General features: G+C 70.7%; 96 protein-coding genes, 1 tRNA gene, 3 rRNA genes and 1 riboswitch (2 of these 101 running past the window's edge). Of the genes, 37 read left to right on the top strand and 63 right to left on the bottom strand.

Annotated elements, in window-relative coordinates; all coding sequences use genetic code 11:
* From BJ984_RS17745 to BJ984_RS17765, 5 genes are all read left to right on the top strand, one after another.
* A protein-coding gene (locus BJ984_RS17745) for an ABC transporter ATP-binding protein (protein ID WP_179549139.1) crosses the window boundary here: on the top strand, window positions 1-549 show its final stretch. Its footprint begins 660 nt before the window's first position; the window shows 549 of its 1,209 coding nt (coding positions 661-1,209); its start codon lies beyond the left edge, outside the window; the stop codon is at window positions 547-549.
* Between the two features lie 16 nt (window positions 550-565).
* Window positions 566-1,579 carry a glycosyltransferase family 2 protein gene (locus BJ984_RS17750; protein WP_179549140.1) on the top strand — a complete coding sequence of 338 codons (1,014 nt, stop codon included), beginning with the start codon at window positions 566-568 and terminating at the stop codon, window positions 1,577-1,579.
* 71 nt (window positions 1,580-1,650) lie between these two features.
* Window positions 1,651-2,832, top strand: a complete 1,182-nt coding sequence (locus BJ984_RS17755) for a glycosyltransferase family 4 protein (RefSeq protein WP_179549141.1) — start codon at window positions 1,651-1,653, stop codon at window positions 2,830-2,832.
* Window positions 2,829-3,719, top strand: a complete 891-nt coding sequence (locus tag BJ984_RS17760) for a glycosyltransferase family 2 protein (protein WP_179549142.1) — start codon at window positions 2,829-2,831, stop codon at window positions 3,717-3,719. Before BJ984_RS17755 ends, BJ984_RS17760 begins: the two co-directional genes overlap by 4 nt.
* A 116-nt stretch (window positions 3,720-3,835) precedes the next feature.
* A complete protein-coding gene (locus BJ984_RS17765) occupies window positions 3,836-5,041 on the top strand; it encodes a glycosyltransferase family 2 protein (RefSeq protein ID WP_271206505.1) in 1,206 nt (401 codons plus the stop codon).
* A gap of 72 nt (window positions 5,042-5,113) precedes the next feature.
* On the opposite strand, the gene BJ984_RS19160 is transcribed toward BJ984_RS17765, so the two are convergent.
* The 8 genes from BJ984_RS19160 to BJ984_RS17805 all read right to left on the bottom strand — a co-directional run bounded on the left by BJ984_RS19160 (window position 5,114) and on the right by BJ984_RS17805 (window position 14,546).
* Complete coding sequence (locus tag BJ984_RS19160) at window positions 5,114-7,504, bottom strand: cell wall-binding repeat-containing protein (RefSeq protein ID WP_179549143.1); 2,391 nt, start codon at window positions 7,502-7,504, stop codon at window positions 5,114-5,116.
* An 83-nt stretch (window positions 7,505-7,587) separates the two neighbouring features.
* Window positions 7,588-8,460, bottom strand: coding sequence for a glucose-1-phosphate thymidylyltransferase RfbA (gene rfbA / locus BJ984_RS17775; protein ID WP_179549144.1), 873 nt, complete (start codon window positions 8,458-8,460; stop codon window positions 7,588-7,590).
* Window positions 8,460-9,071 (bottom strand): dTDP-4-dehydrorhamnose 3,5-epimerase, encoded by a 612-nt coding sequence (rfbC, locus tag BJ984_RS17780; RefSeq protein WP_179549145.1) that lies wholly within the window; start codon window positions 9,069-9,071, stop codon window positions 8,460-8,462. Before rfbC ends, rfbA begins: the two co-directional genes overlap by 1 nt.
* A 17-nt stretch (window positions 9,072-9,088) precedes the next feature.
* Window positions 9,089-10,237 (bottom strand): dTDP-4-amino-4,6-dideoxygalactose transaminase, encoded by a 1,149-nt coding sequence (gene rffA, locus BJ984_RS17785; RefSeq protein ID WP_179549146.1) that lies wholly within the window; start codon window positions 10,235-10,237, stop codon window positions 9,089-9,091.
* A complete protein-coding gene (locus BJ984_RS17790; RefSeq protein WP_179549147.1) occupies window positions 10,227-11,375 on the bottom strand; it encodes a glycosyltransferase in 1,149 nt (382 codons plus the stop codon). Before BJ984_RS17790 ends, rffA begins: the two co-directional genes overlap by 11 nt.
* A complete protein-coding gene (locus BJ984_RS17795) occupies window positions 11,372-13,201 on the bottom strand; it encodes a hypothetical protein (protein WP_179549148.1) in 1,830 nt (609 codons plus the stop codon). The genes BJ984_RS17790 and BJ984_RS17795 overlap by 4 nt, the downstream gene beginning before the upstream one ends.
* Complete coding sequence (locus BJ984_RS17800; RefSeq protein WP_179549149.1) at window positions 13,198-14,037, bottom strand: glycosyltransferase family 2 protein; 840 nt, start codon at window positions 14,035-14,037, stop codon at window positions 13,198-13,200. Before BJ984_RS17800 ends, BJ984_RS17795 begins: the two co-directional genes overlap by 4 nt.
* Complete coding sequence (locus tag BJ984_RS17805) at window positions 14,037-14,546, bottom strand: GtrA family protein (protein WP_179549150.1); 510 nt, start codon at window positions 14,544-14,546, stop codon at window positions 14,037-14,039. Before BJ984_RS17805 ends, BJ984_RS17800 begins: the two co-directional genes overlap by 1 nt.
* Before the next feature lie 120 nt (window positions 14,547-14,666).
* Between BJ984_RS17805 and rfbB the strand changes: the two genes are divergently transcribed.
* The 3 genes from rfbB to BJ984_RS17820 are packed head-to-tail and all read left to right on the top strand — an operon-like array spanning window position 14,667 to window position 17,658.
* Entirely contained in the window at window positions 14,667-15,653 is a 987-nt protein-coding gene (rfbB, locus tag BJ984_RS17810; RefSeq protein WP_179549151.1) for a dTDP-glucose 4,6-dehydratase, read from the top strand.
* Between the two features lie 14 nt (window positions 15,654-15,667).
* A complete protein-coding gene (rfbD, locus tag BJ984_RS17815; RefSeq protein ID WP_179549152.1) occupies window positions 15,668-16,519 on the top strand; it encodes a dTDP-4-dehydrorhamnose reductase in 852 nt (283 codons plus the stop codon).
* Window positions 16,519-17,658, top strand: coding sequence for a glycosyltransferase family 4 protein (locus tag BJ984_RS17820; RefSeq protein ID WP_179549153.1), 1,140 nt, complete (start codon window positions 16,519-16,521; stop codon window positions 17,656-17,658). Before rfbD ends, BJ984_RS17820 begins: the two co-directional genes overlap by 1 nt.
* Before the next feature lie 338 nt (window positions 17,659-17,996).
* On the opposite strand, the gene BJ984_RS17825 is transcribed toward BJ984_RS17820, so the two are convergent.
* The 6 genes from BJ984_RS17825 to BJ984_RS17850 are packed head-to-tail and all read right to left on the bottom strand — an operon-like array spanning window position 17,997 to window position 24,432.
* Window positions 17,997-19,373 (bottom strand): LCP family protein, encoded by a 1,377-nt coding sequence (locus BJ984_RS17825; protein WP_246306489.1) that lies wholly within the window; start codon window positions 19,371-19,373, stop codon window positions 17,997-17,999.
* A 16-nt stretch (window positions 19,374-19,389) separates the two neighbouring features.
* On the bottom strand, window positions 19,390-19,890 hold the full coding sequence (purE, locus tag BJ984_RS17830) for a 5-(carboxyamino)imidazole ribonucleotide mutase (protein ID WP_179549154.1): 501 nt from the start codon (window positions 19,888-19,890) through the stop codon (window positions 19,390-19,392).
* A gap of 56 nt (window positions 19,891-19,946) precedes the next feature.
* Window positions 19,947-21,908 (bottom strand): cell wall-binding repeat-containing protein, encoded by a 1,962-nt coding sequence (locus tag BJ984_RS17835; RefSeq protein ID WP_179549155.1) that lies wholly within the window; start codon window positions 21,906-21,908, stop codon window positions 19,947-19,949.
* 31 nt (window positions 21,909-21,939) lie between these two features.
* On the bottom strand, window positions 21,940-23,055 hold the full coding sequence (locus tag BJ984_RS17840; RefSeq protein WP_179549156.1) for a 5-(carboxyamino)imidazole ribonucleotide synthase: 1,116 nt from the start codon (window positions 23,053-23,055) through the stop codon (window positions 21,940-21,942).
* Window positions 23,056-23,059: 4 nt separating this feature from the next.
* Entirely contained in the window at window positions 23,060-23,608 is a 549-nt protein-coding gene (locus BJ984_RS17845; protein WP_179549157.1) for a PH domain-containing protein, read from the bottom strand.
* 29 nt (window positions 23,609-23,637) lie between these two features.
* On the bottom strand, window positions 23,638-24,432 hold the full coding sequence (locus BJ984_RS17850; RefSeq protein WP_179549158.1) for a biotin--[acetyl-CoA-carboxylase] ligase: 795 nt from the start codon (window positions 24,430-24,432) through the stop codon (window positions 23,638-23,640).
* A gap of 121 nt (window positions 24,433-24,553) precedes the next feature.
* Here BJ984_RS17850 and BJ984_RS17855 point away from each other — a divergent pair, with 121 nt between their 5' ends.
* Window positions 24,554-26,125, top strand: coding sequence for an acyl-CoA carboxylase subunit beta (locus BJ984_RS17855; protein WP_173184404.1), 1,572 nt, complete (start codon window positions 24,554-24,556; stop codon window positions 26,123-26,125).
* 51 nt (window positions 26,126-26,176) lie between these two features.
* Here the strand turns inward: BJ984_RS17855 and BJ984_RS17860 are convergent, their stop codons facing one another.
* A complete protein-coding gene (locus BJ984_RS17860) occupies window positions 26,177-28,699 on the bottom strand; it encodes a bifunctional lysylphosphatidylglycerol flippase/synthetase MprF (RefSeq protein ID WP_179549159.1) in 2,523 nt (840 codons plus the stop codon).
* Between the two features lie 50 nt (window positions 28,700-28,749).
* On the opposite strand from BJ984_RS17860, the gene BJ984_RS17865 reads away from it, so the two are divergent.
* Window positions 28,750-28,986, top strand: a complete 237-nt coding sequence (locus tag BJ984_RS17865; protein WP_179549160.1) for an acyl-CoA carboxylase epsilon subunit — start codon at window positions 28,750-28,752, stop codon at window positions 28,984-28,986.
* A gap of 216 nt (window positions 28,987-29,202) precedes the next feature.
* Here the strand turns inward: BJ984_RS17865 and BJ984_RS17870 are convergent, their stop codons facing one another.
* The 4 genes from BJ984_RS17870 to BJ984_RS17885 form a co-directional block, all read right to left on the bottom strand.
* Window positions 29,203-30,255, bottom strand: a complete 1,053-nt coding sequence (locus BJ984_RS17870; RefSeq protein WP_179549161.1) for a hypothetical protein — start codon at window positions 30,253-30,255, stop codon at window positions 29,203-29,205.
* Complete coding sequence (locus BJ984_RS17875; RefSeq protein WP_179549162.1) at window positions 30,252-31,457, bottom strand: sensor histidine kinase; 1,206 nt, start codon at window positions 31,455-31,457, stop codon at window positions 30,252-30,254. The genes BJ984_RS17870 and BJ984_RS17875 overlap by 4 nt, the downstream gene beginning before the upstream one ends.
* Window positions 31,447-32,094, bottom strand: a complete 648-nt coding sequence (locus BJ984_RS17880) for a response regulator transcription factor (protein ID WP_271206607.1) — start codon at window positions 32,092-32,094, stop codon at window positions 31,447-31,449. Before BJ984_RS17880 ends, BJ984_RS17875 begins: the two co-directional genes overlap by 11 nt.
* A 136-nt stretch (window positions 32,095-32,230) precedes the next feature.
* Window positions 32,231-33,604 carry a class I SAM-dependent RNA methyltransferase gene (locus BJ984_RS17885; RefSeq protein WP_179549164.1) on the bottom strand — a complete coding sequence of 458 codons (1,374 nt, stop codon included), beginning with the start codon at window positions 33,602-33,604 and terminating at the stop codon, window positions 32,231-32,233.
* Between the two features lie 94 nt (window positions 33,605-33,698).
* Between BJ984_RS17885 and BJ984_RS17890 the strand changes: the two genes are divergently transcribed.
* The 3 genes from BJ984_RS17890 to BJ984_RS18985 all read left to right on the top strand — a co-directional run bounded on the left by BJ984_RS17890 (window position 33,699) and on the right by BJ984_RS18985 (window position 37,767).
* Entirely contained in the window at window positions 33,699-34,403 is a 705-nt protein-coding gene (locus BJ984_RS17890) for a Maf family protein (protein ID WP_179549165.1), read from the top strand.
* Window positions 34,404-34,495: 92 nt separating this feature from the next.
* On the top strand, window positions 34,496-36,280 hold the full coding sequence (locus BJ984_RS17895; RefSeq protein ID WP_179549166.1) for an acetyl/propionyl/methylcrotonyl-CoA carboxylase subunit alpha: 1,785 nt from the start codon (window positions 34,496-34,498) through the stop codon (window positions 36,278-36,280).
* Window positions 36,277-37,767, top strand: coding sequence for a Gfo/Idh/MocA family oxidoreductase (locus tag BJ984_RS18985; RefSeq protein ID WP_179549167.1), 1,491 nt, complete (start codon window positions 36,277-36,279; stop codon window positions 37,765-37,767). The genes BJ984_RS17895 and BJ984_RS18985 overlap by 4 nt, the downstream gene beginning before the upstream one ends.
* Window positions 37,768-37,822: 55 nt before the next feature.
* Here BJ984_RS18985 and BJ984_RS17905 read toward each other — a convergent pair whose 3' ends face one another.
* Entirely contained in the window at window positions 37,823-39,256 is a 1,434-nt protein-coding gene (locus tag BJ984_RS17905) for an NAD(P)H-quinone dehydrogenase (protein ID WP_179549168.1), read from the bottom strand.
* Window positions 39,257-39,375: 119 nt separating this feature from the next.
* Between BJ984_RS17905 and BJ984_RS17910 the strand changes: the two genes are divergently transcribed.
* From BJ984_RS17910 to poxB, 3 genes are all read left to right on the top strand, one after another.
* Window positions 39,376-40,209, top strand: coding sequence for a purine-nucleoside phosphorylase (locus BJ984_RS17910; RefSeq protein ID WP_179549169.1), 834 nt, complete (start codon window positions 39,376-39,378; stop codon window positions 40,207-40,209).
* A gap of 65 nt (window positions 40,210-40,274) precedes the next feature.
* Window positions 40,275-41,996 (top strand): phospho-sugar mutase, encoded by a 1,722-nt coding sequence (locus BJ984_RS17915; protein WP_246306868.1) that lies wholly within the window; start codon window positions 40,275-40,277, stop codon window positions 41,994-41,996.
* 78 nt (window positions 41,997-42,074) lie between these two features.
* The gene (gene poxB / locus BJ984_RS17920; protein ID WP_179549170.1) at window positions 42,075-43,814 is read left to right on the top strand and encodes a ubiquinone-dependent pyruvate dehydrogenase; all 1,740 of its coding nucleotides are present in this window, start codon (window positions 42,075-42,077) and stop codon (window positions 43,812-43,814) included.
* Between the two features lie 117 nt (window positions 43,815-43,931).
* Here poxB and BJ984_RS17925 read toward each other — a convergent pair whose 3' ends face one another.
* Both BJ984_RS17925 and BJ984_RS17930 read right to left on the bottom strand, forming a co-directional pair.
* The gene (locus BJ984_RS17925) at window positions 43,932-44,204 is read right to left on the bottom strand and encodes a PTS sugar transporter subunit IIB (protein WP_173183996.1); all 273 of its coding nucleotides are present in this window, start codon (window positions 44,202-44,204) and stop codon (window positions 43,932-43,934) included.
* Between the two features lie 4 nt (window positions 44,205-44,208).
* Complete coding sequence (locus BJ984_RS17930) at window positions 44,209-44,685, bottom strand: PTS sugar transporter subunit IIA (RefSeq protein WP_246306490.1); 477 nt, start codon at window positions 44,683-44,685, stop codon at window positions 44,209-44,211.
* A gap of 117 nt (window positions 44,686-44,802) precedes the next feature.
* Here BJ984_RS17930 and BJ984_RS17935 point away from each other — a divergent pair, with 117 nt between their 5' ends.
* Window positions 44,803-45,204, top strand: a complete 402-nt coding sequence (locus tag BJ984_RS17935; RefSeq protein ID WP_179549171.1) for a VOC family protein — start codon at window positions 44,803-44,805, stop codon at window positions 45,202-45,204.
* 43 nt (window positions 45,205-45,247) lie between these two features.
* On the opposite strand, the gene BJ984_RS17940 is transcribed toward BJ984_RS17935, so the two are convergent.
* Window positions 45,248-46,384: an adenosine deaminase gene (locus tag BJ984_RS17940; protein WP_179549172.1), complete on the bottom strand. Its 1,137-nt coding sequence runs from the start codon at window positions 46,382-46,384 to the stop codon at window positions 45,248-45,250.
* Window positions 46,385-46,514: 130 nt separating this feature from the next.
* Here BJ984_RS17940 and BJ984_RS17945 point away from each other — a divergent pair, with 130 nt between their 5' ends.
* The gene (locus BJ984_RS17945; RefSeq protein ID WP_179549173.1) at window positions 46,515-47,822 is read left to right on the top strand and encodes a hypothetical protein; all 1,308 of its coding nucleotides are present in this window, start codon (window positions 46,515-46,517) and stop codon (window positions 47,820-47,822) included.
* A gap of 84 nt (window positions 47,823-47,906) precedes the next feature.
* On the opposite strand, the gene BJ984_RS17950 is transcribed toward BJ984_RS17945, so the two are convergent.
* The gene (locus BJ984_RS17950; protein WP_179549174.1) at window positions 47,907-48,665 is read right to left on the bottom strand and encodes an IclR family transcriptional regulator domain-containing protein; all 759 of its coding nucleotides are present in this window, start codon (window positions 48,663-48,665) and stop codon (window positions 47,907-47,909) included.
* A 1-nt stretch (window position 48,666) separates the two neighbouring features.
* A complete protein-coding gene (locus tag BJ984_RS17955; protein WP_179549175.1) occupies window positions 48,667-49,848 on the bottom strand; it encodes an adenosylhomocysteinase in 1,182 nt (393 codons plus the stop codon).
* 134 nt (window positions 49,849-49,982) lie between these two features.
* Between BJ984_RS17955 and uriH the strand changes: the two genes are divergently transcribed.
* Window positions 49,983-50,930 (top strand): uridine-preferring nucleoside hydrolase UriH, encoded by a 948-nt coding sequence (uriH, locus tag BJ984_RS17960; RefSeq protein WP_179549176.1) that lies wholly within the window; start codon window positions 49,983-49,985, stop codon window positions 50,928-50,930.
* A gap of 45 nt (window positions 50,931-50,975) precedes the next feature.
* On the opposite strand, the gene BJ984_RS17965 is transcribed toward uriH, so the two are convergent.
* The 14 genes from BJ984_RS17965 to BJ984_RS18030 all read right to left on the bottom strand — a co-directional run bounded on the left by BJ984_RS17965 (window position 50,976) and on the right by BJ984_RS18030 (window position 71,464).
* A complete protein-coding gene (locus tag BJ984_RS17965; RefSeq protein ID WP_179549177.1) occupies window positions 50,976-51,494 on the bottom strand; it encodes a DinB family protein in 519 nt (172 codons plus the stop codon).
* A 185-nt stretch (window positions 51,495-51,679) separates the two neighbouring features.
* Complete coding sequence (locus tag BJ984_RS17970) at window positions 51,680-52,699, bottom strand: HAD-IIA family hydrolase (RefSeq protein ID WP_373877418.1); 1,020 nt, start codon at window positions 52,697-52,699, stop codon at window positions 51,680-51,682.
* Window positions 52,683-54,659: a hypothetical protein gene (locus BJ984_RS17975; protein ID WP_179549178.1), complete on the bottom strand. Its 1,977-nt coding sequence runs from the start codon at window positions 54,657-54,659 to the stop codon at window positions 52,683-52,685. The genes BJ984_RS17970 and BJ984_RS17975 overlap by 17 nt, the downstream gene beginning before the upstream one ends.
* Window positions 54,660-56,032: 1,373 nt before the next feature.
* Window positions 56,033-56,149 (bottom strand): 5S ribosomal RNA (rrf, locus tag BJ984_RS17980).
* 151 nt (window positions 56,150-56,300) lie between these two features.
* Window positions 56,301-59,420, bottom strand: a 23S ribosomal RNA gene (locus tag BJ984_RS17985).
* A 431-nt stretch (window positions 59,421-59,851) separates the two neighbouring features.
* Window positions 59,852-61,376 (bottom strand): 16S ribosomal RNA (locus BJ984_RS17990).
* The 16S, 23S and 5S rRNA genes sit together here, the layout of an rRNA operon.
* A gap of 516 nt (window positions 61,377-61,892) precedes the next feature.
* Window positions 61,893-63,185 (bottom strand): thymidine phosphorylase, encoded by a 1,293-nt coding sequence (locus BJ984_RS17995; protein WP_179549179.1) that lies wholly within the window; start codon window positions 63,183-63,185, stop codon window positions 61,893-61,895.
* Window positions 63,186-63,235: 50 nt separating this feature from the next.
* Entirely contained in the window at window positions 63,236-63,664 is a 429-nt protein-coding gene (locus tag BJ984_RS18000; RefSeq protein ID WP_179549180.1) for a cytidine deaminase, read from the bottom strand.
* A 55-nt stretch (window positions 63,665-63,719) separates the two neighbouring features.
* Window positions 63,720-64,961, bottom strand: a complete 1,242-nt coding sequence (locus BJ984_RS18005) for an ABC transporter permease (RefSeq protein WP_246306870.1) — start codon at window positions 64,959-64,961, stop codon at window positions 63,720-63,722.
* Window positions 64,962-65,047: 86 nt separating this feature from the next.
* The gene (locus BJ984_RS18010; protein ID WP_373877379.1) at window positions 65,048-66,313 is read right to left on the bottom strand and encodes an ABC transporter permease; all 1,266 of its coding nucleotides are present in this window, start codon (window positions 66,311-66,313) and stop codon (window positions 65,048-65,050) included.
* Entirely contained in the window at window positions 66,310-67,839 is a 1,530-nt protein-coding gene (locus BJ984_RS18015; RefSeq protein ID WP_173182850.1) for an ABC transporter ATP-binding protein, read from the bottom strand. The genes BJ984_RS18010 and BJ984_RS18015 overlap by 4 nt, the downstream gene beginning before the upstream one ends.
* A 106-nt stretch (window positions 67,840-67,945) precedes the next feature.
* Complete coding sequence (locus BJ984_RS18020) at window positions 67,946-69,040, bottom strand: BMP family lipoprotein (RefSeq protein WP_173182849.1); 1,095 nt, start codon at window positions 69,038-69,040, stop codon at window positions 67,946-67,948.
* A 193-nt stretch (window positions 69,041-69,233) separates the two neighbouring features.
* Window positions 69,234-70,307: a BMP family lipoprotein gene (locus tag BJ984_RS18025; RefSeq protein WP_173182848.1), complete on the bottom strand. Its 1,074-nt coding sequence runs from the start codon at window positions 70,305-70,307 to the stop codon at window positions 69,234-69,236.
* 35 nt (window positions 70,308-70,342) lie between these two features.
* Window positions 70,343-71,464, bottom strand: a complete 1,122-nt coding sequence (locus BJ984_RS18030) for a mannose-1-phosphate guanylyltransferase (protein ID WP_173182847.1) — start codon at window positions 71,462-71,464, stop codon at window positions 70,343-70,345.
* A 150-nt stretch (window positions 71,465-71,614) separates the two neighbouring features.
* On the opposite strand from BJ984_RS18030, the gene BJ984_RS18035 reads away from it, so the two are divergent.
* The 8 genes from BJ984_RS18035 to trpS all read left to right on the top strand — a co-directional run bounded on the left by BJ984_RS18035 (window position 71,615) and on the right by trpS (window position 79,696).
* A complete protein-coding gene (locus BJ984_RS18035; protein WP_179549181.1) occupies window positions 71,615-72,766 on the top strand; it encodes a glycosyltransferase family 4 protein in 1,152 nt (383 codons plus the stop codon).
* A gap of 222 nt (window positions 72,767-72,988) precedes the next feature.
* The gene (sdhC, locus tag BJ984_RS18040) at window positions 72,989-73,381 is read left to right on the top strand and encodes a succinate dehydrogenase, cytochrome b556 subunit (RefSeq protein ID WP_179549182.1); all 393 of its coding nucleotides are present in this window, start codon (window positions 72,989-72,991) and stop codon (window positions 73,379-73,381) included.
* The gene (locus BJ984_RS18045; RefSeq protein ID WP_179549183.1) at window positions 73,381-73,830 is read left to right on the top strand and encodes a succinate dehydrogenase hydrophobic membrane anchor subunit; all 450 of its coding nucleotides are present in this window, start codon (window positions 73,381-73,383) and stop codon (window positions 73,828-73,830) included. Before sdhC ends, BJ984_RS18045 begins: the two co-directional genes overlap by 1 nt.
* Window positions 73,831-73,846: 16 nt before the next feature.
* Window positions 73,847-75,658 carry a succinate dehydrogenase flavoprotein subunit gene (sdhA, locus tag BJ984_RS18050; protein ID WP_179549184.1) on the top strand — a complete coding sequence of 604 codons (1,812 nt, stop codon included), beginning with the start codon at window positions 73,847-73,849 and terminating at the stop codon, window positions 75,656-75,658.
* Window positions 75,658-76,425 (top strand): succinate dehydrogenase iron-sulfur subunit, encoded by a 768-nt coding sequence (locus BJ984_RS18055; RefSeq protein ID WP_173182842.1) that lies wholly within the window; start codon window positions 75,658-75,660, stop codon window positions 76,423-76,425. The genes sdhA and BJ984_RS18055 overlap by 1 nt, the downstream gene beginning before the upstream one ends.
* 103 nt (window positions 76,426-76,528) lie before the next feature.
* Complete coding sequence (locus BJ984_RS18060) at window positions 76,529-77,731, top strand: YihY/virulence factor BrkB family protein (protein ID WP_179549185.1); 1,203 nt, start codon at window positions 76,529-76,531, stop codon at window positions 77,729-77,731.
* Between the two features lie 61 nt (window positions 77,732-77,792).
* Window positions 77,793-78,629 (top strand): exodeoxyribonuclease III, encoded by an 837-nt coding sequence (locus BJ984_RS18065; protein WP_179549186.1) that lies wholly within the window; start codon window positions 77,793-77,795, stop codon window positions 78,627-78,629.
* Window positions 78,630-78,673: 44 nt separating this feature from the next.
* Entirely contained in the window at window positions 78,674-79,696 is a 1,023-nt protein-coding gene (trpS, locus tag BJ984_RS18070) for a tryptophan--tRNA ligase (protein WP_179549187.1), read from the top strand.
* Window positions 79,697-79,737: 41 nt separating this feature from the next.
* On the opposite strand, the gene BJ984_RS18075 is transcribed toward trpS, so the two are convergent.
* Together BJ984_RS18075 and BJ984_RS18080 are read right to left on the bottom strand one after the other, a co-directional pair.
* Window positions 79,738-80,844 (bottom strand): FUSC family protein, encoded by a 1,107-nt coding sequence (locus BJ984_RS18075; protein WP_179549188.1) that lies wholly within the window; start codon window positions 80,842-80,844, stop codon window positions 79,738-79,740.
* Between the two features lie 89 nt (window positions 80,845-80,933).
* Entirely contained in the window at window positions 80,934-81,455 is a 522-nt protein-coding gene (locus BJ984_RS18080; protein ID WP_179549189.1) for a GtrA family protein, read from the bottom strand.
* A gap of 165 nt (window positions 81,456-81,620) precedes the next feature.
* On the opposite strand from BJ984_RS18080, the gene BJ984_RS18085 reads away from it, so the two are divergent.
* The 5 genes from BJ984_RS18085 (at window position 81,621) to ribH (ending at window position 86,272) form a co-directional block, all read left to right on the top strand.
* Complete coding sequence (locus BJ984_RS18085) at window positions 81,621-82,376, top strand: polyprenol monophosphomannose synthase (RefSeq protein WP_271206319.1); 756 nt, start codon at window positions 81,621-81,623, stop codon at window positions 82,374-82,376.
* Between the two features lie 81 nt (window positions 82,377-82,457).
* A riboswitch (FMN riboswitch) is annotated at window positions 82,458-82,615 on the top strand.
* 71 nt (window positions 82,616-82,686) lie between these two features.
* Window positions 82,687-83,772 (top strand): bifunctional diaminohydroxyphosphoribosylaminopyrimidine deaminase/5-amino-6-(5-phosphoribosylamino)uracil reductase RibD, encoded by a 1,086-nt coding sequence (gene ribD, locus BJ984_RS18090; protein ID WP_179549190.1) that lies wholly within the window; start codon window positions 82,687-82,689, stop codon window positions 83,770-83,772.
* A gap of 4 nt (window positions 83,773-83,776) precedes the next feature.
* A complete protein-coding gene (locus tag BJ984_RS18095; RefSeq protein WP_179549191.1) occupies window positions 83,777-84,451 on the top strand; it encodes a riboflavin synthase in 675 nt (224 codons plus the stop codon).
* Entirely contained in the window at window positions 84,448-85,749 is a 1,302-nt protein-coding gene (gene ribA / locus BJ984_RS18100) for a GTP cyclohydrolase II (protein ID WP_179549192.1), read from the top strand. Before BJ984_RS18095 ends, ribA begins: the two co-directional genes overlap by 4 nt.
* Window positions 85,750-85,795: 46 nt before the next feature.
* A complete protein-coding gene (gene ribH / locus BJ984_RS18105; RefSeq protein WP_179549193.1) occupies window positions 85,796-86,272 on the top strand; it encodes a 6,7-dimethyl-8-ribityllumazine synthase in 477 nt (158 codons plus the stop codon).
* Between the two features lie 56 nt (window positions 86,273-86,328).
* Here the strand turns inward: ribH and BJ984_RS18110 are convergent, their stop codons facing one another.
* Window positions 86,329-87,141, bottom strand: coding sequence for a PfkB family carbohydrate kinase (locus tag BJ984_RS18110; RefSeq protein ID WP_179549194.1), 813 nt, complete (start codon window positions 87,139-87,141; stop codon window positions 86,329-86,331).
* Window positions 87,142-87,307: 166 nt separating this feature from the next.
* Between BJ984_RS18110 and BJ984_RS18115 the strand changes: the two genes are divergently transcribed.
* Both BJ984_RS18115 and BJ984_RS18120 read left to right on the top strand, forming a co-directional pair.
* Window positions 87,308-88,705, top strand: a complete 1,398-nt coding sequence (locus tag BJ984_RS18115) for an MFS transporter (protein ID WP_179549195.1) — start codon at window positions 87,308-87,310, stop codon at window positions 88,703-88,705.
* Between the two features lie 11 nt (window positions 88,706-88,716).
* On the top strand, window positions 88,717-90,522 hold the full coding sequence (locus BJ984_RS18120; RefSeq protein WP_179549196.1) for an ABC transporter ATP-binding protein: 1,806 nt from the start codon (window positions 88,717-88,719) through the stop codon (window positions 90,520-90,522).
* Between the two features lie 73 nt (window positions 90,523-90,595).
* On the opposite strand, the gene BJ984_RS18125 is transcribed toward BJ984_RS18120, so the two are convergent.
* The 5 genes from BJ984_RS18125 to gabT form a co-directional block, all read right to left on the bottom strand.
* A complete protein-coding gene (locus BJ984_RS18125) occupies window positions 90,596-91,387 on the bottom strand; it encodes a hypothetical protein (protein WP_179549197.1) in 792 nt (263 codons plus the stop codon).
* On the bottom strand, window positions 91,384-92,280 hold the full coding sequence (locus BJ984_RS18130; RefSeq protein WP_179549198.1) for an ABC transporter ATP-binding protein: 897 nt from the start codon (window positions 92,278-92,280) through the stop codon (window positions 91,384-91,386). The genes BJ984_RS18125 and BJ984_RS18130 overlap by 4 nt, the downstream gene beginning before the upstream one ends.
* On the bottom strand, window positions 92,277-92,657 hold the full coding sequence (locus BJ984_RS18135; RefSeq protein WP_179549199.1) for a GntR family transcriptional regulator: 381 nt from the start codon (window positions 92,655-92,657) through the stop codon (window positions 92,277-92,279). Before BJ984_RS18135 ends, BJ984_RS18130 begins: the two co-directional genes overlap by 4 nt.
* A 109-nt stretch (window positions 92,658-92,766) precedes the next feature.
* Window positions 92,767-94,227, bottom strand: a complete 1,461-nt coding sequence (locus BJ984_RS18140; RefSeq protein ID WP_179549200.1) for an NAD-dependent succinate-semialdehyde dehydrogenase — start codon at window positions 94,225-94,227, stop codon at window positions 92,767-92,769.
* 122 nt (window positions 94,228-94,349) lie between these two features.
* Window positions 94,350-95,735, bottom strand: coding sequence for a 4-aminobutyrate--2-oxoglutarate transaminase (gabT, locus tag BJ984_RS18145; protein WP_179549201.1), 1,386 nt, complete (start codon window positions 95,733-95,735; stop codon window positions 94,350-94,352).
* 114 nt (window positions 95,736-95,849) lie between these two features.
* On the opposite strand from gabT, the gene BJ984_RS18150 reads away from it, so the two are divergent.
* The gene (locus BJ984_RS18150) at window positions 95,850-97,457 is read left to right on the top strand and encodes a PucR family transcriptional regulator (protein WP_179549202.1); all 1,608 of its coding nucleotides are present in this window, start codon (window positions 95,850-95,852) and stop codon (window positions 97,455-97,457) included.
* On the opposite strand, the gene BJ984_RS18155 is transcribed toward BJ984_RS18150, so the two are convergent.
* From BJ984_RS18155 to topA, 9 genes are all read right to left on the bottom strand, one after another.
* On the bottom strand, window positions 97,432-98,025 hold the full coding sequence (locus BJ984_RS18155; protein ID WP_179549203.1) for an isochorismatase family protein: 594 nt from the start codon (window positions 98,023-98,025) through the stop codon (window positions 97,432-97,434). The two genes, BJ984_RS18150 and BJ984_RS18155, sit on opposite strands and share 26 nt — an antisense overlap.
* Window positions 98,026-98,144: 119 nt before the next feature.
* Window positions 98,145-99,662, bottom strand: coding sequence for a D-alanyl-D-alanine carboxypeptidase/D-alanyl-D-alanine-endopeptidase (locus BJ984_RS18160; protein ID WP_246306491.1), 1,518 nt, complete (start codon window positions 99,660-99,662; stop codon window positions 98,145-98,147).
* A gap of 71 nt (window positions 99,663-99,733) precedes the next feature.
* Window positions 99,734-100,717, bottom strand: coding sequence for a Gfo/Idh/MocA family protein (locus BJ984_RS18165; protein WP_179549204.1), 984 nt, complete (start codon window positions 100,715-100,717; stop codon window positions 99,734-99,736).
* Window positions 100,718-100,826: 109 nt separating this feature from the next.
* Window positions 100,827-100,899: transfer RNA gene (locus BJ984_RS18170), tRNA-Thr, on the bottom strand.
* Between the two features lie 144 nt (window positions 100,900-101,043).
* Window positions 101,044-101,757 (bottom strand): TetR family transcriptional regulator, encoded by a 714-nt coding sequence (locus BJ984_RS18175; RefSeq protein ID WP_179549205.1) that lies wholly within the window; start codon window positions 101,755-101,757, stop codon window positions 101,044-101,046.
* Entirely contained in the window at window positions 101,757-103,367 is a 1,611-nt protein-coding gene (locus BJ984_RS18180) for an alpha/beta hydrolase (RefSeq protein ID WP_179549206.1), read from the bottom strand. The genes BJ984_RS18175 and BJ984_RS18180 overlap by 1 nt, the downstream gene beginning before the upstream one ends.
* Complete coding sequence (locus BJ984_RS18185; RefSeq protein WP_179549207.1) at window positions 103,364-104,626, bottom strand: DNA polymerase III subunit delta'; 1,263 nt, start codon at window positions 104,624-104,626, stop codon at window positions 103,364-103,366. Before BJ984_RS18185 ends, BJ984_RS18180 begins: the two co-directional genes overlap by 4 nt.
* 47 nt (window positions 104,627-104,673) lie before the next feature.
* Entirely contained in the window at window positions 104,674-105,291 is a 618-nt protein-coding gene (gene tmk, locus BJ984_RS18190; protein WP_179549208.1) for a dTMP kinase, read from the bottom strand.
* Window positions 105,288-108,275, bottom strand: a complete 2,988-nt coding sequence (gene topA / locus BJ984_RS18195; RefSeq protein WP_179549209.1) for a type I DNA topoisomerase — start codon at window positions 108,273-108,275, stop codon at window positions 105,288-105,290. The genes tmk and topA overlap by 4 nt, the downstream gene beginning before the upstream one ends.
* A 203-nt stretch (window positions 108,276-108,478) precedes the next feature.
* On the opposite strand from topA, the gene BJ984_RS18200 reads away from it, so the two are divergent.
* A complete protein-coding gene (locus BJ984_RS18200; RefSeq protein WP_173182817.1) occupies window positions 108,479-108,715 on the top strand; it encodes a hypothetical protein in 237 nt (78 codons plus the stop codon).
* 46 nt (window positions 108,716-108,761) lie between these two features.
* Here the strand turns inward: BJ984_RS18200 and BJ984_RS18205 are convergent, their stop codons facing one another.
* The 5 genes from BJ984_RS18205 to BJ984_RS18225 all read right to left on the bottom strand — a co-directional run bounded on the left by BJ984_RS18205 (window position 108,762) and on the right by BJ984_RS18225 (window position 112,405).
* Window positions 108,762-109,205 (bottom strand): Rv3654c family TadE-like protein, encoded by a 444-nt coding sequence (locus tag BJ984_RS18205; RefSeq protein WP_271206321.1) that lies wholly within the window; start codon window positions 109,203-109,205, stop codon window positions 108,762-108,764.
* An 8-nt stretch (window positions 109,206-109,213) separates the two neighbouring features.
* Window positions 109,214-109,552 carry a TadE family type IV pilus minor pilin gene (locus BJ984_RS18210; RefSeq protein ID WP_179549210.1) on the bottom strand — a complete coding sequence of 113 codons (339 nt, stop codon included), beginning with the start codon at window positions 109,550-109,552 and terminating at the stop codon, window positions 109,214-109,216.
* Between the two features lie 100 nt (window positions 109,553-109,652).
* Window positions 109,653-109,946: a DUF4244 domain-containing protein gene (locus BJ984_RS18215; protein WP_179549211.1), complete on the bottom strand. Its 294-nt coding sequence runs from the start codon at window positions 109,944-109,946 to the stop codon at window positions 109,653-109,655.
* Between the two features lie 138 nt (window positions 109,947-110,084).
* Window positions 110,085-111,017, bottom strand: a complete 933-nt coding sequence (locus BJ984_RS18220; protein WP_179549212.1) for a type II secretion system F family protein — start codon at window positions 111,015-111,017, stop codon at window positions 110,085-110,087.
* Between the two features lie 149 nt (window positions 111,018-111,166).
* Entirely contained in the window at window positions 111,167-112,405 is a 1,239-nt protein-coding gene (locus BJ984_RS18225; RefSeq protein WP_373877380.1) for a TadA family conjugal transfer-associated ATPase, read from the bottom strand.
* Window positions 112,406-112,746: 341 nt separating this feature from the next.
* On the opposite strand from BJ984_RS18225, the gene acs reads away from it, so the two are divergent.
* A complete protein-coding gene (acs, locus tag BJ984_RS18230; protein WP_179549213.1) occupies window positions 112,747-114,726 on the top strand; it encodes an acetate--CoA ligase in 1,980 nt (659 codons plus the stop codon).
* A gap of 78 nt (window positions 114,727-114,804) precedes the next feature.
* Here acs and BJ984_RS18235 read toward each other — a convergent pair whose 3' ends face one another.
* Complete coding sequence (locus BJ984_RS18235; protein WP_173182812.1) at window positions 114,805-115,275, bottom strand: RidA family protein; 471 nt, start codon at window positions 115,273-115,275, stop codon at window positions 114,805-114,807.
* 53 nt (window positions 115,276-115,328) lie between these two features.
* Window positions 115,329-115,343, bottom strand: the end of a protein-coding gene (locus tag BJ984_RS18240; protein ID WP_173182811.1) for a Sp36 family protein. It continues 141 nt past the right edge of the window; 15 of the gene's 156 nt are visible here — the last part of the coding sequence; its start codon lies off the right edge, out of view — the gene reads right to left on this strand; its stop codon occupies window positions 115,329-115,331.

Raw genomic sequence — 115,343 nt, forward strand, 5'->3', positions numbered from 1 at the left:
CTGCTGAACAAGGGCGAGGTGCTCTTCGACGGCGTGCCGCACGAGGCCGTCCGCGACTTCCGCGACGTGCTCGAGGAGCGGCGTCAGGGCGAGGCCGAGGCCCACAACGCCACCCATGAGGAGAAGGTGCCCGTGAACAACGGCCGCATCGTCTCCACCACGGTGCACGCCGCCGGCCGGGCCGAGGGCGACCCCGTGCATCCGGGCGACGACCTCATCGTGCGCGTCACCTACGAGCACCCCACGGGCCTGCCCGACTGGATCGCCGCGATCCAGATCGACAACGTGCAGGGCGTGCCGGTCTACGGCACCGCCTCCCCGCGCACGAAGCTCGACCTCGGCACGCTGCGCGAGCCCACCACCGTGGAGTTCGTGCTGCACGACGTGCAGTTCGGCACCGGAAAGTACTTCATCAACTCCACGCTGATGAACCGCGAGCGGGCCCACGTGCACGACGTGCCCCAGGCCGTCTCGTTCGACGTGCCCTACTACGACCTCGCGGTCGGCATCCTGCACGCCCAGCCGGAGATCCGCGTCGTCGGCGCCTGAGCGCCGGGGCTTCAGCATGGCGGGTGAAGCGGATGCCCGGGTCACCGTCTCGGCGATCCTGGTCAATTGGCGCCAGCCCGAGCTCACCTCCCGGGCCGTCGCCTCACTCGAACGGCAGACCGGTCTCGCGGAGCGCGGCCTCGACCTCGCCGTCGTGATCGTCGACAACGGATCCGGCGACGGCTCGTTGGCGCTGCTGCGGGAGCGGCACCCGCAGCACCTCGTGATCGACGGCGGGCGCAACGACGGCTTCGGTGCGGGCGTGAACACGGGCATCCGTGCCCGGCCCGCCGACGTCTACGTGCTGCTCAACAACGACGCCGAGGCCGAGCCGGGCTTCGTGGCGGCGCTCGTCGACGAGCTGCGCGCGGCCGGGGGTACCGGCAACGACCGGCGCGGTGCCGTCACCGCGCGCATCCTGCTCGCCGGCACCGACCCGCTGCTCGTCAACAGCACCGGCAACGAGATGACCCGCTCGGGCAACGGCCGCGACCGCGACTGGCTCGTGCCCGCCGCCGACGAGCACCGCCCGGCCGGCGAGGTGATGGGCTTCTCGGGCGGCGCGGCAGCGCTCGACGCGCGCGCCCTCGACGACGTGGGGCTGTTCGACGAGAGCCTGTTCATGTACTACGAGGACACCGACCTCTCCTGGCGGCTGCGGCGCGCGGGCTGGAGCATCCGCTACTCCCCCGACGCCGTCGTGCACCACGCGCACGCCGCCTCCTCGGGCACGGGCAGCGACGTCTTCCGCTTCAGCAACGAGCGCAACCGGATGCTCGTGGCCCTCCGCCACGCGCCGGCCCCCGTCGCTCTCACCGCCGTCGCCCGCACCGCGGCCGGCACCCTGCGCGCCCTGCTCGCCGTGGCGCGCACCCCCTCGCCGGAGCACCGCGCCGACGCCCGACGGCGCCTGCGCTCGTTCGGCTCGGCCCTGCGTCTGACCCCGGCGAACCTCGCCCTCCGGGTGCGGATCGACCGTGCCGCCCGGGTGCCGCGGCGGGCCGTCGCCGCCTTCCTGGTCGCCGAGTGAGCCGCGGGGCGGCGGGTATGCTGGAGGCTGCCTCCGGGCGCCCCTCCCGGAACGAGACCTAGGACAGCGTGGTGAGCACTCAGATCCCAGTCCTCCTCGACGCGACGAGCCTGCCGCCGTCGTGGGGCGGAGTCGCCCGCTACATCGAGGGGTTGCTGACGGGCCTCGGCGAGCTCGGGGTGTCGCTCGACGTCGTCGTGAAGCCCGGTGACCTCGAGCGCCTGCGCACCGCGGCGCCCGGCCACCGCTACCACGCGGGCCCCCCCTCGCTCGCGAAGCGCCCCGTGCGCCTGCTCTGGGAGCAGCTCGGCCTGCCCCGCCTGGCCGCCCGGTTGGGGGTATCGGCCATCCACTCGCCGCACTACACCTTCCCCCTCGCCACCCGGCGGGCCCGGGTCGTCACCCTGCACGACGCCACCTTCTTCACCGACCCCGGCGTGCACTCGCGCCTGAAGCGCACCTTCTTCACGAGCTGGACGCGATGGGCGGGGCGTCGCGCCGACGCCCTCGTGGCGCCGAGCCGGGCCACCGCGCAGGCGGTGCGCGACGCGGTCGCCGTGCGCCCCGAGATCCGGGTGGCGTACCTCGGGGTCGACCCCGCGGTCTTCCGCCCGCCCGCACCCGCCGCCGTCGAGGCCTTCGCTGCCGCGCACGGCCTGGGCACCGGCGACGACAGCGGCAACGGCAGCAGCGGCGACGGCTGGATCGCCTTCCTCGGCACCATCGAGCCGCGCAAGAACGTGCCCGCCCTGCTCGCCGCCTACGCGAGCCTCCGCGCCGAGCGCAGCGGCCGCGGCCTCGCGACCCCCGCCCTCGTGCTCTCGGGCTCCCGCGGCTGGGACGAGGAGGCCGCACGCCTGCTCGACACCCCGCGCGACGGCGTGACCGAGGCCGGCTACCTCCCGCTCGACGAGCTCGGCGCCTTCCTCGGCGGCGCCACCGTCGTCGCCTACCCCTCGCTCGGCGAGGGCTTCGGCCTGCCCGTGCTCGAGGCGATGGCCAGCGGCGGCACGGTGCTCACCACCGATCGCCTCTCCATCCCCGAGGTCGGCGGCGACGCCGTGGCCTACACCGAGCCGGATGCGCGGTCGATCGCCGAGGCCCTCGGCCGGCTGCTCGAGGAGCCGGGGCGCCGCGCGGAGCTGTCCGGTGCCGCCCTCCGGCGTTCGCGCGAGTTCACCTGGGCCGCCTGCGCACGGGTGCACCTCGACGCCTACGCCGATGCGGGTGTCGCGACGGGGGTGGCCGCGTGACGGCGCAGCGCGCATCCGGAGCCCGCCCCCGCATCGCGGTGGTGACCGTCAGCTACGACTCGGCCGCCGTGCTGGGGCCGTTCCTCGACTCGGTGCCGGCCGCCGCGGCGCGCACCGAGCTCGACGTGGTCGTGGCCGACAACAAGCCGGGCTCCCCCGCCCGTGCCGAGGTCGAGCGCCTGGTCGCCGACGCCGGCGGCCGCTACCTGCCGATGACGGGCAACGTGGGCTACGGGCACGCGATCAACGAGGCCGTCGCCTCGCTGGGCGGCGACCACGAGTTCGTGCTCGTCTCGAACCCCGACGTGGTGCTGGCGCCCGGCTCGGTCGACGTGCTCGTCGACACCATGCTCGAGCTCGACGACGCCGGCGCGATCGGCCCGAAGATCCTCGAGAGCGACGGCAGCGCCTACCCCTCCGCGCGATCGGTCCCCTCGATCCGAAACGGCATCGGGCACGCGCTGTTCGCCAATGTCTGGCCGGCCAACCCGTGGACGCGGTCGTACCGCCTCGAGATCGGCGAGAACCCCGTGCGCCGCGACGCGGGCTGGCTCTCGGGGTCCTGCTTCCTCGTGCGGAGGGAGGTGTTCGACGCCCTCGGGGGCTTCGACACCGGCTACTTCATGTACTTCGAGGACGTCGACCTCGGCTACCGCATCGGCCAGGCGGGGTGGCGGAACGTCTACGAGCCGGCCGCCGAGGTGCTGCACACCGGCGCGCACTCCACCACCACGGAGTCGGCGCGCATGCTGCAGGCGCACCACGACAGCGCCAAGCGCTTCCTCGCCAAGAAGTACTCGGGGCCGCTCTGGTGGCCGCTCCGCGCCGTGCTGTCGCTCGGCCTCGGCGTGCGCTCGGCGTTCGTGCGGCGGCGCTCGGCGCACTGAGCGCCAACTCTGCGCCTCTCCCCGCCTCTGCGCCTCTCCCCGCCTCCGGTCCTGCTCGGGGCGCGTTCGCTAGGGTGGAGGCTGGACGAACCCGACCAGAGATGGAGATCCGCCCGGTGAAGCTCGCAATGACCCTGATGGTGCGCGACGAAGCGGACATCATCGGGCCCATGATCGACCACCACCTCGCGCAGGGTGTCGACATCCTGATCGTCACCGACAACGGTTCGGGCGACGGCACCGCCGAGATCCTGCAGCGCTACGCCGACGAGGGGCGCATCGAGCTGCGGCACGACCCGGTGCACCGCAAGCAGCAGAGCCCCGTCGTCACCCGCATGGCCCGCGACGCCGCCGCGCTGCACGGCGCCGACTGGGTGATCAACGCCGACGCCGACGAGTTCTTCGCGCCCGTCGACCGCTCGCTCACGCTGCACCAGGTGTTCGAGCGACTCGACCCCGCCATCCGCTCCTTCCTCGTGCCCGTCACGAACCTCACCGGCACAGCCGCCGAGGCGGGCACCGGCTTCGACCGGCTGGTCTACCGCGACCACCGTCCCGTCGAGCAGCTGCGCGCCACCGGCCTCCGCGACCACCCCACGGCCGACGCGGTGCACGTGGGCGACCCCGAGGTCGACGTCATCCAGGGCAACCACTTCGTCAGCATCGCCTCGGCCGGCCTGCCGCCCGAGGAGCTCGCCATCGAGGTGCTGCACCTGCCCTGGCGCTCCTGGGCCCAGTACCGGCACAAGGTCGAGGTCTCGGGCCGCGCCTACGACGAGAACCCCGAGCTCACCCCGAGCCCGAACCACCACGGCATGCGCGACTACCGGCGCCTGCAGTCGGGCGCGCTGCTGCCGTTCTACCTCCTGCGCCACCCCGATGAGCGCGAGCTCGCCGAGGGCGTCGCCGCCGGCCACTTCGTCGAAGAGCGGATGCTCGCCGGCACGCTCGCGTCCCCCGTCGCCGACGTGCCCTTCGATCCGGCCCTGCTCGAGCGCTTCCGCGAGTTCGCGCCTGCCCTCCGGGACGCCGAGGCGCGCGGCTTCAGCCTGCTCACCTCGGTGGAGGAGCGCCTCCGGTTGAGCGAGGAGGAGAGCGCCCGCGCCCTGGAGACCCTCGAGGCCGAGCTGCGCGGCGAGATCAACGCCGCGAGCGACCGGCTGGGTGCCGTCGACCACGAGCGGCGGCTGGCCCAGGAGGAGCTCGCGCTCACCCGGGCGCACGCGGCATCGCTCGAGGCCGAGATCGCGCGTCTGCGGCACCGGCCCGAGGTGCGGGTGGCGAACCGGCTGCGGCGGGCGCTGCCGGGCAGCAGGGGCTGACTCCGGCTCTCGCGCCAGGCGTGAGCTCGCGCAGGCCGCCAGCGCGCGCAGGCCGACAGCCGGTGCCGGCCGTCAGCTCGCGCAGGCCGTCAGGCCGGCCACTCCCGCGCCGAGCGTGTCGGCTCCGCCGAGCAGCACCACCTTGGTCGCCTTCAACGCGCCGATGTCGGCGATCACGCCACGGGGCACGCAGTCGCGCGGAACGATGTAGAGCGGCGCCTTGGTGAGTCCGGCCAGCACCCCGCCGGCCAGGGCGTCGGGGAAGTTGTAGCCCGTCGCGAGGTACACGGTGCCGCTCGTCGTGAACGCCGAGCGGTTGACCACCTGCGAGGTCGCGAAGCGGTCGTCGCCCTGCAGCCGCTGCACGGTGAGTCCGGCCCCCTTCAGCGAGGCCTCGATGCCGGTCGAGACCGAGTAGACCCCGCCCGCGATGGCCGCCTTCGTCGTGCCCTTCGCGGCGAACAGCTGCAGGGTGGGCTGGTCGGCCGTGGCGGCCCGGCCGTCCACGAGCACGATCGGGGCGCCCTTCGACCCCGCCGCCGGGCCCGCCGAGAGCGCGTCGGGGAAGTTCGCGCCCGTGGCGGCGTAGGCCAGCGGAGCCGTGGGGAACGCGTAGTCGGCGACCGCGCGCGAGACGGCGAAGCGGTCGTCGCCGTCGATCCGGGTGGTGTCGGCGACGAGCGCCTTCAGCTGGCCGAGCACGGCGTCGTTCACGGCGAAGCGTCCGCCGACGACGACGATCTTCTGCGGCTTCAGGCGGGCGATCTCCGCCGCGACCACGGGCAGCAGCTGGTCGGTGGGCGTGAGCAGCAGCGGGCCGCCGAGCTTCACGGCCGCCGGGGCGGCGCTGAGGGCATCCGGGTAGTTGCTGCCCGCGGCCACGAAGACGACCTTGGCGGTGCCCGGGTAGGCGCGCTTCGAGATGGTCGCGGCGACGTCGTAGCGGGTGGCGCCGCCGATGCGCTCGACCGCCGGGCGGGGCAGCAGCTGGTAGCTGTCGCTCACGACCGGGGAGTAGGTCACGTCGCCCCATTTCGCGCCGACGGTGAAGGAGTGCCGGCCCGACTGCAGGTTCGAGGGGATCGGCAGCGACCAGGCGCCCTTCGAGTCGGGTGTCACGCTGAACGAGTTGCCGTCGATCGTCACGAGCACGCGGTGCCGCGGGCCGCCGTAGGCCAGGGTGCCGCGGATGCTGTCGCCGACGAAGGAGGGCCGCACGTACGTCGGCGTGGCCACCTGCACGCCGAGCTCCCAGGTGGGCAGCGCACTCGCCACGCTCGGGCTGCCGTTCGAGGTGATCAGCGGGAAGAAGGCGCTGATCGCGTTCGGCTGGGATCCCCGGTTGCAGTTGCCGACCCAGTCGCCCGCGGTGCCGAGCCCGAAGGCCGAGTTGCCGATCAGGGCCGAGGCGCCGCTGTCGCCCGGCAGCATGCAGACGTCGGTGAGGGTGAGGTTCACGTACTGCGGCGTGCCCGCGTGGTTGTAGACCGGGTAGGACTCGTTGACGACGAGGATGCTCCCGCAGGTCCAGCCGGTGGTGCGGCCCGACTTGCACACCGGGGAGCCGACGATGCCGGTCGTGGCGTCCTTCACGGTGACGGGGGTGCCGTCGCCGAGCGCTCCCGCGCCGCCGCCCCAGGTGGAGACGACGGGCCGGGTGCCCCAGGCGGGCGAGACGCCGACGGCGCCCACGTCGGCGCCGCCGCCGAACTTGTACTGGTCGGCGATCGGGGCGCCGATGATCGAGCCGCGGCTCGGCGTGCCCCCCGCCGACGACTGCTTCGACTCGTAGTAGTAGGTGCCGGCCGCGTGGTCGGGCTCGATGCAGTGGCCCGAGGTGACGAACTGCGGCTGCGGGTAGGCCTTGAAGCGGCCCGTGAAGCCGACCGAGCAGACGTAGGTGTAACCCTGGGCCAGGAACTGGAAGCCCTGACCGCCGACGATGTCGGCGAGCGCGTCGAGCTTGAGCTCGGAGAGATCGGGCTCGGCCGGGGCGCCCAGTTCGGCGGTCGCACCGAGCGACTCGACGGTGGCGGCGGCCTCCTCGTCGGCCACGTTCACGACGAGCGAGGTGCCGTCCAGGCGCGAGCCGAGCACCTCGAGACCGCTCGCGGTGAGGGCGTCGACCACGTCGGAGGCGTCGGCCGCCGCGTTCGAGCGGGCGAGGTACTCCTCGGGGGTCTCGCCGAGGTCGCGCTGCACGGCCTCCGTCAGCTCGTCGGGGAGCTCGGCCGCCTCGGCCGAATAGGAGGCGGCGTCGTAGGCGGACATGGTCGGCGCGTCGGCCGGGAGCTCGACGGTGTCGCCGGCCTCGGCGTCGGGACGCGCATCCGGAGCCGGGGTCGACGTCGTGGGCGGCGGCAGCGTGTCGGCCGAGGCCGTGGCCGCCGGGGCCACGAGGAGCGTGCCGGCCACGAGGGCGGCGGCGAGGAGCGCGAGCGGGGAGCGGACGGGGCGGGGCACCCCTTCACGCTACGGGGCGCACCCCGCACCGCCCGGCTGCGACTCGCGCGCCGCCGGGCGGATACCGGCCGGGTGGGCCCGCGTCAGCCCTCTTCGCTGGCGATCAGCGTCTGCAGGTACGCGCCGTAGCCGCTCTTGACCAGCGGGGCCGCGAGCTTCGCGAGTTGCTCGGAGTCGATCCAGCCGGCCCGCCACGCGATCTCCTCGATGCAGCCGATCTTGAAGCCCTGACGGTCCTCGATCACGCGCACGTACTCGGAGGCCTGCATCATCGACTCGAAGGTGCCCGTGTCGAGCCACGCCGTGCCGCGCTCGAGCACCTGCACGTGCAGGTCGCCGCGCTCGAGGTAGCGCTCGTTCACCGTCGAGATCTCGAGCTCGCCGCGCGCGCTCGGCTCGATCGACTTCGCGATCGCCACCACGTCGTTGTCGTAGAAGTACAGGCCCGGCACCGCGTAGTTCGACTTCGGATGCTCGGGCTTCTCCTCGATCGACAGCGCCGTGAAGTCGTCGTCGAACTCGACCACGCCGTAGGCGCGCGGCTCGGCCACGTGGTACGCGAAGATGCGCGCGCCCTCGAGGCTCTCGTTGCTGCGGAGCGAGGACCCGAGGCCCGCGCCGTGAAAGATGTTGTCGCCGAGCACCAGCGCGACGCTCTCGTCGCCGATGAACTCCTCGCCGATGATGAACGCCTGCGCGAGGCCGTCGGGCGAGGGCTGCACGGCGTACTCGAGCCGGATGCCCAGCTCGGAGCCGTCGCCGAGCAGCGCCTTGAACTGCTCGTTGTACTCCGGCGTGGTGATGATCAGGATCTCGTTGATGCCCGCCATCATCAGCGTCGAGAGGGGGTAGTACACCATGGGCTTGTCGTAGATCGGCATCAGCTGCTTCGAGATGCCCTTGGTGATCGGCCAGAGCCGGGTGCCCGACCCGCCCGCCAGGATGATTCCGCGCATCAGACGCCCTTCTCGCTCAGCGAGGCGTAGAACGCCCGCGCCTGGTCCCAGGTGGGGAGGATGCCGGCCTCGGCCGCCTCGGCGAGGGTCGGTGCATCCGTGTCCTTCGGGGAGAGCAGCGGCTCGCCCGCCTCGGGCGGGAACACCAGGCCGATCGCCGGGTCGCGCGGGTCGATGCCGTGCTCGCGCTCGGCGTTGAAGGTCGAGGTGACGAGGTAGCTCACGGTCGCGTCGTCGGTGAGCGCCACGAACGCGTGGCCGAGGCCCTCGCTGATGTAGATCGCGCGGCGGTCGACGTCGTCGAGCAGCACCGAGTCCCACTGGCCGAAGGTCGGCGAGCCGACCCGGATGTCGATCACGAAGTCGAGCACCGCACCGTGGGTGCAGGTGACGTACTTCGCCTGCGACGGCGGGATGTCGGCGAAGTGGATGCCGCGCACGACGCCCTTCTTCGACACGGACGTGTTCGCCTGGGCCAGGTCGAGCGGATGCCCGATGACCTCTTCGAGCTTGTCGAAGCGGTACCACTCCAGGAACACGCCACGGTCGTCGCCGAACTGCTTCGGCGTGATCTCATAGCTGTCGGGGATCGTCAATTCGCGGATCTGCACGGGGAGAGTCTAACGAATCAGGCCACGCGCACCGGGCGGTACGAGCTGACGCCCTCGATCACGCGCTCGATCTGGGCGTCGGCGAGGCCGGCCCAGAGCGGCAGGCGCACGAGCTGCGCCGAGAACCGGGCGGTGCGGTCGAGGGCGTGCGCGGTGCGGCCGTAGCGCCGGCCGGCCGGCGAGGAGTCGAGCGGCACGTAGTGGAACGCGGCCCGCACGCCCGCCTCACGGAGGTGGGCGATCAGCCCCTGCTGGCCCTCGTGGTCGGGCATCAGCGCGTAGAAGAGGTGCGCGCTGTGCTCGAGACCGGCGGTGTCGGAGACGAGCGTCGCGCCGACGTGGCCGGCCCAGTCGGCGAGCCCCTCGGCGTAGGCGGTCCAGACGCCGAGGCGGCGCTGCTGGATCTCGTCGAAGGCTGCGAGCTGCGCGTCGAGCACGGCGGCGTTCAGCTCGCTCGGCAGGTAGCTCGAGCCCTCGTCCTGCCAGGTGTACTTGTCGACCTGGCCGCGGAGGAACCGCGCCCGGTTGGTTCCTTTCTCGCGGACGACCTCGGCCCGCTCCCAGAGCGCCGGGTCGTTCACGAGCAGCGCGCCGCCCTCGCCGCAGTGCACGTTCTTGGTGTCGTGGAAGCTCTGGGTGCCGAGCACGCCGGCGGTGCCGAGCCGGTGCGCACCGGAGCGCCCGCCGAGGCCGTGGGCGTTGTCCTCGATGAGGGCGACGCCGGCCTCTCTCGTCGTGGCGAGCAGGGCGTCGAGATCGACGGATGCTCCGCCGTAGTGCATCGCGATCACGGCCTTCGTGCGCGGCGTCAGCGCCTCGGCCACCTGGCCGACGTCGAGGTTGCCGCTCGGGCCCTCGATGTCGACGAACACCGGCGTCGCGCCGCGGGCCACGACCGCGATCGCCGCGGAGGTGAAGGTGAAGCTCGGCAGCACGACCTCGTCACCCGGGCGCACGTCGAGGAGCAGCATCGACATCTCGAGGGCGTGTGTGCAGGAGGTGGTGAGCAGCGCATCGGTGGCTCCGGTGATGTCACGGAGGCGCCCGGTGGCCGAGGCCGTGAAGGCGCCGTCGCCGTGCGAGTGGTCGGAGTCGAGCACGGCGGCGAGGTTCGTCAGCTCACCGGGCGCCCGGTACGGGCGGCTGAACACGATCTCATCGGGCATCCTGAACCCCCTTTTCGGCTGCGTCGTGGCCGTCGCCGGTTTGGTCGACGAGCGCTCCGTCGAGCCCGTCGTCGTCGGGCATGATCGTCTCGGGATCGTCGACCGTGAGGTAGAGCGGGCGCCCCATCGAGACGTTCAGGCCCACGCCGATGTACTCGGCGATCACCCCGAGGGCGAACAGGATGGCGCCCGAGCAGAGCAGCACGGCCACCATGAGCGACGCCCAGCCCGCCGTCTCGGGGTTGGTGCCCACCTGCGGGGCGACGATCACGTACACGGCCACGCCGATGCCGAGCAGCGCGATGATGCCGCCGAGCACGCTGACGGCGCGGAGGCCCGCGGTGCCGCTCGTCAGCACCATCCGCCAGAAGTAGGCGAACAGAGCCGGCAGTGAGTAGCCCGAGACCCGTCCGTCGGCGGTGCGCAGCCGGGTGGGGCAGGTCGCGACGCGGTTCGTCACCCAGGACAGGGCGACGTCGAGGTAGACGCCGGTCGCCGCGAACGAGGCGAGCTTGCGGCCCATGTCGCCGCGCACCAGGCGGAAGCTCTGGAACTGACTGGCGTCGGGGAGGTGGAAGGCGGTGCCGAGCATCCGCTTCGACGACTTCGAGGCCGCAGCCCGGAAGAAGCCGTGCGGGCGCTCGTTGGTGAAGCGCGCGTAGACGACGCCGGCCCGCTCGCGGATGGCGGTGTCGAGGAAGGCGCCGAGGTCGGCCGGGTCGTGCTGGCCGTCCTCGTCGAGGGTGACGATCCAGCGGCCCGTCGACTTCGCCATGCCCGCGATCGTGGCCGCGTGCTGACCGAAGTTGCGGCTCAGCCAGACGATGCTGACGAAGGGGTGCTGATCCGCGAGGGTGCGCATGACGGCATCGGACTGGTCGGGCCCGTTGTCGTGCACCAGGATGACCTCGGCGATGCGGTACGCGTGGCCGTCGGGGGTGATCGCGCCGTGCGTGTAGGGCACGAGCTCGCCGACCATGGCGGCGAGGGTGCGCTCGCCCTGGTAGACCGGCACGACGACCGACATCGTGTAGACGGGCTCGGTGCGGGCCGGCTCGGTGCCGGCGGGCTCGGTGCGGGCCGGCTCGGTGCGGGCCGGCTCGCCGGGGCGGGAGGGGACGGGATCGACGGGGGTCATCGCTGCGGGAGCTCCAGGAACGTGAATCGACCGTCGGGTGAGTCGAAGGTGGTGGTCGGTCCGACGACCGCCGTGATCTGATCGACGACCGTAGAACCAGAGTCAGTGTAGGCCGCGCGGTCGAGCACGAAGCCGCACGCGCCGAGATCCTCGACCGCGTCGACCAGTTGCGGGGCCGGCAGCGAGGCGAGCGCGCCCACCTCGTCGATCGGCGCGCGGCCCTTGATACCGCCCGCCGACCAGCGCAGCGTCTCGGAGTGCAGGAAGGGGCGCAGCTCGTCGGAGTCGGTGGCGCCGTTGACCGGCGGCGACTCGGGGAAGGCGATGTAGGGCAGCTGGTAGATCAGGCACTCGGGGGCCACCTCGGCCTCGACCTGCTCGGTGAAGGTCTCGTCGGAGTCGTAGGCGGCCACGGTGGCGGCGCGGGCCTCGGCGTCGACGGGCGGGATCTGGTCCCAGACCGCGAGCAGCACGAGGAGCACGGCGAGCGGGACGGCGAGGGCCGTGTCGCGGGGGCCGCCGTCGCGGGTCGTGCCGCGCATCCGGCCCGCCACCCGGCGCACCAGGCCGTTGAGCAGCAGCCCCACCGCGGCGAGCGCCAGCAGCGCGATCAGGATGGCGATGCGGTTCCACGAGCGGATCGGGAAGTCGACGAAGGAGAGCAGCGTCGACAGCCCGCCGACCGTGCCGAACAGGAACGCGACGAGGGCGAGGCCGGCGAGCACCGCGAGGGTGCGGGTCGACTCCCCCGGGCCGCGCCGGCCCGTGCGCCCGGCCGAGAGCAGGAAGTGCACCGCCACGACCACGAGCGCCACGAACCCCGCGGCGGCGAGCAGTCCGAGGGCCGGCTCCTCGGAGGGCAGAGGGTAGTAGGTGTCGTAGAGCTGACGCAGCGTGGCGAACGGGCCGAAGCGGTGGCCGGGCACCGGCAGCAGCAGCGACGAGAGCTTGAACGAGTAGAGCTCGGCCTCGGGCGGGCTGCGCACGAGCACGGCCTCGTTCACGCCGTTGGCGAGCCGGTACAGGATGCTCGGCGTCAGGTTCACGAGCATGACGCCCGCGATCAGCAGTCCGGCCGCGGCCGCCCCGAAGAACCGCCGCCAGGCGCGGCTGCGCCAGAGGGCACTGAGCCCGGCGACCGCGAGCACCAGGGCGACGAACACGGAGTAGTAGCTGGACGCGGTGCCGAGGAGGGCCACCGTGCCGATGGTCGCCGCGTTCCGGCCGGTCACCGGCCGGAGCCACCTCCGCTCGCGCGAGCCGTCGGCGCGCTCGGCGGGGCGGAGCCGCCAGAGCGGGCGCCCCGTCGCGACGAGGTGGATCAGCCCCACGGCCAGCGGCACGACGAAGTAGGCGGCGAGGAAGAGGTGCCCCTCGCCCTTGATGAAGTGGTACGGCGCCAGCGAGTAGACGACGCCGAGCGCGACGGCGAGCGGCGTGCCGACGCCCACCAGCCGCAGGAACCAGAGCGCCGTGATCGCCGCCAGCGGGAAGCCGATGACGAAGTACACGTTCATCGCCACCCCGAAGTCGGAGGTGAACAGCCGCAGCACGTCGGCGGCGATGAAGTGCAGGTTGTCGGCCTGCGGGTAGTCGCTGTAGAACTGCCCGTACGGGGCGCCGAGGTCGGGCTGGTGGGTGAACCAGCCGGTCTCGATGATCGTCTTGAAGTGCGAGGCCACGGCGAGCGCGTCGCCGGAGTAGTAGAAGGGCACGCGCCAGTCGACGCCCCAGAGGTTCAGGCCGAACCAGACGGCCAGCAGCGAGACCGCGGCGGCCACGCCGTACGGGGCCAGCCGCAGTGCCACGCCCTTCGCGCCGCTCATCGGGCCGCTCGCATGCGCCGGGCGTTCAGCGCGTAGTAGCCGCGGCGGGCCAGTGCCATCAGCTCGGCCCGGCGGTCGCCGAGGCGCACGTCGGCGGCGCTGATCACGTCGGGCGCCTGCTCGCGGCACCAGGCGTGGTAGGCCTTGGCCTGGGTCGACTGCTCGTCGACGAGCGCGACGCTCCACTGCGTGTCGTTCACGCGGAACACGGCGAGCGTGCGGTCGACCGGCAGGTAGTCGCCGCGCAGCAGCACCTTCGAGTAGCTCGTCTGGTCGATCAGGTAGGGGAAGCGGGCGTCCCAGCCGCCGGCCGCCTCGAGCTCGGCGCGGCGCATCGTCACGCAGCCCGGCTCCCCGAAGACGTTCGTGCCCTTCCGCACCGTCTGGCGGATGGCCTCGACGCCCGGCTGCACCGCGCGCCGCACGCCCTGCAGGCCCCGATTGCGGATCGTCACCTTCCCTCGGGCGTCGACGATGTCGCGGGGGCTCGACACGAGCACGACCGACGGATGCGCGTCCAGGGCCTCGGAGTGCGCCTCCAGGGCGCCGGGGTACAGCAGGTCGTCGCCCGGCAGCAGCTTCAGGTACTCGCCGCTCGCCGCCTCGGAGACCCGGCGCCAGTTGGCCTCCGCGCCTCCCCCGGCGGGGGTCGAGAGGATCGTGAGCCGAGCATCCGCTTCGAAGGCCCGCACCGCCTCGAGGGTGCCGTCGGTCGAGGAGTGGTCGGCGACGATGAGCTCGAAGTCGTCGTGCCGCTGAGCCAGCACGGAGCCGACCGCCTCGGCGATGTAGGCGGCGTTGTCGAAGGCCGGGATGACGACGGAGAGCTTCGGCATCAGCGGGGCTCGGTCGTGTTGGTGCCGACGTGCAGCTCGGTGGCGGCCTCGGCCTCGGCGGCGCCGCGGCGGAACGAGAAGCCCTTGTGCCCGAACCAGCTGATCGCCGTGGTGATCACCAGGATCGACAGCTGCGCGAGGATGCGGTTCCAGCCGAAGCCGACGAGCACCGGCAGGATGACGGCGTTGATCGCGATGGCCACCAGATAGACGCTCTCGAACCGCGCGAGGTCGCGCCAGACGTGACCGCGCACCTTGAAGACGAAGCGGCGGTACATCACGAAGGCGAACAGCACCCCCAGCACGTGTGCGCAGGCGAGGGTGCCGAGCGAGCCGACGGTCTCGTTGACGGCCTGGTCGAGCCAGGCGCCGACGGTGAGGTCGAAGGCGATGAAGAAGAGGAAGCCGACGCCGGTGTTGGTGGCGCCGACGAGCAGGAACGCGATGCGCTGGTCGTGGATCAGCCGCAGCAGGGGTCCGGGCTCGCCCGCCTGCTGAGGATCCGTCACGCAGGCCACTCTAGAGGCCCGAGCCGTCAGCGAGCCGAGCGACACCCGCCCCACTCCGGGGGCGTCCTCCGGCCCTCCCGTACAATCGGGAGCGACCACATCTGAGGAGACCTCCCCACCATGAAGATTCTTGTCACCGGCGGAGCCGGATTCATCGGCTCCAACTTCGTCCGACGCACGCTCGAAGACGCCTACCCCGGCCTCGAGGGTGCCGAGGTCGTCGTGCTCGACGCTCTGACCTACTCGGGCAACCTCGACAACCTGCTGCCGGTGAAGGACAGCCCCCGGCTCACCTTCGTGAACGGCGACATCCGCAACGGCCAGCTGCTCGACGACCTGTTCCCCGGGCTCGACGCGGTCGTGCACTTCGCCGCCGAGTCGCACGTCGACCGCTCGGTGCGCGACGCCTCGATCTTCGTCGAGACCAACGTGCTCGGCACCCAGCAGCTGCTCGACGCCGCGCTCCGCAACAACCTCCCCCGCTTCGTGCACGTCTCCACCGACGAGGTCTACGGCTCGATCGCCGAGGGCTCCTGGGCCGAAGACCGTCCGCTCGAGCCGAACTCGCCCTACTCGGCCTCGAAGGCCGGCAGCGACCTGCTCGCCCGCTCCTACCACCGCACGCACGGCATGAACATCTCGATCACGCGCTGCTCGAACAACTACGGGCCGTACCACTTCCCCGAGAAGGTCATCCCGCTGTTCGTCACCAACCTGATCGACGACAAGCACGTGCCGCTCTACGGCGAGGGCAACAACATCCGCGACTGGCTGCACGTCGACGACCACACCCGTGGCATCGCCATGGTGCTCGCGAACGGCCGCGCCGGAGAGATCTACAACATCGGCGGCGGCACCGAGCTGACCAACAAGGAGCTCACGCAGCTGCTGCTCGACGCGACCGGCAAGGACTGGTCATACGTCGACCGCGTCGCCGACCGCCTCGGCCACGACCTGCGCTACTCGGTCGACATCTCCAAGATCCGTGACGAGCTCGGCTACGAGCCGCAGGTGCCGTTCGAGCAGGGCCTGGCCGACGTGGTGCAGTGGTACCGCGACAACCGGCAGTGGTGGGAGCCCCTCAAGGCCCGCGCGGCCCTGAGCTGAGCGTCGCCCATCCGATGACTCGCTATCTCATCACCGGGGCGGCCGGGATGCTCGGCCGCGACCTGCAGGAGGCCCTCGCGGGCCGCGACGTCGTGGCGCTCACCCGAGCCGAGCTCGACATCACCGACGCCTCGGCCGTGGCCGCCGCTGTCGCGGGCGTCGACGTCGTGTTCAACTGCGCCGCCTACACCGCGGTCGACGCGGCCGAGACCGACGAGGAGGCCGCCCGGCTGGTCAACGCCGTCGGGCCGGCCACCCTCGCCGCCGCCACCCGGGCGACCGGCGCGAAGCTCGTGCAGATCTCCACCGACTACGTCTTCCAGGGCGACGCCACGTCGCCCTACTCCGAGGACGAGCCGCGTGACCCGCTGAACGCCTACGGCCGCACCAAGGCCGGCGGCGAGGAGGCGGTGCTCACGGGCAACCCCACCGGCGGTTACGTCGTGCGCACGGCCTGGCTGTACGGCCGGCACGGGGCGAACTTCCCCGCGACCATGCTCCGGCTCGGCCGCGAGCGCGACAGCGTCTCGGTGGTGCACGACCAGGTCGGGCAGCCCACCTGGACCGCCGATCTCGCCCGTCAGCTGGTGCTCCTGGCCGACTCGGATGCTCCGGCCGGCGTCTATCACGGCACCAACTCGGGCCAGGGTTCGTGGTTCGACTTCGCCCGGGCGACCTTTCAGGAAGCCGGACTCGACCCTGATAAGGTCAAGCCCACGGACAGCTCGCAGTTTGTTCGTCCCGCCCCGCGTCCCGCGTACTCCGTGCTCGGGCACGACGCGTGGTCCCGAGCGGGATTGGAGCCCATGCGAGACTGGCGCACCGCGTTGCACGAGGCGGTGACCTCGGGAGTTTTTGGAGAGTAATGGCCACGCTGCGGGTAGTCGTCGACCAGCTCGTGGCTCCGGTCCCGGGCGGCATCGGCCGGTACACGCTCGAGCTCACCCGGCAGCTGATAGCCACCGCTCCCCGTGACTGCGACGTCGAGGGCATCGTCTCGGCTATCCCGCAGGCGACGGCCGACTCGCTCTCCTCGCGTCTGCCCGGCCTCGCAGGGCTGCACCGCGCCACCCTGCCCCGGCGTGAGCTCGCGGCGGCCTGGCAGCACGGCGTCATCGGCTCCTCGGGCTCGGGCATGGTCCATGCCACGAGCCTGATGGCGCCGCTGCGCAAGCACGACCGCCGCGCCGACATCGGCACGCAGACCGCCGTCACGATCCACGACGTCGTGCCCTGGACGCATCCCGAGACCCTCACCCCACGCGGCGTCAGCTGGCACCGGGCCATGGCGAAACGGGCGGCCCGCTACGCCGACGCCGTCGTCGTGCCGACGCACGCGGTGGCCGAGGAGCTGTCGCGGCACTTCCGCTTCGGCGACCGCCTGCGCGTCATTGGCGGCGCCGTCAGCGACGAGCTGCGGCTGCCCGCGAACCCCGCGGCGCGCGCCCTCGAGCTCTCACTCCCCGACGAATATTTGCTCGCCGTCGGCACGCTCGAGCCGCGCAAGGGGCTCGCGGCGCTGATCGAGGCGCTCGCTCTGCCGGCCACCGGCTCGCTGCCGCTGCTGATCGCCGGCCCCTCCGGGTGGGGCGACGTCGACGTGGCGTCCGTCGCCGCCGCGGCCGGGGTCGACCCCGCGCGGGTGCGCGTGCTCGGCTTCCTCAGCGACACCGACCTCGCGCTCGTGCTCGAGCGCGCCACGGTCTTCGTCTACCCGAGCCTCGCGGAGGGCTTCGGCCTGCCGCTGATCGAGGCCTTCGACTTCGGCACGCCCGTCATCCACGCCGACGTGCCGGCGCTGCTCGAGGTCGCCGACGGCTCCACGCACGTCGTTACCCGCACGACCCCCGCGGAGTATCCGGGGCAGCTCGCGGCCGCCATCGCCGACGTCGTCTCCGACGCGGCGCTGCGCACCCGCCTCTCGATCTCGGGCCTCGACCGTGCCCGCGCCTTCTCCTGGCGCGACTCGGCCGAGAAGGTCTGGCAGCTCCACGCGGACCTGTAAGTAGCCGCGCCGCCGCCTCTGCGGCGCGGGCAGCACGCGGTGCCGCCGTCGCGCGAGCGGTCCCCAGCCGCGCCGCCGCCTCTGCGGCGCGGGCGACACCCGGTGCCGCCGTCGCGCGAGCGGTCCCCAGCCGCGCCGCCGCCTCTGCGGCGCGGGCGACACCCGGTGCCGCCGTCAGGCGTCCGTGGCTGCGCCGCGGCCGTGCGGCGCCGGTACCGCCACCGGTCACCGTGTACGGCCCGTCGCGTCGTGCCCGCCCGCCTGCGACCTGACACAACTCGTGGCAGGTCACCCCCACCCGACACAACTCGTGGCAGGTCGGTCGGGGTCGGAGGGGGCTACTGGGCGGCGGAGTCGGTCGCCGTCGAGAGGACGAGGGCGTCGGCGACCGTCTGGTGCACGACGTCCCAGTCGGGGTTCTCCGGGTCGATCAGGGGCGGCGTCATGTCGACGCGGTCGATCGGAAGCTCCTTCGTCTTCATCGCGAGGTCGATGAAGTACGACAGGGTCGACTGCGGGATGTCCGTCTGCACCACCTGGGTGCCCGCCTCCACGATGCCCTGGAACTTCGTGAGGACGTTCACCGGCTGGAACTGCTGCAGGATGGCCGTCTGCAGCTCGCCCTGCCGCTGCATCCGGTCGTAGTCGCTCGTGGTGTGCCGGGAACGCGCGTACCAGAGGGCCGTGTAGCCGTTCATGTGCTGCTCGCCGGGCCAGATCCAGCCCTCGATCTCGTTGCCCTCCTCGTCGCCGCCCATGGGCAGCGCCTCGGTGACGTTGATGTCCACGCCGCCGAGCGCGTCGATGAGGTCGGAGAAGCCCTGCATGTCGATCATCACGTAGTACTGGATCGTGATGCCCAGGGCGCCCTCGATCGCATCCTTCGTCGCCTCGACACCCGGGTTCGAACCCTCGGCCTCGGCGTTCGGGTACAGGTCCTGGTCGAAGGCCTCGACCCGCGGGTAGAGGAAGCTGATCTGGCAGTCGCTGCCGCAGTCGTAGCTGCCGTCGGGAGCGTAGTCGCTGCCGATCAGCGGCGAGTCGGCGACGATCGGCACCTGCTGCAGATCGCGCGGCACCCCGATCATCGTCGCGCGGCCCGTGTCGGCCTCGATCGACACCACGGTCATGCTGTCGGGCCGCATGCCGTCGCGGTCGGGCCCGGCGTCACCGCCGAGCAGCAGGATGTTGTACCGCCCGTCGACGGGAGGTTCGGCCGCGGCCTGCGCCGAGAACACCGAGTTGAGCCCGTCGGCGGCCACGTTCGCGTACCAGGCGCCGGCTGCCGCGACCCCCGAGGTGCCCACCAGCAGCAGCACGGAGAACGAGGCCAGCCACGGCCGCGCCCGCTCCCCCACCCGCACGAAGCGCACGAGGCGGAGAGTGTCGAGGGTCAGCACGATCCACAGCACGGCGTACGCGATCAGCACCACCTGCACGAGCAGCAGCGGGATCGGGTTCGTCGCGATCGAGAAGATCACCTGCGGCCAGATCAGGTAGATCACGAAGCCGACCACGGCGATCGCCCAGAGGCTGAGCGTGAAGTACAGCCCGAAGCGGCCGAGCTTGCGGTTGCCCGCGAGCACCTGCGCCGAGCCCGGGATGAGCACGTTGAGCACCACCAGCCACCACCCGCGTACGGTCATGGCCTTGGGCGAGGTGGTGTCCGGGTACCGGATCGGGCTGACGGTCGCGCTGCCGTTCATCGTGGTCATAGGCGGGTCTGCGTGGTCATAGGCGGGTTTGGAGGTTTTCGTTCTTCTGCGCGACGAGCTCCGAGAGCTCGGCGCGATAACGGTCGAGGGCGTCGGCAAGCCCATCATCACCGGTCGAGAGAATGCTGACAGCGATGAGAGCGGCGTTCTTGGCACCACCGATCGACACGGTGGCGACCGGGATGCCCGCCGGCATCTGCACGATGGAGAGAAGTGAATCGAGACCGTCGAGGCGGGCCAACGGCACCGGAACCCCGACGACCGGCAGTGTCGTGACGGCCGCGATCATCCCGGGCAGATGCGCCGCCCCGCCGGCCCCGGCGATGACGACCTTGAGCCCGCGCTCACGCGCCGTGCGCCCGTACTCGATCATGGCCTCGGGCGTGCGGTGTGCCGACACGACGCGCACCTCGTGCGGCACGCCGAAGTCCTTCAGCACCTGCACGGCGTCGCTCATGACGGAGAAGTCGGAATCCGACCCCATGACGACACCCACGACGGCTCTCTCTTCGGGCATGCCCCCATCGTAGAGTCGCTCCCGCCGGCTCCTGCGGAGCGGCGCGCTTGCATGGCTCAATCGGGTAGGTAGCTTTCGAGCTGGGTCTTCACGGTTTCCGAGACCGCGTTGGGACCGCCGAGCAGCACGATCCGATAGGGCGCCAACCGCTCCAGCTCGGCCGCGACCGGCCCCGGGACGCCGTCCTTCGTCACCAGCAGCACCGGCGCCCCGCCGACGATCGCCGCCGGCCCGCCTGCGAGCGCATCCGGGAACGCCTGCCCCGACGCCACGTACACCGTGTACGTGTGCGGCCGGAACGACCTCTTCGACGCCGCCGCCGCCACCGCGAACCGGTCCGGCCCGTCGATCCGGATGACCGTCGCCTGCTTCTCGACCTCGGCGACGACCGCGGCGCTGACCGCTTGCTCCCCGCCCAGCACGTACACGTACTGCGCCTTCAACCGCCCGATCTCCGTCCCCACCGCGGTGGGGAGCGCGTTCTTCTGCGTCAGCAGCACCGGCCCCTTCTCCCGCCCCGTCAACGGCGACGCCGACAGCGCGTCCGGGAAGGTCTCCCCCGACGCCAGATACGCATAGGTCGCCCCATCCGGGAACGCCTTCGCCGAGATCGCCGCCGAAACCGCGAACCGATCCGGCCCGCCGATCCGCGACACCGGCCCGAACTCCCCCAACGCCCTCTCCACCCCGGCGCTCACCGCGGCAGTCCCGCCCAGCACCACGATCCGCCCCGGCCGCAACCTCCGCAGCTCGTCCGCCGTGGCCGTCGGCACCCCGTCCCGCGTCACCAGCAGCACCGGCCCACCCGCCAGCCCGGCCGCCGCCGCCCCGCTCAACGCATCGGCGAACACCTCCCCCGACGCCACGTACGCCACCGGCGCCGCTCCCGACTCGAACGTGTCCCGCGACACCCCCGCCGCCACCGCGAACCGATCCGCACCGCCCACCCGATCCACCGCCGGCAACGGACTCACCCGCGGCTCGAGCAGCAGCACCTTCGACGACACGGCGTTCTGAAGCCCGACCAGACGATGGCTCGCCCGATCCACGACCATGTCGCCGAAATAGTCGGTGGGTCCGACGGGGCCAGCGCCGAGGGTGGTGAGATTGTCACCGCGAAGTGCCACGATTCCGGCCGTGTCCTCAGCGGCGTTGACGACATACACCACGTGGCGGTTGGGATCCCCGACGAGGTCGGACATCGGGCTCGCGAACGATTCCGACACGGCCGTCCGGATCATGGTTGCCGTATCGAATATCTGGATCTCAAAGCCGAAAGCTGCCTTGCCCGCCACCGCCAGCCGCCCGTCGATGATCCGGACGAGCGACGGCGCGCCCTCGAGCTGCGACCTGGTCCACGACCCGTCCGGCTTGATCGCGTCGAGGGAGGAATCGTCGGCGTTCGCGACGTAGGCGGTCTGCGTCGCCTGGTCGACGGTGATGTCCCGCGGTCTCACACCGGTGGCGATGCTCTGGTTCGAGCCGTCGTCGAGATCGACGATGCTGACGTTGCTCGGCGACACGTTCGCGACGAAGACACGGTGGGACTTCTCGTCAACCGCAAGAGCTGTAGCCCCTCGCCCACCTGTCGCGACGCGGGAGACGACCTTCATCGACGCGGAGTCGACCACCACGAGTTCGTCAGCCCCTGAGCTGTTGTCCACCACGTAGACCTCGTGCGTGTTTTCGTTGACCGTCAATCCGTTGATCCACCCGGCTGTCGTCCCGACGACGACGGTGCCGGCGGGAGTGAGCTCGCCAGCAGAGACGTCATACGCCCGAACCATCCGGTTACGCACGTCGAGGACGAAGGCCTTCCGGACGACGTTGTCTATTGCCAAGCCATAGAGCTCGTCGCTGCCGGGCTCGACGGTGTCGAGGACGTCGAAGCGGGCGCTCGAGCGCGCGGCATCGTCCGAAGCCGAGGCCGAAGCCGGGGCCGCCTCCGCCGACAGGGCTGCGCCAGAGAGCAGCGCGGCGACGACGGTGAACGAGAGCGCACGGAGGAGGGGCTTCATGACCCGATGCTACCGCAGAAGTGAGGTTATGTCAGGAGTCGAAGGCTGCGGCGGCCGCGCGGGCCTCGTAGGCGACCGTGGCGAGGTCGTCGCCCGAGACCGTGACGTGACCGATCTTGCGGCCGGGGCGCGGGGGCTTGCCGTAGAGGTGCAGCTTCGCCGTGGGCTGGGCCGCGGCGGCTGCGCGCAGCGGGGTGTCGAGGTCGCCGGAGGCGGGCCCGCCGAGGATGTTCACCATGACCGACCAGGGCGCCGTGTGCCCGGTCGCGCCGAAGGGAAGGTCGAGCACCGCCCGCAGGTGCTGCTCGAACTGGCTGGTGGTCGAGCCGTCGATGGTCCAGTGGCCGGTGTTGTGCGGCCGCATCGCCAGCTCGTTCACCAGGATGCGCTCGTCGAGCGTCTCGAACAGCTCCACAGCGAGCACCCCCGTGACACCCAGCGACTCGGCGATCGTGGTGCCGATCTGCGCGGCCACGGCGGCGAGCCGCGGCGACCCGCCCGGCGCCGGGGCGAGCACCTCGGCGCACACCCCGTCCCGCTGGATCGACTCCACCACGGGCCACAGCGTCACGTCGCCCGAGGGCCGGCGCGCCACGAGCTGGGACAGCTCGCGCTTGAAGTCCACGAGCTCCTCCGCGAGGAGCGGGTCGTCGCCGAACCAGTCCGCGACCTGCGCCGCCGACGAGACGACGCGCACGCCCTTGCCGTCATACCCGCCTCGAGCGGTCTTGACGACGGCCCGCCCACCGTGGGCGTCGATGAACGCGTCGAGGTCGGCGGAGTCGGCGACCGAGGCCCACGAAGGCACCGGTACACCCAACGAAGCGAGCCTGGCGCGCATGAGCAGCTTGTCCTGGGCGTACTGCAGAGCATCCGGCCCAGGATGCACGGCCACACCCGCCGCGACGAGCCCCTGCAGCACGGCCTGGGGCACGTGCTCGTGGTCGAAGGTGACCACGTCGACCCCCCTCGCGAACGAGAGCACCGTCTCGAGGTCGGTGTAGTCCCCGACCGCGGTCGCGGCGATGGACGCCGACATGCCCTCGGCCTCGGCCAGCACACGGATGTCGATCCCCAGCTCGATCGCCGGCGGGATCATCATCCGCGCGAGCTGTCCGCCACCGATCACACCCACACGAAGAGTCACGGATTCAGCCTAGCGGCGGCCCACCACCGAACGGGCCGGGGTACGACCCCGGGAACGCCGGCAGCCGCGACGGCGGCGGCGTGTGCTCGGTCAGCTCGTCCAGCAGCGCCGCCACGAGCTTCGCCGACGGCACGTCGTGCAGCTCGAGCGTCAGCTCCGACCCCGACTCCACCAGCACGTTCCCCGTGGCGAACGCCGCCTGCACCGGGTTCCGCCGCAGCCGCACCGCCGTCACCCGCGAGAGCCAGAGGTCGTGCCGGTGCCGGTTCACGAGCCCCCGCCGCGCGATGATCCGCCGCGTCGTGATCGTGTACCGGTGCCCGAGCCAGACGAGGAACGGCAGCAGTGTGCCGACCACCACGAGAAGAACAGCACCGCCCAGGGCGGCCTGGTTCTGCCATTCCTCCGCGAACCGCCCGCCGAACCAGCCGTACGCCGTCGCCGTCGCGAACAGCAGCAGCACGGGCACCGTCAGCCGTCGCGCGTGCGGCCGCACCCGGGCGAGCACGAGCTCCCGAGGCGGCTCGACGGTCGTGGGGTCGGGCCGGGACATCCCGCCATTGTCACCCCCGAAGGCCCCGATCAGCCGTCGCGGAGCCGGAGGTGCGTCACATCGCCCGCCGCGACCACGAGCGGCGAGCCGTCGTCGGTGGCGACCACGAGCCGTCCGTCGTCGTCGATCGCGGTCGCCGTCCCGGTGCGCACGGCCCCGCCCGGCAGCTCGACCCGCACGGCCCGGCCGAGGGTCGCCGACGTCGACGCGAGCTCGTCGAGCAGCCCCGAGTCGCGCGCCGATCCGCCTGCCGACTCCCAGGCCGAGAACAGTGCGACGAGCTCGCGCAGGTACGCCGAGAGCACCGCATCCGCACCCAGCGACGACGCCGGCGCGCCCGCCAGCACGAGCGACGTCGCCGTCGGCACCGGCAGCTCGTCGGCGGCCAGGGTCAGGTTGATGCCCGCCCCGATCACGAGGCCCCGAGCATCCGGAAGCAGCTCACCCAGGATGCCCGACACCTTCGACCCCCCGATCAGCACGTCGTTCGGCCATTTCAGGGCGACCGGATGCCCGGGCAGCAGCCCCGCGACGGCGCGACGCACCGCGGCCCCCGCGAGCAGCGGCAGCGTGCCCCAGAGCGCCGTGTCGGCGCGGGGCCGAAGCAGCACCGACACGGCGAGCGCCTTCCCCGCCGGAGCCGACCACGTGCGCCCGAGCCGCCCCCGCCCGCTCACCTGGTCGTCGGTCGCCACCACGGCGAACGACGGCCACGCCGCGGCGGAGGGTCCGGAGGCGGCGAGCACCAGCACCTCGTTCGTCGACCCCGCCCGCTCCATCCACTCGAGGCGCGGGACGAGGGCACGGGAGAGCGGCAGATCCATCCCCCCAAACTACGGCCTGCCACCGACAGCCCGGGTTTCTGTAGCTTTCGTCAACCGAAGAGCCGTAGGGCTGGCCGGTAGAGTGAACCGCGTGAGTGAAGACGTGACGACGCAGCCCGATATGTACACCACGGCGGGCAAGCTGGCCGACCTGAAGAACCGCTATCACGAAGCCGTGACCGCGTCGGGCGAGGCGGCCATCGAGAAGCAGCACAAGCGCGGCAAGAAGACGGCCCGCGAGCGCATCGAGCAGCTGCTCGACCACGGCTCCTTCGTCGAGATCGACGAGTTCGTGCGGCACCGCACGCACGCCTTCGGCATGGAGAAGTCGCGCCCCTACGGCGACGCGGTCGTCACCGGTACGGGCACGATCCACGGCCGCCAGGTCGCCGTCTACGCGCAGGACTTCACCATCTTCGGCGGCTCGCTCGGCGAGGTGGCCGGCGAGAAGATCATCAAGGTGATGGACCTGGCGCTGAAGACCGGCGTGCCCATCATCGGCATGCTCGACTCGGGCGGCGCGCGCATCCAGGAGGGTGTCGTGGCCCTCGGCAAGTACGGCGAGATCTTCCGCCGCAACACGGCGGCGTCGGGCGTCATCCCGCAGATCTCGATCATCATGGGCCCGGCGGCCGGCGGCGCGGTCTACTCCCCCGCCCTCACCGACTTCGTGATCATGGTCGACAAGACCAGCCAGATGTTCGTCACCGGCCCCGACGTGATCAAGACGGTCACCGGCGAAGACGTGGGGATGGAGGAGCTCGGCGGTGCGCTCACCCACAACAGCATCTCGGGCGTCTCGCACTACCTCGCGAGCGACGAGGACGACGCGCTCGACTACGCCCGGGCCCTGCTCAGCTTCCTGCCCCAGAACAACCTGGCCGAGCTGCCCGAGTACGACAGCACCCCCGAGCTCGAGATCACGGATGCGGACCGCAAGCTCAACACCCTCATCCCCGACTCGCCGAACCAGCCCTATGACGTGCACACCGTGATCGAGCACCTGGTCGACGACGGCGAGTTCCTCGAGACGCAGCCGCTGTACGCACCGAACATCGTCGTCGGCTTCGCCCGCATCGAGGGCCGCTCGGTCGGCATCGTGGCGAACCAGCCGAACTCCATGGCCGGCACCCTGAACATCGAGGCCGGCGAGAAGGCCTCCCGCTTCGTGCGGTTCTGCGACGCCTTCTCGATCCCGATCCTCACGCTGGTCGACGTGCCCGGCTACCTGCCCGGCACCGACCAGGAGTGGACGGGCGTCATCCGCCGCGGCGCCAAGCTGCTCTACGCCTACGCCGAGGCCACCGTGCCGCTCGTCACCGTCATCCTCCGCAAGGCCTACGGCGGCGCCTACATCGTGATGGGCTCCAAGCAGCTCGGCGCCGACATCAACCTGGCCTGGCCGACCGCCGAGATCGCCGTCATGGGCGGTCAGGGCGCGGTGAACATCCTGTACCGCGGAGAGATCAAGCGGGCCGAGGAGGCCGGAGAAGACGTCGCGGCGGTGCGCACGAAGCTCGCGAACGAGTACACCTACAACGTGGCCTCGCCCTTCCTCGCGGCCGAGCGCGGCGAGCTCGACGGCGTCATCGAGCCGGCGGCCACCCGCGTCTCGGTCATCAAGGCCCTGCGCGCCCTGAAGACGAAGCGCGCCTCCCTGCCCCCGAAGAAGCACGGCAACATCCCCCTGTAGGGGCGGTGCTGCGGCCAGGCGCCGCGACACGCCCTACCGCCGCGGCACGCCTTACCGCCGCGGCACCAGCGTGCGCACCAGCGCCACCGTCTCCTTGGCGCTCATCGACGGCAGGTACGCCCTCCCGATCGCCCCGCCGATCGACGGCAGCCCGAGCGGGTCGGGGTAGGCCATGTAGATCGTCGAGTACGTCGGGTTGAACTTGGACTTGAATTTGAACAGCGACGAGAAGCCGTAGGCCGGCTCGAGCGTGCGGGCGAGGAAGTCGCTCAGCTCGGTCATCACGGTCGGCGCCGGCGGCTCCGATCCCTTCGGCACGGGAGCCTGGGCGAGCGGCGCCCCCGAGAGCGACAGCACCTCGACCCCGAGCTCCTTCATGTGCAGCGCGGCCGAGGCGATCAGGAACTCCATGGTGCCGCCCATGGACTCGTCGGCGCGGCGCATGAAGTCGAGCGTGTAGCCGACGGCGCGGCCGTCGCGGTACACCGGCAGCCAGCTGGTCACGGCGGCGATGCGCCCCGTGGAGTCGAGAGCCAGCATCAGCGCCACGTCGGGGTCCTTGATCTCCTCGAGGGCGCCGAGCGTGAAGCCCATCTCGGGCAGCTCCTTCTCCGAGACCCAGGCCTCGGAGATCGCGTTGATCTGCGAGACGTAGCTGCGGCTGAGTTCGTCGTAGGTGGTCCAGAGCGTGGTCATGCCCTCGCGGGTGCCGCGGTTCAGCGAGGAGCGCACGTTCTGCCAGGCCTTGCCCGTCATCTCCAGCGTCTGCGGGTGCATGAGCGTCTCCTCGCCGACGGACATGTGCTGCCACTCCAGTTCGTCGAACGCCGGCAGGAACTGCGCGTGCACGCTGTAGAACACGGGCGTCCAGCTGCGCGAGTCGCAGAACGCCACGAAGTCGCGCACCACGTCGCGCTCGGTGCCGGGCAGGCAGACCGGGTCGCTCATCGTGATGGCCACGTCGTTGATCACGCGGTAGGCGACGGCGGCGTCGCCCGTGGCGTTGAACCAGTAGACGTTGCCCGGCCAGGTCGTCATCCAGCCGAGCGTCCCGCCGCCGCCGCGACGCAGCAGGGCCCGGATGCGCTGGTGATCGCCGACGTTCACGCGCTGCTCGGTCGAGGCGATCAGCTGCAGGGACGCGACGGTGAACACCGCCCAGAACACCGGCCCGATCCACTGGAAGAGGAACGAGGCCACCCCGGCGGAGGGCACGAGCACGTCGCCCGTCACCCCGACGAGCGTGACCGGCAGGAAGCGCCGGGGCAGGTCGAACCAGAGGTCGACCACCGTGGTGTCCTTCGGCACGAACGTCTCGAGCGCGAAGCCGCCCACCACGAGGTAGGCCAGCGCGAGCACGGCCCCGCTGCCGGCCACCACGACCGCGAAGCGGATCAGCGCCTCGCGCGGCGCCTTCAGCGCGAAGCGGCGCCGGTTCACGAACAGCAGGATGGCGACGGCCAGCGGCACGGCGATGGTCGAGCCGCCCCAGACGATGTACTCGCCCACGTCGATCGCCTGCAGCGGCGTGTCGTCGACGGCGGCGTTCTGGCCGTCCGCGAGGGTCAGGATGAGGCCGAGGAACACGAAGGCCAGCACGATCATGGCCAGGTTCGTCACGATGCCGAGCCAGAGCGCGAACCGCCGGCCCTTGCGGAGGCCCCAGGCCGACACCAGCAGCAGCGCGAGAGGCACGAAGGTCTGCACGATCGGGCCGAGCCCGCCGAGTTCGGCGAGCCGCTTCACGTCGTCGCAGACGTCGGTGTTCGCGGTGGAGCAGAAGTCGTCGATGCTCGAGGCCGTCGGGAAGATGTCGCCGTAGAAGCTGCCGGCGAGACCGAAGGCGCCGCTGCCGTTCGGGTCGAGCCAGGACACCAGCGGGCCGACGGCGGTGATCAGCACGACGGCCGCGATCAGCACCCGCACCTCGCCGAAGGAGCTCTTCAGCCACACCACCCGGCGGGCGCGGCCGGAGACGTAGTGGCCGATCACGAGGCCGGCGATGCCCGCGATCAGGCGGTAGACGGTCGAGGTGTCGCCGACGTAGAGAGTGAACATCAGCAGGAAGCCGATCGACACCAGCCGCACCCGGCGCCGCCAGAGCGGCCCCATCAGCGAGCTCGACGCCAGCAGCGCACCGACGATCGGGGTCAGCGGGTCGATGGTCAGGTCGTAGCTCGTTCCGTCGGCCCACCATTCGCCGGCGAGCGAGCCGATCCACTGCAGCAGCACCCCGAGCGAGACGCCGAGGAGGCCGGTGACGAGGAAGACCAGCACGAGCCGGCGCCGGCCGAGCAGCCGTTCGGCCACACCGAGCAGCGTGAGTGAGGCCAGGATGCCCGCGGCGAGCTGGAACGGATCCCACGGGATGAACAGGGCCGTCACGATCGTCCACCAGTGGCCCATGTCGATCACCGTGGTGACGCCGGCGGCCCAGGTGTCCTCGGTGACCTCGGAGGGCGGACCGAAGAAGGTGCCGGCGAGGAGCGAGGTGACGAGGATCAGGACGGCGAAGCCGATGCTGACCGGGATCGTGGCGAGGTACCGCCCGAGGAAGGTGAGTGCCTTGCGCATCAGCGTCGGTCGCCCTTTCGTGGTCCGGCTTCTAATGTAGCCTCGACGGTGTGGACGAATCGACTGACTTCGCGGCCGCCGAACCCCCCTTCCGGGTGGTGACGCGCGGCCTCAGTGCGGGTGAGCTCGCCGCGGTGACGGTGGTCGTCGAGGCCGCCGTGCAGCAGGAGCTCGAGCAGCTGCAGTCCGAGCCGACGACCTCCACGACGGCCTGGCAGCGCAGTCAGCGCTCCCTGCGCGCGCCGCTCGAGCCCGGCCCGGGCGCCTGGCGCTCGTTCTCCGCCTGAGCCACCTGCACGAATCCTGTACGTCAGCCGAACGCGTCGGCGAAAATGTCCACCGAAATGACGACTGTGCAGCCGGGAAGCGCTCGGCAGGATGGTCATGCTAGGTGGTGCTCTCCGGAGCGGCATCGCGCCGGATGCGGGTCGACTAGGGTAAGCGGGCTCGCATTCCGGGGGCGAGTCAGGGCGGTATTCGGGTTATCGTCCTGACTCGAAATCTCAACCGGGGGCCGAGTCATCGGCCCCCGGTTCTTTTTCGTCCCCGGGCGTGCGCGGCACCTCGAGCCAGAGCTCGAGCGTCGGCTCCTCCTCGTCCGTACCCGCCGGCTCGGCCGCGTCGCGGAGCCCCACGATGGTCACGGCCACCTCGTCGTCGGGCCGCGCCGTGCGCACCACCAGCCGGTCGGCGGTGCTGTCGCCGATCTGCTGCGCGATCACCGCGGTCACCCGCGCGTGCTGGTGCCGGTCGAGGTCGTCGATGCCGCCGTCGTCGAGCAGCGTGACCTCGACGCCCCGACGCCGGGCCTCGAGCACCTCCTGCCGCACCCGGTCATCCAGCAGCCGCCGTCCGCGGATCTCGTCCCGCATCGCGGCCTCGAGGTGCAGGCACTCCCGCCGCTGGTCCGCCGAGAGCCGCCCCTCGGCGGCGATCACGGCTCGCAGCATCGGGGCGACGACCCGGTCCATCTGGCCGAGCCGCACCCGGCGCTCGGAGAACTCCGCCTCCTCCTGCGCCTCCCACTCGGCGGCGCGCTGCTCGGCGAGCTCGAACAGCCGGGCGTCCCGGGTCGCCCGCACGATCGCCATGGTCGCCGCCTGGCCGATGCCGACCCAGATCGGGCCGCCGATCACCCCGAGCTCGGGCAGCTGCAACGGGTCGCGGGTCCACAGCAGGATGCCCAGCACCATCACGGCGATGCCGGTCCACGCGAACAGCGCCCGCTGCCGCACGACCGTGATCGTCATCAGGGTGCCGATGGCCCCGATGATCCAGGTCGCGTAGCCGTTCTCGGCGTCGGGGTCGAGCTGGGGCAGCACGAGGATGAGCGACACCGCCGAGACGGCGACGTTGCCCGCGGCGATGCCCACGGGCATCCGCACCGATCGCAGCGGGAACAGGCTGAGCGCCGTGGCGACCGTGTAGAGCACCATCGCCACGACACCGGGCCAGGGATTCGAGGGCACGTCGAGCGCCGAGACGCCGAGCACGAGGTGGAACGACGAGAAGATGGCGGCGAGGCCCACCAGCAGCAGCCGCGGGATGGCGATCATGCCAGCGGCTCCTCGGCCCGCACCGCGCCGGGCGCCCACTCGAGCACCACGACCGTGCCGCCGCCCGGGGTCGACCGCACGCTCGCCGAGCCGCCGACGGCGTCGACCCGTTCGCGGATGGAGACGCGCAGGCCCAGCCGGTCGGCGGGCACCGCGTCGGCGTCGAAGCCCTGCCCGTCGTCGCTGATCACGACACTGAATCCGGATGCTCCCCAGCAGTGCACCCGCACGCTCCGGGTCACGCCCTGCTCGCCCGCGTGCTGCACGCTGTTCGACACCGCCTGCACGGCCGCGCTGTAGACGCCCTCGAGCACCCGCGCCGGCACCGGCTGCCCGATGTCGCCCTCGGCGTGGAAGGACACCTCGGCCGTGATGGTGCCGACCAGTGCGCGCAACCGCTCGACCAGGCTGCCGAGCGGGCGGTCGCCGCCGAGCTCCGACTCCGCGTCGGCGCTCTGCAGCGCCACCAGCGCCTGTTCGGCCATGGCGACCACGCGGCGCCGGTCGTCGGGGCCCTCGGCCCGGGCGGCGGCGAGCAGGGTCGAGAGCACGCGGTCGTGCACGACGGTGTCGACCCGGGTGCGCTCCTGCTCGGTGGCGTGCCGCTTGGCCGCCTCGGCGTAGCGGCGCACGGCGGTGCGCTGGGCGTCGTCGACCCCGCCCGCCGCCGAGCGCAGCCCGGTGTTCACGATCACGAGGAAGGCGCCGAGCACGAGCGAGTACACGGTGTCGAGCAAGGCGATCAGCACCGGTGCCCCGCCGCCCGCGGGGAGCAGGCGCAGCGCGAAGAAGAGGCCGGGCACGGCGATCGCGTACACCACGGCCCAGGGGGTCGGCAGGGCGTTCGCGGCCGCCCCCACGGCGACGATCACGATGTACCACAGCCACGGCTGCACCCCGAGCGCGGCCTCCGGGCTCCGCACCGCGAACGGCCAGAGCAGCAGGGCGAGCACGAACGCCCCGGCGAACAGGGTCATGCTGATCCGGATGCCGCGGCCGACGAGCGAGGTCACGAAGCAGGCGGCGATCAGTCCGAAGAGCACGACCGCGATGCCCCAGCCCCACTCGGGCTTCAGTGTCGACGACGAACCGGCCAGCACCGGTATCGACAGCAGCGCGAAGGCGAAGCCGAACAGCCCCTGCAGGCGCGACAGCACCAGGTCGATCTGCGCCCGGCTGAGCGGCACGCTGCTAGCCGACATGCCCGTTGTCGTCGAGGGCCAGGATGCCGTCCTCCACCGCGCGCCGCAGGAGCTCCACCTTCGACCGCGCCGGGCGCCCGACCTCGACGTACTTCGCCCGCACCCGGTCGAGGTACTCCTTGGCGGTCGAGACCTTGATGTTGAGCTTCAGAGCCACCTGCGACAGCGGCAGTCCGGAGGCGTAGAGGTGCAGCACGTCCCGCTCGCGCTGGGCGAGCTGCGCCTTGCCGAACTCCGGGTCGGCGTCGATGGCGCTCGCCCACTCGAGGTTGTTCAGCACGTCGCCGCGCGCCACGGCGGCGATCGAGGCGATCACGGTCTTGGTGGCGGCCGACTTCGGGATGACGCCCGCGGCCCCCGCGGCGAGCGCCTCGCGCACGAGCCCCACCCGGTCGGCGATCGAGTGCACGAGCACCGAGGCGCCCATCGAGAGCGCGTGCTGCACGTTCTCGGTCACCGAGAAGCCGTCCCCGAGGCTGAGGTCGAGCACGACGACGTCGCAGCCGCGGCCGGCCAGCGCCACCCACAGCTCGCTCACCGAGGCACTGGTGGCGACGACCTCGAAGCCGGCCTCCTGACAGGCGGCCCGGATGCCCAGCCGCACCGACTCGTGGTCGTCGACGATCGCGACCCGCACGGCGGGGACGGCGGCGGCCGGGGCGTCGCTGCCCGCATCCGTCGTGGTCGGCTCGTTCTCGTCGTGCACCGTCACCCCTCGCGAAGACTGACCCCATCCTAGGACGGGGCCGGAGCGGGCCGCGCCCGGGCCCGCCCTAGGAGCGCACCAGCACGCCGACCGTCTCGAGGTGATGGGTGTGCGGGAACAGGTCGAAGGCGCGCACCCGGTCGAGCTCGTAACCGGCCTCGCCGAAGAACGCGACGTCGCGGGCGAAGGCCACCGGGTCGCAGGCGACGTAGACCACCTGGGCCACGCTCAAGCGGGTGAGCGCCCCGACGACCTCCTTGCCGGCGCCGGAGCGCGGCGGGTCGATCACCATGGTCGCGGCGGCCAGGCGCCGCTTGTCCTCCGCCGAGGCGTCGCGCTCGAGCTCGGCGAGGTAGCGGTCGACGCGGCCGGTCACGGCGAGGGCGCCGATCCACTCCGAGAGGTTCTCGGCGGCGTGGTCGGTGGCGGTCGCCTCGCTCTCGACGCTCGTGATGCGGGTGGCCTGGCCGAAGCGGTCGGCGAAGGCGGCGGCGAGCAGGCCGACGCCGCCGTAGAGGTCGTGATTGGCGGCGCGCGGGTCGACGAGGTCCTCCCGCGTCAGCTCCTGCACCGCGCTCGTCAGCACCTGGGCGGCCGAGCGGTGCACCTGCCAGAAGCCGTTCTCGGCCAGGCGGAACTCGCGGTCGCCCACCCGCTCGAGAATGGTCGCGGGCTTCTCGGCGGGGGTGCTGCTGCGCTCGCCTGCTCCGGATGCGCGGCCACCGCCACGGCCTCCCCGGCCTCCCGCGTTCCGCCCGCCCTGGCGTCCCCCGCGGCGGCCGTCTCCGCGTCCGCCCGACTTGGACAGCTCCTCGGCGACGAGCGAGACCCGCAGCTCCCCGTCGGCGGTCTCGACGAGGTCGACGGCGGCGGCGCCCTGACCGCCGAGCTCCAGGGCTCCGGCCACGCCACGGGCCTCGGCCTCGATGGCCTCGGTGGCGAGCGGCAGGGAGTCCACCGGCACGATGGTGTGCGAGCGCGCGGCATAGGGGCCGATGCGTCCGCCGCGGCCGACGTGCAGGCGCACCCGGCTGCGCCAGCGGGTGCCGTCGGCCTCACCGGGCACGGCCTCGACCTCGACCGGGCGGTCGATCCGGCCGAAGCGGGCGAGTGCCTCCGTCAGCACCTGGCCCTTCAGGGCGCGCTGGCGCTCGAGGGCGATGTGCCCGAACTCGGCACCGCCGGCGCGAGCGGAGGGGTCGCGCTCGAGCGCCGCCGCGGCCCAGACGTGGGGCACCCGGTCGGGCGAGGCCTCGAGCACCTCGACGGTGTCGGCGCGCCAGAACGACGACTTGGCGTCGACGACGCGGGCGAGAACGCGCTCGCCCGGGATCGCGTCGGCGACGAAGACCACGCGGCCCTCGTGCCGGGCGACGAAGACCCCGCCGTGGGCTACATTGTCGATGGTCAGCTCGAGGAGCTCGCTGTCGGTGTCAGGCATCATCCGAGCATCCCACAGCTGGCTGTGACGAGGTCGACGCCTGAGACGACATCGCCGCCCGTGACGAGCGACCACCCAGCGAAAGGCGTGCCGGATGCGGCTCTACCTGGCCTCCACCTCCCCCGCCCGGCTCGCGCTGCTGCGCCAGATCGGTATCGAGCCGGTCGTGCTGCCCTCGGAGGTCGACGAGGACGCTGCGGTCGACGCCGAGAACGCGGCCCGTCTGGCCTCCGGCCGGGCGCCGCTGACGACCGCGGAGCTGGTGCAGCTGCTCGCCGAGGCCAAGGCCGAGGCGGTCGTCGCGGCCCTGGCGGCACTGCCCGTCGAGCAGCTGCCGAACGGGGAGCCGGTCGACGGCTTCGTGCTCGGTGGCGACTCGGCCTTCGAGCTCGACGGCGTCGCCTACGGCAAGCCGCACCTCCCCGGGGTCGCGCGCGAACGGTGGATCGCCCAGCGCGGCCGCACGGGGGTGCTGCATTCCGGACACTGGCTCGTCGACCACCGCGGCGGGCGGCGGCAGGGGGCGGCCGGACGCACCGACCAGGCCGAGCTCACCTTCGCCGACGACATCGCCGACGCCGAGATCGAGGCCTACGTGGCCTCCGGAGAGCCGCTGCTGGTCGCCGGGGCGTTCACCATCGACGGGCTGGCGGCCCCGTTCATCCGCTCGATCACCGGGGCGCCGTCGGCCGTGATCGGCATGTCGCTGCCCGTGCTGCGCGATCTGCTCGCCGGCTTCGGGGTGTCGTGGACGGAGCTCTGGGGTCCCGGCTCGGGCGCGCATCCTTCATCGAACTGAGCCGCATTTGTAGGGTCGGCACCTGCCTGCCGGGGCATTTTTGTCCGCACATGCCAAATCGGCGATGACGGGCGGCAATAAGCTAGGTCACTATGCCCCGTATCTCCAAGGTCCTGATCGCCAACCGAGGCGAAATCGCGGTCCGCGTCATCCGGGCCGCTCGAGACAGCGGGATCGGCTCCGTGGCCGTCTACGCCGACCAGGACCGCGACGCGCTGCACGTGCAGCTCGCCGACGAGGCCTACGCGCTCGACGGCACCACCAGCGCCGAGACCTATCTCGTGATCGACAAGATCCTCTCGGTGGCCCGGCGCTCCGGCGCCGACGCCGTGCACCCGGGCTACGGCTTCCTGGCTGAGAACGCCGACTTCGCGCGCGCCGTCATCGACGCCGGCCTGATCTGGATCGGCCCGTCGCCCGAGGCCATCGAGAAGCTCGGCGACAAGGTCTCGGCCCGGCACGTCGCCGAGAAGGTCGGCGCCCCGCTCGCCCCCGGCACCATCGACCCCGTCACCGGCGCCGACGAGGTGCTCGAGTTCGTGGCCGAGCACGGCCTGCCGGTCGCCATCAAGGCGGCTTTCGGCGGCGGCGGCCGCGGCCTCAAGGTCGCCCGCACCGTCGAGGAGGTGCCCGAGATGTTCGACTCGGCCACCCGCGAGGCGATCGCCGCCTTCGGCCGCGGCGAGTGCTTCGTCGAGAAGTACCTCGACCGCCCCCGCCACGTCGAGACCCAGTGCCTCGCCGACGCCCACGGCAACGTCGTCGTTGTGTCGACCCGCGACTGCTCGCTGCAGCGCCGGCACCAGAAGCTGGTCGAGGAGGCGCCCGCGCCGTTCCTCAGCGCCGAGCAGAACGAGCTGCTGTACAGCGCGTCGAAGGCCATCCTCAAGGAGGTCGGCTACCTCGGTGCCGGCACCTGCGAGTTCCTCGTCGGGCGCGACGGCACCATCTCCTTCCTGGAGGTGAACACGCGCCTGCAGGTCGAGCACCCCGTCTCCGAGGAGGTCACGGGCATCGACCTGGTGCGCGAGCAGTTCCGCATCGCCGAGGGCGGTGTGCTCGACTACGCCGACCCGGAGCCCCGCGGCCACTCCTTCGAGTTCCGCATCAACGGGGAGGACCCGGGCCGCTCGTTCCTTCCCTCGCCCGGCCCCGTGCACGTCTTCAAGCCCGCCGGCGGACCCGGCGTGCGCGTCGACTCGGGCGTGCAGGCCGGCGACGTCATCTCCGGCTCGTTCGACTCGCTGCTCGCCAAGCTCATCGTCACCGGCTCCAGCCGGGAGGACGCCCTCGAGCGCGCCCGTCGCGCCCTCGACGAGTTCGAGGTCAACGGCCTGCCGACCGTTCTCCCCTTCCACCGCGACGTCGTGCGCAACGAGGCCTTCGCCCCGGCCGACGGCTCGCCGTTCTCCATCTACACGCGCTGGATCGAGACCGACTACGTCAACCCGGCCGAGCCGTGGAGCGGCTCGCTCGAAGACGCCCCCGTGCCCGCCGAGCGCCGCACGGTCATCGTCGAGGTCGACAGCAAGCGCGTCGAGGTCGTGCTGCCCGAGACGCTCGTCTCGGCCGGCGCCCGCGCCGGAACCGGCGCCTCGCGCGCCGCGGGCGCGCCCCCGCGCCGCCGCGGTGCGGCCGTCGGCGGCGTCTCGTCGGCCACCGGCGACTCGGTGAAGGCCCCCATGCAGGCCACCGTCGTCAAGATCGCGGTCTCCGACGGCGACACCGTCGTCAAGGGCGACCTGGTGCTCGTGCTCGAGGCCATGAAGATGGAGCAGCCGATCACCGCCCACAAGGACGGCACGATCACGAACATCGCCGCCACCGTCGGGGCCACCGTCTCGTCCGGCCACGTGCTGCTCGACATCTCGGCATGACCGCCGGCGCCCCGCGCGAACCCGTGATCGGCGTCGTCGGCGCGGGGTTCCACGCCACGACGAACATCCTGCCGGCCCTGGGGCTGGCAGGTGTGCCCCTCGCCGCGCTGGCGACGCGCTCGGAGGCCGGGTCTCGGGCAGCGCTCGCGCGCTTCGGCTCGGACGGGGCGGCGTACGACTCGGTCGAGGCGCTGCTCGCGCATCCGGGGCTCGACGGCGTGATCGTCGTCGCCCAGCCCGCCGATCAGCTCGCGATCACCCGCCGGGTGGTCGACGCCGGCCTGCCGGTCTTCGTCGACAAGCCGCTCGGCCTCACCGCCGCCGAGGCGCGCATCGTCGCCCGGGCCGCCGACGCGTCGCAGGCCGGGGTGCAGGTGGGCTTCATGAAGCGGCACGCCCCGGTCTACCGGCAGCTGCGCGGGCTGATCGACGACGGCTCGCTCGGCGCGCTGCGCTCGTTCTCGGTGCAGTTCGGTTGCGACTCGACGCCGTTCTGCCGCACCGAGGCGGAGTTCGTGACGCTCGCGGCGATCCACCTGATCGACCTCGCGCGCTTCCTCTTCGGCGAGGTCGCCACTGTGCACGCCGTCAACAGCGGCTCGGGTGCCCACGTCGCCCTCTCGGTCACGCTCGGGTTCGCCTCGGGCGTCGCGGGCACCCTCGAGCTCACCGGCCTGCCCAGCCGCGCGAACGAGGTCGAGAGCGTGCGGGTGCTCGGCGACACCGGCTTCGCCGAGACGACGGATGCCCACACCCTCCGCCTGCACCGCACCGCCGCCGCCCCGGCCGACCTCGCGCCCTCCGTCGCACCCGCCTCACCCGCACCCTTCGGTCCCGCCTGGGGCACGCTGGCCGAGGCCGACGTCGTCCTGCACCCCGCCGAGAGCGCGATGTCGGGCATCGGCCGCGACCTGCGCCTCCGCGGCTTCGTCGGCGAGCTGCGCACCTTCGCCGACGCGGTCGCCGCGGGCACCCTCTCCCCCGACGGCGCCTGGGACAACGTCGCCACCATGGACCTCTGCGACCGCATCCTCGCGTCCTCCGCGGCGAATCGCGCCGCCGCGCTCACCCCCGGCGGCGCGGCCGCGCTCGTGCCGCTGGTCTTCGGCGACCCGGGTGACTTCCGCGACGAGATGGTCGCGCGCATCCGCTCGGGCCGCAAGACCGGCAGCAGCACCCTCGCCGCGGCCTACCCGCTGACCGGCGCTCCCGTGCCGCACGTCGGCGAGCGTCGCGCGCTGCTCGCGTCCGACGGCAGCCCAGCGGCCGTCGTCGAGTACCTCGAGGTGGCCGAGACCACCCTGGCCGCGGTCACGCCCGAGCTGGCGCTCCACGAGTCACCGTCGGTCGAGTCCTGGCGCGAGGTCCACCGCGACTACTTCGAGACGCTCGTCGAGCCGCTCCGCGCCCACCTCGCCGACCCCAGCTGGACGCTCACCGACGACACCCCCGTCATCGCCACCGTCTTCCGCGCGATCCCGCTCTAGCCCCCGCGTCGCATCCTCCGACGGCGACCGGCGGCGGCGACCGGCGCCCGGCCCGCTAGAGGACGATGTGCATGGCCCGCGCCGCATCCGAGATCGACCCCGACAGCGACGGGTAGACCGTGAACGCGCGCGAGACCTGGTCGACCGTGAGCCGGTGCTCGACGGCGAGGGCGATCGGGAAGATCAGCTCCGACGCGTTCGGCGCCACCACGACCCCGCCGATCACCGTGCCCGACCCGGTGCGGGCGAACAGCTTCACGAAGCCGTCCTTGATACCCATCATCTTGGCGCGCGGGTTCGACGACAGCGGCAGCTTGTAGATGTCGCCCTGGGCGATGCCCTCCTCGATCTGCCGCTGGGTCCAGCCCACGGTCGCGATCTGCGGCTGGGTGAAGATGTTCGACGCCACGTTCCGCAGCTCGGTCGGGTTCACCGCGTCGCCCATCGCGTGGAACATCGCGGTGCGCCCCTGCATCGACGCCACCGACGCCAGCGGCAGGAACGTCGTGCAGTCCCCCGCGGCGTAGATGTTCGGCGCGCTGGTGCGGGCGACCCGGTTCACGCGGATGTGCCCCGAGTCCGACAGCTGCACCCCGGCCTGCTCGAGGCCGATTCCCTTCGTGTTCGGGATCGAGCCGACCGCCATCAGGCAGTGCGAGCCCTCGACGGTGCGCCCGTCGCTCAGCGTGGCGACGACCCCGTCGGCCGTGCGCTCGACCTTGTCGGCCCGCGACTTCGACAGCACGGTCATACCGTTGCGCTTGAAGACGTTCTCGATGACGGCGGCCGCGTCGGCGTCCTCACCGGGCAGCACCTGGTCGCGGCTCGAGATGAGCGTCACCTTCGACCCCAGCGCGGTGTACGCCGAGGCGAACTCGGCTCCCGTCACACCCGATCCGACGACGATCAGGTGCTCGGGCACCGCCTGCAGGCCGTAGAGCTGGGTCCAGGTGAAGATGCGCTCCCCGTCGGGCACGGCGGTCGGCAGGATGCGCGGGCTCGCGCCGACCGAGACGACGATCGTGTCGGCCTCGATCTGGTCGAAGTCGGTGCCCCCGCTGACGGCCGTCGACACGATGACCGAACTCGACCCGTCGAGCCGGCCGTGGCCGCTGACGATGGTGACGCCGGCACGCACGAGGCTCGCCCGCATGTCCTCCGACTGCTGGCGGGCGAGCCCGAGCAGCCGCTTGTTCACCTGGGCGAGGTTCACGGCGACCTCGGGACGAACCGGCCGCCCGGCGTCGTTGCGCGAGAAGAACTGCACGCCGAGGTCGGCCGCCTCGCCGATGCCGTTGGTCGCCTCGGCCACCGCGATCAGCGTCTTGGAGGGCACGACGTCGGTGATGACGGCTGAACCGCCCACCCCCACCTGCTCGACGAGGGTCACCTCCGCTCCGAGCTGCGCTCCGGCGATCGCCGCCTCGTATCCCCCGGGGCCCCCGCCCACGACGACGACCCTCTGCTTGCGCTCGAACTCATTGCCCATGCGGCCCATTCTCCCCGGTCGGCGCACCCCGGCCAAACCAACGGTGCCCGCCCGCCAAGCGAACAGCCGGGCGGACATCCCGCCCGCCCACCGACGTCGAGGGCGAATAGAGTGGACGAATGTCCTCTCCGACTCCCAACCCCCTCGACCTGCCCGACGCCGACCCGTTCGAGGTCGCCCGCGAGGCCGCCGCGCAGATCGCCGAGATCACCGGGGTTCCCTCCCACGACGTCGCCCTCATCCTCGGCAGCGGCTGGGGCAAGGCCGCCGACCTGATCGGCGAGACGGTCGCCAACGTGCCGGCCACCGACGTCGTCGGGTTCGGGATGCCCGCGGTGCCCGGTCACGTCGGAACGCTCCGCTCCGTGCGCCTGCCGAACGGCAAGCACGCCCTCGTCATCGGTGCGCGCACCCATTACTACGAGGGCCACGGCGTGCGCCGCGTCGTGCACAGCGTGCGCACCGCCGCCGCCGCCGGCGCGAAGACGATGGTGCTCACGAACGGCGCCGGAGGCATCAAGGAGACCTGGACGCCCGGCACCCCGGTGCTGATCAGCGACCACATCAACCTCACCGCCGACTCGCCGCTGGAGGGCGCGACCTTCGTCGACCTGACCGACCTCTACTCCAGCCGCCTGCGGGAGATCGCCCGTGGAGTCGACCCGACGCTCGACGACGGCGTGTACGTGCAGTTCCGCGGGCCGCACTACGAGACCCCCGCCGAGGTGCAGATGGCCAAGGCCATCGGCGGCCACATCGTCGGCATGTCGACCGCCCTGGAGGCGATCGCCGCCCGCGAGGCCGGCATGGAGATCATCGGCTTCTCGCTCATCACCAACCTGGCCGCGGGCATCCAGAAGACGCCGCTCAGTCACGCCGAGGTGATCGAGGCGGGCAGGAACGCCGAGGCCGCCATCGGCGACCTGCTGGCCCGGGTGGTCACCGCGCTGTGACCGCCGAGCACGACGATCTCCGCGACGCCGCGGACACGCCCGTCGACGACGAGCACGCCCACCGCCTGCCCGCCTCCGACGGCGACGAGCTCAACGAGGTCGAGCGCCTCGTCGAGGACGCCGTGGCCTGGCTGAACCAGGACCCCGACCCCGAGACCCACCACGAGCTGCACATGCTGCTGCGTCGCGTCGGCGCCAACGACACCGACGCCGTGTCCGACCTGCGCTCGCGCTTCGGCTCCCGGCTCGCGTTCGGCACCGCCGGCCTCCGCGGCGAGATCGCCGCCGGCCCCAACCGCATGAACCGGGTGCTCGTGGGCCAGGCGGCCGCCGGCCTCGCCGCGTTCCTCCTCGAGCGCGCGCATCCGGGAACCACGCCCTCGGTCGTCATCGGCTACGACGGCCGCACCAAGTCGGACGTCTTCGCCCGCGACACCGCTGAGATCATGGCCGGTGCCGGAGTGCGCGCCGTGCTGCTCCCCCGCCTGCTGCCCACCCCGCTCGTCGCCTTCGCCGTGCGCGAGCTCGGCGTCTCGGCCGGCGTCATGGTCACCGCCTCGCACAACCCGCCGCGCGACAACGGCTACAAGGTCTACCTCGGCGACGACGACCAGGGCTCCCAGATCGTGCCGCCCGCCGACGGCGAGATCGCCGCGCAGATCGATCGCGTCGCCACGACGAGGAGCGTGCTCGAGCTGCCGCGGTCCGATGCCTACGAGCTCGCCGACGAGTCGCTCGTCGAGCGCTACGTCGAGGCCACCGCGGCCGTCGCCGGCGGCCGTGCCGAGCGCGCCCCGCTGTCGGTCGTCTACACGGCGATGCACGGCGTGGGCTGGGAGACGATCGCGCGCGTGCTCGACGCGGCGGGCTTCCCGCGGCCGGCGCTCGTCGAGCCCCAGATCGCTCCGGATGCCGCGTTCCCCACGGTCGCGTTCCCCAACCCCGAGGAACCCGGCGCCCTCGACCTCTCCTTCGAGCGCGCGCGAGAGGTCGGTGCCGACCTCGTCGTCGCGAACGACCCGGATGCCGACCGTCTCGCGATCGCCGTCCCCGACCCCTCCTCGACCGACGGCTACCGCGCCCTCACCGGCAACGAGGTCGGCATGCTGCTCGGCTGGCGCGCCGCCGAGGCGGCGGCGGCCTCGGGGTGGGCGGGCGACGCCCCCGCCCTGGCCTGCTCCATCGTCTCCTCCCCCGCCCTCGGCGCCGTCGCCCGAGCCCACGGCCTGCGCTTCGCCGAGACCCTCACCGGCTTCAAGTGGGTCTCCCGCACCCCCGGCCTCGTCTTCGGCTACGAGGAGGCACTCGGCTACCTCGTGAACCCGGGCACCGTGCGCGACAAGGACGGCATCTCGGCCGCCATCGCCCTCCTCGACCTGGCGACGCAGCTCGCCGCCACCGGCCGCACGATCGCCGACCGCCTCGACGAGTTCAGCGCCCGCTTCGGCCACTACGGCTCGGCCCAGATCTCGCTGCGGGTGACCGAGCTCTCGCAGATCGAGCGCGTGATGCAGCGCCTGCGTGCCGACCCGCCGGGCGACATCGGCGGCCTGCCCGTGGAGCGCATCGACGATCTCGCCCACGGCGGCGACGGGGTCGCGCCGAGCGACGTGCTGCGCCTGCACCTCGACGGCGCGCGCGTGATGGTGCGCCCGAGCGGCACGGAGCCCAAGCTGAAGATCTACCTCGACGCCTGGAGCGACACCGGCAGCGTGCCCGAACGCCGCGACGCCGTCGTCGAGCTCCTGCAGCGCCTCGAGGGCGGCATGCGCGACCGCATCTCCTGACGGAGGCGGGCGCACGGCCGCGCCCGCCTCCGTCATCCGTCGCATGCGCGTGCGCCCACCACGCCGTAGGTTCGAAGCATGACCACCATCGCGGACACCATCGTCGAGATCATCCAGGACGCCGGGGTCGAGCGTGTCTACGGCCTCCCCGGCGACTCCCTGAACGGCTTCACCGACGCGATCCGGCGCACCAAGGGCGACGTGGCCTGGGCGCATGTCCGCCATGAGGAGGCCGCCGCCTTCGCCGCCGCAGCCGAGGCCGCCCTGACCGGCGAGCTCACCGTCTGCGCCGGCAGCTGCGGCCCCGGCAACCTGCACCTGATCAACGGCCTCTACGACGCCAACCGCAGCCGCGTGCCCGTGCTCGCGATCGCCGCGCACATCCCGGCGAGCGAGATCGGCACCGGCTACTTCCAGGAGACCCACCCGCAGGAGCTGTTCCGCGAGTGCAGCGTCTACACCGAGCTCGTCAGCGTGCCAGAACAGCTGCCCCGCGTGCTCGAGATCGCGATGCGCGCCGCGATCGAGAAGCGCGGCGTCGCGGTGGTCGTCATCCCCGGCGAGATCTTCCTGCACGCGTCGGCCGGCCGGCCGAAGTCGGCGCCGATCGTGCGCGCGGCCACGCTCTCGCGCCCCGCCGACGCCGAGCTGGAGAAGGCCGCCGCCATCCTGAACGGCGCGAAGAAGGTCACGATCCTCGGCGGGGCCGGAGTGCAGGGCTCCCACGACGAGGTCGTGGCCCTCGCCGAGCGTCTCAAGGCGCCGATCGTGCACGCCCTCCGGGGCAAGGAGTTCCTCGAGTACGACAACCCCTACGACGTCGGGATGACCGGCCTCCTCGGCTTCGCCTCGGGCTACCGCGCGATGGAGGACTGCGACGCCCTCCTCATGCTCGGCACCGACTTCCCCTACCCGCAGTTCTTCCCGTCGAAGGCGACGGTCATCCAGCTCGACATCCGCGGCGAGCAGATCGGCAAGCGCACCCCGATCGACCTGGGCCTCGTCGGTGACGTCGGGGACACCGCCCGGGCGCTCCTGCCCCTCCTCGACGAGAAGGCCCACACGAGCCACCACCTCGACTCCTCCGTCGCGCACTACGCGAAGAGCCGCAAGGGCCTCGACGAGCTCGCCGACAACGACCGCAACCGCACACCCATCCACCCCCAGTACGTCGCCCGCCTCGTCAGCGAACTCGCCACCGACGACGCCGTCTTCATCCCCGACGTCGGCTCACCGGTCGTCTGGGCCGCCCGCTACCTCCGGATGAACGGCCGCCGCCGCCTGATCGGATCGTTCAGCCACGGCACCATGGCCAACGCCCTCCCGCACGCCATCGGCGCCCAGTCGGCCTTCCCCGACCGCCAGGTCGTCGCGCTGTCGGGCGACGGCGGGCTCGCCATGCTCTTCGGCGAGCTCCTCACGGTGCGCCAGAGCAAGCTGCCCGTCAAGATCGTCGTCTTCAACAACTCCTCGCTCAACTTCGTCGAGGTCGAGATGAAGGCCGCGGGCTTCGTCAACTACGGCACCGAGCTCGACAATCCCGACTTCGCCGCCGTCGCGGCCTCCCTCGGCATCTTCGGTCGCCGCGTCGAGAAGCCCGACGACCTCGAGGGCGCCCTCCGCGACGCGTTCGCCCACGACGGCCCGGCGCTCGTCGACGTCGTCACCGCCCGGCAGGAGCTCTCCATCCCGCCCACCGTCTCGGTCGAGCAGGCGAAGGGCTTCGGCCTCTACGCCATCCGCACGATCATGTCGGGCCGCGGCGACGAGCTGATCGACCTCGCCGACACCAACGTCTTCCGCCGCCTCTTCAGCTGAGAAGCGGATGCCCGGCGGCACACCCCCGCCGGGCATCCGTCACCCGCCCGATGCTGCCCGGCGTAGCACCCCCGCCGCGCATCCGTCACCCGCCACCGCGGAGGCGGCGAGCCGACGTCAGCCGACAGCGATCTCGAGCTTCGCCGTGATCTCGTCGAGGTCGAAGTAGTTCTCGATCACCACGACGTCGGCGTTCGTGCGCCCGATCGCCGACACCAGCTCGGGCGACGTCAGGATGACCTGCGCATCGGCGGCGGCCGCCCCCACGCCCGCCACGTCGGACGCCGACACGTCGGCCTCGATGTCGAGGCGCGCGAGGGCACGCACGGCGTTCACGCGCAGGATCTCGGAGGTGCCGATGCCCGCGCCGCAGAGGGCGACGATCTTCACGGCCTCAGCCTAGGTCAGGGTGCGACGCCGCCGCGAGCAGCCGGCGCACCTCGTCGGTGTCGGAGGCCGCGGCGAGCGCCGGGATGACGGTCTCGTCATTGAAGATGTTGGCCAGCGCGGCCACGGAGGCGACGTGCTGGTCGGCCTCGGTCGCGGCGATGCCGATCACGACCGACACCGGGTCGTTGTAGGCGTGGCCGAAGCTCACCGGCTCCTCGAGCGTGACGATGACGAGCCCTGGCGCGTGCACGTCGGGCCCCGGCCGCGCGTGCGCCATGGCGAGGCCCGGCGCGATCACGATGTACGGCCCGTACTCCTGGATCATCGCGATCATCCGCTCCCCGTAGGAGGGGTCGGCCGCACCGCTCGCCGTGAGTGCCTCGGCGGCGCACAGCACGGCGGACCGCCAGTCGCCGGCGGGTCGGCGGAGGGCGATCGCCGCATCCGGCAACTGATCGAGCGGGGGCATCTGGTACGTCATCGCCCGCTCATTCTCTCAGCCCGGCGCTGGCCCAACCGGGGAGTTCCCTGCGACCGGCTCGACCGTCGCCTGACAGCGCCCTTGACGCCGCCACGCCGGCCGAGAAGAATCGCGGCCATGATCGACAACTGGAAGATCGAGCTCGTCTTCATCCCCGTCACCGACGTCGACCGCGCCAAGGCGTTCTACGTCGACCAGCTCGGCTTCCACGCCGACCACGACCAGTCGCCGACGCCCGACATCCGCTTCGTGCAGCTGACCCCGCCCGGCTCGGCCTGCTCGATCGCCTTCGGCACGGGCATCGGCGAGATGGCACCCGGCACACAGAAGGGCGTGCAGATCGTGGTGCCGGATGCCGCCGAGGCCCGCGGCCACCTCGTCGAGAACGGGGTCACGTGCTCCGAGGTGGTCGACGAGGGCTGGGGCCTGTTCGTCTACTTCGACGACCCCGACGGCAACAGCTGGGCGCTGCAGGAGCTGCCGGCCTACGCGGCCGGCGCCGCCGCGGCGACCGCCTGACGGCGCGACCGCACCACCCCCGCGACCGCCGCCGCCGGCGGCGTCAGCGCGAGCGCGCCTGGAGCGCCTCGAACCCGTCCGAGATCGCGTCCGCGAGGTCCTCCCGGTCCTCCACCGGCAGGAACGTCGCCGCCGCCGCGTTCAGCTGGAACACCTCGTGGTCCGCCAGTTCGTAGTCGAACGCATCCGTCAACAGGGCCAGCTCGCGGCTGATCGAGGTGTTGCTCATCAGCCGGTTGTCGGTGTTCACCGTCACCTGGAAGCCGAGCTGGTACAGCAGGTCGAACGGGTGGTCGACGAGCTCGTCGCCCCACGCCGCCACGGCCCCGGTCTGCAGGTTCGACGACGGCGAGAGCTCGAGCGTGATCTCCCGGTCCTTCACCCACTGGGCGAGCAGCCCGAGCGAGACGTAGGTGGCCTCGTCGTCCTGCCGCTCGTTCTCGATGTCCTCCGCGATCCGCACGCCGTGGCCGAGCCGCAGCGCGCGCCCGTCGAACAGGGCGCCGCGGATGCTCTCCAGCCCGTCCCCTTCACCGGCGTGAACCGTGGTGGGGAAGTAGTTCTTCGCGAGATAGTCGAACGCGGCGAGGTGCTTGCTCGCCGGATACCCGGCCTCCGCCCCCGCGATGTCGAACCCGACCACCCCGTTCTCGCGATGCCGCACGGCCAGCTCGGCGATCTCGAGCGAGCGGTCGGTATGCCGCATCGCGGTCACGAGCTGACCGATGCGGATGCTGCGGCCGCTCGCCCGCACGTCGTCGGTGCCGATCTCGATACCCTCCTGAACCGCCTCCACGACCTCGTCGAGGCTCAGGCCGCCGGTGAGGTGCTGCTCGGGCGCCCAGCGCACCTCGCCGTAGATCACGCCGTCGTCGGCCAGGTCGGTGACGTACTCGCGGGCGACGCGCACCAGGTTCTCGCGGCTCTGCATCACGGCGATGGTGATGTCGAAGGTCGCGAGGTAGGCCGGCAGCGAGCCCGAGTCGGCGCTGTCCTCGAACCAGTCCCCGAGCTCCAGCGGGTCGGTCGACGGCAGCTCGAGGCCGATCCGCTTCGCGAGCTCCACGATCGTGGCGGGCCGCAGACCGCCGTCGAGGTGATCGTGCAACGACACCTTGGGAAGCGAGTTGAAGCTGATGGTCGAACCGGGAACGAGGTATTCCTCCGCTGGGGTGCTCATGTCCCCAGCTTAGGGTTCCCCGCCCCGGCCGACCGGCCCGAATCGTTACCCGACGAGCGTCGACCACGGGCTATGCTCTGGTCGCCGGGTGACGTCACGGCACCGCTTGTCGACACGGAAGACCCGCGCCATGATCCCTGAGCCCCGCTACGGCGAGCGCGTCGATCCCGCCCCCGACGGCGGCCCGATCAGCGGCCCCGACGGCGCCCACGTCGCCGCCCACGACGGCGGCTCCGGCCTCCCGCCCCTCCCCGTCCAGCCGCCCGCGCCGCGCCGCCACCGGGCCCTTCGCGTCGTAGGCGTCGTCGCGGCGCTCGTCGGAGTCGTCGCCCTCCTCCTCGGCGGCTTCTACGGCTGGACCGTCACAGCCGACCAGCGCCGCGCCGACGCCGTCTCGCTCCTCGCCGATCGCGAGAGCGGAGCCGTCGAGGCCCACGGAGCCCTGACCGCCCGCACCCGCAGCTCGCAGGCCGAGGCCGACCGCGTGCGCGGGGTCGTCGGCGCAGGCCCCTTCGCCGCCGACACCGATCCGTCGGCCGAGTCGCTGCGCACCGCGCTCGGCGCGCTCGACCTGGCGCTGTTCGAGGCCGGCGAGGCCGCCGCGATCCCCGTGCCGGAAGAGACCGACGAGCAGGCCGCCGCCGATCCGGCCCCGGCGTTCACCCTGCCGTGGGAGCTGATGAGCGAAGCCGAGCAGCTCGAAGCGGATGCCCACCGAGCCGACACCGTCGCCACCAGCCTCCTGGCGACCGCCGAGGCGACCGACGACGCCGAGAAGGCCGTCGTCGACGCCGAGGCCGGCTACTTCTCCTCCCTCGCCACCCGCGCGCAGGCCGAGATCGACGCGAGCCCGCTGGCGAGCCGCAAGTCGCAGGTCGACCTCTCGTACCTCATCGACACAGCCGCCGACCCGGGCCAGGCCGACTACCGCGACGGCGCGTTCCTCACCTCGTTCCAGACCGCCCAGCAGGCGCTCCGCGACTCCCAGGCGGTCGAGACCAGGGAGGCGAGCGACCCCGCCTTCGCCACCCGCCGCGAGATCGAGGAGTACGCCCGCTCCCTCAGCGCCGGCGTCGTGCTCGACTTCGTCTGGGCGCCCGAGGTGAACGGGCTCGGCGAGAACTGGCTCTCGGGCACCGCCGAGACCTACGACAGCGACGGCGGCTGGTCGATCATCAGCCTGAACTACACGGTCGAGGAGGCCTGGGCCGACGGCGACGAGAACGCCCGCGCGCTGGTGGCGCACGAGGTCGGACACACCCAGGTCATCCGCGACGTCTGCGAGCCGCTGTTCGCCGGCCCCGTCTTCGGCTCGGAGCACGAGACCTGGGCCACCGCGTGGTCGATCAGCCTCGGCTTCGACCTCCCCGGCTCGGGCATCGAGGCGTACGGCCGCCCCACCGACGAGCAGATCGCCACCGCGGCCGAGTGCCGCTGACCGCGGGCCGGCCCACTCCACCGCGCGCCGCTCGGTGCCTCTGACCCGCCCGGTCGTCGCCCGGGCGCTGCACCTCCCGCCGGCCTACAGCCCGAGGCCGGCCGAGATCTCCGCGGCGGCCCGAGAGGCCGCTTCCCGCACCCGTTCGGCGGGCACCGCGCTGTAGCTCGTCGCCACGTACGGCACAGTCAGCGCCGCCGCCGCCCCGCCCGACGCCCCCAGCACCGGGAACACCACGTCCGTGATCGATCCCCGCACCGCATCCGCCCGCTCGAGGAAACCGCGCTCCCGGATGCTCTCCAGCACCCCCTCGTCGCCACCCGCAGCGCCCGCAGCACCACCCGCACCGCCGCCACCCGCGAACGCCCGCAGCACCGCCCCGGTCGCCGTCTCCTCCACCGAGAACGTCGCCCCCACCCGCACCCGGAAGCCGAAGTCGGCGGGCGACTCCGCCTGCGCCACCACCCGCACCCGGTCCACGTCGAGCACGCTCAGGTTGCACGACTGCCCCGTCTCGTCGGACAGCCGCCGCATCGGCGCCAGCGCGGCCGCGGTCAGCGCCCGCAGCGGCTCCTGCCGGTGCGCCAGGTCGAACAGCCTGAGCGACAGCGAGTACAGCCCCGTCTGCCGTTCCCGGAAGAGATACCCCCGCCGCTCGAGCGTCGTCAGCACCCGGAAGATCTGGCTCGGCGACCGCTCCACCGCCGCCGCGATCTCGACCTGGCTCATCCCCTCGAGCCGCCCGGCCAGCACCTCGAGGATGTCGAGCGCCTTGTCCAGCGCCGGCACCGCGTACTCGGGCCCCTTCCCACCGGGTTCGACGCCGGCGGAGGACGAGCTCACGTCACTCCCCCGCGTGCAGGGCCGCGAGCATGCGCCGGGCGATCGTGCGATCGATGTCGTCGGGAACCGGCTGCGCCCCGGCGACGAGGCCCGCCGCGTCCGTCGCGACCCGCTCGAGCGAGAGCGTCTGCAGCAGGAAGCCGAGGTCCATCGACTCGAGCGAGTTGCCCTTCGGCTCGCGACCGGCGAGGTTGAACATCCGCCCGCCCGCCAGCAGCACGACGTGCCGCCCGTTGGGCAGGTCGATGCGCTCGACCGCGTCGATGATCTCGCGGCTTCCGACCGCGGCCGCCCGCAGCCCGGCGACGTCGATCTCCCACGGGAAGTGCCCGCAATTCGCCAGCACCGCCCCGTCCTGCATCTGCTCGACGACCTCGACCGGCAGCACGCCGGCGTGCCCGGTGGCGGTGATGAACACGTCTCCCCAGGGCGCCAGCGACGGCCCGTCCGACACCCGGAACCCGTCGAGCGCCGCCTCGAACGCCTTGAGCTCGTCGATCTCGACCACGGCGACCTTGCCGCCGAGTGCCCGCAGGTAGTGCGCCACCCCGCGGCCGCACCAGCCGTAGCCGAACACGACGAAGCGCCGCCCGGGCACCATCAGGTTGGTGATGCGCATGAAGCTCTCGACCACGGACTGCCCCACGGCGTGCTTGTTCTCGCCGATCGCCTTGAGCAGGCTGTCGTTGATCACGATCATCGGGAACGGCACCGCCCCCGAGAGCTCGCCGCGCAGCCGGTCACCGCCCGAGGTGGTCTCCTCGGTTCCGCCGATCAGGCTCGCCTCGGTACCACGGGCGACGACTCCCGCCGCCAGGTCGCCGCCGTTGTCGAGCAGCATGTCGGGCTGGGCGTCGAGCACGCGCAGCACGTTGGCGTGATGCTCCTCGAGGGTGTCGTCGCGGCGACCGAACAGCGTCATGCCGAGCGTCTGCAGGAAGGCGACCACGTCGTCCTGCGTCGAGCCGTGATTGCCCGTCCCCACGATCTCCGCCCCGCCGGCGGCGAGGGTCTCGAGCAGCACGGCCGTCTTCGGCTCGATGTGCAGCGACATCCCGATGCGGTGGCCGGCGAACGGCCGCGTGGCGGCGAGGTCCTCCCGCGCCTGAGCGAGCAGCGGCATCCGTGAGCGGATCCAGTCGACGCGCGCAGCTCCGCGCGCAGCAAGGTCGGTGTCAGTCATGGCGCGAGTATTGCACAGATGAACGCGCATTTCATATATGCTCAGGATGCTCGTCCGCTGATACGCGTCCAGGCCGGTGCCCGTCCGACGCCGCGCCCGCGCCCGCCTGCCCCACCCGACCCGAGGAGACCCCCGTGCCGAAGAAGATCATCCTCGACTGCGACCCCGGTCACGACGACGCCATCGCGCTCCTCCTGGCGCACGGCAGCCCCGAGATCGAGCTGCTCGCCGTCACGACGGTCGTCGGCAACCAGACCCTAGAGAAGGTCACCCGCAACGCCCTCTCGGTAGCGCGGGTCGCGGGCATCACCGGCGTCCCGTTCGCCGCAGGCTGCGCCCGGCCGCTCGTGCGCACGGTCGAGGTCGCGCCCGACATCCACGGCGAGTCGGGCCTCGACGGCCCCGTGCTGCCCGAGCCCGTGATCGGGCTCGACGAGCGGCACGCCGTGGACCTGATCATCGACACGATCATGGCCGAGGAGCCCGGCACCGTCACGCTCGTGCCCACCGGAGGCCTGACCAACATCGCGATGGCCGCCCGCAAGGAGCCGCGCATCGTGCCGCGCGTGAAAGAGGTCGTGCTGATGGGCGGCGGCTACCACGTCGGCAACTGGAGCGCGACGAGCGAGTTCAACATCATCATCGACCCCGAGGCCGCGCACATCGTCTTCAACGAGTCGTGGCCGCTGACGATGGTGGGGCTCGATCTGACCCACCAGGCCCTGGCGACGCCCGAGGTTCGGGAGCGCATCCGGGCCATCGACACCGCGCCGGCGCGCTTCGTGGAGGAGCTGCTCGAATTCTTCGCCGGAACCTACCTCGAGGCTCAGGGCTTCCTGCACCCGCCCGTGCACGACCCGTGCGCCGTCGCCCGTGTGATCGACCCCGACGTGATGACGGCCCGCCGCGTCCCGCTCGACGTCGAGCTCTCGGGCACACTGACGCTCGGCATGACCGTCGCCGACTTCCGCTCACCCGCGCCGGAGGACTGCATCACCCAGGTCGCGGTCGACCTCGACCACGAGCGCTTCTGGGCGCTCATCGTCGACGCCCTCGAGCGCATCGGCGACCCCGAGGCCTGAAGACAGTCCGGCGCCGCTCCGGCTCGGCTCGCGCAGCTCGGCGGGTCAGCCCCGCACGTCGTGCAGGTGATGCACCGGGTCGTGGATGAAGTACTGCGCCAGCGTCTCCACCGTGAACGCCGAACCGTCACTCCGCAGCCCCCGCCGCTGCCACGCGCCGTCGGGAACCGCCTCGAGGGCGCGCGCCATCGTCTCGGCGGCCTCGGTGAGCTCGCGCGACACCACCGCCGGGTCCTGCTCGCCGTACCGATCCTCGATCGCCGTCGCGTCTTGGTCCCAGTTCGCGAATTCCGGCTCGTCCTGCTCGAGCATCAGCGCCAGCCGCCCGTCGAAGACGCGGAACACGTCCCGCACGTGCGCCGCGTACTCCAGCGCCGACCAGGTCGACGCGTCGGGCCGCTGCCGTACGTCGTCGCGCTCGAGCACGGCGGGCCAGGCAGCAGCGTTCTCCCGCACCAGCCGCGGCACCTCCCGCGCTGCCGTCGCCGAGGAGTCGAAGCCGCACTCGGGGCACTCCTTCTCGAGCACCCACGTCCAGTTCTTGGTGTCAGGAACGATCGCCATGCCCCGAGCGTAGAGCCGCCCACCGGCAGCGCTCCACCGTCGGACGGACACGCGGCCCCGCATTCCTGCCACCCTGCACCCTCCGCACCCGCCGCCCGCCGCTCGCCGCCCGGCCCGCCGCCATCGGGCGCCGTCGGGCCGGGCGTCGGGCACCGGGCACCGGGCGCCTGATGCGCGGCGTCAGCTCAGCTGTACAGTGCCGGATCGACGTCGAGCACGTGGATGGACTTGCCCGAGCCCCAGATCGCCGCGCATCCGGCCCGCAGCAGATCGACCGGCCGATCGCCGGCCCTCTCGACCCGCACCAGGTGCCCCTTCATGGTGACGACGCTCGAACCGACGATGGTCTCGACGCCGTCCTTCGAGGTGCGCGCCACCGGGTACGGCTCGAACAGCTGCCGCAGATCGTCGAGGATGAAGTCGGGCCGCGAGTCCTTCGGCGCCGCCAGCAGCTGCTTCGCGCGGTCGATCCCGGTCAGCACGTGGATCGCCCGCAGCCCCGCCCGCTTCGCCCCCATCGTGTCGGTGTCGAGCCGATCGCCGATGAACGCCGCGTTCTGCGCCGAGAAGCGCTCGGCCGCCACCTCGAAGATGGTCGTCTCGGGCTTGCCGGCCACCACGGGCAGCCGCCCGACGGCGGTGTGCACGGCCGACACGAGGGTGCCGTTGCCGGGCGCGATGCCGCGCGCCACCGGGATCGTCCAGTCGGTGTTCGTGGCGACCCACTGCACCGCCGGATCGTGCAGCGCGAACGCCGCCTCGGCCAGCTGGGTCCAGCCCACCTCGGGCGCGAACCCCTGTACGACGGCGGCCGGCGCATCCTCGGCCGAGCGTGTCACGACGAACCCGGCCTTCTCGACCTCGGAGCTCAGCCCGACCCCACCCACGACGAGCACGGTCGAACCCGGCTCGAGCAGCGTGCGCATCACGCGCATGGCGGCCTGCGGCGACGTCACGACGTCCTCGGCGGCGACGGCCAGCCCGAACTCGCTCAGATGCCCGGCGACCTGCGCATCGGTGCGCGAGGCGTTGTTCGTGATGTACCCCACGCGCAGCCCCTCGGCCGCCACCCGGTTCAGCGCGTCCACCGCGTGCGGAATGGCGCCGGCCCCCTGATACACGACCCCGTCGAGGTCGGCCAGCACGGCATCGACCCCGTCGAGCGGATGCACGACCTCGCCCTTCGCCTTACCGAACAGCCCCACGGCCACCCTCCCCGCCCACGCTGCCCTCGCCGTCGCTCTCGCCCGCGGCTTCCGCCGCTGCCGTGGGCGGCGCCTTCTTCGCCGCCGCCTTCTTCACCGGCGCCTTCTTCACGGGCGCCTTCTTCACCGGCGCCTTCTTCACCGGCGCCTTATTCACGGGTGCTTTCTCGGCAGCGACCCCCTCATCGCCATCCGCGGCAGCCGCAGCCGGCGCCTTCTTCACCCGCGTCTTCTTCGCCGGAGCGTCCGCCTCGGCAGTCGCTGCAGGGGCAGCCGCGTCCTCCGTCTGGGTGGTGGCCTCATCCGTCGCCGCCGCCACGGTGGCCGTCGCCTTCGGCTTGGCGGGCGCTTTCGCCTTCAGGGGCGCCTTTGCCTTGGCGGGGGCTTTCGCCTTAGGGGCGGGCGTGGCCCCGGTCGGCGCAGCCTCGCTCGTTGCGACGTCGGCAGTGTCCGCGGCCTTGGCGCGGGTGCGGGACGCGGCCTTCTTCGCAGGCTCCGCGACCGTCGCCCGCTCCGAAGCCTCGTCCTTGGCTCCTGCATCGACGGCCGGCTCCACCTCGACCGAGCCCTTCGCTTCGATAGGGGCCTTCGCTTTCACCGGAGCCTTCGCCTTCACCGGAGCCTTCGCTTCGGCCGGGGCCTTCGCCTTCACCGGGGCCTTCGCCTTCACAGGAGCCTTCGCTTCGGCCGGGGCCTTCGCCTTCACCGGGGCCTTCGCCTTCACAGGAGCCTTCGCTTCGGCCGGGGCCTTCGCCACAGCCGGGGCCTTCCGTTTGGTGGGCGCGGTGGTCGACGTGGGGGCCTCTGCGTCGGCAGGCGCCTCAGCGTCCACGTAAGAGCCTGCCTCGATGGGCGCGCCCTCAGCCTCGACCTCGGCTGGAGCATCGACGGCATCGGTAGGGACCTCTGCATCCACGTAGGATCCCGCCTCGACCGGAGCCTCCTCAGCCACCGCGTCCTCGGGTGTGGCGTCGGGCTCGGAGGCGTCGACGGCCTCGTCCGCGTCGTCCGTTGCCTCCGGAACGCTTGCGATGTCGGTGTCCACGTCGTCGAGGTCCGCGTGGCGGGCTCGGTCGTCGGCGTCAGCCTCGAGCTCGTCCGCGTCCGGGGCGCCATTGTCGTCCAGGACGTCATCGTCGAAATCGATGGCATCGGCGTCGAGATCGGCCGAGCTGTCGTCGGCATCGGCATCGGCATCGGCATCGGCATCGGCATCGGCCGAGTCGAAGGCATCTGCCGAGTCGAAGGCGTCCGCGTCGTCGTCGTCGGGGGTGTCGAAGTCCTCCACCACCTCGATGGTGTCGTCTTCGCCGTCGCCGTCGAGGGCCGCGGCAGCGACTTCGGCGCGACGGCGCCAGGTGGCGGCGTCGTCGTCGCGGCCGAGCTCCGTCAGCACCTCGGCGTAGGCGTCGAAGAGGGCGGGGCTGTAGGAGTACGCCACGTCCGGCTTCAGCTGCGGGATCTCGAGCTCGCCGAGCGCCGCATCCGTCTGACCGAGGTCGAGGCGGGCTCCGGACATCGCGATCGCCACAGCCACCTGGGCCGGCACCGAGAGCGTGGAGCGTTCGACCGCTCGACCCTCGTCGAGTCCGCGCTCGGGGCGGCCCATGCCGCGTTCGCTGTCGATCATCAGCGCGAGCTGCTCGTTGGATCCGGAGATGCGCCGATACGTCCGCAGCTCGCGAAGCGCCAGGGCGTAGTCACCGGTGCTGTAGGCCGTGATGGCGAGGGTCTCGCGCACGACGGCGATCCGGCCGGCGCGACGACCCGCGGAGATCGCGTGCTGATGCGCGAGCTCGGGGTCATCGTCGATCAGGCGGGCGGCCATCGCCAGGTGGCGGGCGACCTCGTCGGCGTTCTCCTTGTTGAGCGTCTTGAGCTCGTTGCGGGCGACCTTGTCCAGGTCGCGCGGGGTCACGTCGAACGGGATCTCGGGGTCGTCGTGGCGGGTCCGCACCATGCGCAGCTCTTTGGCCAGGCGCTCTTCCTCGGTCGGCTCCGGGCGTTCGAACCGGGATGCGCCCGCGTCTCCACGGGCCGGCTTCCCGTCGCGGGTCCAGAGCCGACGCTCGCCGTCGCCACCGGGGCGTCCACCATGACGGCGCGGTCGATCGCCGCCCCGATCCGGACGGTCCCCACCCCGCGGTCGGTCCGACCCGTACGACGGACGGTCCCCACCCCGCGCTGGGCGATCCGAGTTGTAGGCGGAACGGTCCCCACCCCGCGGTCGGTCCGAGTTGTAAGACGGACGGTCGCCCCCACCTGCTGGGCGATCCGAGTTGTGCGAGGGACGGTCACCGCTGCGCTGCGGACGGTCGCCCGAGGGGCGGTCGGAGTTCCAGCGCGGGCGATCGCCATCCCGCTGGGGACGGTCGCCACCACGGGCCGGGCGGTCCGAGTTGTAGGAGGGACGGTCACCGCTGCGCTGCGGACGGTCACCCGACGACGGACGGTCGGAGTTCCAGCGCGGGCGATCGCCATCCCGCTGGGGACGGTCGCCACCACGGGCCGGGCGGTCCGAGTTGTAGGAGGGACGGTCACCGCTGCGCTGCGGACGGTCACCCGACGACGGACGGTCGGAGTTCCAGCGCGGGCGATCGCCATCCCGCTGGGGACGGTCACCCCCGCGAGCCGGACGATCCGAGTTGTACGAGGGACGGTCACCGCTGCGCTGCGGACGATCGCCCGACGACGGACGGTCGGAGTTCCAGCGCGGGCGATCGCCATCCCGCTGGGGACGGTCACCCCCGCGAGCCGGACGATCCGAATTGTACGAGGGACGGTCACCACCACGGGCCGGGCGGTCCGAGTTGTACGAGGGACGGTCACCGCTTCGCTGCGGACGGTCGCCCGACGACGGACGGTCGGAGTTCCAGCGCGGGCGGTCGCCGTCCCGCTGGGGACGGTCGCCACCACGAGCGGGGCGATCCGAGTTGTACGAGGGACGGTCACCACCACGGGCCGGGCGGTCCGAGTTGTAAGACGGGCGGTCACCGCTGCGCTGCGGGCGATCGCTGTCACGGGACGGGCGGTCGGAGGCCCGGAAGGGGCGGTCGCCATCGCGAGGAGGGCGGGCGCCGTCCCGGGAGGGACGATCGGAGTTCGAGGACGAGCGAGAGGGGCGGTCAGGGCCCGAGCTGCTGTCGCGGCGGCCGGTGAAGGGGCGTGAGCCGGTGTCCTTCCGCGGGGGTCGACGGTCGCCGGTGTTCCGCTGCTCGTCGTCGGATTCGCTCACGATGGCCCCCTAGGGATCTCTGTCGTACTCAGTGTGGTGTTGTGGTGATGTTAAAGCGAAATGGCCACCCATTGCTGGGTGGCCATTTCCTAAATTATGTCCGGCGGTGTCCTACTCTCCCACAAGGTCCCCCTTGCAGTACCATCGGCGCTGAGAGTCTTAGCTTCCGGGTTCGGAATGTGACCGGGCGTTTCCCTCTCGCTATGGCCGCCGAAACTCTAGAGACATATGTCTTGAAGTTTCGAACAGTCCAACACGAAATGTGTTGTGTGTGTTCGGGTTCTCGACCGTACATCGAGAACCACATAGTGGACGCAAGCAATCTTGGCCACCCATACCAGCCTTACAACATGTATGAGTGTAGTGATTATCAAGTTATCGGCTTATTAGTACAGGTCAGCTCCACGAGTCTTTAGTCCTCGCTTCCACATCCTGCCTATCAACCCAGTCGTCTAGCTGGGAGCCTCTCACCCCGAGGGGTATGGAAATCTCATCTCAAGGCCGGCTTCCCGCTTAGATGCTTTCAGCGGTTATCCATCCCGAACGTAGCTAATCAGCGGTGCTCCTGGCGGAACAACTGACACACCAGAGGTTCGTCCAACCCGGTCCTCTCGTACTAGGGTCAGATCCTTTCAAATTTCCTGCGCGCGCAGCGGATAGGGACCGAACTGTCTCACGACGTTCTAAACCCAGCTCGCGTACCGCTTTAATGGGCGAACAGCCCAACCCTTGGGACCTACTCCAGCCCCAGGATGCGACGAGCCGACATCGAGGTGCCAAACCATGCCGTCGATATGGACTCTTGGGCAAGATCAGCCTGTTATCCCCGAGGTACCTTTTATCCGTTGAGCGACAGCGCTTCCACAAGCCACTGCCGGATCACTAGTCCCGACTTTCGTCCCTGCTCGACTTGTCAGTCTCACAGTCAAGCTCCCTTGTGCACTTACACTCGCCATCTGATTGCCAACCAGATTGAGGGAACCTTTGGGCGCCTCCGTTACTCTTTAGGAGGCAACCGCCCCAGTTAAACTACCCACCAGGCACTGTCCCTGAACCGGATCACGGTTCGAAGTTAGATATCCAGAGTGACCAGAGTGGTATTTCAACAATGACTCCACCCGAACTAGCGTCCGAGCTTCACCGTCTCCCACCTATCCTACACAAGCCACACCGAACACCAATACCAAGCTGTAGTAAAGGTCACGGGGTCTTTCCGTCCTGCTGCGCGTAACGAGCATCTTTACTCGTAGTGCAATTTCGCCGAGTTCGCGGTTGAGACAGCTGGGAAGTCGTTACGCCATTCGTGCAGGTCGGAACTTACCCGACAAGGAATTTCGCTACCTTAGGATGGTTATAGTTACCACCGCCGTTTACTGGGGCTTAAATTCTCAGCTTCGCCTTGCGGCTAACCGTTCCTCTTAACCTTCCAGCACCGGGCAGGCGTCAGTCCGTATACATCGTCTTGCGACTTGGCACGGACCTGTGTTTTTAGTAAACAGTCGCTTCCCACTGGTCTCTGCGGCCTTCAAACGCTCCAGGAGTAAATCCCTTCACGCCTCAGGCCCCCCTTCTCCCGAAGTTACGGGGGCATTTTGCCGAGTTCCTTAACCACGATTCTCTCGATCTCCTTGGTATTCTCTACCTGACCACCTGAGTCGGTTTGGGGTACGGGTGGCTAAAACCTCGCGTCGATGCTTTTCTTGGCAGCATAGGATCACTGATTTCGTCCGTGAGGACTACCCATCGAGTCTCAGCCTTATATGAGAGACGGATTTGCCTATCTCTCGGCCTACATTCTTAGACCGGGACAACCATCGCCCGGCTCAGCTACCTTCCTGCGTCACACCTGTTAATACGCTAACCGCACCAGACGGGTTCGAGCGTTAGACCGGCACGCTTCACCCCGAAGGGATCCATCTAGCCGGCTTAGGACTCTTAGCACTACTGGATTGGCGTGGGCGGTTTTTCGCCAGTACGGGAATATCAACCCGTTGTCCATCGACTACGCCTGTCGGCCTCGCCTTAGGTCCCGACTTACCCAGGGCGGATTAACCTGGCCCTGGAACCCTTGGTCTTTCGGAGGACGGGTTTCTCACCCGTCTTTCGCTACTCATGCCTGCATTCTCACTCGTGTAGCGTCCACGGCTGGTTTACACCGCCGCTTCACTCGCCACACGACGCTCTCCTACCCATCCACACGGCTGGACCACGAAGGCCTGCCACTAATATGAATGCCACGAATTCGGTGGCGTGCTTGAGCCCCGTTACATTGTCGGCGCGGAATCACTTGACCAGTGAGCTATTACGCACTCTTTCAAGGGTGGCTGCTTCTAAGCCAACCTCCTGGTTGTCTGTGCAACTCCACATCCTTTCCCACTTAGCACGCGCTTTGGGACCTTATTCGGTGGTCTGGGTTGTTTCCCTCTCGACGATGAAGCTTATCCCCCACCGTCTCACTGCTGCGCTCTCACTTACCGGCATTCGGAGTTTGGCTAACGTCAGTAACCTTTTAGGGCCCATCGGCTATCCAGTAGCTCTACCTCCGGCAAGAAACACGCAACGCTGCACCTAAATGCATTTCGGAGAGAACCAGCTATCACGAAGTTTGATTGGCCTTTCACCCCTATCCACAGCTCATCCCCTCCATTTTCAACTGAAGTGGGTTCGGTCCTCCACGACGTCTTACCGTCGCTTCAACCTGGCCATGGATAGATCACTTCGCTTCGGGTCTAGAACATGCGACTCACTCGCCCTATTAAGACTCGCTTTCGCTACGGCTTCCCCTCACGGGTTAACCTCGCCACATATCACTAACTCGCAGGCTCATTCTTCAAAAGGCACGCTGTCACACCAACAAGGGTGCTCCAACGGTTTGTAAGCAAACGGTTTCAGGTACTATTTCACTCCCCTCCCGGGGTACTTTTCACCTTTCCCTCACGGTACTTGTCCGCTATCGGTCATCTGGGAGTATTTAGGCTTATCAGGTGGTCCTGACAGATTCACACGGGATTTCTCGGGCCCCGTGCTACTTGGGATACTCTTCGCGCCATCGCAACATTTCGGCTACGGGGTTGGCACCCTCTATGACTGGCCTTTCAAAACCATTCGCCTATATTGCTTTGTAACGCTCGCTGTACGGCAGTAACAGCAGAAAAGTCCCACAACCCCGACCATGCAACGCCTGCCGGCTATCACACATGATCGGTTTAGCCTCATCCGGTTTCGCTCGCCACTACTCACGGAATCACTGTTGTTTTCTCTTCCTGTGGGTACTGAGATGTTTCACTTCCCCACGTTCCCTCTACCCGCCCTATATATTCAGGCGGGAGTCACCGGGTCACCCAAAGGGCCCGGCGGGGTTTCCCCATTCGGAAATCCTCGGATCAGGGCTCTATTATCAGCTCCCCGAGGCTTATCGCAGATTTATACGTCCTTCTTCGGCTCCAGATGCCAAGGCATCCACCGTTTGCTCTTAGAAACTTGAAATCACATGAGTTTGAATCGATCTCTTATAAAGAAATTGACCAATGATCTACACAACCCCGAAGGGTTGTTGTTTAGATCTTGTGATTTGACACAAAAGTGTCAAATCTAAGATGCTCGCGTCCACTGTGTAGTTCTCAAAGTACGGGCGGTACCTCCCCCGCATCCCACCAAAAGGTGAAACCAGGAAAGGTCCAGAGGTTCAGTCCACCCACCCCGAAGAGTGCGTGACCCGGTCCCTCAGGACCCAACAGCGTGCATATGCAACCACCCTCGAACCAACCCGTTCCTAACCCCCCAATAAAGAGAAGCTGTACTAGCGCCGGCACGATTCCTGCTGCATCAATGTCAATGTTCCACCCATGAGCCACCAGTCGAGAACGTATGCCTCGAATCTGGCTGCTGGACACCAAACGGTGCCAGTTGCTCCTTAGAAAGGAGGTGATCCAGCCGCACCTTCCGGTACGGCTACCTTGTTACGACTTAGTCCTAATCACCGATCCCACCTTAGACAGCTCCCTCCCACAAGGGGTTAGGCCACTGGCGTTGGGTGTTACCGACTTTCATGACTTGACGGGCGGTGTGTACAAGGCCCGGGAACGTATTCACCGTGACGTTGCTGATTCACGATTACTAGCGACTCCGACTTCATGAGGTCGAGTTGCAGACCTCAATCCGAACTGAGACCGGCTTTTTGGGATTCGCTCCACCTTACGGTATTGCAGCCCTTTGTACCGGCCATTGTAGCATGCGTGAAGCCCAAGACATAAGGGGCATGATGATTTGACGTCATCCCCACCTTCCTCCGAGTTGACCCCGGCAGTCTCCTATGAGTTCCCACCATGACGTGCTGGCAACATAGAACGAGGGTTGCGCTCGTTGCGGGACTTAACCCAACATCTCACGACACGAGCTGACGACAACCATGCACCACCTGTTTACGAGTGTCCAAAGAGTTGACCATTTCTGGCCCGTTCTCGTATATGTCAAGCCTTGGTAAGGTTCTTCGCGTTGCATCGAATTAATCCGCATGCTCCGCCGCTTGTGCGGGCCCCCGTCAATTCCTTTGAGTTTTAGCCTTGCGGCCGTACTCCCCAGGCGGGGAACTTAATGCGTTAGCTGCGACACGGAGACCGTGGAATGGCCCCCACATCTAGTTCCCAACGTTTACGGCGTGGACTACCAGGGTATCTAATCCTGTTCGCTCCCCACGCTTTCGCTCCTCAGCGTCAGTTACGGCCCAGAGATCTGCCTTCGCCATCGGTGTTCCTCCTGATATCTGCGCATTCCACCGCTACACCAGGAATTCCAATCTCCCCTACCGCACTCTAGTCTGCCCGTACCCACTGCAGGCTGGAGGTTGAGCCTCCAGTTTTCACAGCAGACGCGACAAACCGCCTACGAGCTCTTTACGCCCAATAATTCCGGACAACGCTTGCACCCTACGTATTACCGCGGCTGCTGGCACGTAGTTAGCCGGTGCTTTTTCTGCAGGTACCGTCACTTTCGCTTCTTCCCTACTAAAAGAGGTTTACAACCCGAAGGCCGTCATCCCTCACGCGGCGTTGCTGCATCAGGCTTGCGCCCATTGTGCAATATTCCCCACTGCTGCCTCCCGTAGGAGTCTGGGCCGTGTCTCAGTCCCAGTGTGGCCGGTCACCCTCTCAGGCCGGCTACCCGTCGTCGCCTTGGTGAGCCATTACCTCACCAACAAGCTGATAGGCCGCGAGTCCATCCTTGACCAAAAAATCTTTCCAACTGATGACCATGCGGTCTCAGCTCGTATCCGGTATTAGACGTCGTTTCCAACGCTTATCCCAGAGTCAAGGGCAGGTTACTCACGTGTTACTCACCCGTTCGCCACTGATCCACAGAGCAAGCTCTGCTTCACCGTTCGACTTGCATGTGTTAAGCACGCCGCCAGCGTTCGTCCTGAGCCAGGATCAAACTCTCCGTAAATGTTTTATTGCACGACCCGAAGGCCGGCACATTAGATTGTGCAACCCGGCCGGAATAGGCCCTGGTCACACGAGTTTGAAACTGACAGAACAAATCATTACTGACTTGCTTTGTTGTTTAAATGTTTTCCAAAGGAATCCCAGTGACCGAAGTCACCTGGGGTTTTTGGCATTTGACATTGTGCACGCTGTTGAGTTCTCAAGGATCGGATACACCAGAGCCGAACCCTCTCAGGCCGCCGCTCCAGGCAACTTCTCTACCCTAGCACCAGAAGTGAGGCTGTCAAATCGACGCGCCGCTTGCTCGTGGAAGGGGTTTAATCCTACGCCTCTGATTCTCGCTCTTCAAGAGAGCAGTCTCAGATGGAGGATTGATGTCCCGCTTGAGGCCGGTAAGCTCTTCCGCTTTCCGCACCTGTGGGGTGACGAGTAAGAACATTACGGCGATGTTTCGCGGAGGCCAAATCCCGGTGAACGCCCGGGCGTGTCGGGCCGAACTTCCGCGGAAACACGCGGATCAGCCGATGCGTTCGGCCACGAGCGGGTCGCCGGCGACGTAGTCGGACGCGTCCCCGATCTCCCACGCACCCTCCAGCGATTCCAGTGCCCGGGCGAACCGCGACGGCTCGTCGGCCGAGAGGGTGAAGATCGGCTGGCCCTCAACGACCGTGTCACCCGGCTTCACCAGGAGGTCGATCCCGGCAGCGTGCTGCACCGCATCCTGAGCCCGGGCCCGGCCGGCGCCGAGACGCCATGCGGCGATGCCGAAGGGCAGAGCATCCTGACGCAGCACAACACCCGAGCGGGGAGCCGAGACCGTGGTGGTCTCGCGGGCCACGGGGAGCGGCGCCGTCGGGTCGCCACCCTGGGCACGGATCACCCGGTTCCAGGTGTCCATGGCCCGGCCGTCGCGGAGCGCCTCGGCCACATCGGCGTCGGGCTGCCCGGCGAGCCGGAGCATCTCCGACGCCAGGGCGAGAGTGAGCTCGACCACGTCGGCAGGCCCTCCCCCGGCGAGCACCTCGACCGACTCGCGCACCTCGTTCGCGTTGCCGATCGCGAGACCGAGCGGCACGTTCATGTTCGTGAGCAGCGCAGTGGTGCGCACCCCGGCGTCGTTGCCGAGGTCGACCATGGTCTGCGCGAGCTCCCGGGAGCGGGCGATGTCCTGCATGAAGGCACCCGAGCCGAACTTCACGTCGAGCACGAGCGAATCGGTGCCCTCGGCGATCTTCTTCGACATGATCGACGAGGCGATCAGCGGGATGGCCTCGACCGTGCCCGTGATGTCCCGCAGGGCGTAGAGCTTCTTGTCCGCCGGGGCGAGACCCGACCCCGCGGCGCAGATGACCCCGCCCACGTCGCGCAGCTGATCGAACATCTCCTCGTTCGACAGGGACGCCCGCCAGCCCGGGATCGACTCGAGCTTGTCGAGCGTGCCCCCCGTGTGCCCGAGCCCGCGGCCCGAGAGCTGCGGCACCGCCACCCCGAAACTCGCGACCAGCGGCATCAGCGGAAGCGTGATCTTGTCGCCCACTCCCCCGGTCGAGTGCTTGTCGACCGTCGGCTTGCCGAGCCCCGAGAAGTCCATCCGCTCGCCCGAGGCGATCATCGCCAGGGTGAGGTCGCGGATCTCGTCCCGCGACATGCCGTTCAGCAGGATCGCCATCGCCAGTGCCGACATCTGCTCGTCGGCCACGTAGCCGCGGGTGTACGCGTCGATCAGCCAGTCGATCTGCGCGGTGGAGAGCGTTCCCCGGTCGCGCTTGGTGCGGATCAGATCGACGACGTCGTGGGCTTCGGTGGCCATGGTGATTCCTAACTCGGATGCTCGGCACTCCGCCGCGCGTGCGGAGACCGCTACTCGGCGAGCGACTCTTCGCGGTACTCGACGAGGGTGCGCGGCCCGAAGGCGTCGGGGATGACCTCGTCGATCGTCTTGATGCCCGAGACCGTCTCGAGCAGCATCCCCTCGGCCGAGTGCTCGAAGAGCAGCTGGCGGCAGCGGCCGCACGGCATCAGCGCGCCACCGTGCCCGTCGACGCAGGTGAAGGCGACGAGCTTGCCGCCGCCCGTCATGTGCAGCGTCGAGACCAGGGTGCACTCGGCGCAGAGCGTCAGGCCGTAGGACGCGTTCTCGACGTTGCAGCCCGAGATCACCCGGCCGTCGTCGACGATCGCGGCGACCCCGACGGGAAACTTCGAGTACGGCACGTAGGCCTTCTCCATCGCCTCGAGGGCGACGGCGCGCAGGGCGTCCCAGTCGATCTCGCTTCGGGCATCCGTCATCAGAATCTCCTCGGGAACAACGAACTCACGACCATCGAGCTCACGACCAACGGACTCACGAGCTGACGTACGGCTTGCCGGAGGCCGCCGGCCCCCGTACGCGCCCGACCAGGCCGGCGACCGCGAAGATCGTGACCACGTAGGGCAGCATCAACATGAACTCCGACGGCACCGGCGAACCGATGATGCCGAGCACGTTCTGCAGGTTCGACGCGAAGCCGAACAGCAGCGCCGCGAGGGTCGCCCGGATCGGGTCCCACCTGCCGAAGATCACCGCCGCGAGGGCGATGAAGCCCGCGCCCGCCGTCATCTCCTTGTTGAACGCACCCACCGAGCCGAGCGTGAAGTACGCCCCGCCGAGGCCCGCGATCGCACCGGCCAGCGACACGTTCCAGAAGCGCGTGCGGTTGACCTTGATGCCCACGGTGTCGGCGGCCTGAGGATGCTCGCCCACGGCCCGCACCCGCAGACCCCACTTGGTCTTGAAGAGGCTGTAGAACACCAGCGCGACCGCGATGTACATCAGGTAGACGACGATGGTCTGCCGGAACAGGGTCGGGCCGAGCACCGGGATCTCGGACAGCAGCGGGATCGGCAGCCGGTCGAAGCGCGGCGGCGAGTTCAGCAGATCGGGGTCGGCCGTCAGCACCTGCGAGTACAGGAACGACGTCAGACCCGTGACCAGCACGTTCAGCACGACGCCGACGATCACCTGGTCGACCAGGTACTTGATCGAGAACGCGGCGAGCACGAAGGACACCAGGGTGCCGGCGACGACCGCACCGATCAGGCCGATGAACGGGTTGCCCGTCACCGAGGCCACGACCGCCGAGACGAAGGCGCCGGCGAGCAGCTGGCCCTCGATCGCGACGTTGACGACACCGACACGCTCGGAGATGACGCCGCCGAGGGCACCGAAGATCAGCGGCACGCTGAGCGAGACGGTGCCGATCAGGAGGCCGGGCACCGGGATGGTCTGGCCCGCCGCGGCCCAGGTGAGGAACGCGATCAGGAACAGCACCGCGAACACGACCATGAGCCAGAGGCGCACCCGCCGCCCGGTCGCCACGAACCAGGCGGACAGGGCGGCCAGCAGCACGAGCGCGATCGAGATGACGAGGCCGGTCGCCCGGGTGGGCAGCACGACCTCGGGCAGCTGGATCAGGTCGGAGTCGGTCGAGAGCCGGAACGTCGAGGAGCCGTCGCGGCCGAACGCCACGAACAGGATCAACGCGCCGAGGGCGAAGATGCCGAACGCGATCGGCGCCTTCCAACTCTTCACCTGCACCGTGTTCAGGGCCTTGCCCGAGGTGTCGGGGTGGTTGTGCTCGGTGGGCGGGGCTCCCGCCGTCGAAGCCAGGTTGTTGGTCGAGACGTTCTCGCTCACTTGGCCGTCACCGCCTCACGGTTCGAAACAGCCGGGGCCTTGGGGGCCTTCGGCGTCTTGGGCTTGGACGGGTCGGGCAGGCGGAACACCGTACGGATCAGCGGCGGCGCCGCGATGAAGAGCACGATCAGAGACTGCACGACGAGCACGATGTCGATCGGGATGCCCTCCGAGGCCTGCATGGCGAAGCCGCCGGCCTTGAACGCTCCGAACAGGATGCCCGCCACGAAGATGCCCCACGGCTTGGACCGTCCGAGCAGCGCCACGGTGATGGCGTCGAAGCCGATGCCCGCGTCGATGCCGGAGCTGAAGCCGGTGGTCACCGTGCCGAGCACCTGCGAGACGCCGGCGAGGCCGATCAGGCCACCGGAGATGACCATGGCGTAGACGTACATGTTCTTGACGTTGATGCCGGCCACGCGCGCCGCGTTGGGGTTGATGCCGACGGCGCGGAACTTGAAGCCGAGCGACGACCGGTTCAGCAGCCACCAGACGAAGACGGTGGCGACGATGACCAGGATGAAGCCGAAGTGCAGGTTGAACTGCGGGCCGAGGAGATCGGGGAACACCGCGGTGCTGTCGATCGGCGGCGACTTCGGGTTGTTCGAGCCGGGCGCTTGGAGCACGGGGGTGCGCAGCAGGTAGGAGACCAGGTAGAACGCGACGTAGTTCAGCATGATCGTGATGATCACCTCGTGCGCTCCGGTGCGGGCCTTCAGCAGACCGGCGATGCCCGCCCAGATGCCGCCGCCGACCAGGCCGGCGATCACCGCGACGATCATGTGCAGGCCCCACGGCAGGTGCAGGGTGAAGCCCACCCAGCCGGCGCAGGCGGCGGCGATGAGCATCTGCCCGCGGCCACCGATGTTGAACATGCCGACGCGGAAGGCGAGGCCGACGCCGAGGCCGGCCGCGATCAGCGGGGTGGCGAAGGTGAGCGTCTCGGTGAGCGGCTTGATCTGCTGCACGAAGTCGTCGCGCTTGGGGTTGAACACCGCCCCCTGGAACAGCGAGACGTAGGCGCCGGAGACGGCTTTCCAGATCTCGGCGAAGGTGTCGCCGGGCCGGGCGAAGAAGTATCCCGCGGCCTTCTGCACGTTCTCGTCGGTGACGGCGATCAGGATGCCGCCCGCGATCATCGCCAGCACCACCGCGAGGATCGAGATCATCACGCTGCCGCCGATGATCTCGTTGAAGGTGGTGCGCCAGCGCGAGGGCGGCTCCGCCGCCGGGGCGGGCTTGGACAGGGTGGTGTCGCTCACGCGGCGGTTCCTTCCACGGTGATGTCGGCGGGGACCTCGCCCGCCATCATGAGGCCGAGCACGTCACGCGAGGTGGTGCCCGGCACGATGCCGACGATCGAGCCACGGTACATCACGGCGATGCGGTCGGCGAGCGCGACGACCTCGTCGAGCTCGGTCGAGACGACGATGACGGGGATGCCCTCGTCGCGGGTGGCGACGATGCGCTTGTGCACGAACTCGATCGAGCCGACGTCGATGCCCCGGGTGGGCTGGGCGGCCACGAACAGGCGCAGGTCGCGGCTGAGCTCGCGGGCGAGCACCACCTTCTGCTGGTTTCCGCCGGAGAGGCGTCCGACCTCGGTGTCGATGCCCTGCGAGCGCACGTCGAACTCCTTCGACTTCTCTTCCGCGAAGGTGCGCAGGTAGTTCAGCTGCAGCCCGCCCGCCTTGACGAAGGGCTCGCCCTCCGAGCGGTCGAGCATGAGGTTCTCGGCGATGGTGAACTCGCCGACGAGCCCGTCCTCCTTGCGGTCCTCCGGCACGAAGCCGACGCCGGAGTCGAGCACCTTGCGCACGCTCATGCCGCGGAGGCTCCGGCCGTCGAGCGAGACGTCGCCGGTCACCCTGTCCTGCAGGCCGAGGAGCGCCTCGGTCAGCTCGGTCTGGCCGTTGCCCTGAACGCCGGCGATGGCGAGGATCTCGCCCGCCTTGACGTCGAACGAGACCTTGTCGACGACGACCTGGCCGCGGGGGTCGACCACCGAGAGGTTCTCGACCACGAGCGCCGGGGCCCCGGGGGTCGCGGGGTCTTTGTGCACGGTCAGCTCGACCGCGCGGCCGACCATCAGCGAGGCGAGCTCGGCGTTCGTCGCGGTGGGCGAGGCCTCGCCGACGACCTTGCCGAGGCGGATGACCGTGATGCGGTCGGCGACCTCGCGCACCTCACGCAGCTTGTGGGTGATGAAGACGATGGAGGTGCCGCGCTCTTTCAGCAGACGCATGATCTGCATCAGCTCGTCGGTCTCCTGCGGGGTGAGCACGGCGGTGGGCTCGTCGAACACGAGCACCTTCGCGTCGCGGGAGAGCGCCTTGATGATCTCGACGCGCTGCTGCACGCCGACGGGCAGGTCGTCGACCAGCGCATCCGGATCGACGTCGAAGCCGAAGCGGTCGCTGATCTCGCGCACGCGCTTGCGGGCGGCGGCGAGGTCGAGCCGGCCGGCGAAACCGGTCTGCTCGTGGCCGAGCATGACGTTCTCGGCGACGGTGAAGACGGGGATGAGCATGAAGTGCTGGTGCACCATGCCGATGCCGGCGCCCATCGCGTCGCCCGGGCCGGAGAAGTGCTGGACCACGTCGTCGAGCACGATCTCGCCCTCGTCGGCCTGGTAGAGGCCGTAGAGCACGTTCATCAGGGTGGACTTGCCGGCGCCGTTCTCTCCGAGGAGGCAGTGGATCTCGCCCGGCTCGACCGTGAGGTCGATGTGGTCGTTGGCAGTGAGGGCACCGAAACGTTTCGTGATGCCCCGGAGTTCGAGCTTCATGGAATCAATCTACCTACTCCCCGAAGGGCATCCGTTAAGTGGAGCGGTCGGGGGGACCAGCGTGCTGGTCCCCCCGACCGGGTCGCGTTCGGAGAACGCGGAGGAGCTACTCGGCCGACGCCGGGGTCGAGGGCGACTCGACCTCGATGGAGCCGTTGATGATGCTCTCCTTGATGGTGTCGAGCTCACCCTGCAGGTCGGGCGAGACCTTGCTCTCGAAGTCGTGGAACGGAGCGATGTCCACGCCCTGGTTCTCGAGCGTGCCCACGAACGGGGTGGCGTCGAAGTCGCCGGCGGCGGCGGTGTCGACCACGTCGACCACACCGGCCTTGACGCCCTTCAGCACCGAGGTGAGGAAGAGGTCCTTCAGGTCGGGAGCCGTCTCGTAGTTGTCGGAGTCGACACCTACCAGGGCGACCTCCTTGCCGGAGTCGCGGATCGCCTCACCGGCGGAGAGGAAGATCGGGCCACCCACGGGCAGGATGACGTCGGCGTTCTGGTCGATCAGACCCTGCGCCGCCGTCTTGGCCTCGACACCGGCGGCGAAGCCACCGGTGAACGAGCCGGTCTGGCCCGCGACGTCCCAGCCGATGGCCTTGACGGAGGTGCCCTTCTGCTCGTTGTAGTAGTTCACGCCGTCGACGAAGCCGTCCATGAAGATGGTGACCGACGGGATCTGCAGGCCACCGAAGGTGCCGACGGTGCCGGTCTTCGAGTAGCTCGCCGAGGCGTAGCCGGCGAGGAACGCGGCCTGCGCGGTGTCGAAGACGATCGGCTTGACGTTGTCGGCGTCGATCGAGGAGTCGTCGATGATCGAGAACTGGGTGTCGGGGTTCGCCTCGGCGGCGGCCTTGGTGGCGTCGGCGAGGAGGAAGCCGACCGAGATGATCAGGTTGCAGTCCTGCGAGATGAGGTTGTCGATGTTCGGCGCGAAGTCGGTGTCGGCCGCGGACTCGACGGTGACGGGCTCGACGCCGAGCTTGTCGGCCGCCTCGGTGATGCCCTCGTAGCCGGCCTGGTTGAACGACTTGTCGTCGAACCCGCCCGAGTCGGAGACCATGCAGGGGATGAAGTCGCTGGCGGCGTCGCCGCCCGACGTCGATGCGGTGTCCGACGGAGCGGACGCGCAGCCGGCGAGAAGGGCTGCCACGCCCAGCGTGGCGAAGCCGGCCACTCCGGCGCGGCGCAGGTTGATGCTCAAGATGTCCTCCAAGATGCTGCCCTGCCAAGACGCGCAGGGGCTGTGTGGGACTACACGTTACCGAAAGTCACGGGCCCCGACAGGGGCAACCGCATGTTCGGGGCGCAAGCGTTACAAAGCCGCGATCACGCCGAAATGTCCCCGAAATGTCCAGGGCCCGCCGCTGAGACGCAGCGGCGGCGCTGCCCGGGCGTCAGGGGGCCGACGGGGAGTCGACGACGACGGTTCCGGCCACGATCTGGGCTTTCAGATCGTCGATCTCGGCGGCCAGCTCGGCGGGCACCGACGACTCGAGGTCGTGGAAGGGCGCGAGCGCCACTCCCCCGTTCTCGAGCGTGCCGACGAACGGCTCCGGGCTGAAGTCGCCGTCGATGTCGTCGCCGACGATCTCGACCACGGCGTCGCCGGTGTTCTTCAGCACGCTGGTGAGCAGGATCGGCTTGTACTCGGCCGGCAGGGTGTCGTAGCCGTCGTTGTCGACCCAGATGAGTGAGACGCCGCCCGCCTCCGAGGCGGCCGAGGCGGCCCCCTCGCCGACCTGGCCGGCCACGGGGAGGATCACGTCGGCGCCCTGGTCGATGAAGCCCTGGGTGACGGTCTTGCCCTTGTTGATGTCCTCGAAGTCGCCGGTGAAGACGCCGTCCTGCGACGCCTTGTCCCAGCCGAGCGCCTGCACCTGCGTGCCGTGCACCTCGTTGTACTTCGCGACGCCGTCGACGAAACCGTCCATGAACAGGGTGACCGGCGGCTGGTTGCCGCCGCCGAAGGTCGCGACCTTGCCGGTCTTCGAGACGCCGGCGGCGAGGTAGCCCGCCAGGTACGACGCCTGTGCGGTGTCGAACAGGATCGGCTTCACGTTCGGGGCGTCGACGGTCTCGTCGACGATGGCGAAGTGGGTGTCCGGGCTGCCGCCCGCCTCGGCGAGGGTGGCGTCGGCGAGCTCGTAGCCCACGGTGAGCACGAACGCGCATCCGCTCTGAACCGCCTGGGTCACGTTGGGCGCGAGATCGGTCTCGCCGGTGGAGACGAGCACCTGGGCGTCGATGCCGTACTCCTGCTGGGCCTTCTCGAGGCCCTCCCAGCTGGACTGGTTGAAGGAGCGGTCGTCGAGGCCGCCCGAGTTCGTGACCATGCGGGCGCAGTAGTCGCTCGACGCGGCGGTCGAGGTGCCGCCGCCGGTCGAGGACGGCGCCTCGGCGCAGCCGGCGAGGGCGAGGGCGAGCACGCCGGCGACGACGCCGGTGCGGACGAGGGCTGTGGTTCTCATGGTCGGACTCCTAGGGCACCGGGTGGGAGGGAAGGTCAGAGCACGTCGCCGGAGCCGCCGGCCCGGAGCGCGTCGACGACCGACTTGACCCGCTGGGCGTGCTCGCTGGTGGTCACCAGCAGCGCATCCGGGGTGTCGACGACGACGATGTCGCGCACGCCGATCAGGCTGATCACGCGCTTGGACTGCGACACGACGATGCCGCTGGACGAGTCGGCCAGCACGCGGGCGTTCTTGCCGAGGATGGCGAGATCGGTGCCCCGGCCCGAGCTGTGCAGCTTGGCGATCGAGGCGAAGTCGCCCACGTCGTCCCAGTCGAAGTCGCTCGGGATGACGGCGAGCGCACCGGCGGCGGCGGCCGGCTCGGCGACCGAGTAGTCGATGGCGATCTTCTTCAGCGTCGGCCAGACCCGGTCGACGACCTCGCCACGGCGCGGGGTGTCCCAGGCCTCGGCGAGCTCGAGCACGCCCGCGAGCAGCTCGGGCTCGGATGCGCCCAGGTGCTCGAGCAGCTTGTCGGCCCTGGCGATGAACATGCCGGCGTTCCACAGGTAGTTGCCCGCCTTCAGGTACCGCTTGGCGGTCGGCAGATCGGGCTTCTCGACGAAGTGGTCGACCTTGAGTGCAGCCGGCGCCCCCTCGATCTCGAGCGAGCCGAGGCAGCGGATGTAGCCGAAGCCGACGGCCGGGTCGGTGGGGGTGATGCCGATGGTGGCGATGTAGCCGGCGTCGGCCACCTGCACGGCCTGCGCGACGGCGGCGCGGAAGCGCTGCGGGTTCGTGATGACGTGGTCGGCGGCGAACGAGCCGATGATGACGCCCGGCTCCCGCTTCTCGAGGATGGCGGCGGCGAGGCAGATGGCGGCGGTCGAGTCGCGCGGCTCCGACTCGAGCACCACGTTGCTGTCCTCCAGGGTCGGCAGCTGCTCCTCGACGGCGGCGCGGTGCGCGCGGCCGGTGACGACCATGATGCGCTGCTCCCCCGAGAGCGGCGCCAGGCGGTCCCACGTGTCGCGCAGGAGGCTCTGGCCCGAGCCGCTCAGATCGTGCAGGAACTTGGGGGCGTCCGCCCGCGACAGGGGCCAGAGCCGTGAGCCGATCCCGCCGGCGGGGATCACGCTGTAGAGCCGGTCGAGCGCTGGTGACGATGAGTTCATGAGGCACAGCCTATACAGCGGCCGGGAGGGGCCATCGGATGCTCACCCCGGGGCCACGGGGAGGCCACTGCCGCGACACCGGCGGTCCACCTGCCCTCCGTAGCGTCGGCGACGTGGCCGGTCGGCCCCACGGCACTGCGGAGGCATGTCATGCGAGTTGCGATCATCAGCGAGAGCTTTCTCCCCACCGTCAACGGAGTCACGAACAGCGTCTGCAAGGTGCTCGACCATCTCGCGGCGAACGGTCACGACGCGATCGTCATCGCGCCGGCCGCCGGCTCCCCCTCTCACTACAAGGGCTTCCGCGTGCACGAGGTGCCGGCGGTGGCGTACCGGCAGTTCCCGGTGGGGATGCCGAGCGTCCAGGTCGCCCGGCTGATCGCCGGTTTCGAGCCGGACGTGCTGCACGCGGCGTCCCCGTTCCTGCTGGGCGCCCAGGGCATCGCCTCGGCGAACCGGCTGGGCATCCCCTCGGTGGCCGTCTTCCAGACGGACGTCGCGGGCTACGCGCGGCGCAACCGGCTGGGATCGGCGTCGAAGCTCGCCTGGCGGGTGGTGAAGTGGATCCACGACGGCGCCGACCGCACACTCGTGCCCTCGAGCGCCTCGCAGCACGACCTCGAGCGGGCGGGCGTCCCCCGGCTCGCCCGGTGGGGCCGGGGCGTCGACCTCGAGCGCTACCACCCGAACAACCGGATGCGCCCCACCGCGCAGGCCCTCTCGGCCCTGCTCTCCCGCGGCGGTCAGGACGCGGTGGTGGGCTACGTCGGCCGCATCGCGCCCGAGAAGGGTCTCGAACGCCTCGCCGCGCTGCGCGGGATGCCGGGCCTCCACCTCGCGATCGTCGGGGACGGGCCGAGCGACCAGCGCATCCGCCACCTGCTGCACGGGATGCCGGCGACCTTCCTCGGCCGGCTCTCGGGCGCCGACCTCGCCGACGCCTACGCCGCCTTCGACGCCTTCGTGCACACCGGCACCGAGGAGACCTTCGGCCAGACCCTGCAGGAGGCGCACGCCGCGGGACTCCCGGTGGTCGCCCCGGCGGCCGGCGGCCCGATCGACCTCGTGCGGCACGGCGAGGACGGCTACCTCTTCGACCCCGACGACCCGCGCGATCTGCGGATGCGCGTGGGCTCCCTCGTGGCCGACCCGGCGCTCCGGCGCCGGATGGGCGAGGCCGGCCGTCGCGCCGTGATCGGCACCTCGTGGGCGTCGGTCTGCGACGAGCTGCTCGGGCACTACCGGTCCGTGATGGGCGCCAAGGTGGCGGTGAAGCGCACTCGCGTCGGCTCACACGCTTGAATACAGGGGGGTATTCGCGGGGCGTTTCTCCGCGTGCTGGTGCGGGACGCGCATCCGGCCCGCCCTGTATACAACTAAGGCCCGCCTAATACCCGTTACCGCCGAAACGCGCATAGACTGTGAGCGGTCGACGGCCGGTTCCGCAGCATTCGCGAGCGGGCGGTCCCGGCCCCGACTGAAGCCAAGGAGGGTTAGTCCGTGGCCATAAATACGGCAGGGACGATGACACCGAAGCGGCCGGCCGGCACTCTCTACCGCGGCCGTGAAGGCATGTGGTCCTGGGTGCTGCACCGCATCACGGGTGTCGCGATTTTCTTCTTCCTACTCGTGCACATCCTGGACACCTCGATGGTGAGGATCTCCCCCGAGGCCTACAACGCGGTCATCTCGACCTACCAGAACCCGATCATGGGCCTGGGCGAGACGGCGCTCGTCGCCGCCATCGTGTACCACGCGTTCAACGGCATCCGGATCATCCTGATCGACCTGTGGTCCAAGGGCGCGAAGTACCAGCGCATCATGTTCTGGGTGGTGATCGGCCTCTGGGTCGTCACGATGCTCGGCTTCGCGCCGCGCCACCTGATCAACGTGTTCAGCCATGTCGGAGGTGCCTGATGGCCACGACCATCGAATCCCCCCGCGCCCCGCACACCGTCCGCCGCAGCCGCGGCGTGAACTGGGAGAAGTGGGGCTGGATCTACATGCGTGCCTCGGGCGTCGTGCTGCTGGTGCTGATCTTCGGCCACCTGTTCGTGAACCTCCTCGTGGGCGACGGCATCAAGGCGATCGACTTCGCCTTCGTCGGCGGCAAGTGGAGCGACCCGTTCTGGCAGGTCTGGGACACGCTGATGCTCTGGCTCGCTATGATCCACGGCGGCAACGGCATGCGCACGATCGTGAACGACTACGCGACCAAGGCCGTCACCCGCAAGGTGCTGCTCGGCGCGATCCTCGTGGCTGTCGTGGCCATGATCGTGCTCGGCACCCTGGTGGTCTACACCTTCGACCCGTGCCCCGTCGGCTCGCCGGCGGACCTGCTGCCGTCGTTCTGCGCGACCCGATAACCCCTCCGACCCCGGAATGAGCTCCTCCGTGACCCAGTACGAAGACGGCGCCGTCGTGGACGGCGTGCACTACCACCAGTTCGACATCGTGATCGTCGGCGCCGGCGGCGCCGGCATGCGGGCGGCCATCGAGGCCGGCCCCAAGGCCAAGACGGCCGTGATCTCGAAGCTCTACCCGACGCGTTCCCACACGGGTGCGGCACAGGGCGGCATGGCCGCCGCCCTCGCGAACGTCGAGGAGGACAACTGGGAGTGGCACACCTTCGACACCGTCAAGGGCGGTGACTACCTGGTCGACCAGGATGCCGCCGAGATCCTCGCGAAGGAGGCCATCGACGCGGTCATCGACCTCGAGAACATGGGCCTGCCGTTCAACCGCACCCCCGAGGGCAAGATCGACCAGCGGCGTTTCGGCGGCCACACCCGCGACCACGGCAAGGCCCCCGTTCGCCGGGCCTGCTACGCGGCCGACCGCACCGGCCACATGATCCTGCAGACGCTGTTCCAGAACTGCGTCAAGCTCGGCATCAACTTCTTCAACGAGTACTACGTGCTCGACCTGGTGATGACGAAGGTGGACGGGGTCGACAAGCCCTCGGGCGTCGTGGCCTTCGAGCTCTCGACCGGCGAGATCCACGTCTTCCAGGCGAAGGCGGTCATCTTCGCCACCGGCGGCTTCGGCAAGATCTACAAGACGACCTCGAACGCCCACACCCTCACCGGTGACGGCGTCGGCATCATCTGGCGGAAGGGCCTGCCGCTGGAGGACATGGAGTTCTTCCAGTTCCACCCCACGGGCCTCGCCGGGCTCGGCATCCTCCTCACCGAGGGAGCGCGAGGCGAGGGAGCGATCCTCCGCAACGCCTCGGGCGAGCGCTTCATGGAGCGCTACGCCCCAACGATCAAAGACCTGGCGCCCCGCGACATCGTCGCGCGGTGCATGGTGCAGGAGGTGGCCGAGGGCCGCGGCGCCGGCCCGCACAAGGACTACGTGCTGCTGGACTGCACCCACCTCGGCGCCGAGGTGCTCGAGACGAAGCTGCCCGACATCACCGAGTTCGCGCGCACCTACCTCGGTGTCGACCCCGTCGTCGAGCCGGTGCCCGTCATGCCGACGGCCCACTACGCGATGGGCGGCATCCCGACGAACATCAAGGCCGAGGTGCTGAGCGACAACGACACCGTCGTGCCCGGCCTCTACGCCGCCGGCGAGTGCGCCTGCGTCTCGGTGCACGGCTCGAACCGTCTCGGCACCAACTCGCTCCTGGACATCAACGTGTTCGGCAAGCGCTCGGGCAACAACGCGGCCGACTACGTGCAGACCGTCGACTTCACTCCCCTGCCCGAGAACCCGGCGGCGGCCATCGTGTCGCTGGTGGCGTCGCTCCGCAGCGGAACGGGCACCGAGCGCATCTCCGCCATCCGCAAGGAGCTGCAGGACGAGATGGACAAGAACGCTCAGGTGTTCCGCACCGACGAGTCGCTGGCCTCCGTGACGGCGACCATCCACCGCCTGCGCGACCGCTACCGGAACATCCAGGTGCAGGACAAGGGCAAGCGGTTCAACACCGACCTGCTCGAGGCGATCGAGCTCGGCTTCCTGCTCGACCTGGCCGAGGTCGTCGTGTACTCGGCGCGCAACCGCCAGGAGAGCCGCGGCGGGCACATGCGGGACGACTACCCCAAGCGCGACGACGAGACCTACATGAAGCACACCATGGCGTACCTCTCGGGAGACCCCCACTCGAGCGATGCCGCCGATCACATCCGGCTCGACTGGAAGCCCGTCGTCGTGACGCGCTACCAGCCGATGGAGAGGAAGTACTGATGACACTCGTAGCCGACGCACCCGCATCGGGCCCCGCGCCCGAGGCGCCGATCGAGGCCTTCACCGTCACCCTGATCATCCGCCGCTTCGACCCCGACGTCGACGACGAGCCGCGCTGGCAGGACTTCGACGTGCAGATGTTCGCGACCGACCGCATCCTCGACGCGCTGCACAAGATCAAGTGGGAGCAGGACGGGTCGCTGACCTTCCGCCGCTCCTGCGCCCACGGCATCTGCGGCTCGGATGCGATGCGCATCAACGGCCGCAACCGCCTGGCCTGCAAGACGCTGATCAAAGACCTCGACATCACCAAGCCCATCTATGTGGAGGCCATCAAGGGCCTGCCGCTCGAGAAGGACCTGATCGTCGACATGGAGCCGTTCTTCGCCTCCTACCGCGAGGTGCAGCCGTTCCTGCAGTCGGCCACGGAGCCGCCGAAGGACAAGGAGCGCATCCAGTCGGTCGCCGACCGCGCCCGCTTCGACGACACGACCAAGTGCATCCTCTGCGCCGCGTGCACCTCGTCGTGCCCGGTGTTCTGGACCGACGGACAGTACTTCGGCCCGGCCGCGATCGTGAACGCGCACCGCTTCATCTTCGACTCGCGCGACGAGGCGGCCTCGACCCGCCTCGACATCCTGAACGACAAGGAGGGCGTGTGGCGCTGCCGCACGACCTTCAACTGCACCGATGCGTGCCCGCGCGGCATCCAGGTGACGCAGGCGATCGCCGAGGTCAAGCAGGCGATCATGCGGGGCAAGCCGTAGGGCCTGTTCCACCGCAGCCGTCGAAGCCGCTCGCCCTCAGGGGCGGGCGGCTTCGCTGCGTCCGGGGCGGGCGACTTCGACGTCTCCGTGTCAGGCTGAGCGCATGAGCGAGAAGCGTGCGGGCGAAGCGGCGAACACCGCTGTCAAGGACGACCGGGCGACCACGAAGACCGACACCGTGGGCAAGCCGGCGGTCGAGATCGACGAGAAGCCCGTCGACGACACGCCCCCCACCGGGATCGCCGCGCTGATCGCCAAGGTCATGGCGCTGAAGCCCGTTCGGGTCTTCCTGCGGTTCGGCTCCTCGGGCGGCGAGATCATGGCGTCGGGGATGTCGTTCCAGGCCGTCTTCGCGATCTTCGCCGGGATCTGGGTCGGCTTCTCGATCTTCGGGATCGTGCTGGCGGGCAACCAGGACCTGATGGACGCGGTGGTCGCGCAGCTGAGCAACGCCATCCCCGGCCTGATCGGTGAGGACGGCGCCATCGATCCGAAGGCGCTCTCCGAGGCGCGCATCCTGGGCTGGACCGGCGCCATCGCCCTGGTCGGCCTCGTGCTCACCGCGGTCGGCTGGCTGGCCTCGACCCGCGACTCGATCCGCCGGCTGTTCAAGCTCGACCCGCCGACGACCAACCCGGTGCTGCTGAAGCTCAAGGACTTCGGACTCGCGCTGGCGTTCGGCGTCGCGATCATCCTCTCCTCGGCCGTCAGCCTGATCAGCAACCAGGGGCTCTCGCTCGCGTTCGACCTGCTCGGTATCGACACCCGCTCGCCGTTCGCGGCCGTCGCCGGCTGGCTCGTCGGGGTGCTCGTGGTGTTCGTCTTCGACAGCCTCGTATTGGCAGCGGCGTTCCGGGTGCTGTCGGGGGTGAAGATCCCACGACGACGCCTGCTCGCCGGAGCGGCGATCGGCGGGGCCGCACTCGGTGTGCTGAAGATCCTCGGCAGCCAGCTGCTGGGCGGCGCCACCAGCAACCCGCTGCTCGCGTCGTTCGCCGTGATCATCGGCATCATGATCTTCCTGAACCTGGTCTGCCGCGTCATCCTGATCTCGGCCACCTGGATCGCCGTCGGGATGGAGGACGCCGGGCTCGACCCGCGGGCCCTCACCCCCGAGCAGCTCGAGGTCGAGCGGCAGAAGCGGGTCGCCGCAGCGCGGGACACCCTCGTGTCGGCGGAGCGGGAGCGGCTGCAGAACCAGCTCGAGACGGTGCACGGTCTGGCCCGGCGCCGGGTGCGCAAGCGGATCGAGCGACTCGACGAACTCGATCACGCCGAGGCCGTGAAGCTGGTCGAGAAGCGCTGAGGGATGCGCGCCTGCCGACCCTCGGCGGAGCGCTGTCGGAGGCCGCCGGTACAGTAGGAGCATGCCCACGAAGCCCCTCAGACTCGCCTCGGTCAACGTCAACGGCGTGCGCGCCGCCTTCCGCAACGGCATGGGCGCCTGGCTCGACGGGCGCGACGTCGACATCCTCGCGCTGCAGGAGGTGCGGGCCGAGACGAGCGACCTCGAGAAGCTCCTCGGGCCCGACTGGAACATCGTGCACGACCCCGCCACGGCGAAGGGCCGCGCGGGCGTCGCCATCGCGAGCCGCGACCGGGCGAACATCCACCGCGTCACCTTCGGGGCCGACGACTTCGACAGCGCGGGCCGCTGGCTCGAGGCCGACTACGAGTGGGGAGACAAGGTCGTCACCGTCGTCTCGGCCTACGTGCACTCGGGTGAGGCCGGAACCGAGAAGCAGGTCGAGAAGTACAAGTTCCTCGACGGGATGCTCGAGCACCTGCCCGCGCTGCAGAAGCACAACCCTCTCGCCGTCGTCGTCGGCGACCTCAACGTCGGTCACCGCACGCTCGACATCCGCAACTGGAAGGGCAACGTGAAGCGGGCCGGCTTCCTGCTCGAGGAGCGGGCCTACTTCGACCGCTTCGTGGGCGCCGAGGGCGACCCCGATTACAACGCCGGCGCCGGGCTCGGCTGGGTCGACCTCGGGCGCCGCTTCGCGGGCGAGGTCGAGGGGCCGTACACCTGGTGGTCGCAGCGCGGCCGGGCCTTCGACAACGACACGGGGTGGCGCATCGACTACCAGTTGGCCACGCCCGAGCTCGCCGCCACGGCCACGTCGCTGACCATCGACCGGGCACCCACGCACGCCGAGCGCTGGAGCGATCACGCCCCGGTCGTCGTCGACTACGCGCTGTGACGCACGCCACTCCCTCACGCCACTCCCTCACGCTTGACAGGACCATGACCGATTCCACCCCGAAGCCCCGACTGCTGTCGGGCATGCAGCCCTCCGCCGACTCGCTCCACCTGGGCAACTACATCGGTGCGCTGCTGAGCTGGAAGGCGCTGCAGGAGACGCACGACGCCTTCTTCTTCCTCGCCGACCTGCACGCCATCACGGTTCCGCAAGACCCGGCGCGGCTGCGCGAGAACTCCCGCCGAACCGCCGCCCAGTACATCGCCGCCGGGATCGACCCCGACCGCTCGACGCTGTTCGTCCAGTCGCACGTGCCGGCGCACGCCGAGCTCGCCTGGGTGCTGAACACCATCACCGGCTTCGGCGAGGCCGCGCGCATGACGCAGTTCAAGGACAAGGCGGTGAAGCAGGGTCAGGACTCGGCCTCGGTCGGCCTGTTCACGTATCCGATCCTGCAGGCCGGCGACATCCTGCTCTACCAGGCGGTCGACGTGCCCGTGGGCGAGGACCAGCGACAGCACGTGGAACTCACGCGCGACCTGGCGACCCGGTTCAACTCGCGCTTCGGCGAGACGTTCACCATGCCGAAGCCGTACATCCTGAAGGAGTCGGCGAAGGTCTACGACCTGCAGAACCCCGGCTCGAAGATGTCGAAGTCGGCGGAGTCGGCGGCCGGGCTGATCTGGCTGCTGGACGACCCGAAGGTCTCGGTGAAGAAGATCATGCGGGCCGTCACCGACGCCGACGGTGAGGTGCGCTACGACCAGGCCGAGAAGCCGGGGCTGGCGAACCTGCTGACGATCTTCGCCATCCTCGACCATCGCTCGATCGACTCGGTCGTCGAGGAGTTCGCCGGAGGCGGGTACGGCACGCTGAAGAAGGCGCTGGCCGAGATCGTGGTGGCGACGGTGGAGCCGATCCGGGCGCGAACGCTCGAGCTGATGGACGACCCGGCCGAGCTCGACCGAATCCTCGCGGCGAACGCCGACCGTGCCGACGAGGTGGCGTCGGCGACCCTGGCGACCGTGTACGACCGGGTGGGGTTCCTGCCGCGCCACCGGCGCTGACGGCCGGGCCGGCTGAGGGTCGGCGAGGGCAGCGGGCGGGGTCAGCGGAGGTCGGCGGAGGCGCCGACGATCTCCTCGCGCACGCGGCGGAGGTCTTCGAGCAGGGAGCCGATCAGGATCCAGTGCTGCGGGTCGGGCACGATGGCCCGGAGCGGCGCGGTGAGCGCCGGCTCGAGGTCGACCGTCGACTCGTCGGGCGCCGTGCCCGCGGCGGCCTCGTCGAGCACGAGGCGCAGGTCGTGCGCGGCGCGGCGCAGTTCCTCCGCGATGGCGACGGCGTTCGGCTCCTCGGGCAGGGTGCGGTCGAAGTGGTCGGTGACCGCGCGGGCCATGCCGAGCACGCGGTTCGTGACGATGCCGAGCGTCGTCAGCAGCTCCGCGTTCTCGCGCAGCAGCTCGCGGTTCGCCGTGCGCCGCGGGTTGAAGCGCAGGCTCTCCTCGGCGGCGTCGACCGCCTTCTGCGCCTTCGACTGCATCGGGCGGAGGAGGCGGGCCTCCACCAGCATGCCGGTGCGGTAGGCCTCGTCGGTGGGGGCGCTCAGCACGGTGGCCAGGCTGTCCATCGTGGCGGCGATCTCCCGGCCGAGGCCGGTGACCGCCTCCCGCGCCGGCTTCAGCGCCACCGGGGGCACCACGAGCCAGTTGACCGCGACACCGATCAGCGCGCCGATCACCGTCTCGATGATCCGCTCGAACGCATAGCCCGGGGTCTGGGCGCCGATCGAGAGCACCAGCATCGCGCTGATCGGGATCTGCACGGTCGAGGACTGCGGGAACCGCAGCGCCCAGCCGACGAGCAGCGACAGCACGATGGCCAGCAGGATCAGCCAGCTCGGCGCCCCGAACACGAGCGACACGAGGTAGGCGACCACGACGCCCGCGATCACGCCGATCGAGCGCTCGATCGCCCGGCTGAGCGACTGGTTGACGCTCGGCTGCACGACGATGATCGCGGCGATCGCACCGAACAGCGGCGGCTGGCCGCCCGAGACGAACGAGCAGACCGCCCAGGCGACGACCGCTGCCACCGCCGTCTTCAGCACCTGCAGCAGCGGGGTGCGGGAGGGCGCCTGGAAGGCCCTGGCCGGGGCGAGAGAAGCCCGGGCTACAGCGGCCCAGCGGCCGGGACGGGGCTGGTCGGACGTCACCCGTCCAGCCTAGGCGGGCATCCGGATGCTCGCTCGAACGCCCGCGCAGGTGGAGGCGACCGGCGCGGAGGGCATCCGCCGGGCAGCCGTCAGGAGGCGGTGGTGCCGAGCTGCTCGGCGGGCTCGACGCGGGGCAGCGTGACGCGGGGCGCCCGCGGACGGTGCTCGCCGAACACCCAGACGCGATAGAGCACGAAGCGGAACAGCGAGCCGAGCGCGAGCCCGATCACGTTGCCCGAGATGTTGTCGGCGAGCAGCGAGGTGAATCCCAGGACGTAGTGCGAGAACCACAGGCAGGCCAGGCCGATGCCCGTGCCGATGACGCTGACGACGAAGAACTCGATGCTCTCGCGCAGCATGTCGGAGCGGCGGCGGTGCCGGAACGTCCAGTACCGGTTGCCGAGCCAGTTGACCACGATGGCCAGCGACGCCGAGATGAGCTTGGCGATCAGCGGACCCTCGTGCAGCTGCGCCGGAGCCAGCACCGTCACCACGAGGAGGTTGAACACCGCCAGATCGACGATGAAGCCGAGGCCCCCGACCATGCCGAACCGGACGACCTCGAAGAAGAGGACGCGGAGTCGCGACGGCGACGCGGGGGCACTGCTCATGGGTGATCTACCATTCCTGACGTTCATGGCGCGAAGAAGTACGCAAAAGAGAACTTTGTGTATCTTCGAGGCCAATGCTGAGCGTAGCTGGGGAAAATGAACGGAAAGCGACGATAGGGTTCTGAACGCTCCCGAGAAGGGGACGCCTGACGGATTGAAGGAACAGTGGCGAAGACGATCGTCGTGATACCGACCTACAACGAGATCGCCTCGATCGCAAGCGTGATCGATCGCATCCATCTCACGACGGCCGGGACGCACGTGCTGATCGTCGACGACAACTCCCCCGACGGCACCGGTCGCCTCGCCGACGAGCTCGCCGCCGCCGACGAGCGCGTGCACGTGCTGCACCGCTCCGAGAAGAACGGCCTCGGCGCCGCCTACGGGGCCGGCTTCGCCTGGGCGCTCGAGCGCGATTACGACTACGTCGTCGAGATGGACGCCGACGGCTCGCACCAGCCCGAGGAGCTCCCCCGCCTGATCGGCCTGCTCGACGGCGGCGACGACATGGGCATCGGCACCCGGTGGATCCCGGGTGGCACCATCGTCAACTGGCCGCTGCACCGCAAGCTCATCTCGCGCGCCGGCACCTTCTACTCCCGGGTGATGCTGCGCTCACGGCTGCACGACCTGACCAGCGGCTACCGCGGCTTCCGCGCCGAGGCTCTGCGCTCCGTCGACTTCACCCGCGTGGCCTCGCAGGGCTACTGCTTCCAGATCGAGATGGCGTGGCAGTTCGAGCGCTCCGGGGCCCGGGTCGGCGAGTTCCCGATCACCTTCATCGAGCGCGCCGAGGGCGTATCGAAGATGTCGACGGGCATCGTCGTGGAGGCGCTGACGAAGGTCACGCTGTGGGGGCTCGCGAGCGCCGTCGGGCGCGCCCCGGCGCCGCTGCCGCTCCGCGCCGACGTCGCCCGCTGACGCGTCCAGCGGCTGCCCTCGCGTCGCCCGATGACGGGAATCCGGCGGGCTCACCGGCGGAGAGGGTATAACTGGATATGTAACGTGCTCCGGGGTCAGTGAGATTCTGAACCGGCGGTGACAGTCCGCGAACCTCAGACGCTGCTCGCAGCGTCTGAGGTTGATCCGGTGGAATTCCGGAACCGACGGTGATGGCGTGGTCGAACGACCCCGTCTAGTCCGGATGAGAGGCGCACGGGTGGTTCCGCGATGGGCGGACCACCGGCGCTTGCGCTGCCATCCCCGGAGACCGTCGGAAGACGAGGACCGGATGAAGAACGCGAGCGACACCACGGCAGACGCCGAGGTCACCGCGCTGCACCGCGCCCTCGAGCTGTCGCTCCGTGGCCCCCGGCACGGGGTGAACCCGCAGGTCGGCTGCGTGCTGCTGTCCCCCTCGGGCGAGGTGCTCGGCGAGGGCTGGCACCGCGGCGCCGGCACCCCGCACGCCGAGGTCGCGGCCCTGGCCTCGGCCGCCGAGGTGCACGGGCCCGAGGCGGCCCGGGGCGCCACCGCCGTCGTCACCCTCGAGCCCTGCGACCACCACGGCCGCACCGGCCCCTGCAGCGTCGCCCTGATCGAGGCCGGCGTCGCCCGCGTCGTCTACGGTGCGGCCGACCCGGGCCGGGCGTCCTCGGGCGGGGCCGAGCGGATGCGCGCGGCCGGCCTCGAGGTCGTCGCCGGGGTCGAGGCGGCCGCCGTCGAGGAGGCGATCCGTCCCTGGCTCACGGCCGTGCGCCACCACCGCCCCTTCGTCACGGTCAAATGGGCCTCGAGCCTCGACGGCCGCGCGGCCGCCGCCGACGGCTCCAGCCGCTGGATCACCGGGCCGGAGGCCCGGGCCGACGTGCACCGGCGCCGCGCCGACGCCGACGCGATCGTGGTGGGCATCGGCACGGTGCTCGCCGACGATCCGGAGCTGACCGCGCGGGGCGAGAACGGCCTGCTGCCTCATCAGCCGGCACCCGTCGTGCTCGGGCGGCGGGCGGTTCCCGACGGCGCGCGGCTGCACGCGCATCCGCTGGCCCTTCGCCGATTCGACGGGCATGACCTCGACGCCGTGCTCGGCGCGCTCTACGACGACGAGGTGCGCTCGGTGTTCGTGGAGGGAGGGCCGACACTGGCCAGCGCGTTCCTCGCCGCCGGGCTCGCCGACGAGCTCGTCGTGTACCTCGCCCCGACCCTGATCGGCGGGCCGTTCACCGCGCTCGGCGAGCTCGGCGTCGGCAGCATGGACGCGCAGCGCCGCCTCACCATCACCGGGGTGGACCGCCTCGGCGACGACCTGCGGATCGTCGCCCGGCCGGCCACCACCACCGACACCTCGGCGACCGCCCCGGCCGCCACGAAGGAGTAGAGCGATGTTCACCGGAATCATCGAGGAGCTGGGCGAGATCGTCGCCCTCGAGCACACCGCCGACGCCGCCGTGATCACGGTGCGCGCCCCGCTCGCCGTGAGCGACGCCCGGCACGGCGACTCCATCGCCGTCTCCGGCGTCTGCCTGACCGTGGTCGACCGGACGCCCGACAGCTTCCGCGCCGACGTGATGGCGCAGACGCTGCGCATGTCGACCCTCGGCGAGCTCGCCCCCGGCAGCCGCGTCAATCTCGAGCGCGCCGCCCGCGTCGGCGACCGGCTGGGCGGTCACATCGTGCAGGGCCACGTCGACGGCACGGCCGAGGTGCTGAGTGTGACGCCCGGCGAGGCGTGGAGCGTGCTGCGCTTCTCGCTGCCCGACGGCCTCGCCGCGCTCGTGGTCGACAAGGGCTCGATCTCGGTGGCGGGGGTCTCGCTGACCGTGTCCGACGTGTCGCCGGCCGAGGCCGGAGACCCGTTCTGGTTCGAGGTCTCGCTCATCCCCGAGACGCTCGCCGCCACCACCCTCGGTGCGCTGGCCCCGGGAGACCGCGTCAACCTCGAGACCGACGTGCTCGCCCGGCACGTGCAGCGGCTCGTCGCCCTCGGCTCGCCGACGGCACCCGGTACGCCGACGGCAGCCGAGTCGCCGACCGCCCCGGAAGGGATCGCGTCATGACCCCCGTCTTCTCCCCCATGAGCGAGGTGCTCGACGCCCTCCGCGCCGGCAAGCCGGTGCTCGTCTCCGACGCCGCCGACCGCGAGAACGAGGGCGACGCGATCCTGTCGGCCGCCCTGGCCTCGCCCGAGTGGATCGCCTGGATGGTGCGGAACACCTCCGGCTACCTCTGCGCCCCCATGCCCGACAGCCGCGCCGACGAGCTCGCGCTGCCCCTCATGGTCGTCAACAACGAGGACACCCGGCGCACCGCCTACACGATCACGATCGACGCCGCCTCGGGCATCACCACCGGCATCGACGCGCACGACCGCTCCCGCACGCTGAACCTGCTGGCCGACTCCGCGTCGACGCCCGCGAGCTTCATCCGCCCCGGGCACGTGGTGCCCCTGCGTGCCGTGCCGGGCGGGGTGCGGCAGCGCCCCGGGCACACTGAGGCCGCCGTCGACCTGATGCTGCTCGCCGGGCTCGCCCCGGTCGGTGTCATCGGCGAGATGATGTCGCACGACGGCTCGGCGATGAAGCTCGACGAGCTGCGCGAGGTCGCCCGCACCGAGGGGCTGCCCATCACGACGATCGCGCTGATGGTGCAGCATCTGAATGAGCTCGACGCCGCACCAGCGGTTCCGGATGCTCCGCCCCTCACCGTCGCGGAAGCCGCCGCCGTCGATCTGGCCGGCGCCCCCTCCGACGCCGCCCCGCGGGTGCAGTTCGAGGTCGAGACCACCGTGCCCACCACGCACGGCGCACTGCGGATGCGGGCCTACCGCGATCTGGTGACCGGCGCCGACCACGTCGCCATCCTGTCCGGCGACCTCGCGGCCGATCCGCGCGGCCCGATCGTGCGGGTGCACTCGGAGTGCCTGACCGGCGAGGCGTTCGGCTCGCTGAAGTGCGAGTGCGGCCCGCAGCTCGACGCGGCGCTCGACCGGATCGCGGCCGACGGCGGCGTGGTGATCTACCTGCGCGGCCACGAGGGCCGGGGCATCGGGCTGATCAACAAGCTGCGCGCCTACCGGCTGCAGGAGGACGGGCTCGACACGCTCGACGCCAACGTGGCGCTCGGTCTGCCCGCGGATGCGCGGGACTACGGCGCCGCAGTGGCGATCCTGAACGATCTGGGGGCGCCGCGCATCCGTCTGCTCACCAACAACCCCGACAAGGTCGCGCAGCTCGAGGCGCACGGCATCGAGGTCGCCGACCGCGAGCCGCTGATCGTCGGCGCCGGGGACTTCAACCGGAACTACCTCGACACCAAGCGCGACCGCATGGGGCACGTGCTGCCCGGCGCGCACTGACCAGACCCCTGAACCGACCCACCCCACCCCCGAAAGGACGCACGCCATGAGCGGAGCCGGAGCACCCCAGAAGATGAGCGACCTCGACGGGACGGGGCTGAAGATCACCATCGTCGCCGGAACCTGGCACACCGTCATCACCGACGGACTGCTCGCCGGTGCCCGCTCGACGCTCGAGAAGGCGAACGTCGAGATCTCGGAGCTGCGGGTGGCGGGCAGCTTCGAGCTGCCGGTGGTGTCGAAGGCGGCACTCGAGGCCGGGGCCGACGCGGTCGTGGCGCTCGGCGTGATCATCCGCGGCGGCACCCCGCACTTCGAGTACGTCTCGGACGCGGCGACCTCGGGGCTGACGCAGGTGAGCATCCTGACCGGGAAGCCGGTGGGCTTCGGCGTGCTGACGCTCGACACCGAGCAGCAGGGACTCGACCGAGCCGGGCTGCCCGGGTCGAAGGAGGACAAGGGCGCCGAGGCGGCCGAGGCCGCCATCGCGACGGCGCTGACGCTGCGCGCGCTGCGCGGCTAGCGGCGCTGCGCGGCTAGCGGGGCGGCGCGCGCGGCGCGCTCAGCGGGCGGCCGGCGTCAGGGCTGCGCGCCCACCCACCCCACCGAGGCGGCGGCCGCCGTCGACGCCGCCTGCATCGCGTCGGCGTCGCTGAAGCCCGCGGCGAGCGCCGCCGCCAGCGTGCCGCAGTAGCAGTCGCCGGCCCCGGTGGTGTCGACCACGGTCGTCACCGCACCGGCCGGCACCTCGGCCGCACCCCAGCGCGACCCCCGGGAGCCGAGGGTGACGAGCACCGATCGAGGCGCGAGTCCGTCGGCGCCGAGCTGCTCGTTCTCGTGCTCGTTCACCACCACCGGGTCGGCGAGGTCGAGCACGTCGGTCGGAAGCGCGGCGTAGGGCGCCAGGTTCAGCACGACGCGGGCCCCCTGGGCAGCGGCGATCCGCGCGGCCTCGGCCACCACCTCGAGCGAGACCTCGAGCGAGGCGAGCAGCACGTCGCCGGGCGCGAGCGAGCGCAGCGGGGCGAGATCGCCGGTGGTCACGCGCGCATTGGCGCCCGGCGAGACGATGATCGTGTTCTCACCGGCGGCGTCGACCGCGATCGCGGCGTGACCCGTGGCGACGCCCGGAGTGCGCCCGATGTGGGTCGTGTCGATCTGGTACTGGGCCAGCCGGCGGAGGTACGCGTCTCCGTCGGCGTCGTCGCCGACCCGCCCCACGAAGCCGACCTTGGCACCCGCGCGGGCCGCCGCGACGGCCTGGTTCGCGCCCTTCCCGCCGAAGTGCTTCACGAGGTCGCCGCCGAGCAGCGTCTCACCCGGCCGGGGGTGCCGCTCGACCGTCACCGTCGAGTCGATGTTCAGCGAACCGAGAACGACCACCACGCCCATCAGGGCCTCCTTCGTCAGACGTACCTGAGCATCCTACGGGGGCGTAAAATGGCTCTTCGCGAGCGAACCTCGCCCCTTGCCTCCGCCTCCCCCAGCTGGTCACGACCACGCGCCCGATCGGCGCCCTCAGCCGGGATGCCCTCCACCTGCTCTGTGAGAGACCTCCATGTCATCCACCACCGTCGACGCGCCGCCCACGACTCCCCGGAACACCCGGGGCCGCGTCATCCTGGCGAGCCTGATCGGCACGTCGATCGAGTTCTACGACTTCTACGTCTACGCCACCGCCGCCGTGCTGGTGTTCCCGACGCTGTTCTTCGCGAACTCCGATCCCACCATCTCCCTGCTGTCGTCGTTCGCCGTCTTCGGCGTCGCGTTCGTGGCCCGCCCCGTCGGCTCGATCGTCTTCGGACACTTCGGCGACCGCATCGGCCGCAAGCGCACCCTCGTGGCCTCACTGCTCACGATGGGCATCGCGACCGTGCTGATCGGCGCGCTGCCGACCGGCCAGACCCCGGGCTGGGAGATCCTCGCACCGGGCTTCCTCGTGCTCTTCCGCTTCTGCCAGGGCCTCGGCCTCGGCGGCGAGTGGTCGGGCGCCGCGCTGCTCGCGACCGAGAACGCCCCGAAGGGCCGCCGCGCGATCTACGGCACCTTCCCGCAGCTGGGTGCGCCGATCGGCTTCATCATCGCGAACGTGGTCTTCCTCATCCTGAGCACCACGCTCTCGACCGAGGCATTCCTCGCCTGGGGCTGGCGCGTGCCGTTCCTCGCCAGCGCCGTGCTCGTGATCATCGGCCTCTACGTGCGGTTCAAGCTCGTCGAGACGCCCGCCTTCACCCGCGTCGTCGAGAAGGGCGAGGTGGCCAAGCTGCCGCTCGCCCGCGTGTTCAAGACCAGCTGGCGCCCGCTCATCCTCGGCACCTTCATCATGCTGGCCACCTACGTGCTGTTCTACCTGATGACCACGTTCACGCTGACCTTCGGCACCACGGCCTCCTCGGTCGAGAACGCCCAGGCCGCGGCCGACGCCGCCGGCAAGCCGTTCGACGCCTCGAGCTTCGTGCCCGGGCTCGGTTACAGCCGCAACGACTTCCTGATCATGCTCGTCGTCGGCTGCGTGTTCTTCGGCATCTTCACCCTGGTCTCCGGCCCCCTGGCCGAGCGCTTCGGCCGCCGCATGACGCTGATCTGGACCACGATCGGCATCGCCGCCTTCGGCCTGCTGTTCGTGCCCCTGTTCGCGGGCGGCTTCGTCGGCGTGATGACCCTGCTGATCGTCGGCTTCACCCTGATGGGGCTGACGTTCGGGCCGATGGGCTCGCAGCTGCCCGAGCTCTTCCCCGCCAACGTGCGGTACACCGGCTCGGCCATCAGCTACAACGTCGCGTCGATCCTCGGCGCAGCGGTCGCCCCCTTCATCGCGGTGGCGCTCTGGCAGGCGGCCGACGGCTCGCCCGCACTGGTGGGCAACTACCTCTCGCTGATGGCGCTGATCACGCTCGGTGCGCTGATCATCAGCCGGGAGACCCGCGACGTGGAGTTCGACACCCGCCTCACCTGAGAAAGTAGAGCATGACCCGCACCTCCTCCTCGAGCCCCCGTGGGCGCGGCTTCGGCCGTTCCCGCGGGGGCGCCGCCGACGACGGGCCCCGCGCCCGGTTCAGCCAGCTGCTGCCCTACCTGTTCGAGCACAAGAAGGTGCTCGGCGTCGTCGTGGTGCTGAGCATCGTGGGAGCGGCCGCGAGCCTCGCCCAGCCGCTGCTGGTGAGCCAGGTCATCACGGTCGTGCAGGAGGGCCGGGCCCTCGACATGCTGGTCTGGGCCCTGGTGGCCCTCGTCGTGGTCTCGGGCCTGATCAGCGGCTTCCAGCACTACCTGCTGCAGCGCACCGGCACGAGCGTCGTGCTCTCGGCCCGCCGTCAGCTGGTGCACCGGATGCTCCGGCTGCCGATCAGCGAGTTCGACACCCGGCGCACGGGCGACCTCGTCTCCCGCGTCGGCTCCGACACCACGCTGCTCTACGCCGTCATCACGCAGGGCCTCGTCGACGCGATCGGCGGCTCGCTGATCTTCGTCGGCGCCCTGATCGCCATGCTGATCATCGACCCCGTGCTGCTCGGCCTCACGGTGCTCGTGATCGCCGTCTCGGTGGTCACCGTGGTCGCCATCTCGGGCAAGGTGCGGGTCGCCAGCCGCCGTCAGCAGGAGAAGGTGGGCGACCTCGCCGCGGCCGTCGAGCGATCGATCAGCGCCATCCGCACGGTGCGCGCCTCGAACGCCACCGAGCGCGAGACCGAGGCCGTCGAGGCGGATGCTCGGGGCGCCTGGGAGATGGGCGTCAAGGTCGCGAAGATCTCGGCCCTCGTGGTGCCGATCGCCGGCATCGCGCTGCAGGTGTCGCTGCTCGTCGTGCTCGGCGTCGGCGGCTTCCGCGTGGCCTCGGGAGCGATCACCATCGCGAGCCTGGTGTCGTTCATCCTGTTCCTGTTCATGATGATCATGCCGCTCGGCCAGGCCTTCGGCGCCATCAACTCGGTGAACCAGGCGCTCGGTGCGCTGGGCCGCATCCAGGAGGTCATCGACCTGCCGATCGAGGGCCAGGACGACGCGGCCCTCGCCGCGAAGGCCGCCCCCGGCTCGGCGAGCCCCGGTGCCCCGGCCATCGAGTTCGACGACGTGCACTTCGGCTACGGCGCCGACAGCGTGCTGCACGGCGTGAGCTTCGCGGCCCCGCGCGGCGGCCGCACGGCGATCGTCGGCCCCTCGGGCGCCGGCAAGTCGACCATGCTCGCCCTGATCGAGCGCTTCTACGACCCCACCGCCGGCGCCGTGCGCTTCGGCGGGGTCGACGTGCGCCGCCTCGACCGTGTCGAGCTGCGCTCGCAGATCGGCTACGTCGAGCAGGACGCCCCGGTGCTCGCCGGCACCCTGCGCCAGAACCTGCTGCTCGCCACCCCCGACGCCACCGACGAGCAGTGCATCCGGGTGCTGCACGAGGTGAACCTCGGCGAGGTGCTCAACCGCTCGCCCGAGGGGCTCGACGCGGCCGTCGGCGAGGACGGCGTGATGCTCTCCGGCGGCGAGCGCCAGCGCCTGGCTATCGCCCGCGCCCTGCTCGCCGCTCCCCCGGTGCTGCTCCTGGACGAGTCGACCTCCTCGCTCGACGGCATGAACGAGCAGATGCTCCGCGAGGCCATCGACGCGGTCGCCGAGAACCGTACGCTGATCGTCATCGCGCACCGCCTCTCCACCGTCGTCGACTCCGACCAGATCGTCGTCGTCGACCACGGCCGGGTCGTCGGGGTCGGCACCCACTCCGAGCTGGTGGCGTCGACACCGCTCTACCGCGAGCTCGCGAAGCACCAGCTGCTCGTCTGAGCAGCAGGGCTGCAGACACACGGATGCCCGTGCCAGGAGTTCCGGCACGGGCATCCGTCGTTCTCGCCCCGCGTCAACTCCGCGGGGTCGACCGGCGGATGAGCAGGAACCCCACCACCGCAGACAGGGCCGTGACCAGGAGGCTCCAGGCCACCACCCCGCCGGCACCGGTCGCGGCGAACCAGGCGCCGACCGCGGGCCAGCTGTCGGTGAGCGTGATGAGCGCCGCGCCGCCGAGCAGCAGCAGGGTGAGGGCCGCGAAGAACACGAGCATCCCGTTCACACGCCAGCGCTGGTAGATCGTGGCGACCACCGCGCCGACGAAGAAGCAGAACAGGAACGCCGCGAAGAACAGCCCGAACCGCTGATATAAGGTCGCGTCCTCACCGCCGAAGTAGAGCACGGTGAACATGCGCCCGCCGAGGCCCCAGCCGCCGGTCGCCTGCTCGATCACCGCGAACACCGTCATGAAGGCGCCGTAGAGCGCGGCGAGGCCCACGAAGGCGAGCGCCGAGCCGAGCCAGAAGTCACGGCGTGTGACGCTCATGCCGAGCGCGTAGGGGAAGACGAAGCCGACTGCCTGCGCCCCGATCACGACCGCGTAGACGAAGACGTAGAACGAGGCGCCGCTCCACTGCAGGCCGTCGAGCGCGTCGGCCCGGTCGACGGGATCGGTGACCGATCGAGCGATCAGCCACCAGATCACGATGTTCACCAGCAGGATGAAGACCAGGATCATCGCGGGGACGAGGAAGATCTGCACCCGGTTGACGACGTGGAGTCGGGCGATCGGGACGATGCGGCTGCCGCTGCCCGAGGGCTCGGCCGTCGGGGCGGGGCGGGTGGGGGTGTCGACGGTGCTCATGCGCTCTGCTCGATTCCGGTCGTCTGGGCGGTGGCGCCGGTCTTCTGCACGACCAGCTGCTGGAGCGAGACGGGGCCGAGCTCGAGTCCGAGCTCGGCCGCCTCGCGGCGTTCGGCCGGGTCGAGCCGGCCGACGGTGACGGAGGCGAGACCTCCGAGAGAGTCCCGGTGCAGCACCTCGCGGCCGCCGACGAAGGAGTCGACCGCCGCCCGGGTGCCGACCACGGTGGTGGCCGAGCCGCGCAGCGACTCCGCGTCGTCGTCGAGCAGGATGCGGCCCTGGTCGATCACGATCACGTGCTCGAGCAGGTTCGCGACCTCGTCGATCAGGTGCGTCGAGAGCACGACGGTGCGCGGATGCGCGGCGTAGTCCTCGAGGAGGCGGTCGTAGAAGATCTGCCGGGCCACCGCATCCAGCCCCAGGTAGGGCTCGTCGAAGAAGGTGATCGGTGCGCGGCCGGCGAGGCCGACGATCACACCGACGGCGGAGAGCTGGCCGCGGGAGAGCTTCTTGATGCGGCGGTTCAGCGGCAGCCGGAAGTCGTCGATCAGGCGGGCCGCGAACTCGGCGTCCCAGTTCGGGAAGAACCACGGTGCCGTGGCGAAGACGTGCTTCGGCTTGAAGTCGTCGGGGTACTTCTGGCTCTCCTTGATGAAGCTGAGCCGCTGCAGCACGCCGGCGTTCTCGACCGGCGACTCCCCGAAGACGCGGATGGTGCCGCGGGTCGCGAACTCCTGGCCCGTCAGCAGCTGCATCAGCGTGGTCTTGCCGGCTCCGTTGCGGCCGAGCAGGCCGGTGATCGTGTTCTCCTCGATCGAGAAGCTCACGTCGTCGACGGCGTCGACGGTGCGGTAGTGCTTGCTGAGGCCCACGGCCTCGATGACGGCGGTCATGCGCCGCTCCCCTCTGCGATCATCTGCACGAGCTGCTCGCCGGTGATGCCGAGCTTCTCGGCCTCGGCGACGAGCGGTCGCACGTACTCGTTCTGGAACTGATTGCGGCGATCGGCCAGCAGCCGGTCACGGGCCCCTTGGGCGACGAACATCCCGATTCCCCTCTTCTTGTACAGGATCCCCTTGTCGACCAGGAGGTTCACTCCCTTGCCCGCCGTCGCCGGATTGATCCGGTGGAAGGCGCCGAACTCGTTGGTCGACGGAACCTGGGACTCCTCGGGCAGGGCACCGGAGACGACGTCGTTCTCGATCAGCTCCGCGATCTGCACGAAGATCGGCCGAGAGTCATCCACGGCCGTTCTTCCTCGTTGGTTCATTACTCATGTAACTAACCAACCAGGTACCGCTCTCGGTGTCAAGGGGTTGGGGCATTAGAAAGGCCCGGTTCTTTCGAACCGGGCCTTCGTCGTCTCGTGGGTGCTGGGGTCAGCTGTTCGGGATGAGCGTGTACTTCGGCGCGAGGTACTCGTGGATGCCCTCGAGCCCGCCCTCGCGACCGAGGCCCGACTGCTTGACGCCGCCGAAGGGGGCGGCGGCGTTGGAGAGCACGCCGACGTTCAGGCCCATCATGCCGGTGTCGAGCTTGTCGATCATCCGCTGGCCGCGCGCGAGGCTCTCGGTGAAGACGTACGAGACGAGGCCGTACTCGGTGTCGTTCGCGAGGCGCACCGCCTCGTCCTCGTCGTCGAACTCGATCACGCTGACGACCGGGCCGAAGATCTCCTCGCGCAGGATCTCGCTGTCGAGCGGCACCTTCGTGACGACCGTGGGCTCGTAGAAGCTGCCGGGGCCGTCGACGCGGTGGCCTCCGGCGACGAGGGTGGCACCGCGCCCGACGGCGTCCTGCACCAGCTCGTCGGCCTTGTCGACCGCCTTGTCGTCGATCAGCGGGCCGATGCCGACGCCCTCCTCGGTGCCGCGGCCGATGCGCAGGGCGCCGACCTTCTCGCTCATCTTGCGGGCGAACTCCGCGGCGACGCTGGAGTGCACGATGAAGCGGTTCGCGGCGGTGCAGGCCTGGCCGATGTTGCGGAACTTCGCCGCCATCGCGCCGTCGACCGCCTTGTCGAGGTCGGCGTCGCCGAAGATCACGAACGGGGCGTTGCCGCCGAGCTCCATCGAGGTGCGCAGCACGTTCTCGGAGGCCTGCTTCATCAGCGTGCGGCCCACCGGGGTCGAGCCGGTGAAGCTGAGCTTGCGCAGGCGCGGGTCGGCGATGATCGGCTCGGAGACGGCGCTCGATCGCGTGGTGGTGACGACGTTGAGCACGCCGCCGGGGAGACCGGCCTCCTCGAGCAGGCGGGCCACGTAGAGGGTGGTCAGCGGCGTGAGGGCCGCGGGCTTGACCACGACGGTGCAGCCGGCCGCGAGCGCGGGCGCGATCTTGCGGGTGGCCATCGCGAGCGGGAAGTTCCAGGGCGTGATCAGGTAGCAGGGGCCGACCGGGCGCTGCGAGACGATCATCTGACCGGTGCCCTCGGGGTTCGAGCCGTAGCGGCCCGTGATTCGCACGGCCTCCTCGCTGAACCAGCGCAGGAACTCTCCACCGTAGGCGACCTCGCCCTTCGCCTCGGCGAGCGGCTTGCCCATCTCGAGCGTCATCAGCAGGGCCACGTCGTCCTTGCGCTGCTGCAGCAGGTCGAAGGCTCCGCGGAGGATCTCGCCACGCTGGCGGGGGGCGGTGGCCGCCCACTCGTCGGCGATCGCGACGGCCGCGTCGAGGGCGGCGATGCCGTCTTCGGGGGTGGCGTCGGCGATCGTCTTGATGACCTTGCCGGTGGCCGGGTCGTTGACGTCGAGCGTGGCGCCGGTGCTGCCGGCCACCCAGTGGCCGCCGATGAAGAGGCGGTCGGGCACTCCGGCGAGGAGTTCGTTCTCGTTGGTCACTGGTGGTCTCCCTCTGTGTTCGTCGTGTACATCATGCTCTCGGTGGGCGGGGTTCGCCCGGGTGTGGTGGTCGTGGTCGGCGGGGCGCGGGGCGGCCGGATGCGCGTGCGGCGCTGTCGGCGTCAGCTGGCGGTCTCCGCCAGGGCCGTCGCCACCACGTCGAGGCCGTCGGCGATCAGCGCGTCGTCGATGGTCAACGGGGGCAGGAAGCGGATGACGTTGCCGAAGGTGCCGCAGGTGAGCAGCACCACTCCGGCCGCGTGGGCCTTCGCGGCGACGGCGGCCGTGAGCGCGGCGTCGGGGTCGCCGGTGGTGGGGTCGACCAGTTCGAGGGCCACCATGGCGCCGCGGCCGCGGATGTCGCCGACCCGCGCATCCGCTCTCTTCAGCTCGGTCAGTCGCGCGAGGAACTGCTCGCCGATGGCGCGGGCGCGTTCGACGAGGCCGTCCTCCTCGAAGCTGCGGATGGTCGCGATCGCCGCCGCGCAGGCGATGGGGTTGCCACCGTAGGTGCCGCCGAGGCCGCCGGCGTGGGCGGAGTCCATGATCTCGGCGCGGCCGGTGACCGCGCTGAGCGGCAGGCCGCCGGCGATGCCCTTCGCGGTGACGATCAGGTCGGGCTCGAGGCCCTCGTGCTCGCAGGCGAAGAAGTCGCCGGTGCGGGCGAAGCCGGTCTGCACCTCGTCGGCGATGAAGACGACGCCGTTCTCGCGCGCCCAGGCGAGCAGGGTCGGCAGGAAGCCCTCGGCCGGGACGACGAAGCCGCCCTCGCCCTGGATCGGCTCGATGATGAGCGCGGCGAGGTTCGCGGCGCCGATCTGCTTCTCGATCTGCACGATGGCGCGGCGGGCGGCTGCAGCGCCGTCGTTCGCCTGCGCCTCGCCCAACAGCTGCGCATCCCGGTAGGGGTAGGACATCGGCGCCCGGTAGACCTCGGGGGCGAACGGCCCGAAGCCGCTCTTGTAGGGCATCGACTTGGCGGTCAGCGCCATGGTGAGGTTGGTGCGGCCGTGGTAGCCGTGGTCGAAGGCCACGACGGCCTGCTTGCCGGTGAAGTGCCGGGCGATCTTCACGGCGTTCTCGACGGCCTCGGCACCGGAGTTGAACAGGGCGGTGCGCTTGTCGAAGTCGCCCGGGGTGAGGCGGTTGAGCGCCTCGGCCACCTCGACGTAGCCCTCGTAGCCGGTGATCGTGAAGCAGGTGTGGGTGAACTGCGCGACCTGGGCGGTGACGGCGTCCACCACCGCGGGGGCGCTGTTGCCGACGCCGGTGACGGCGATGCCCGAGCCGAAGTCGATCAGGGTGTTGCCGTCGACGTCGCGCAGCACTCCCCCGCCGGCGGCCTCGACGAAGATCGGCAGGGTGAGGCCGACGCCTTTCGGCACGGCCGCCGACTTGCGGGCGAGCAGCTGCTGCGAGCGCGGGCCGGGGATGGCGGTGACGAGTTCGCGCTGCTGTCGAAGGGCGGGGCCGCCGCGGACGGTCTCGGGTTCGGCGGTGACGGTCATGGCGGGTCCTCTCGACGGCGTGATCCGACGCTAATCCTCGGGGGGCGGATGCGCGGCTGCCGTTCTGGCACGCGTGGCCTGCTGATGTGCCGGAGTGGCGGCTACACTGTCGGCATGGCGACCTTCCTCCACGAGATCGTGGCGTTGCCGGAGCTCGGGCTGACGCTGCTCGTGCCTACCGCCGGACCACCTCGGGTGGGGGCGACGGTGGCCGACGACGGCTCGGCGCCGCGCGCGATCGAGTGGGCCCACGGGTCGGATCTCGACGACCCCACGCCGTTCCTCTCGCCCGGCCATCTGCTGCTGACGACAGGCCGGCAGTTCGACGGCTACGACGCGGCCGACTACCGCCGGTACGTCGGCCGGCTGGTCGAGGCGGGCGTCGTGGGGCTGGGGTTCGGCACCGAGGTGGTGCGCGCCGGCACCCCGCCCGAGCTCGTCGCCGCGTGCACGACGGCGGGGCTGCCGCTGGTGGAGATCCCGTACCGCACGCCGTTCATCGCCGTCGCCCGGGCGATCGCCGACCGCGAGGCGGCGGCGGCCCGCGAACGTGTGGAGTGGGCGCTCGCGGCGCAGGACGCCCTCACCCGCGCGGTGGGCCGCGGCGGCCTGAGCGCGGCGGTCGCGGCGGCGGCCGAGGCCCTCACGGCCGAGATCTGGGTCTTCGACGCCGACGCCGGCGTGCTGGAGCACGCGGGCCGTGCAGCTCGAGAAGCCGACGCCGGGCGGTCGGCGGCGGAGGTCGCCGCCGAGGTGCTGGGGCGGGGGCGCCGGGCGCGCATCCGGGAGCCGTTCGGGGAGGGGACGCTGCTCGTTCAGACCCTGGGGGCGTCGGGGCGGCACCCCGGGGCCGTCGCCGTGGCCCGGGGCGAGCAGCTCGACGCGCCCGCCGAGTCGGTGGTCAGCACGCTCGCCGCGCTGGCCGAGCTCGCGCTCGAGCACGCCGACGACCTGCGGACGGGGCACCGCTCCATCCTCCAGCAGCTGTTCGAGCTCCTGAGGGAGGGCCGCTTCGACGCCGTGCGCCGGGCGGCCGAGGTGCTGGGGATCGAGTTGCCGTCCGAACCGCTCACCGTCGTCGCCGTGCCGCTCACCTCCCTGACGCCGGCGTTCCGCGACCGCCTCGAACGCCGCAGCTCCCCGGCTCGCGCGCGCTTCGCGGTGGCGCGTGGCGCGCACCTGATCGTCCTGGTCGACGCCGAGACGGCGACGACCGAGCGCCGGATGCTCGACGAGACCCGCGTGCCCGCCGGCGCCTCGGCGCCCGGCGGCTGGGACGAGCTCGACGGCCTCGTCGCCCAGTCCCTGCGCGCCCTCGACCGCGCGGCACCCGGACGCTCGGTCGGCTTCGACGAGCTCACGGGCGACGGCCTGCTCGGACTCCTCGGGGCGGGGTCGGCCCCGGGCACCGCGACGGCCCGCGAGCTCGCGCGAGCGCGCCTCGCACCGCTCCGCCGCACCGCCGAGGGCCGCGAGCAGCTCCACGCCGCCGACGTCTGGCTGCGGCACAACGGCCACTGGGACCCGGCCGCCCGCGAGCTCGGCCTGCACCGCCACAGCCTGCGCCTGCGCATCGAGACGCTCGGCGCGACCCTCGGCCTCGCGCTCGACACCTTCCCCGCGCGCGCCGAGCTCTGGGCACTGCTCGCCGCCTCGGGCAGCTCGTCCGCGACGGCGCCGCCGCGCATCCGCCCCGCTACTTCGCGACGTGAGCCGACGTGATGAGGTCGGCGCCCGCGTGCGCCAGCTCGGCGATGGCCGCCCGGGACGCCTCGGGCGAGACACCCGCCACGAGGTCGGTGATGATGCGCACCTTTCGCCCGTGCTCGATCGCGTCGAGCGCCGAGGCACGCACGCAGTAGTCGGTGGCGAGGCCCGCGATGTCGATCTCGGTGACACCGTTCTTGTCGAGCAGCTCGTGCACCGTGCCGCCCTCCTCGGTCGTGCCCTCGTAGATCGAGTAGGCCGGCTCGCCCATGCCCTTGCGCACGTGATGGTCGATCGCCCGGGTGGTGAGCTCGTCGTGGTACTCGGCGCCGTGGGTTCCGGCGACGCAGTGCACGGGCCACGTGCTGACGAAGTCGGGCTCGGCGCCGGTGGCGAAGTGGCCGCCGTTGTCGTTGTCGGGGTCGTGCCAGTCGCGGGAGGCGATGACGAACTCGTAGGTGTCGGGGTTCCGCGCGAGCATCCGCGAGATGCCCTCGGCCACGGCCGTGCCGCCCTCGACCCCGAGCGCACCGCCCTCGATGAAGTCGTTCTGCACGTCGATGATGAACAGCGCCTTGGCCATCGTCGGTCGCCTCCTGGGGGTCGGTGTCACGGCTATTTTAGGGGCGGATGCGCGGCGGCGCGGCCGCGGGTCGGTACCGCTCGAGCATCCGCCCGCCGGCCCCGGCCTTCACGCGCGGCTCACGCGTTCGCGAGCCCGTTCCCGCACTCGTAGAAGCCGGTGACGAGCGCGTCGATGGCGGCCTTGGCGCTGTCGCCGACGTCGTCGAGCGCGAAGACGGCGAACGTCAGCACGGTGCCGTCGGCGGCCTCGACGATGCCGGAGAGCGTGTAGCCGGTGTCGATCCAGCCGGTCTTGGCGATCACGTGGCCGGCGGCCGGGGAGTCGCCGTAGCGGCCGGCGAGCGTGCCGCTGACCCCGCCGATCGGCAGGCCGTCGCGGACGACGCCCAGGTCGCCCTCCCGATTCTGGATCTTCACGAACAGCTCGGTGAGGAACTGCGGCGGCACCCCGTTGTCGTCGCTCAGCCCCGAGCCGTCGACGATCGTGAGCGCGGAGGTGTCGAGCCCGTAGGTGGCGAGCGCCTGCGGGATGGCCGTGTCCAGAGCGGCGAAGTCGTTGCCGACACCCAGCTCGACGGCGACGAGGCGGGCGAGCATCTCGGCCTCGGTGTTGTCCGAGCGCAGCAGGGCGTCGGGCACCATCGTGGACACCGGCGCCGAGAGCACCTGCCCGAGCTGCGCCGCCCCGGCGGGGGCGACGCCCTCGGCCAGCTGCGCATCCGTCGCCCCGAGGGCGATCGCGAAGGCCTGCCCGGCGCTCCGCACCGCGTTCTCGCTGCGGGTCGAGACGTTCGCCGAGGGCTCGGCGCGGTCGCCGTCGACCTGCAGACCGGTCACCTCCGACGAGTAGCCGTCGTAGAGCTCCTTGCGGTTCCAGCTCGGCTGCCAGCGGTCACCGCTGAAGACGCCGGCGTCGAGCACGATGCTCGTGATCGGGGTGCCCGCGGTGGCGGGGTCGGCGTCCCACGCGGCCTGGGTCTGCGCGGCGAGGTCGGGCAGACTCGCGGCGCCGGGGTAGATGTTCTCGCCCTGGCTGGCGAGCGTGATGTCGCCGCCGCCGACGAGCACGACCTGCCCCGGCTCGGATCCGCGCACGACCGTGGTGGGCACCCGGTGGTCGGGGCCGAGCACGGCGAGAGCGGCGGCGCTCGAGAGCACCTTCATCACGCTGGCCGTGCGGGCGGGGGTGGCGGCGGCGCGGTCGAAGAGCAGCTCGCCGGTGGCGGCGTTCCGCACGGCGGCGAGCATCGTGCCGAGGCGCGGATCGGTGTCGAGCCCGGCGACCGAGCAGGTGCGCACCGGAGCGGGGGCCGCGACGGCCTGCGGGGTGGGGCGAGGGGCCGCGGTGGGGGTCGGGGTGCTCGTGGGGGTCTCGGTGACGGATGCCGTGGGCGCCGCGATCGCGTCGGACGGGGCTGCTCCGCCCGCTGCTCCCACGGCTGCTCCGGCGCCGAAAGCCGCGCCGCCGAGCAGCACGATCGCGGCGACGGCCGCGGCGGACGCCCAGGCGCGGGGGTGGCGTCCGAGCCCTGCCCGCCGGGTGGCGGGTGCGGCGCGGTGCGCCGGCAGCGGCTCGGGGCGGTGCGCGCCGCCCGGCGCCGCGCGGCGCGTCATCGGGTCGTCGGGCTCGGCCATCCCGTCATGCTACCCCCGGAAGGGTGGCACCCGTCAGGTCGATCGACGCGGCACGGAGGGCCGCCGAGGGTCTACTCGCCGGGGTAGTGCAGGCCGATCTGCGCGCGCACCTCGTCGAGCACGGCCATGATCGCCACCGACTCGGCCACGGGCAGGAGGGGGCTCTCGCGCTCGCCGGCCGCGAGCATCCGCTCGAATTCGAGGGCCTGGTACTCCATGCCGCGCGAGGCGACGGGCTGCTCGAAGCGCTCGAGCACCTCGCCCTCGGAGTTCGTGACGGTGAAGGAGGTGGGCGCGTACCAGGTGCGCTCGATGTCGACCCGGGCCTCGGTGCCGATGACGGAGGCGCGCACGGGGCCGGCGGTGTCGATGGCGCTGTGCGAGACCGACTGGCGGCCGCCCTCGTGCTCGAAGATCAGCGCCGTCTGCTGGTCGACGCCCGTGTCGCCGAGCGTGGCGCTCGCCAGGATGCGGGTCGGCAGGCCGAGCAGATCGATCGCGAACGACACCGGGTAGATCGCGAGGTCGAGCAGCGCTCCGCCGCCGAGTGCCGGGTCGTTGATGCGGTGCGACGGGTCGGACGGCAGACGCTGGTCGTGGTCGGCGAGCACCGTGCGCACGTCGCCGAGGGTGCCGGCGGCGATGATCTCGCGCAGGCGCACCATGTGCGGGAGGAACCGCGTCCACATCGCCTCGAGCACGGCGACGCCGGCGGCCTCGCCCGCCTCCTGGATCTGCCTCGCCTGGGCCGCGTTGATCGTGAAGGCCTTCTCGACCAGCACGTTCTTGCCGGCACCGATCGCGAGCAGGGCGTTCTCGGCGTGGAAGGTGTGCGGCGTCGCGATGTAGATCGCGTCGACGTCGGGATCGGCGACGAGCGCCTCGTAGCTCGGGTACGCGGCCGGGATGCCGAACTCCCCCGCGAAGCGGTCGGCCGACTCCTGGCTGCGCGAGCCGACGGCCGCGATGGTGAGGCCGACGGCCTTCAGGTCGGTGGCGAACGAGTGGGCGATGCCGCCCGTGCCCAGGATGCCCCAGCGAACCGTCTTCGACATCGTCGTCTCCTTCTTCGAGCCCGTGCTCCCCGCAACGAGCAGAAGCCCGGGGGTCCGGGCTTCTGTGCTTCCGCGCCTTTCGGCGTTCGGCAGGTGGGGGTGGTGCGAGGGCCGCCTCCGGGAATCGAACCCGGGACCTATTCATTACGAGTGAATCGCTCTGCCGACTGAGCTAAGGCGGCCTGGCCGCGGCTTTCGCGCGCGGCACAGCAACTAAGCATAGCCGATCCGCGGAGGGCTCGCGTGCAGGGTGGTCGCGCCGGTGGTCGCGCCGGTGGTCGCGCCGGTGGTCGCGCCGGTGGTCGCGCCGGTTTCGCGCCGGCCGGTCAGTCGGCGGATGCTCCGCCCACGACCGAGCGCAGCTGACCGTAGCTTCGCCGCAGCTGGTCGGGCAGGGAGACGTCGTCGGGATGCTCGAGCCACGCCACCCAGGCCGCCCGGGCCAGGGAGAGCATGACGACACCGGTGAGCCGCCCTCGCTCGGGAAGCTCGGGGTCGTCGTCGTCGAGGCCGCGCTTTCGCGCATCCGCCCGCAGTCGACGGGTGACCGAGTCGGCGATCTCGAGCTCGAAGGAGCGGATGCGGTCCATCCGCATCGCCGAGATCTGCGGATACTCGTGGATGACCGATCGCCGCAGCTGATGCAGCTCGGGGTCGAGCGTGCCGTCGCCGGCGGCCTGCTCGGCCATGATGTCGACGAGGTCGCGCAGCGGATCGCCGCTCGGCCCCGCGTCTTCGAAGCGGGCAGCCACCTCGTCGCTGAGCAGGATGGGGAGGTCGCCCGTGAGAGAGGCCTCCTTCGACGGGAAGTAGTTGAAGAAGGTGCGGGGCGAGACGCCGGCCTCGCGGCTGATGTCGTCGACGGTCACCTGGTCGAGACCGCTCTCGGCGATGAGCCGAAGGGCCGCGACCTGGATGCTGCGGCGGGTGGCGCGGCGCTTGCGCTCCCGGAGGCCGAGGTCGGCGCCGGCGACGGCGGCACCGCGTGATGGCCCGGCACCGGTGCCGGCCCCCACGTCGATGGCTGCGTCGGGGTGCATCAGTTCGTGCAGTCGGGGTCGGTGGCCGGGACGGTGCCCTCGAGGAAGTAGGCGTCCACCGCATCCGCCACACAGGTCGAGGAGTTGTAGGCGGTGTGGCCCTCGCCCTGGAAGGTGACGAGGTGCCCGTTCTCGAGCTGGCCCGCCAGCGCCTCGGCCCACTTGTACGGCGTCGCCGGGTCGCCCGTGGTGCCGACCACGAGGATCGGGCCGGAGCCCGCCGCGGTCACCGGCGCCGGGACGCGGCGGCTCGGGTAGGGCCACTGCGAGCAGGAGACGTCGCTGTAGGTCCAGTACGGGCCGACCGTCGGCGAGGCCTCGACGATCTTCTCGTTCTGCTCGGCGATGACGGCCGGGTCGGTGGTGGCCGGGTAGTCGGCGCAGCTGATGGCGTTGAACGACTCGATCAGGTTGTCGGCGTAGGTGCCGTCGGCGTTGCGGCTGTTGTAGGCGTCGGCGAGCTGGAAGGCGAAGTCGGCCTGGCCGTCGCCGACCGTCTGGAAGAGCGTGTCGAGGTACGACCAGTTCTCCTGGTTGTAGAGCGGGTAGAAGACCGCGGTGAGGAGGTTCGAGGCGCCCAGCTCACGGCCGTCGCTCGCCCGGATCGGGCTCTGGTCGACCTTCGCCAGCAGCTTCTGGATGCCCGTCAGCGCCTGATCGGCCGACCCCTGGAACCAGCAGTCGCTTCGCCCGGCGCAGTCGGTGAGGTAGTTCTTCAGCGCCTGTTCGAAGCCGGCCGCCTGCGAGATGCTGATGTCGAAGCCGCTCGAGGACGGGTCTTCGGCGCCGTCGAGCACTATGCGCCCCACCTTGGAGGGGAAGTTCTCGGCGTACTCGGCGCCGAGGAAGGTGCCGTAGGAGTAGCCGAGGTAGTTCAGCTTCGGGTCGCCGACGACCGCGCGCAGCATGTCGAGGTCGCGGGTGGTGCTGTCGGTGTCGATGAACTCCAGCAGCGGGCCGGTGTTCTCGGCGCACTTGTCGGCGAAGTCCTTCGCCGCGGCGGTGTAGGCCGCGAGCCACTCGTCGGAGCCGCGCTCGCCCGGGATGAGGTCGTACAGGTACGCGTCGCGCTCCTCGTCGGTGAGGCATTTCACGGCGTCGGAGTGGCCGGTGCCGCGCGGGTCGTAGCCGATCAGGTCGTAGGCGCTCTGCAGCGTGGGATGCGCCGCGTAGTCGGCCGACTGCTCGACGAAGTCGTAGGCCGAGCCGCCGGGGCCACCGGGGTTCACGAACAGGCTGCCCAGCTTGGTGCCGGAGGTCGGCTTCTTGATCAGGGCGAGGTCGACCGTGGCTCCCCCGGGGTTCGACCAGTCGAGCGGGGCCTTCGCCGTGGCGCACTGGAACGAGCCGCTGCAGGACTCCCACTCGAGGATCTGCCCGTAGAACGGCTGCAGCTCGGCGGGCACGTCTTCGGCGGTCGGCGTCGAGGTGCTGGTGCCGCCCGTGCCGCCGCCAGCGCCTGCGCCTGCGCCTGCACCTGCGCCGCCGTTCGCGTAGTCACCGGTGAACCAGGTCGCGCAGCCCGAGAGGGCGAGGACGGCGGCCGTGGCGACGGCCACGAACGCGGTGACGCGCCGGGACGCTCGGCGGGCGGGGCGGGGACGACTCACGGGGAGACCTTTCGTGCGGCGGTGCGGCCGGCCTCGGCCAGCGTGATGAGCATGGCCTCGAGGGAGAGGGCCGGAGCGACGTTCGCGGCGATGCGACGGCGCGCGTCGGCGATGGCATCCATCGCCGCGAGGGTCTGGGTGGGATCGACGCCGGCGGCGACCTCGCGCACGCGATCGGCGATGGCCTCGTTCACGAGCTCGACGCTCTCGGGGGCGCCGAGCTGCACGAGCACGATGTCGCGGTAGAGCGACAGCAGGTCGGTGAGGATGCGGTCGATGCCGTCGCGGAGGCTTCGCGTCGCGCGTCGCTTCTGGTCGTCTTCGAGGGCCTTCATCTGACCGCGCAGAGCGGGCGGGACGGCCTGCCCGGGTTCGACGCCGAGCGAGCGCAGGGCGTGCGCGCGCTCCTCGGCGTCGCGCTCCTCGGTGATGGCCTGCGCGTCGGCACCGGCGATCTCGAGCAGCCGCGCCGCACCGCGCACCGCGTCACCGACCGAGCGGATGCCGAGAGCCAGGTCGAGGGTCTCGGCCCGGCGGGCTCGCGCGTCGTCGTTGGTGGCCAGGCGGTGGGCCATGCCGATGTGGCTCTGCGACTCGCGGGCGGCCCGCTCGGCGGTGACGGCGTCGACACCGTCTCGGCGCTGCAGCAGGCTCGCCACGTCGTCGGTGCTCGGCACGCGCAGGCGCACCGAGCGCACGCGGGAGCGGATCGTGGGCAGCAGGTCGGCCTCGCTCGGGGCGCACAGGATCCACACCGTGCGCTCGGGCGGCTCCTCCAGCGCCTTCAGCAGCACGTTCGAGGTGCGCTCCTGCATGCGGTCGGCGTCTTCGATGACGACGACCCGGTAGCGGGCGACCGAGGGCGAGAACTGCGAGGACGAGACGAGCTTGCGCACCTCGTCGATCGAGATGATGACGCGCTCGGTGGCGAGCACCGCGAGGTCGGGGTGGGTGCGGGCGGCGACCTGGGTGCAGTCGGGGCAGACTCCGCAGCCGCCGAAACGGCAGAGCAGCGCCGAGGCGAAGGCGTAGGCGAGGTTCGAGCGGCCCGAGCCGGGCGGGCCGGTGATGAGCCAGGAGTGCGTCATGGAGTCGGCGGGGCCCCGAGCATCCGTCGCCTGCACGCCCTGCTTGTGCTGCTCGCCCTGCTCGTGCTGCTCGCCCTGCGGCTGGGTGCGCGGGCGCAGGGAGCTCTCGGCGGCCGCGCGGAACACCTCGATGGCGGCCGACTGGCCGGTGAGGTCGCTCCAGACGGTCATGGGTCCAATCTATCGGCCGCCCCTGACAGTGCGCCGTCGGGTGGGCGTCAGAGCAGGGGCGCGACGCGGGTGCGGATGCTCGCCGCGATCGTCTCCGGGTCGGCCGCCGCGTCCACGACGAGGAAGCGGGCGGGCTCGCGCTCGGCCAGGGCGAGGAAGGCGGCCCGCACGCGCGCGTGGAACTCGCCCTTCTCGGCCTCGAGGCGGTCGAACGGCTTGTCGGCGCTGTCGAGGCGGGCGCGGGCAGCGGTCTCGTCGAGGTCGAGCAGGATCGTGAGGTCGGGCAGGAGGTCTTCGACCGCCCAGAGCGACAGCTCGCGGATCTCCTCCGCGTCGAGCACCCGGCCGGCACCCTGGTAGGCGACCGAGGAGTCGAGGTAGCGGTCCTGCACCACGACCTCACCGCGCTCGAGCGCCGGGCGCACCTTCGTGGCGATGTGCTGCGCCCGGTCGGCGGCGTACAGCAGGGCCTCGGCGCGCGGGGTGATGAAGCCGCGGCTGTGCAGCACGATCTCGCGCACCTCGGTGCCGAAGTCGGTGCCACCGGGTTCGCGGGTGCGCACGACGACGCGACCCTGAGCGGTCAGCCACTCCTCGAGGAGGGTCGACTGCGTGGTCTTGCCGGCGCCGTCACCGCCCTCGAGGGTGATGAAGACGCCGCTCACGACGCCGAGGAGCCCGTGCCGGCGGCGGCCTTCGCTGCGGTGGTCTTCGCGGCGGTGGTCTTGGCCGCCGTGGTCTTCGCGGCGGTGGTCTTGGCCGCCGTGGTCTTGGCCGCCGTGGTCTTCGCGGTCGCGGCCTTGGCAGTCGTCGTCTTGGTGGCGGTCGACTTGGCGGCCGTCGACTTGACTGCCGTGGTCTTGGCCGGGGCCTTCTTGACCGCGGGCTTCTTCGCGGCGGGCTTCTTGGCCGCGGCCGCCTTGCTCCGCGGGGCCGCCGGGCCCTTGGCGCGCTTGTCGGCGAGCAGCTGCACCGCGCGCTCGAAGTCGATCTCCTCGACGGTCTCGCCGCGCGGGATCGTGGCGTTCGTCGTGCCGTCGGTGACGTACGGGCCGAAGCGGCCGTCCTTCACGCGGATCGGCTTGCCGCTCTCGGGGTCGGCGTCGAACTCCTTCAGCGCCGACGAGGCCCGGCGGGCTCCGTACTTCGGCTGAGCGAAGAGCTCGAGCGCACCCGGCAGGTCGATCTCGAAGATCAGGTCTTCGCTCTCGAGCGAGCGGGTGTCGGTGCCCTTCTTCAGGTAGGGCCCGAACTTGCCGCCCTGCGCGGTGATCGGCTCGCCCGACTCGGGGTCGTCGCCGACCGTGCGGGGCAGGTCGAGCAGTCGCAGCGCGGTGTCGAGGTCGATGGTCGCGAGATCCATCGACTTGAACAGCGAGGCGGTGCGTGGCTTGGCGGCGGCGGCCTTCTTGGCCGGAGCCTTCTTCGCCGGGGCCTTGGCGGCCGGGGAGGCGGTGGCGGGAGCATCCGTCGTCGAGGCGGCCACCGCATCCGGAGCCGACTCGGGGTCGAGCTCGGTCACATAAGGGCCGAAGCGGCCGTCTTTCGCGACGACCTGCTTGCCGTTCTCGGGGTTGATGCCGATGACGCGGTCGGTGACCACGGGGGCGTCGACGAGCTCGCGGGCCTTCTCGGGCGTGAGCTCGTCGGGCGCGAGCTCCGGCGGCAGGTTGACCCGGCGGGGCGGCGCCTCGACGTCGCCCGAGGGGTCGAGCACCTCGAGGTAGGGGCCGTACTTGCCGATGCGCAGCGTGATGTCATCGGTGATGGTCACCGAGTTCACCGCGCGGGCGTCGATCTCGCCGAGGTTGTCGATGACGCTGCGGAGCCCGGGGTGGCCCTCGCTGCCGAAGTAGAAGCTCTTCAGCCAGTCGACCCGGTCCTCCTCGCCGTCGGCGATCTTGTCGAGGTCGGCCTCGAGCGCGGCGGTGAAGTCGTAGTTCACGAGCTCGGCGAAGAAGTCCTCGAGCAGGCGCACGACCGAGAAGGCCGTCCAGCTCGGAACGAGGGCCTGGCCGCGGGGCGTGACGTAGCCGCGGTCGACGATGGTCGAGATGATCGACGCGTAGGTGGAGGGCCGGCCGATGCCCAGCTCGTCGAGGGCCTTCACGAGGCTGGCCTCGGTGTAGCGCGGCGGCGGCGTGGTGTCGTGGCCGGCGGCGTCGAGGGCGACGGCGGCGAGCGCCTGCCCCTCCTTCAGCACGGGGAGCTTCGCCTCCGTGGGCTCGGCGGCGGCGTTGCGCTCCTCGTCGCGGCCCTCTTCGTAGGCGTGCAGGAAGCCGCGGAACGTGATGACCGTTCCGGAGGCCGAGAACTCGGCGGTGGTGGTGCCGCCCAGCTCGGCGACCTCGACGGGGCCGGCCGTGATGGTGACGGAGGCCGTGGAGCCCTTGGCGTCGGCCATCTGCGACGCGACCGTGCGCTTCCAGATCAGCTCGTACAGGCGGAAGTCGTTGCCGCGGAGCGTGCCCGAGAGCTCGGACGGCGTCTTGAAGACCTCGCCGGCGGGGCGGATGGCCTCGTGGGCCTCCTGTGCGTTCTTGCCCTTGCCGCTGTACAGGCGCGGCTTGTCGGGGATGGTGTCGGCGCCGTAGAGCTTGGTCGCCTGGTTGCGCGCCGCGTTGATGGCCTGCTGCGAGAGCGACGGCGAGTCGGTTCGCATATAGGTGATGTAGCCGTTCTCGTAGAGCGACTGCGCGACGCTCATGGTCTGCCGGGCCGAGAAGCGGAGCTTGCGCGCCGCCTCCTGCTGCAGGGTCGAGGTGGTGAACGGGGCCGCGGGGCGGCGGGTGTACGGCTTGCTCTCGAGTGCGCTGACGCGGATGTCGACGCCGTCGGCCTGCAGGGCGTCCTTCAGGGCGGTGGCGGCGGCCTCGCCGAGCGGCACGGCCTTGCCCTTGAGCGTGCCGGACTCGTCGTAGTCGCGGCCGGAGGCGACGCGGTCGCCGTTCAGCCGCACCAGGCGGGCGTCGAAGGTGTCTTTCTCCGGGGCGCTCTTCGCGGTCTCGCCGGGGGCGAGGGTGGCCGTCAGATCCCAGTAGTTGGCGCTGGTGAAGGCGAGGCGCTCACGCTCGCGGTCGACGACCAGGCGGGTGGCGGCGGACTGCACGCGGCCGGCGGACAGGCCGGGGCCGACCTTGCGCCAGAGCACGGGGCTGACCTCGTAGCCGTAGAGACGGTCGAGGATGCGGCGGGTCTCCTGCGCGTCGACGAGCGCGTCGTCGATCTGGCGGGTGTTGTCGCGGGCGGCCTCGATGGCCTCGCGGGTGATCTCGTGGAAGACCATGCGCTTGACCGGCACCTTGGGCTTCAGCACCTGCAGCAGGTGCCAGGCGATGGCCTCGCCCTCGCGGTCTTCATCAGTGGCGAGGTAGAGCTCGTCGGCCGAGGCGAGTGCCTTCTTCAGCTCGGCGACGGTCTTCTTCTTGGCATCGGAGACGACGTAGTAGGGCTCGAAGCCGTTCTCGACGTCGACGGAGAACTTGCCGAGCGAGCCCTTCTTCAGCTCGGGCGGGAGGTTCTTCGGTTCGACCAGGTCGCGGATGTGACCGACCGAGGCAAGCACATCGAAGCCGTCGCCGAGGTACTGGGCGATCGACTTCACCTTCGTCGGGGACTCGACGATGACGAGCTTTCTCGGGCTGGGCAAGGTTTCTCCTTATATATGCGATCTGTCAGGCACACCATACACACCCGGAACCGGGAGGTGCCTAATCGTGCGGTCGCCGTTGCGGAAACGTCGGTGGGTGCGCGCTGATTCCCTTCTGAGCGGATGTTCGACGGGCGTTGCGCGGGCCCGCGCGGGGTGGACAATGGTTCTCGACCACTTCAATGAGGAAAGGGCATCGCATCATGTCGCCTGTCGACAAAGGCAGTTACACCGCCAAGTTCACCGACGGACCGCTGGAGGGCAAGACCATCCGCACCGACTTCACGGATGCGGGTGAGCCGCACGCGCGGCTGAGCATCCCCGCCGCCACCCGCAGCAAGACCTACCTGTACCGCCGGGCCTCGGGCCTCGAGTACGCCGACTCGGAGCGACCGAGCGCCGTCGACTACCGGTACGTGGAGGCGGTCGTCTCCTCCTGAGCCGCCCCCGGCCTCGCACGGTTCACGATCTCGGGTTCTCGCGAGCTCATGCGTCTGCTCGGGGCGGCGGACCGGCCCGGGCCGACGCGCTGATCGGGAAGGCGAGGACCGTGGTGGCGACCGTCACCTCCGCCACTCCCCCCGCACCCACCACGCAGTCGGTCAGCTCCAGAGCCAGGGCGGCGGCCACCGCTGCGGCGGCGCTGCACGGATCGCCGCCCACTCGCCCCGACGCCGTGTCGGCTGCGGCGAGCGCAGCGGCATCCGCAGCACCGAGCAGCACCTGACGTGCGGCAAGTGCGGTGCCGAACGGCGCGAACGCCACCACGGCGGCCGCCAGAGCGGCCACGACCGCCAGCCCGACGACCGATCCTCCGCCGTTCTCACCCCTGGCGCACGCCAGCGGCTCGCCGATCAGACGCAGTCGACGGCTTCCGGATGCTCGCCGCACCGGCCGAGCGACCAGCACGTCGCTCGCGCCCGCCTTCACCCTCCCCGTCACGGGGCCGGGGCCCGGGTGTCGTCGAGGGCGCAGCCGGTCCCGTCGAACGAGAAGGCCGGACCGGCACCCGCTGACACCGTCGCCGACACGGTGACGCACACCACTGGCCCGGTGCGGTTCACCGCCATCGTTGCCCCGGGCTGGGCAGCCGCCACCCGGGCGTCGGCACTCTCGCCCCGGCCGATCAGCCGCGCGGCGTCGGCAGCCGCATCCGTCAGCCGCACCTGCACCGTGCCCAGCTGCACGAGCCCGAGTCCGGTGAGCAGCACGATGGCGGCGGCCGGCAGGACCATCGCGAACTCCGCCGTCACCGACCCGGTCTCGCCCCGCAGCACCTGTCCCAGCCGCCTTCGGCGCTGCCTGCTCGGGCTGCGGTGGCCTCGGCTCGGGCTGCGGTTGCCTCTGCTCGTGCCGCGGCCTCGCCCGCTGCACGGGTCAGCCCGCCGTGGTGAGTGCACGGTGCACCAGATCGGTCAGCATGCTCTTCACCTCGTCACCGCGCAGGATGACGAGCAGCAATCCCGCGAACCCGACCGCCGCCAGCAGGATGACCGCGTACTCCGCGGTCGCGGCCCCGCTCTCGTCCGCGACGGCCACCCGCAGCCGCCGCACCCACCCCGGCCGCAGGCGGCCTCGCCGCTCGTCGGGCCGGCCTCCGGCCGCGCCCTGATCCAGCGCATCGATGGCGGCGCACAAAGCGCAGTCGGTCTCAGATCTCGTGGTTGTCATGGTGTGTCCTTTCGTTCTGCCGTGGTGGATGGTCGTGGTGCGGCGGCTGATGGCCGCGGCGCTGTGGTGAGTGGGTGAGCACGGCGACTGGAGCAACGGCTCCCCGCGCTGATCGGCGTCGTTACCGGGCGGAGGGGCTCAGAGGAGTGCGGGAGGGAGGGCCGCTAGCAGGAGTGGGGCCACGGCCAGGAGGAGGAAGGAGGGGAGGACGCAGGTTCCGAGGGGGAGCATCAGCCAGACGCCGAGTTCGGCCGTGCGGCGCTGGGTGTGCGCTACGGCTTCTCGGCGGAGTCGGAGGGCCTCCGAGCGGAGGAGCTGCGCCGGGGGTGCTCCGGAGCGCTCCGCCAGGGCGAGCACCTCCGCGAGGACGGTGAGCTGGCCGGACGCTGGTGAGAGCGCCGCCGGCGCGAGGCGCTCGATCGTGGTGGCCGCGAGGGCCCGGGCAGCGGGGAGGGAGCCGCCGCCCGCGACTGCGACGGCGGTGAGATCGAGGAGGAGCCCCGGGGCACGGTCGGCGGGCGCCGCCCGTCGGACCAGGTGACGGCTCCAGAGGGCTCCGACGCCGGTCAGGGCGACCCCGGCGGCGAGGCAGGTGAGGCCGGCCGGGGATCCGAGGAGCACCGGGGCGGTGTCCAGGCCGAGGAGAGAGGCGCCGGCGACGGAGATCACCGGCAGGACCAGCACCAGCCGCGTCGTGGCGACGGGCGAGGCGAGCGCGGCGGAGGTGTCGCGTTCCGCTTGGGCGAGACCGCGGAGAGTGGCGGCGATGTCGTCGAGGCAGCGCGCGAGCGGGGCGCCGGCTGCGGTCGCGACCGACCATGCGGCGGCGAGAACCTGCCACGACTCCTCGGCCGCACGTGTGCGGCTCCCGCCGCCCGAGACGCGAGACGCCCCCCGTGCCGCGCCTGTCGCCGACGCGGCCACCGCGATGGCACCGGGCACCTCCGCGCCTCCGTCGAGACGGCTCACGACCGCCGCGACCCGCGGGTGCGGATCGACCTCGGCGAGGTACCGCCAGGCCTGGCCCGGCGCGACGCCCGCGCCGATCAGCGCCGCCAGACGCTCGACCACGGTCGCGATGCGGTCGGCCTCCGGCGACCGTGCACGACCACGGTCACCCCCGCCACGAGTGGCCGGCGGTGGAATCGAGGCTCGGCCCGTCGAGGACCGCCCTCCGTCACGGCCGCGCCCGGCAGGACCGGGGACAGGAGCTGAGGGGGTCATGGGGTGCGGGGACGGGTAGTGGATGCCGCGGTGGTCGGGCCGGCGGAGGACGGGCCCGCGGCATCCTGGCCAGCCGCGGGCGGGCCGGCGGCATCCTGGCCGGTGGCGGGCGAGCGGGACGCGGATGCGCCAGCGGTGGACGCGCCAGTGACGGACGTGCCGGGGATGGGGACGGGGAGGATCGTGAGATGGCCAGCGGGGGTGAGGGCGAAGCGGCCGAAGCCGTCGAGGGTGCGGCCGGAGGGGGTGCGACGGAGGTGGCAGACAAGGCCGATGGCGCTGACCGTCTGGCGCGCGATGGCGGGGGCGTCGAGGGCGGCCAGAGCCCCCAGTGCCTCGAGGCGGGCGGGGACGTCGACGATGGCGTTCGCATGCAGGGTGCCGGCGCCGCCGTCGTGGCCGGTGTTCAAGGCGGCGAGCAGTTCCCGGATCTCCGCTCCGCGGCACTCGCCCAGCACGAGACGGTCGGGGCGCATGCGGAGCGCCTGACGCACGAGCTCGGCCAGGCCGATTCCGCCGGCGCCCTCGAGGTTCGGCTGGCGCGCCTCGAGCGAGACGACGTGCGGATGCTCGACCCGCAGTTCGGCGACGTCCTCGATCACCACCAGCCGGTCGGTGGGGTCGGCCGAGGCGAGCAGGGCGGCCAGGAGGGTGGTCTTGCCGCTGCCGCCGGCGCCCGTGACGAGGACGTTGACCCGGTCGCGGACGGCCTGCTCGACGAAGGCGCGGCGCGCGAGACCAGCGGGCCCGGCACCGAAGAGGCCGCGGCGGGCCAGGGTGTCGAGGTCGGGACGGGTGGTGCCGGGCACGCGCACGGAGATCGCGGTTCCGCCCGTCGCTATGGGCGGCAGGACGACGTGCACCCGCACGCCCTCCACCTCCACGTCGACGCAGGGAGTGGCCTCGTCGAGGTGTCGTCCGCCGCGGCTGACGAGCCTGACCGCGAACGCGCGGAGGGCGTCTTCACCCGGGCAGGTCCAGTTCGGGTCGCGCTCCGCTCCGCCGCCGCGATCGACCCAGAGTTCGCGGTGGCCGTTGACGAAGAGGTCGGTGACGGCGGGGTCGACGAGGTACGGGGCGAGGGGGCCGAAGATCTCGTCGGAGCGGTGGAGCCGGGCGAGGGTGGTGGTGGTCATGGGGTGACCGTACGAGGGCGGGTGGCCGCGCATCCGCTGGGCAGTGAAGTTGTGCGGTGATGACGGAGAAGAACCGGCTGTGCAGGAGGAGACCGACACCGCAGGCGCGAGGCGGGAGAAACGACGAACGCCCCGGCATTGGGCCAGGGCGTTCGTTAAAAGGAAGGGGCGGCACCCAATGGGGGGAAGGGTGCCGCCGCAGCAACGCTGGATTGGGGGGAATCGCTAGTGCGCTGCATCCGAACTTGACGTTCGGTAACACCGAGTTTACCCACTCGAAACACTTCCACAAACCACTCCAGCGAATTCTCAGTGACCGTGTCGCGGGACCGCGCCGAGGGAGGTTGATCGGGCGTCGGAGGGGTGGACTATCGTCGTAGACGGCAGCCGCCCGCGTGACGGCTCGAACCGTTGGCCTTCGCGAAGGAGCGACACGACACATGGCTGAGAACAGCTCTGACAACATCGACAACCTGATGCACGAGGCCCGGCGGTTCCCGCCGAGCGAGACGTTCGCCGCGGGGGCCGTGGCCACGCGCGAGCTGTACGAGCAGGGTGAGCATCCGGTGGAGTTCTGGGCTGCGCAGGCACGGGAGCTGCTGCACTGGCACAAGCCGTTCACGCCCGAGCGCACCCTCGACTGGAGCGAGCCGCCGTTCGCGAAGTGGTTCGACGACGGCGAGCTGAACGTCGCTTACAACTGCCTCGACCGGCACGTCCTGGCCGGCAACGGCGACCGCGTCGCGCTGCACTGGGAGGGCGAGCCGGGCGACAGCCGCTCCTTCACCTACGCCGAGCTCACCACCGAGGTGAAGAAGGCCGCGAACCTGCTCACCGCGCTCGGGGTGAAGCAGGGCGACCGGGTCGCGATCTACCTCCCCCTGATCCCCGAGGCGGTCATCTCTATGCTCGCGGTGGCCCGTATCGGCGCCGTGCACTCGGTCGTGTTTGGCGGCTTCAGCGCCGAGAGCCTGCGCTCGCGCATCGACGACGCGTCGGCCGTTCTCGTGATCACGGCCGACGGCGGCTACCGCAAGGGCAAGGCGTTCCCCCTGAAGCCGACCGTCGACAAGGCCCTCGAACCTAACGGCGACGGCGAGGAGAGCACGGTGCGGAACGTGCTGGTGGTGCAGCGCACCGAGGGTGACGTCGACTGGCACGCGGGGCGCGACCTGTGGTGGCACGACGAGATCGCCCAGGTCGACACCGAGCACGTCGCGAGGGCGTTCCCGGCCGAGAACCCGCTGTTCATCCTCTACACCTCCGGCACGACCGGGAAGCCCAAGGGAATTCTCCACACCTCCGGCGGCTACCTCACGCAGGTCGCGTTCACCCACAAGGCTGTCTTCGACCTGAAGCCGGAGGAGGACGTGTATTGGTCGACAGCAGACGTGGGGTGGATCACGGGACATTCGTACGTGGTCTACGGGCCGCTCGCCAACGGTGCCACCGAGGTCATCTACGAGGGCACCCCCGACACGCCGCACCCAGGGCGGTGGTGGGAGATCGTCCAGAAGTACAGGGTGTCGATCCTGTACGCCGCGCCCACGGCCATCCGCACGTTCATGAAGCTCGGTCGCCAGATCCCGAAGGAGTTCGACCTGTCGAGCTTGAGGCTTCTCGGCAGCGTCGGGGAACCGATCAACCCCGAGGCGTGGGTCTGGTACCGCGACGTCATCGGCGGCGGCACCACCCCGGTGGTCGACACCTGGTGGCAGACCGAGACCGGCGCGATCATGATCAGCGCCCTGCCCGGGGTCACCACCCTGAAGCCCGGCAGCGCGCAGGTGCCGATCCCGGGCATCGCGATCGACGTGGTCGACGACCGGTTCCGGTCGACCGAGGCCGACCAGGGCGGGCTGCTCGTCATCACCCACCCGTGGCCGAGCATGGCGCGCGGCATCTGGGGCGACCCCGACCGTTTCGTCGAGACCTACTGGTCGAAGTTCGGGCCCACGACCTACTTCGCCGGCGACGGGGCCCGCCGCGACAAAGACGGCGACATCTGGCTGCTCGGCCGCGTCGACGACGTCATGAACGTGTCGGGGCACCGCCTCAGCACCGCCGAGATCGAGTCGGCGCTCGTGTCGCACCCGATGGTGGCCGAGGCCGCCGTCGTGGGCGCCGCCGACGAGACCACCGGGCAGGCGGTCGTCGCCTTCGTCATCACGAGGGCCAGCCAGGCGGATGCCGCGGCGGCCGACGACGCGTCAGCGGTGCTGCGGGCTCACGTCGCCGAGCAGATCGGTGCCATCGCGCGCCCACGCGAGGTGCACATCGTGACCGAGCTGCCGAAGACGCGTTCGGGCAAGATCATGCGCCGGCTGCTGCGGGATGTCGCCGAGGGGCGCGAGATCGGCGACACCACGACACTGGCCGACACCATGGTGATGAGCGTCATCTCGAACACGCTGAAGTAGCGCGACGAGCGCGGCGGGCGGGCGCGGCGGAGAAACGACTCCGCGTCCACCCGCCGCTCGAGCCCGCCGGCGCACCCGCTACGCGAATTCGGCGATGAGCTCCACCTCGACCGGCGAGTCCAGCGGCAGCACGGCGACGCCCACAGCCGAGCGGGCGTGGATGCCCGCGTCGCCGAACACGTCCGCGAGGAACTCCGACGCGCCGTTGATGACGCCCGGCTGCCCGGTGAACGACGGGTCGGAGGCCACGAAGCCCGTGACCTTGACGATGCGCACGACCCGGTCGAGCGAGCCGATCACGCTCTCGACGGCGGCCAGGGCGTTCAGCGCCGCGGTCGCGGCGAAGGCCTTGGCGTCGACGGGCGACACGAGCCCCTCGCCCTCGCCGACCTTGCCGATCGCGGGCAGAGCGCCGCCCACGAACGGCAGCTGACCCGCCGTGAAGACGAGGTTGCCGCTGATCGTGGCGGGGATGTAGGCGCCGGCGGGCGCGGAGACGGTGGGCAGTTCGACGCCGAGTTCGGCGAGACGCGCAGAGGTCTGGGACATGCGACCCACGCTAGCGGAGGCGGGCCGCCAGGTCCCAGGGATACCGGCCCGGCTCAGCCCTGGACGGG

The sequence above is a fragment of the Herbiconiux flava genome, from assembly GCF_013409865.1.
GTDB classification, from domain to species: Bacteria; Actinomycetota; Actinomycetes; order Actinomycetales; family Microbacteriaceae; genus Herbiconiux; species Herbiconiux flava.

What these genes read in the sequence shown, in the direction of transcription:
- BJ984_RS17750 (WP_179549140.1), top strand. Translation starts at nt 566, where the DNA reads ATGGCGGGTGAAGCGGATGCCCGGGTCACCGTCTCGGCGATCCTGGTC.
- rfbA (WP_179549144.1), bottom strand. Translation starts at nt 8,460, where the DNA reads ATGCGCGGAATCATCCTGGCGGGCGGGTCGGGCACCCGGCTCTGGCCG.
- rffA (WP_179549146.1), bottom strand. Translation starts at nt 10,237, where the DNA reads ATGCCCGATGAGATCGTGTTCAGCCGCCCGTACCGGGCGCCCGGTGAG.
- BJ984_RS17790 (WP_179549147.1), bottom strand. Translation starts at nt 11,375, where the DNA reads ATGACCCCCGTCGATCCCGTCCCCTCCCGCCCCGGCGAGCCGGCCCGC.
- BJ984_RS17795 (WP_179549148.1), bottom strand. Translation starts at nt 13,201, where the DNA reads ATGAGCGGCGCGAAGGGCGTGGCACTGCGGCTGGCCCCGTACGGCGTG.
- BJ984_RS17800 (WP_179549149.1), bottom strand. Translation starts at nt 14,037, where the DNA reads ATGCCGAAGCTCTCCGTCGTCATCCCGGCCTTCGACAACGCCGCCTAC.
- rfbB (WP_179549151.1), top strand. Translation starts at nt 14,667, where the DNA reads ATGAAGATTCTTGTCACCGGCGGAGCCGGATTCATCGGCTCCAACTTC.
- rfbD (WP_179549152.1), top strand. Translation starts at nt 15,668, where the DNA reads ATGACTCGCTATCTCATCACCGGGGCGGCCGGGATGCTCGGCCGCGAC.
- BJ984_RS17820 (WP_179549153.1), top strand. Translation starts at nt 16,519, where the DNA reads ATGGCCACGCTGCGGGTAGTCGTCGACCAGCTCGTGGCTCCGGTCCCG.
- BJ984_RS17825 (WP_246306489.1), bottom strand. Translation starts at nt 19,373, where the DNA reads ATGACCACGATGAACGGCAGCGCGACCGTCAGCCCGATCCGGTACCCG.
- purE (WP_179549154.1), bottom strand. Translation starts at nt 19,890, where the DNA reads ATGCCCGAAGAGAGAGCCGTCGTGGGTGTCGTCATGGGGTCGGATTCC.
- BJ984_RS17835 (WP_179549155.1), bottom strand. Translation starts at nt 21,908, where the DNA reads ATGAAGCCCCTCCTCCGTGCGCTCTCGTTCACCGTCGTCGCCGCGCTG.
- BJ984_RS17845 (WP_179549157.1), bottom strand. Translation starts at nt 23,608, where the DNA reads ATGTCCCGGCCCGACCCCACGACCGTCGAGCCGCCTCGGGAGCTCGTG.
- BJ984_RS17850 (WP_179549158.1), bottom strand. Translation starts at nt 24,432, where the DNA reads ATGGATCTGCCGCTCTCCCGTGCCCTCGTCCCGCGCCTCGAGTGGATG.
- BJ984_RS17855 (WP_173184404.1), top strand. Translation starts at nt 24,554, where the DNA reads ATGTACACCACGGCGGGCAAGCTGGCCGACCTGAAGAACCGCTATCAC.
- BJ984_RS17860 (WP_179549159.1), bottom strand. Translation starts at nt 28,699, where the DNA reads ATGCGCAAGGCACTCACCTTCCTCGGGCGGTACCTCGCCACGATCCCG.
- BJ984_RS17870 (WP_179549161.1), bottom strand. Translation starts at nt 30,255, where the DNA reads ATGATCGCCATCCCGCGGCTGCTGCTGGTGGGCCTCGCCGCCATCTTC.
- BJ984_RS17875 (WP_179549162.1), bottom strand. Translation starts at nt 31,457, where the DNA reads ATGTCGGCTAGCAGCGTGCCGCTCAGCCGGGCGCAGATCGACCTGGTG.
- BJ984_RS17885 (WP_179549164.1), bottom strand. Translation starts at nt 33,604, where the DNA reads ATGCCTGACACCGACAGCGAGCTCCTCGAGCTGACCATCGACAATGTA.
- BJ984_RS17890 (WP_179549165.1), top strand. Translation starts at nt 33,699, where the DNA reads ATGCGGCTCTACCTGGCCTCCACCTCCCCCGCCCGGCTCGCGCTGCTG.
- BJ984_RS17895 (WP_179549166.1), top strand. Translation starts at nt 34,496, where the DNA reads ATGCCCCGTATCTCCAAGGTCCTGATCGCCAACCGAGGCGAAATCGCG.
- BJ984_RS18985 (WP_179549167.1), top strand. Translation starts at nt 36,277, where the DNA reads ATGACCGCCGGCGCCCCGCGCGAACCCGTGATCGGCGTCGTCGGCGCG.
- BJ984_RS17905 (WP_179549168.1), bottom strand. Translation starts at nt 39,256, where the DNA reads ATGGGCAATGAGTTCGAGCGCAAGCAGAGGGTCGTCGTCGTGGGCGGG.
- BJ984_RS17910 (WP_179549169.1), top strand. Translation starts at nt 39,376, where the DNA reads ATGTCCTCTCCGACTCCCAACCCCCTCGACCTGCCCGACGCCGACCCG.
- poxB (WP_179549170.1), top strand. Translation starts at nt 42,075, where the DNA reads ATGACCACCATCGCGGACACCATCGTCGAGATCATCCAGGACGCCGGG.
- BJ984_RS17930 (WP_246306490.1), bottom strand. Translation starts at nt 44,685, where the DNA reads ATGACGTACCAGATGCCCCCGCTCGATCAGTTGCCGGATGCGGCGATC.
- BJ984_RS17935 (WP_179549171.1), top strand. Translation starts at nt 44,803, where the DNA reads ATGATCGACAACTGGAAGATCGAGCTCGTCTTCATCCCCGTCACCGAC.
- BJ984_RS17940 (WP_179549172.1), bottom strand. Translation starts at nt 46,384, where the DNA reads ATGAGCACCCCAGCGGAGGAATACCTCGTTCCCGGTTCGACCATCAGC.
- BJ984_RS17945 (WP_179549173.1), top strand. Translation starts at nt 46,515, where the DNA reads ATGATCCCTGAGCCCCGCTACGGCGAGCGCGTCGATCCCGCCCCCGAC.
- BJ984_RS17955 (WP_179549175.1), bottom strand. Translation starts at nt 49,848, where the DNA reads ATGACTGACACCGACCTTGCTGCGCGCGGAGCTGCGCGCGTCGACTGG.
- BJ984_RS17965 (WP_179549177.1), bottom strand. Translation starts at nt 51,494, where the DNA reads ATGGCGATCGTTCCTGACACCAAGAACTGGACGTGGGTGCTCGAGAAG.
- BJ984_RS17975 (WP_179549178.1), bottom strand. Translation starts at nt 54,659, where the DNA reads ATGGTGCGGACCCGCCACGACGACCCCGAGATCCCGTTCGACGTGACC.
- BJ984_RS17995 (WP_179549179.1), bottom strand. Translation starts at nt 63,185, where the DNA reads ATGGCCACCGAAGCCCACGACGTCGTCGATCTGATCCGCACCAAGCGC.
- BJ984_RS18000 (WP_179549180.1), bottom strand. Translation starts at nt 63,664, where the DNA reads ATGACGGATGCCCGAAGCGAGATCGACTGGGACGCCCTGCGCGCCGTC.
- BJ984_RS18015 (WP_173182850.1), bottom strand. Translation starts at nt 67,839, where the DNA reads ATGAAGCTCGAACTCCGGGGCATCACGAAACGTTTCGGTGCCCTCACT.
- BJ984_RS18025 (WP_173182848.1), bottom strand. Translation starts at nt 70,307, where the DNA reads ATGAGAACCACAGCCCTCGTCCGCACCGGCGTCGTCGCCGGCGTGCTC.
- BJ984_RS18030 (WP_173182847.1), bottom strand. Translation starts at nt 71,464, where the DNA reads ATGAACTCATCGTCACCAGCGCTCGACCGGCTCTACAGCGTGATCCCC.
- BJ984_RS18035 (WP_179549181.1), top strand. Translation starts at nt 71,615, where the DNA reads ATGCGAGTTGCGATCATCAGCGAGAGCTTTCTCCCCACCGTCAACGGA.
- sdhC (WP_179549182.1), top strand. Translation starts at nt 72,989, where the DNA reads ATGACACCGAAGCGGCCGGCCGGCACTCTCTACCGCGGCCGTGAAGGC.
- BJ984_RS18045 (WP_179549183.1), top strand. Translation starts at nt 73,381, where the DNA reads ATGGCCACGACCATCGAATCCCCCCGCGCCCCGCACACCGTCCGCCGC.
- sdhA (WP_179549184.1), top strand. Translation starts at nt 73,847, where the DNA reads ATGAGCTCCTCCGTGACCCAGTACGAAGACGGCGCCGTCGTGGACGGC.
- BJ984_RS18055 (WP_173182842.1), top strand. Translation starts at nt 75,658, where the DNA reads ATGACACTCGTAGCCGACGCACCCGCATCGGGCCCCGCGCCCGAGGCG.
- BJ984_RS18060 (WP_179549185.1), top strand. Translation starts at nt 76,529, where the DNA reads ATGAGCGAGAAGCGTGCGGGCGAAGCGGCGAACACCGCTGTCAAGGAC.
- BJ984_RS18065 (WP_179549186.1), top strand. Translation starts at nt 77,793, where the DNA reads ATGCCCACGAAGCCCCTCAGACTCGCCTCGGTCAACGTCAACGGCGTG.
- trpS (WP_179549187.1), top strand. Translation starts at nt 78,674, where the DNA reads ATGACCGATTCCACCCCGAAGCCCCGACTGCTGTCGGGCATGCAGCCC.
- BJ984_RS18080 (WP_179549189.1), bottom strand. Translation starts at nt 81,455, where the DNA reads ATGAGCAGTGCCCCCGCGTCGCCGTCGCGACTCCGCGTCCTCTTCTTC.
- ribD (WP_179549190.1), top strand. Translation starts at nt 82,687, where the DNA reads ATGAAGAACGCGAGCGACACCACGGCAGACGCCGAGGTCACCGCGCTG.
- BJ984_RS18095 (WP_179549191.1), top strand. Translation starts at nt 83,777, where the DNA reads ATGTTCACCGGAATCATCGAGGAGCTGGGCGAGATCGTCGCCCTCGAG.
- ribA (WP_179549192.1), top strand. Translation starts at nt 84,448, where the DNA reads ATGACCCCCGTCTTCTCCCCCATGAGCGAGGTGCTCGACGCCCTCCGC.
- ribH (WP_179549193.1), top strand. Translation starts at nt 85,796, where the DNA reads ATGAGCGGAGCCGGAGCACCCCAGAAGATGAGCGACCTCGACGGGACG.
- BJ984_RS18110 (WP_179549194.1), bottom strand. Translation starts at nt 87,141, where the DNA reads ATGGGCGTGGTGGTCGTTCTCGGTTCGCTGAACATCGACTCGACGGTG.
- BJ984_RS18115 (WP_179549195.1), top strand. Translation starts at nt 87,308, where the DNA reads ATGTCATCCACCACCGTCGACGCGCCGCCCACGACTCCCCGGAACACC.
- BJ984_RS18120 (WP_179549196.1), top strand. Translation starts at nt 88,717, where the DNA reads ATGACCCGCACCTCCTCCTCGAGCCCCCGTGGGCGCGGCTTCGGCCGT.
- BJ984_RS18125 (WP_179549197.1), bottom strand. Translation starts at nt 91,387, where the DNA reads ATGAGCACCGTCGACACCCCCACCCGCCCCGCCCCGACGGCCGAGCCC.
- BJ984_RS18130 (WP_179549198.1), bottom strand. Translation starts at nt 92,280, where the DNA reads ATGACCGCCGTCATCGAGGCCGTGGGCCTCAGCAAGCACTACCGCACC.
- BJ984_RS18135 (WP_179549199.1), bottom strand. Translation starts at nt 92,657, where the DNA reads ATGAACCAACGAGGAAGAACGGCCGTGGATGACTCTCGGCCGATCTTC.
- gabT (WP_179549201.1), bottom strand. Translation starts at nt 95,735, where the DNA reads ATGACCGTCACCGCCGAACCCGAGACCGTCCGCGGCGGCCCCGCCCTT.
- BJ984_RS18150 (WP_179549202.1), top strand. Translation starts at nt 95,850, where the DNA reads ATGGCGACCTTCCTCCACGAGATCGTGGCGTTGCCGGAGCTCGGGCTG.
- BJ984_RS18155 (WP_179549203.1), bottom strand. Translation starts at nt 98,025, where the DNA reads ATGGCCAAGGCGCTGTTCATCATCGACGTGCAGAACGACTTCATCGAG.
- BJ984_RS18160 (WP_246306491.1), bottom strand. Translation starts at nt 99,662, where the DNA reads ATGGCCGAGCCCGACGACCCGATGACGCGCCGCGCGGCGCCGGGCGGC.
- BJ984_RS18165 (WP_179549204.1), bottom strand. Translation starts at nt 100,717, where the DNA reads ATGTCGAAGACGGTTCGCTGGGGCATCCTGGGCACGGGCGGCATCGCC.
- BJ984_RS18175 (WP_179549205.1), bottom strand. Translation starts at nt 101,757, where the DNA reads ATGCACCCCGACGCAGCCATCGACGTGGGGGCCGGCACCGGTGCCGGG.
- BJ984_RS18185 (WP_179549207.1), bottom strand. Translation starts at nt 104,626, where the DNA reads ATGACCGTCTGGAGCGACCTCACCGGCCAGTCGGCCGCCATCGAGGTG.
- BJ984_RS18200 (WP_173182817.1), top strand. Translation starts at nt 108,479, where the DNA reads ATGTCGCCTGTCGACAAAGGCAGTTACACCGCCAAGTTCACCGACGGA.
- BJ984_RS18215 (WP_179549211.1), bottom strand. Translation starts at nt 109,946, where the DNA reads ATGACAACCACGAGATCTGAGACCGACTGCGCTTTGTGCGCCGCCATC.
- acs (WP_179549213.1), top strand. Translation starts at nt 112,747, where the DNA reads ATGGCTGAGAACAGCTCTGACAACATCGACAACCTGATGCACGAGGCC.
- BJ984_RS18235 (WP_173182812.1), bottom strand. Translation starts at nt 115,275, where the DNA reads ATGTCCCAGACCTCTGCGCGTCTCGCCGAACTCGGCGTCGAACTGCCC.